Raw genomic sequence first — 110,770 nt, forward strand, 5'->3', positions numbered from 1 at the left:
CCTTGCCGCCATCAGCGCCGAAGCTCTTGTCGAGGCTGCCGTTGGGGTTCAGGCGCTGAACCACGATGTTGCGGGACTTCCCCGTGCTGGTGGACGACCCGACGACGATGATCTTGCCGTCTTTCTGCATCGCCACGGCCTCGGCCAGTTCGCTGCCAGCACCCAGGGACACACCCACCACACCGTCGGGCGTTCCGTCTTTGCCGCCATCGGCACCGAACATGGGATCCAAAGACCCCGGACCGGCGGGGCCCGCATGGCTGGCAAACGTCATGGCCGCCATGGCCAAGCTCGTCAGTGCTGTGCGTAGGCCGCGGGAGTGGGTGGGGTTGGGCAGGCTGGGATGGTAGGTAGGCATGGTTTGGATTTTTTCCACTGTGTAGCGATTTCGGTGCATACCGCACAGATCGGAGCAGAGGCCCCGCAACTGGCGGCACAGGCAGAAACGGAAGCTCTCTGAACCGAGCCACGAGTGGGCTAAGTTCAACTTTCCAACATTTCTGGCAGATTATTGGAGCATGCGATTAATGATAAATACATCTAAATTGATAAGATAAAGATATGAATTTGTCGTTTCGTCAGTTGCAAGCCTTCGTCCATGCCAGCCAGTGCGGTTCTTTTTCGGCTGCTGCCGATCTGATGGGGGTGTCGCAGCCTGCGCTCTCTCAGTTGATTCGACAGATGGAGGATGAACTGGGGCTGCCCCTCTTTCACCGCACCACACGCCGCATTTCTCTGACCGTTGCTGGCCGCGAAATTTTGGGGAAGGCGCAGCGCACCGTGCGCCAGATGGAAGACCTCAGCCGCCACGCAGAGGACTTGCACGCCGGGCTCCAGGGCACCCTGACCATTGCGGTGATTGCCTCGGTGGCCTGCAGTCTGTTTCCGCTGGTCTTGGCGCAATTCGACAGGTTGTGCCCGGGTGTGGCCCTGGTGTTTCAAGAGGAGCCCGCCTCGCTGCTGCTGGAGCGCGTGCGCCACGGCGATGTGGAACTCGGCTGGGGGTTGTACCCCACGGCCCACGAGGAGCTGGTCTTCGAGCCGCTGGGACGTGACCAGATGGTGGCGGCGATACACGCCGATCATCCGCTGGCATTGCGGGAATCCGTCACCTGGCGCGCCTTGCGTCAGCACAAGGTCATCTCAGCCTCACGCCAGTCTGGGGTGCGCATCTACTCCGACCGCGCGGCCCAGGCCGCCGGTGTGGAAATACGGCCGAGCTATCAGACAGGTTCGCTGTCGACCGCCATTGCCTTGGTGCGTAACGGCGTGGGTTGCGCGGTCTTGCCGGCACTGGCCTTGGACGGGATGAACCTGTCAGACATTGTGGTGCGCCCGATGGAGAAGCCAGGCGTTTGGCGCGAAATCGGCCTCGTTCAACGCCGAGGCTGGCCACTTTCTCCGTCAGCCAGCCTGTTCGCTGGCCTCATTCGCCAGGTTTCTCGGCCAACGGGTCGCACAGAAGTGCCTGTCACTCAAGGCGCTGCAGTGTCCGCGAGCCCATCGAGCGACCAGGCTGACGGGTTTGCCAGCCCCTGCCGATGATGCGAAGGTTCAACCACCCGGAGAGGTCATATCGTCCTTTTTCGTGTTGGACTGAATCTGCAGCAGGCGCCATTGTTGGTCCAGTCTGATGCGCAGTGCATCTGACCCCGCAGGCGCCACCGTCAACCCTTGCAGGGCCAGGGCTGCGGCGACCTTGGTTTGTTCGGTGCTGGCCCGAAGCGCGTGCTCCAGTTCGCGCATGAGGGATGGCTCCATGCCCGCGGGCCCAATCAGGAACACACATGTCACCGCTTCGAATCCAGGCAGCGTTTCCGACAGCGATGGCAACCCGGGAAGCTCGGTCAGTCGCGTCAGGCCGCTCGTCGCCAACAGCTGTGCGTCGCCCATGGAAACGGCGCTTAGGGCCGTCGACAGACTCACAAACGCCAGATCCACGCGCCCTGCAGCGAGGTCGGCCAGGACGGCCGCACCGCCCTTGTAAGGCACCGACAGCAGGTGCACACCGGCGGCCCGCTGGAACCGTTCAGCAGCCTGATGGCCGATGCTGCTTTGACCGGGTGTTGCCACGGTGTAGCGCCCAGGATGGTTGCGCAGCAGGGCAATCAGGGCTGGCACGTCGCGCACCTCCAAACCCGGTCTGGCAACCAGGACGTAAGGCAGTGCGCCCAGCGCCGCGATGGGGCTGAACGGGGGGAGCGAGCGCCGATCGGGCACCTGGAGCAGCAATGCAATCAGCACGCCAGTGTCGGCCAGCATCACCGCGTTGCCATCCGGTTTGCCTTGCAGCAGGGCATTGAGGGCCAGCAGGCCAGCCGCGCCAGGCTTGTTCTCGATCACCACCACTGTGCCAAGCTCCTGTGCGATGGCCGGGGCCAAAACGCGCAGCATGGCGTCACCACCACCACCCGCGGGATATCCGAGAAGAACTCGGAGGGGCTTTTGTGCTGACCGCCATTCCGTGACTGCACTGAGGCTATCGTCCCTGGCCGTTGTTGCTTGTGCCGTCGACAACAGCAACAGCAGCGCAACAATGGGCAAAAGCCTGTCAACAGCTATTTTTATTCTCATGAGCAAGGACCGCTTTTTGTAAGAGGGTTCTGCGCCGTTAAATGTCGCCCTCTTGGTCGATCGGCAACATTTCTGAGCACCGGTAGAGATGATCCGGGTGCCATGTATGTTTGGTATGTGCATCGGATTGATATTCTATATATTTATAGAATTATTTGTTTTATTATTGATATTGGCAATTTTGTGAATCACGAGCAGCCCGCTGTGACAACACTTCCTGACGTCGTGTCTAGGCACGGTTTTAAGCCCGTCGCTGTGCGTGCTTTTTCGCAAAGAATTTTCTCGGGTTCAAGTGGCGACTGCCTGCGTCGATGTCCACATGGGCGTGGATGCTCCAATGCGGCGTCTGGTTGTGACGTTTCAATAAGTTGTATCCGTGGTTCATCCAAATTGGGTTTGAGTGACTGGAAACCGCCACTAACCCAATCCCTCAAGGAACTCAACCGGATGCTTGCTGGACAGGTGTACGCCGATGAGCGCGACCAAAGCCAAGCCCGAGCAGGCCAAAGTGCGCATCCGGGCCAAGGTCGAACACCCGTTCCTGTTGATCAAGCGCCAGTTCGGGCATGTGAAGGTGTGTGCCACCGTGGGCTGGCCAAGCTTGCCTGAGGATGCAGGCTTTCTGGCCTTTGCTGGGTCTGGACTTCTTCATGTCAAGGCTGCCTTGTGGGCGATGCTCGCCTTCCGACTTGTTCAGGTTTAGTGGAAGACCTCACGAGATGGTCATACCTGACTATGCATCTCTTGTTTTTGCTTGAAAATCGATTTTGTTGATAAAAATACTATTGTTTTTAAGTTTTGAGATATTTCTATGATCAAGAGTGTGTTGACTCTTTGCCTCATGCTCTGGACGGCGGGTGCTTCTGGCAAGGAGCCGGTCTACTTGGGGCTGGATGCCGAGTTCGGACACAAAACCAGCACCTCGGCGCAGGCTGTGCTCCAGGGGATGGAGGTCGCTGTCGAGGAGATCAACCAAGCTGGTGGTGTGTTGGGGGGGCGACCGCTGGAGATCTTGGTCAGGGACAACCGCTCCATCACGGCCGTTGGGTTGGACAATTTGCGTGAACTCTCGCAGATCCCCGGGCTCGTGGCTGTTTTTGGCGGCAAGTTCAGTCCGATCTATATCGAGAGCCTGCCACTGGTTCATGAGCTGGGTATCCCGTTGATGGATCCATGGGGGTCTGCCGATCTGATCACCGATCACCACTACCGACCCAGCTTCACTTTCCGCCTTTCCATCAAGGATGCCTGGGTAGGGCCTGCTTTCGTTCGATTTGCCCGCGAGCACTACCGCGCCCAGCGGCTGGGCGTTTTGCTGCCCAACACAGCCTGGGGGCGCAGCAACAAAAGCGCGTTGGAAAATGCCGTGGCCTCCGCGAGTGTGCAGCTGGTGGGACACCATTGGTACAACTGGGGCGACGCCTCGTTGATCCAGTCGTACCAACAATTGCGCAACGCAGGTGCCCAAGTCATCGTGCTGATCGCGAACGAGACTGAAGGATCGGTGCTGGTGAAAGAGGTCGCGGCGCTGCCTGCCGAACAACGCTTGCCCATCCTCAGCCATTGGGGCGTGACCGGTGGGAACTTCCACAAGATGAGTGGTGATGCGTTGGGCAAGGTCGATTTTGCTGTAGTTCAGTCGTACAGTTTTTTGGGTCAGGATGGCCCGGCTGCCCGCCGAGTCTTGAATGCCTTGAAACGCCGATATGGGATTGCGTCTGCATCGTTCGTACAAAGCCCTGTGGGGGTGGCCCATGCGTACGATCTCACCCACCTTGTGGCCCGCGCTGTCAACAAGGCGGGAAGCACCGACAAGGTCAAAGTTCGTGATGCCCTGGAAACCTTGGGCTCGTATGATGGTTTGGTCCGGCGGTTGGGTGTGCCCTTCACGCGCACTCGTCATGATGCCTTGAGCAGCGATGTGCTGTTTTTTGCCCGATATGCCATGGATGGGCAATTGATCCCCATCACAAAATCAAAGAAAAAATAGATTCATGAACCTGTGGCCGGTTCGTTTGTCATTGACCGAAAGAATCCAAAGAGCTTCCTTCGCTTTGACGATGTTGATCATCGTGACCTTGGGGTCCGTTTTATTGGGGATGACCTTGCTGGAGATCCCCAAGGCGCAGATCCGTACGCATCAAAGTGGGGTCAGTGTCATCGGTGATGTGTTGACGAGTGATGTCAATGACGAGATCGAGGATCTCCGGAATTTGAGTAAAAGCCCACTGGTCTGGACCAGTCTCACCGACTCCGCAGGTCGAAACGCCTATCTCAAACCATTTCTGGAGTCTCGAGCGCGACCTCTGCATGGTTCATCGGCCATGCTGGTGGACTATCGAGCTCGTCCCATACTTGGGCAGCTCAGCTTCGATGTGGGGGCTCAAAAGCTCCATCAGTCCTTGCTGCTCAGCATCGGCGAGAACAAGCCGCGCGTCGAAATATTCCAGCGCGACAAGCACTTGTATCTGGTGCTTGTCTTCCCGGTGGTCTATCCCTACACCCAGGACGCCATCGGTGCATTGGCCGGCGCGATTGATCTGGGCGATCTGCTGCTGCAGAGAACCTCCAAGGTGGACCAAGACCATGGTCTGGGGCTGTTCCAAGCTGGCCGCGTACTCATGACTCAGCCCTCACGGGGTGACACGGAAAACTTCCCCGTGTCTTTTGATCTGCCCCTGAGTGAGGACGTGCGTGGAGGCCCCCTCACACTGCGGTTGTACGGCACAGACAACCCTTGGCTCGCGCCCGTGCTTTCGCGGGTGATCGCTTCCGCGGTGCTGGCGTTGTTGATGGGTGTATTGACCTGGAAGCTGTCCGGCTTGCTTGCGCAGCGCATCACCGGGCGCCTCAACGAACTTGTCGATCATTGCCAGGCGCTGTCTGAACATCATGGTCTTTTGTCCGGTGACGACTCCAACCGGGACGAAATTGACCTTCTTTCCAAAACCCTGCGAAAAACGCTGAAAGACTACGAGACTGTCAACACGCAACTGGAGTCGCTGGTCGATGTGCGCACCCGACAGCTTTCCGAAAGTGAGGAGCGCTTCCGAAACGCTATTGAAGCGCTCGATCAGCCCTTCGTGATTTTTGATCCTGACGACAAGTTGGTCTATTGCAACCAAGAGTTTCAGAATGAATATTCCTTGCTCAGCCATTTGATGGTTCCTGGCCAGTCCTTCGAGGCCATTTTGCGCGCCAAGATGAAACATGACCATCCAGATGTCAGTGCCAGTGAGCAGGAGAGTCTTGTCCGGGAGCGCCTCGCGGACCATATTTTTGGAGACGTCAGAATCGACACAACGGGCCCGGGTCGTTGGGTCAGGGACATCCAACGACGCACCAGCCGTGGGTATACCGTCGGATTGCGTTTGGATATTTCAGAATTGATCCTTGCAAAGCAGCAAGCAGAAGCAGCCAACGTGACCAAGAGTCAATTCCTGGCAACCATGAGTCATGAGTTGAGAACCCCCCTGAATGGCATTCTTGTTTCAGCCCAGTTGATGTTGTCCGACGAGGGGGATGGATCGGGTCAGCGTGACATGGCACAAGCGATTCTGGACTCGGGTGAAGGGCTGTTGAGCCTGTTGAACGATTTGCTGTTGTTCTCCAATGATGAAATTCACGCAACGGATTTTGTTCCCGAACCCGTCCAGATCGATGCATTTCTGTTGGAGGTGACATCCCGGTATCAGCGCTTGGCATTGAAGAATGGCCTGTCGCTTGATTTCGAGTGGACGGGCGCACGCCACCAGTGGTTTTTATTGGATCGTCATCACCTGACGCGCGCCTTGGAGAAGCTGCTGGACAACGCATTCAAATTCACCCACCAGGGAGGGGTGCGCGTCGAAGCGTCTGAGCGTGAGGATGCCCATGGCATGCGAACGCTGAAGTTCTCGGTGACCGACACCGGCATCGGCATTGACCATGGGCAGCAGGAAGGAGTGTTCAAGCCGTTTGTTCAGCTGGACCCGTCTTCGACCCGTCACTACGGCGGTGCGGGCATGGGTTTGTCTATTGTTTGGCGTTTGAGCGAGCGCATGGGGGGGACTTGCGGACTGGACAGCCTGCTGGGCCATGGAACCACTGCCTGGATTGAGGTCCCTGCGCGCTCGATCAATGCCTGATGCTGCTTTCGGTCCGCATTGTCAGCGCGACACAGCGTGGCTCCGGCTTCATTGAACCGCCATCACTGCATCCTGAGGAGGCGCAGCAGCCAGCTTTTTTTCTTTGTTGATCTCTCCGCGTGCCGCTCTGGCGGTCGGCGGGAATCCACACGAGGCTTGGTGGTGATCAGGCCTGGTTTTTCGGTGCGAGGCGTTTCCCGGACCAGAACCTGAGCATGTTTCTTTTGGAAAAGGCCCGGTGCATTGTCTGCTGGCGTCGTTGCGGAGGTGTTGGCCGCGCTCTTGAGGAGGTAGAGGGGTATCGCTGGTGCCTGCAACCTGGGACTGCCGGGTGTGTTCACCGGTGATCCCGAGTGGCGTACTGTTGCCCCCCTTGGTGCTGTGATGACCTCTCTGTTGGGCACACGATCGTCGGGGAGCGTGTCCACGGTCGTGTTCGGCGCATGTGCGGCTGATGCTGTCTTTGCCGGCTCTGAGCGTGGCCTTCCTGGTGGTGCCTGGTGCCAAACCTCACTGAGCCAATGGATGAGGGGTTCCCAGCTGGTGTTGTCGATGGGCTCACCCCTCGGCTCGTCGAAGACGCTGCTTCCCGTGTCGAGATGGCTTCGGTAGTTCGGACCGTCTGGTATCACGGTGAGCAGCGGGACGTCCCAGGTTCTTCCGTTCATTTGCCACTGCTCCATGCTTTCCTTGGGCCAGCGCATGCCGATTGCAGTGACCTTGCACCTGCCGCCGCGAACTTTGGGGTGCTGCGCCAACTCAGCGAGCAAGGGGAGCGATGCGTCCCGATCGAACATGGACGGACCGATGGGAACGACGATGGCGTCCACCAACACGATCAGCTTCGCCAGATCATGACCGTACAAGGCCCCTGGCGTATCCAGAACCACGTGAGTGGTGCCTGGAGGGGCTCTGAACACCTTGCCGTTGTCCAGCGCCCAGGTTGTGATTCTTGCGGCCTGGGGGCTTCTGCGCGATAGCCAGCTGCGCACGGACTGCTGTCGATCCACATCGCCCAGCATCACCCGCCAACCGTTGTGGGCACACCAGCCCGCGATGTTGGTAGACAAGGTGCTCTTGCCACTACCGCCTTTTCTGTTCACGACCGCGACAACTGGCATTGTTTCCCCAACTGGTTTCTGGCGCGTCGCAGGCTCGCCTGTGAGGCTTGCCGAGGTTCATGTGGCAAGGCGCTTCGGTCAGGCTGCACGGTTTCACCGGCATGTCCGCACCTGGAATCGATGAAGATATTTTCTGTCAAAAACGTTAAAAGCGATATGCCTGTCTGTTGAGGTGCTGGCTCTGATGTGAGTGTCATGCGAGAGATGGCGCGTCAGGAAGGCAGATGCGATGACCCTGGTCGAAGGTCGGTCGAGTGAACTCCGTGCGCCGACTCAGTGAGTCCCTGTCATTCATGCAAATGATAAGAGCTTCTGTTTTAATATTAAAAACAATAAAAATATCACTACAATCAGCATGCCAGTTTCTGGTGGACCGGATCACCCTGAATTCGCGCGAGCACTTTGTGGCGCTACAAAGGCCCTCTGAGTTGCGCGCAGATGAAAGGCACAGGCTGAGCTGCTTAGCGCAGACGCCTCGAGGACTCGCCGCGACAGGCGTCACCAAGCACCGTCTGCATGCTGGTGCAGCACCCATTTGTCATTTGTCATTTGTCATTTGTCACACCAGCCTGTTTGCTGTGAGGATCGGAATCCGTGCGTCGTTGGTCTGTTTCATGGGGTCGGGTTCTGCTCTGCATGTGCCGGCTGAGAGTGCGCGCGCTGACGACGGGCATCTTGTTGCTGTTGTTCCTGAGCGCTTCCGTCTGCTGGGCTCAAGATCCCCTCAAGGAGCGCGCGTGGTTCGAGGACGACACGGGTCAGCGTTCACTGGATGACGCCAGGCATCAGCCGTTCACCCCCTTCACCGGCCTGCTGAGCCGGGGGTTTGGTGATGCCCCGATCTGGGTCCGTCTGCTCATCGCACCCCGCGCAGTGCGAGAGTCCGAGCATGGGTCTCCCGAGGAATCCCTCATTTTGCGTATCACCCCCTCCCAGCTGGACGAAATCGAGCTCTTCGACCCACTCGACGCCAAACCCTTTCCACGACGCACCGGGGATCGCTTTGCATGGAGCGATGACGAGGCGCCATCGCTCTATTTCAGCTTTGTGGTGCCCCGCGGCGACACGGAACGGTATGTGTGGCTTCGTGTGAAGACCAGCAGCAGCCGTCTGATCGGTGTCGAGGCCCTGACTGTGGAGGGGTCGCGCCGGTACGACATGTTGATCGAAATGCTCAGCGGAGCGTACCTCGGCGTGCTCGTGTTGTTTCTGGGCTGGGCGTTGAACATCTACTTCAACGCACCTGAGCGGCTGCTCGGGCTGTTTGTGTTGAAACAGCTGGGTGCGGTGGTGTATGCGCTTTTTGTTCTGGGCTACATGCGTCTGCTCCTGGAAGGTGTGGTTCCTCCTCTCTGGGTGGACAGCCTTTCCAGCCTGTGTCTCATCATCTATTCGCTGGCGGCTCTGTGTTACCACCTGGTGTTTTTCAAGTTGCTGAAGCCGCCACCTTGGACCATCCGGCTGTTCACGGCCTTGATCCTGATGCCACCGGCGGCGTTGTATTTGCAGCTCTCTGGCCAGACCTTGAAAGCCATGATGTTGACCGTGGGCGTCCTGTTTGTGGCGTCCCTGCTGGGCATGCTCATGGCCCTGTTGAGTCGTTACCCGTCCACACCCGAAGCCCAGTCGACGCTGCTGGTGTCCAAGCGGTCGATGGTCGTGGCGCACCTGCTGCTGCTCGCTTCCGTCCTCGTGAGTGCGTTGCCCGTCCTGGGTCTCTTAGACGCACCCATGGTGGCCGTGTTCTTTCCGCTGTCTCACGCGCTGCTGTCGGGCCTCGTCATGATGTGGATCCTGCAGGTTCGAGCCCTCCGGCTGGCCCGTCGGCAGGCAAGTGCACAAGCCCAGTTTCAGGCCATGCATGAGACGATGAAGGTCGAGCGGTCTTTTCGGGAAGAGCAGCAGCATCTGCTGGCCATGCTGGCCCATGAGCTCAAGACTCCCTTGGCGGCCATCAGCATGCTCACCGGCAAGGCCAATCCCTCGCCAGTGACCATGAACAGCGTCAAGCTGGCGGTGAACGAGATGACCTTGATTGTGGACCGGTGCGTCCAGGCCGGACGCATGGACGATGCGCAACAGGTGCTTTGCAAGACACGGTTCGACCCCTTGGAGGTCTTGCAGCAACTCATCAAGGCCCGGCCCGTCAGTGAGCAGGTGGTGTGCCACGGCCGGGGCGGTGTGCTCCTGCATTCGGACGAACAGATGGTGCGCATGCTGCTGAGCAACCTGCTGGAAAACGCTTGCCGATATGGCCCGGCGGGAGAAGAGGTGCATGTGTGGTTGACCCCTTGCGCCGAAGACGGACGTGCGGGCGTTCGCATCTGTTTCGAGAACCAGCCCGGTCCTGCGGGGTGGCCGGATCCCAAGCGTGTGTTTTCCAAGTACTACCGAAGTCCCCATGCCCACCGGCAGACAGGCTCGGGTCTTGGGCTCTATCTCGTGGCAGGTTTTGCGAGTCGGCTCGGTGGACTGATCCGTTACGTACCGATCCCTCACAGCATCCGTTTTGAACTATGGCTCCCCCTTTGAACATCCTTGTGGTGGAAGACCACGATCTACTGCGACATGCCACTGTCGGCATGCTTTGCGAAAACGGACACAACGCCCAGGGCGTGTTTCGAGCAGAAGACGTTGACGAAGGCCATTCCCTGGCCCTGCCTGATCTGTACATCATCGATCTGAACTTGCCGGGGGAAGACGGCATCAGCCTGGCCAAACGCCTACGACGGGCGAGGCCTGGTGCGGGGATCGTGATCGTGTCCGCCCGAAGCGATCTGGGTGATCGTCTGACGGGCTACAAAACCGGCGCCGACATCTATCTCACCAAACCCTTTGATGCCGAGGAACTGCTGGCGGTGATCAATTCGATCGCTCTGCGCATCAAAGGGTCAGAGGACGAAGTGTCTTGCAAGCTCGACACCGTGCGGCTCACGCTTCACGGGCCCGAACGCGAAGTGTCGCTTTCACAATCCGAAGTGCGTCTGCTGGTCGGACTGTCGCAAGCCCGGGACCAGGTGCTGGGGCATGCCCTGGCCGCCAGCCATCTGCGGCTGGGGGACGATGCCACAAGCCGGGCGAACCTGAACGTCCGGCTGAGCCAGTTGAGAAAAAAAATGTCGCTGGCTGGCGCCGAAGAACCCACCATTCGCGCCGTCCGGGGGCACGGCTACAAGCTCTGTTTAAAGCTTCACCTGTCCTGAGGGGCGCGCTGGCCAGGCGAGCGCCTGTCGGGCTCACTTCCCCCAGCGCTTCCGGCACGGGCGAAGGTGCCGTCATCGAGCGCCAAGGGCCCTACCAGCTGCCCACCAGCCTCAGCAGCCATCGGTTCCGAGGAGCCTGTTCGGACTTCAGCTGATGGCTGACAACGAGATCGACGCCCAGATTCTGGCTGATCTTTGCCTGAAAGCCCAGGCCCATGGACGCGATCTTTTGCCAGCTGCCTTCGGCATACCCCTGACCCGAGTCCACAAAGGCACAGACCTCTCCCAGCGGTGAGCCCCCAAACGTGGTTCGATGTCGAAGTTCAAGCTGCAGCGCGCTGCCCTTGTCGCCGGTGACCGCACCCGCATCAAACCCGCGCACCGAGTCAGACCCGCCCAGCACAATGGGGTCTGCGTTGCTGCCCTGCCCGCTGGTGGCCAGTCGCGCCATGCCATTGACCCGTACATGCCAGCGGCCGCTGTCGTCCAGCGCCGTTTGAACCAGGGCCGACACGTCGACATGCTTGAACCGGCCGTCACCGCCCTTGCTGGTGGCGGCACTGGCCCGCAGGGTGGCTCGCTGCTGGCTGGTCTCATAGTCGAACGTGCTGGTCAGAGCCAACTTGTCCAGCCGGCGGTCGAGCAAGGTCTCGTTGGCCACGCTCGATCGTGAACGGGTGGTGCCCCAGCTGATGCCCGTTCCCATGACCCAGGGACTGCTCAGCACCCAGGTCCGGCCGAATTCCAGGGTCACGGCCGACGACTTTCCGTCGATGAAGAGATCTTGGGCCTCGGTCTCGGACCGCACGCGTGTGCGGGTGTCCGATGCGGAGCCGTTGATGCCGGCCCTCCAGCCCTTGACACCCCATGGCCATGAGGTGCCCCCCACCAGGGTGACGCCCTGCTGCGAACGCAACAGGGCCGCTTCCAGCTTGCCGCCTGTGGGGCTGAAGGGCGCCATGCGCCACCCCACAGCCAACAGGCCCGATGCGTCGGTGCTGGCGTTGGTGGTCTCTGCGAATGTCCAGAACTGGGATCGGGCACCTTCGATGACATCGATCGCCAGATCGCTGACGCCAAAGCGCTCTCCCGCGATGAACTCGGCGCTGGCGTACAGGTCGCTGGCCGCGTTGAAGCGTGCCAGACGGGACGTCAGCGCCTCATTGGTCACGACCTCATCCGTTGCCAGATCAAACCAGCGCTGCACCCATTCGGCGTCTCCATCCCCGGGGTTGCGCACCTTCACCCTGCCCAGGCGCCCCTCCACCAGCAGCACGCGAAGCACGCCGCTTTGCAGGTTTTGCTGGGGCAGCACCGGCGTGGCGGTCAGGATGCCCTTGGTGCGGTACAGGCCCGAGACCTCATTGAGCAAGGCCTGGATATCCGACGTCCGCAGGGAGCGTCCCAGGTAGCGTTGCCCGATGGCTCGAAGTTCCTCCGGGGACAGCAAGGCGGTCTGCGAAAACTGAACCTCCGTGAACGTCACGCTGGCCGCCGACTCCGGCGCCACAGCTTGCTGTGTTCTGGGCGCTGCCAACGGCGGCGTCGGCATGGCGGGGGCGGTTTGTTCCAGCCGGCGGAGATGGTCTTGCCGAACCACCGCCGGGTCAGGGTTCACGCCCTGGGCCGCTGCCTGGGCAATGGGCGTCAACAGGAAGAGGCCGGCGCACAGCCAGCGGGTTGTCTGCTTGTTCATGGATCAAGGGCTTGTGGGTGGAATGCGGTCGAAGAACACCACGACGGTGATCTGCTTGTCATCGCTTTCGTCTGCAGCGGTCCAGAGCGGTTCGAAGAGGTTCATGTCGTCGCTGCGTCGCACGCGGTTCTGGTTGGCCGCGCTGCCGTCGAAGCCGTCGATCGCCACCGCCAGCTTCCTGGCTGAAGCGATCGGAACACCGGTGAGGACGATCGCGTTGAACCGGTCTTCCAGCGCCTCCACGTCGAGGGCCCCGATGTTGAAGTTGCCCAGAAAGGTCATGCCTCCCAGCTTGTGCGCAGCGGCCAATCGGTTGGGTTGTCCAGCCGGGGTCTGACCACCGAGCTTGAGCTCGTTGTAGACCACGTTCACCTCGCTGTAGGGGTCCAGGGTGGAGGCCGGGCAAACCGTGCCGAGCGCGTAGAGGGAGGTCGAACTGTCCGCTGCATTCAGGGTCACAGGCACCGCGAAATCCAGGTCCTCTGCGGTGTCGGTCCCCAACAAGGCGTGGTCCATCAAGCCGTCCCGATTGCAGTCGCCCGGCCAGCGACCACGCACGCTGCGGTAGGCCTGGAGACTGGATTCCAGCACCCGGACATGGTTGATGAACTGGCTTTGCCGGTATTGATCGACCAAGCCTTGTGACGCGAGCGCCATGGCCATGAGCATGGCGATCAGCACCAGCGCCAAGGCCATTTCAATGAGCGAGAAGCCGCGCTGAGTGTGTTTCGGGCCGGGCATGGTGTGTGATCGCTGTGGGATCGCCCGTCGGGGGGCGTGCAGTCCGGGCATCAGTTGACTTTGATGGTTCGGCGCTGCACCCATGCGCGCTGGGTTTGCAGGTCGGCCCGCTGGGTGCTCAGGTCCATGAATCGCCAGTACGCGATCTGTGCTTCATCGCCGCGGCCCATGGCCTGGAGCGAGTGGCCCTGATTCAGCCAGAGTTCAGGCATGGCCGGATGGCTCTCAAGCGCCTTCGCCAGCGTGGCGATGGCGGCGGCGTGGTCACCGCGTTCTTGCTGGGCCACCGAGAGGTACAGGGGCACACGGGCGTGACCGGGGTTCTTCGCCTGCGCGCTACCGAGTGCCGCCAGTGCCTCGTCCCAGCGACCGAGACTCGACAGTGCAACCCCGGCGAGGTACCGCGTGCGCCAGTTCACACCGATCGTCCGCTCCAGCCTCAGCACGCCCTCCAGTGCCTGTTCGTGCTGGCCCTTGGCCAGCCGTTGTTCCACCGTGTCGAAATCGACATCAATGGCGCGAGCGGCAGGTGGGGCGGCCCGTGCGTCACCAGCGGCCGTGGCCACCGAGCGGCTCAGTTCCGGTGCCTCCACCGGGCCTTGGGGCACTCTGCTGGTCTCGGGCGTGCTGGGCGCTGCCTGCGAGGGGCCGCTGGCCACCTGGGGTGCCGCAGCAGACGTGGTCACCGGGCCAGGTTCCGCTGGACGCGATGGCGACATGGCGGCTTTGAGCACGGCGTCCGATGATGGGGCCGAAGGGCGGGCGTCTGTGCCGACCGCCTTCGCTGCTCGCGCCGGTGATGCTGGTGCTGGTGCTGGTGCTGGTGCTGGTGCTGGATTTGACGTTGCGGCTGGAGCAGGTGTCGTCGCTGTTGCAACTGCGACTGCAGGCCCTCTGGTGTCGGCCGCGGGACTGGTTCGCTCGGAGGCCACGGCCGAGATCCAGTGGGCGACACTGCCCCATTGCACCGCCGCGCCATGGACCTGCTTCAGCTCGGCCTGGGCCCGTTCCACATCCTCTGGGGCGGGCAGGACCAGCACCGTCCAGAGACTGGACTCCAAGCTGCCATTCCGCAGCATGAGCACTGGCAGTCGGTCTGACCAGCGCTGGTACAGCGCTTCGGCCTGTTCGAGGGGCTGTTGTTGCGCCACCTGGAGTGCCAGTGTGGCCGGTGACTCGCTGCGCAGCCCCGTCATCCACAACAATGCGGCTTCGTTCCGCAGGCCGCCTGCCCAGGCCTGGCCGGCCTGGTCCAGCCAGGGCGGGCGCGTGAACCCCGTGTCGCTGACCGGAACCGTGTCCTGCTCGCCCCCTGCGGCGAATGGCAGCGCTGCGGAAGGTGGGGTCGGGGGCACCACGGCAGGCGCGGTCGCCTGGCTGACGTCGCTGAGTGTGGGCGGGGCCGGTTCGGCACGGGTCAGTGGCTGCCAGTAGCCGGAAATGTGCCACCAGGCCAAGGCAGCCGCTGCGACGGTCAGCAACAGCGATCCCCAGCGTGGACCAGATCTCGGGGAGGACATCTGCAGGGTGTCGTTGGCCGGGATCGACATGCCCGCGAACGGACCCGTCACACCCCGTTGCTCGTCAATCTGCCGCAATGCCTTTTCAATGGCGCTCATTTCCAGACCTTTGCGAATTCATTGCACGCGTCCCAAACCATGGTCCAGGAGACCCGTCGGGTGTTGTGCGTGCTGGCCAGCAGCACGGCTCGTTCGCCCGCCAGGTTGATGCGCCGCGGCACGCCCTGGGTTCGCCAGTGCAACACCCACAGGGCCGCGGGGGTGAACGCAAAACGGCCGTCGGTGTGCGTGCGCGAGATGCGGTGGCGCACGTAGGCGTCACATTCCCCACGGCTCATCGGCCTCAGGCGCAGCCAGGCCCCGATGCGCTCGCGCAGCGGTCGCATGGCGCGCAGCGACAGGGTTCGTTCCAGTTCGGGCTGCCCCGCCAGCACCAGGCTGATCAACTTGACCTGTTCGGTTTCCAGGTTGGACAACAGGCGCAAGGCCTCCAGCGCCTCGGTGCTGAGCCGATGGGCCTCATCGACAATGATCACGTAGCGATGGCCCCGTGCCGCGCCCCGCAGAACGAGGTTGACCAGGGCATGGTGCAACGACGGCAGGTGCTCGTGGGCCGGCGGGTCTCCCCCATTGAACTCGGCATAAATTTCGCGCAGCAACGCCACCTGATCCAGCAGGGGGTTGATCAGGTAGGCAATCTTCACGTGCGTGGGCAAGGCCCGTATCAGGCACCGGATCAGAAGCGTTTTGCCCAGGCCGATCTCCGCGCTCAGCACCGCCAGCGCACCGTTCGTGCAGGCGTAGTACAGCTGGTTGTACGCGCTGACATACTGCGCACCCGGGAACGCCAGCGAGGTGTCGGGCGTGATCGAGAAGGGGATGCTGTTGAAGCCCAGCGTGGCGTAACAGCTCCCGAGGGTGTTGTCCTGGACCCCCACGCTATTGACCTGCCTGGATGGTCGGCGCCAGGAAAATCACCAGTTCCTTGCGCTTGCCTGCCTGGTAGGTGCTCTTGAAGGCATTGCCGAGCAAAGGCACGTCGCCCAGGCCCGGGACGCGCCGGTTGGTGTCACTGGTTTCCTCCTGGATCAAACCGCCCAGCAGCACCAGTTCACCGCTGCGAACCCGCACCAGCGTGCTGGCCTCGCTGACGTCAAGGATCGGGGCGCTGCTTTCCCCCGAAGGCGAGGCCGTGGTGCCCACCAGCCGGGTCACCGAAGGCGCGATGTTCAGCATGGCCCAGCCATCGGCGGAGATCTGGGGCGTCACCGTCAGCGCCACGCCCAGGTTCACACTGCGCGCCGCATCGTTCACCGTGTCCAGCACGCCGCCGCCGTTTTGTATCGTGCGGCTGGTGCTGCGGGAGAAGAAGGTCTCATCGGTACCCACCTTCACCCGGGCCGTCTGGTTGTTGAGGATGCGGATGCGGGGCTGGGACACCATGCGCACATCCCCCTGCTCGCGCAGTGCTTCGATCAGCGCCAGGTAGCTGTCGCCGTTGAAGCTCATCGCCATGGTGCTGGCCAGGGGCGAGACCGCCTGCGGCGCCGTGATCAGGGTGTTGAACGCCGTTCCCCCCCTGCTCGGGTTGCTGCGCAGACGGCTCCAGTCCAGCCCCAGGGCAAACGAGTCGCGCAGGGTCACCTCGACGATGCGCACCTCGATGTCGATCTGACGGTACATGCCATTGCGCATCAACTCGATGAAGCGCTGGGCGTCGTCCACCTTCGCCGGCAGGTCCGTGATCATGATCGTGCCGGTGAGCCGGTTGACCACCAAGCGGCCCTTGGGCGAGAGCAGCGACTTGATCTGGGCTTCCAGTTCGCCCCAGAACGCGCCCGATTCTTTGCCGTCGCCCGCACCGCCCGACGAGCGGATGTAGTCCACTTCAAACGTCCGGGTGACCGAAGACCGCACGCGGATGATGCCGCGCTCTTCGTCCCACGAGTAACCCATGCTGGAGAGCAGGATGTCAAACGCCTGGGACAGCGGCACATCCGTGAAATTCACGCTCACCGACCCCGTGACGTCCGGGTCGGCCAGGATGTTCAGGCCGTGCGCCTTGGCCAGCAAACCCAGCGCGTCGCGCAGCGGCAGGTCTTTGGCCTTGAACGAATACAGCGCGGGCTGGCCCGTGCCCTTGTCGGTGACACCGTCGAACGACGGCAGGCGTTGTTCGGCGGGGAGCGCGGCGGCGGAGGGCGGCAGCGCCGCCTGGGCGCGTTTGAGTTGTTCGTTCACCGGGCCATAGGCCGTGGGCGGAATGGCATCCGAGCCCGGCAGCGGTTTGGACAAAGGCGCGCAGGCGACCAGCAGGGAGAGCGCCGCAGCGACCGAGATCCGACGCACGAGCAAGGTGGGCGGAGGCGTCAGGCGGGTGGGATAAGTGGTATTCATCTTGGGGTCGGTCTTCATCGGTCGTTCAGGGGCACCCAGCGCTGATGGCCCATGGAGGTCTGCACGAACAGCACCCGGTCAGCCTCGATGTCGGCAATGCGGAAATCGCCCAGGCTTTCACCGATCACCATGGGCGTGCCGTTGATCTGGGCCAGTCGCTGGCGGCCGATCACCAGAATGGCGCTGACCTCGGGTGGCGGTTGTTCGGCGGCCAGTTGCACCACCTCGCTCTCCGCCATGGGCAGCAGCGCCTCCAGGCTCACCGGCACCGGACCGTCGCCGGGCGGAGGCGGCAGCGCCACACCCAGCGCGGGAGGGGCGTCCAGGCTCAGCACGGAGGGCATCACCAGCGGATCGGGCGAGGGCGCCAGGGCCGACAGGCCCCAGCCACCCAGTCCCAGCACCGGCACCAGAAGGAACGGGAGAAATGGCTTCATGGGCGGTCCAGCACCAGGATGTTGTCGCCCTTGATGCTCAGCTTGAGCGAACCGGTCGCGTTGCGTGTGGAGCGCTGTGTTTCCAGCGTCAGCGAGCGCAGGAAAAACTGGCCCTTGCCCACATGGTTGGCCCGCAGGATCTCGTTGAGTCGGTCGCCTTCATGGCCGGCGATCGTGGCGCTGGTGTCGATGGTTTCGTGGCGCAGCGCCTGGCCCGGTCGCCAGCCGATGCGCTCGATCAGCGTCGAGTACGTTTCGGCCCGGCCACGGCTTTCATCGAGCTTGGTCCGGGTCTCACCCAGCAGGGTCTGCTGGGCCTCCGCTGCCTGGCGAGCGGTGCGTCCGGTGGCTGCCATCAGAATGCCCGCCCCCAGAAGCGTGGACGACAGCACCAGCCAGGTGATGGTTTTGGCGTGAAAGGACAAGGACATGGGTGATTTCCTGTTCAGGGCAGTTGGGTCACGGCACAGGTGGGCACAACCCCGGTGTCCACCAAGGTGCCTGTGACACCTTCGGCAGAGACAGCGTGAAAGCCCGTGCACGACAGGGTGACGGTCTTGCCGCCTTCGCTGGCCGACAGGGCATCCAGGTTGAGCCAGCGGTTGATGCCCTGGTCGCCAGTCGGCAGGGGGGCTGTACCGGTGGGATCGACGAACAACCCCTCGCGGAACACGAGCGCGCTGCCCGAGGGGCTGATGAACGAAATGCGCAGCAGGCGGTGGGGCGCGTCGGTGGCGGTGTCGGTGCCAAAGGCGTCCAGGCACACCCCGTCTGTGGTGCTGCCGCTGCTCACATCGCCCGACATCAGGGCCGCGTCCGTGGGCTCGCTGTCCCATTCCGCGAGTTCCCAGCGCATCGTCAGGCGTTCACCGGTGCCGGTGGGCGGTGCCGAACCCACGTGGTTGGAAAACCGCACAAAAAGCTGGTTGGCCTTGCAGGCTTCGGCCGGCGCGGTGCACAGCCCGGCCTGGCGCAGGGTGTCGGCGAACTCGCCCAGCGAGACCGCTTGCACCAGGCCGCCGTAGTCGTTGTTGTCTGACTTGGGGTCGTCGACCGTGGGGGTGCGCGGGTTCTCGTAGATGCGGAAACCCCTCGTGGCCCCCAACGTTGGGTAGGACTGTGGCTCGGTGGCGAGATAGCCCCGGTCGGACAGCGAGGGGTCCAGGCCGCTGAGCCCCACTTGCTGGTACACCGTGTTTTGCCGGTCCAGCCGGCGCAGGGCGGGTGGCTGGCGCCGCACCACGGCAAACGCCACCGCCGACGAGTTGTCAAAGGCATCGTCGGTCGCGTCTGTCCCCGCGCCCGTGAACCCGGCATACCCCAGCGCACTGTCCCAGGAAAACCGGCTCTCGTAGCCGGTGGCCCAGATGCGGGGCAGCGTCAGGTTGATGTTCTCGCGCGCGTAGTTTGCCGTGCTGCCGGTCGTGTGCACCCGGATGCCCTGATCGATCGCCTGCAGCGTGTTCAGGTTGCGGCACAGCTGGCTGCGGTTCCCACCCGTGGACATCCTGGGGTTTTGGTCGGGGTCGAACTGGGTCACGATCGGATCGAACGACCAGACCCCTGAGGGGTTGTCGACCAGCGGATAAAAACCGGTGCCGACATCGCCTCGCAGCGCGGGCTGCACGTCGTACCAGTACGCGGTCTGCAGGGGCGAGACCGTGGGCACCCCCAGCAGGTGGCCGGGCAGGGCGCCGGGCCAGCCTGCGTTGAGCGTTGCCAGGGTGTCGCTCAGCTCGCTGTGACTGCTGGCGCTGGTCCCGTCAGAGGCGCCTTCCTCGAACTGGATCGGCGCGGGCAGTCCGCCTGCCACCACCGCCTGTTGCAACAGCGCTTCGCGTGCCTGCTGGAGTTGCAGGGTGTCCTGGCGACCACTTTCCAACTGGCCTTGCATGGTCCACAAGGGCACCAGCAGGGCCACGAGGCCCCCGATCACAAGCAACGCGATCGCCAGTTCCATCAGGAGAAAGCCGCGCTGGCGGCGTGTGGGCGTGTGGGTCATGGGTTCAGGCCCGCCGAGGCGCGGGCCGCCAGTTCGTACACCGGGCCCAGCAGCGTGGTGCCGATCAGCAACAGCAGCCCCGCGAGGATGAGCAGGATCAGCGGCTCGAACAGGCGCGAACCGGTTTCGATCTGCTGCTTGAGACGGGACGCGTAGTGTTCGCTCAGGCGAAAACCTTGCTGGTCCAGCGTGCCGGTGGTCTCGCCCAGCCGGATCAGGCTGAGCGCAAAGCGCTCGAACACGCCACTGCGCGCCAGTCCCTCGGACAGCGACTGCCCGCGCCCAGCGCCGAGCGCGATGCGGCCCAGGCGGCGCCCGAAATGGTGGTTCACGGGTTGTTCCACCAGCACAGTCAGGGTGCGGCTCAAGGTGAGGCCGGCCGCGTGCATGGCGCCCAGATTGCTGAAAAACGCGTGGTAGACCTGGCTGCGTTCCAGCCGTTTGAGCCCCGGCGCCCACCAGCGCACCGCGTGCCAGACCGGTCGAAGCGCGGGCTGCTGGGCCAGCGCCAGCAGCACCACCACCAGCGGCGCCAGCGCCAGCGGCAGCCACCAGCCGTTGTGCTGCAGCCAGTCCGTCGCGGCCAGCACGCGCTGGGTCGCCACGGGCAGCTCCACGTTCAGCGAATTGAACAGCGACGACATCTTGGGAATCACCACCAGCAGCCAGAACACGGTGCTCAGCAGCAAGATCACCAGCACGATCAAGGGGTAGATCAGCGAGCGCTGGATCGCCGAGCGCAGCTGGCGCATCTGTTCGTACTGCCCCGCGGCGTTGCTCAAGATGTCGCCCAGCCGGCCGGTCTCTTCGCCGACCACCACCAGGTTGGTGACCATGACCGGAAAGGCGCGCGTGTTCGTCAGTGCCTGGGCCAGCGTCTGGCCGCGTTCCACCGTGCGCTTGAGGCGCCCGCTGAGCATGCGCAAGCGCGCGGTCGAGGCGCTGCTCGACGCTTCGGCCAGCGCCAGCCGCAGATCGGCCCCCGCGCGCAGGTGTTGCCCCATCAGGTAACAGAACTCCGCCACCGCCCCCGGCTTCAGCGGCCGGAAAAACAGCGCGGTGTACCAGCCCGGCAGCGACCACACCCGGTACGCCTGCAGGCCCTGTGCCGCCAGGGTGTCCATCAGCTCGGCGAGGTCGGCGTGCTCGCCGGAGCCGCGCACGCTCGACCCTTCCGGGGTCATGGCCCGGTACCAGTAAATCTTCACGCCGACCCCTCGCCAAACACGCGGTCCAGCTCGGCCTCGTCCGTCACCCCGGCGTCCACCAGGCGCCGTGCCCAGCTGCGCATGGGCTGAAAGCCCCGGCTCAGCAAGCTGCGCCGGATCGCCGCTTCACCCGCTTGTTCGTCGATCAGGGTGCGCAGGCTGTCGTCGACCACCAGCACCTCGCCCACCGCCAGGCGCGAGCGGTAGCCGGTGCCGTTGCAGCGCTCGCAGCCCACGGCCGTGTAGCGCTGCGCGCCGGCGGACGCGCGGCAGTGGCTGCACAGGCGGCGCACCAGGCGCTGCGCGATCACGCCGCGCAGGGTTGACGACAACAGGTAGGCCGGCACCTCCAGGTCGCGCAGGCGCCCGATGGCGCCCACCGCATCGTTGGTGTGCAGCGAAGCGGGCACCAGGTGGCCCGTCTGCGCGGCACGCACCGCCATCGTGGCGGTTTCCGCGTCGCGGATCTCGCCCACCAGCATCACGTCCGGGTCCTGCCGCAGAAAACCCTTCACCGCGCTGGCGAAGGTCATGCCGGCCCGGTCGTTCAGACGCACCTGCCGCACCAGCGGCACGTGGTACTCCACCGGGTCTTCCACCGTCATGATGTTGCGCTCCAGCGCGTTGATCAGCCGCAGGCCCGCGTACAGCGAGGTGGTCTTGCCGCTGCCGGTGGGGCCTGTGGCCAGCACCAGGCCGTCCGGCGCGCGCATCAGGCGTTCGATCTGGGCCACCTGCTCAGGCCAGAAGCCACACTGGTCCAGCGGCAGCACGTCCCCGCGCAGCGACAAGATGCGCACCACCAGGTTTTCGCCGTGGGTGGTGGGCATCGACGAGACGCGCAGGTCAAACTGTTGCCCCGCCAGTGGCAGCGTGAAGCTGCCGTCCTGCGGGCGGCGCGATTCGGCGATGTCCATGCCCGCCTCGACCTTGATCGCCGAGGCCACCCGCCCGTGCAGCGACGAGGGCAGCACATGCTGCAGTTGCAGCACGCCATCGATCCGGTACGACACCATCAGCGCGAAGCCGCTCGGGCTGAAGTGCACGTCGCTCGCTCCGCGCTCCACGCCATCGGCCAGCGCCAGCTTCACCAGCCGCCCGCCGTCCAGGTCGCTGCCCACCCGCGCCAGCTCGCGTTCGAGCTCGGCCGCGCTCGGGTGCGTGGCGAAGTGGTAGGCCATTTCGATCGCGGCCGTCAGGGCCGCGCGCGGCGACACCAGCCACTGCACCTCGCCCGGCGCATGGCGGCGCAGGCGCTGCCGCGCATCGGCGTCGCCCGGGTCGGCGGTGGCGATCTGCAGCACGCCGTTGCGCAAGGCCACCGGCAACAAGCCGTGCTGGCGGGCAAACGCGAAAGGCACCCGCGCCAGCGCGGCCGAATCCACCTGGGCGGCGTCGGGCCACCAGGTGGCCACCTGATGCAGGCCGCTCAGCGCACGCGCGATGTCGGCGTCGCTGGTCATGCGCAGCAAACGCAGCACATGCGACACCGGCTCGTTCAGCGAGCGCGCCACGCGCCGGGCGTAGTCGGTCTGTTGCTGGTTCAGCCGCCCCATCTCGCCGAGCTGGGCGAGCAGCGCTTCGTCCGCGGGGGGCATGGGCCGGACGGTGCCGGTGGCGTGGGCGTTCATGTTCAGAAGGCCCCGGCCGCGATGGTGAGCTGGGTTTGCAGCCGGGCGCCCGGTGCCTTGGCACCCGTGTCCTGGAAACTCATGCGCGTGTTGGACAGCCGGCCCAGTTTGGAGAGCTGTTCGGCCAGCGCCTCCGACTTGAGTTTGGCCGCTTCATAGCCGCCGCCGAGGGCGATGTTGAGGTCGACACGGAAGCTCGGTTCGCCGTTGCCCGGCATGCGCCGCACCGGCACCGCCGGCGTGAACATCACCGGCTCCGAGACGGGCTGCGACGGGGTTTGCGCGGTGGCGGCCTGGGCGCTTTGCACGTCCCCAGCCTTGGGGCCCTTGTTGCCCTTGCGCGCCACGTTCAGGGGCTGCCCGTCCTTCACCTTCACGCGGGCCTCGGCCAGGTCGTTGCGCTGGATGCTCAGTTTGAGCACCTGCGCGCCCTCGGGCACCTCCGCCAGCAGGGCCTTCAAAAAGTGATCGGCCCGCAGGTTGGCGCCCAGCGCGGTCTCGCGCCAGGCCGCCGAACGCAGCGCGGCCACGGCCTCGGCCGGTGGGCGCTGCTGCTGCAGGCCCTCGGCCTGGGCCGAGAGGGTGGTCAGCTCCAGCTGCAGCGCGGCCATCTGCTGGTCGGCCTGCGCGTGCCACCAGATGCCCAGGCCCAGGCAGGCCGCGCCGGCCACGCTGGCCAGCGCCCCCAGCGCCGGCGCCCACTGCCAGGCCAGCACACGCTGACGGTAGCCGTTGACGATCAGGCTTTGCTGGCGGTCGGCGAACGCGAGCCCGTACAGGTCGGGGTGGCTCAGCGGCTGCTCGGGCGGCACGCCCTTGAAGAGGGCGCCGAGCCGGGTGATCAGTTCGCGCGAGCCGTTGGTGGCCCAGTCTCCACTGGCTGCCCAGGGCCCGGGGCCGAGGCGGATGGTGTGGCCGTGGGCACCGGCGAATTCGGTGGGGGCGCTGGCCGACGCGGCGTCCAGCAGGGTTTTCCACTGGTCGGACGCGGTGTCAGGGCGGCTGGCGGGGAAGGGCTGCACGCGCTGCCACACCACGCGGCCGTCGCGCACCCCCAGGGTGCGCAGGCCGCCGTCGTGCCACCAGTGCACCAGCACCGGCCCGTCGGCCGCAGCGCCCACGAACGCCGCCACCGAGGCCTCGGCCGTGAGCAAATGGGTCAGCGGGCGTTCCTGGCTGGGCAACAAATCCTGGGCCAGCTCGGCATCGTCTTCGAGCATGGCGCACACGTCCACCTCGGCCTCGCCCTGGCGCAGGGAGAGCATGCGGCTGCGAAAGCGGAAGCGGTCGGTGAAGGCGCCGTTTTCGGCCAGCTGGCGCTGCACCAGCACCGGCACAAAGCGGCGGGACAGGGCGCGCACCCGCAGGCGCTCGGTGAGGTTGGCGGCCGAGTCCAGGCTCAGGCGCAGCGCGCGCCCGGGCAGGCCGCGCAGCTCGTCGGCCACGCCCTGGCCGTGCTGCAACACCTGGCGGCCGCTCAACACGGCGAAATGCGCCGGGTGCGTGCCGTAGACGGTGTCGGGGCGCGACATGGCGACGAGCAAGGTTTTCATGAAACGGGGGTTGGGTGGAACGAAACGGGAGATCAAACGGGGATCGGGAGATCGCCAGCCAGCCCCGCCGGCGATGGGGCTGGAAGGGCTGGTGGTGTGGGGCCAGGCCTGGAAGGGCCTAACCCCTCAGGGGCTCACCCGGTGGCCAGGGGCCACTGGGTGAGCAAACCGTCATCAGATCGAGCTAGCGCCACCGGCTTGCGATTCCGGCACGAGGTCGAAGAAGTAAACGACCGTGACCATGCTGTCGCGCATTTCGGCCGCGGCTGGGGATGCCGTGGCGCTGTCCCACTTGGTTGCGTAGGTGCCGTCGGTGGAGGTGCGGGTCAGCAGGCGCAGGCGCGAGCGGTCGGCACGGGCGTCCTGGCCGTTGATGGCGGTCGACAGACGACGCGCCATCCACTGCGGCACGTTGTGGATCACGATGGCGTTGTAGTCAGCTGGGTCAGCCGATTCACCGCCGCCGTCCGTGACCTTGCCCACGAACATGAAGTCTTCGTGCACCAGCTTGGCCAGCTTGACGTTGGGCGCGCTGTCGCTCACCACACCGGCGAGCTTGAGGTCGTTGAGCCAGACGTTGGCGTTGGTGGTGCTGGTCGTGACAGTGGCGAGGGGATCAGTGGCATCGCCGTTGAGGGCGCATCCATTTTCCTGTGCTGTTGCTTCAGCACCATCCAGCGGCTCGGTGGGCAGCAGCACGGAGTAGGAGTACTCGGCTGCACGCGAGGCGTTGGCGGTGTCACCGCGCAGGCTCACCGATGCCGCATTGGCGTCCGCCGCGTAGTCGATGATGCCGTCTGCGTTGCAGTCGCCCGGGAAGCGGCCCTTGGCCTGGTTGTAGCGCTGCAGCTGCATTTCGGCCAGCTTGATTTCGCCCACCAGTTTGGTGGCTTTGGCCTGGGCGACCAGTTCCTGGCCCGTGGTGACCGCTGCGAACAGCAGGCCCGCGATGACCATGGTCACCGACATTTCGACCAGCGTGAAGCCGCGTTGGCGACCGATGCCTTTGCGTTGGGTTTTCATGATGTCTTTCTGAGAAGGATTGAAGAAACTAACAAATGTCCGAAGGACACTGGCAGTTTATATTTTTAAACGGCAAAAACAACAATAACGTTAAAAAAGATAAACAAATTGACGTTTGCACGGTGGTTGATGTGGATCAAGGCGCCTTCAGAGGCCACAGCGTTGCAGGGCCTCGGGGCCTTTCAGCTCGACGTACCGGGCGTGGGCCTCGGGGTACAGGGTGGCAAAGCGTTGGGCGAGCGCCTGTGCCTCGGCGAGCCGCCCGGCTTCACACAGGGCGGCCAGCCGCACCCACAGCAGCAGGGTGTTGGGCCCCGAGCTGAGCAGCCGCTCGGTGGCGGCCAGCGTCTGCGGCACGCGCTCGGGCGTCATCGGGATCCGCTCCAGCAGGGCGCGGTCGGCGTAGTGGCGGAACAACATGGTGTCCTGCACGCTCAGGGCCAGCGCGGGATCGGGCAGCGACCGGCCCTGCCGGTCAAAGGCGGCGCTGACGCGGCCGTAGTCCACCAGGACCAGCACCGTGGCCAGCGCCAGGGCCGATGAGAGTGCGACTGCTGCCGCCGCCGTCGCAGGCCGGTGGTGGTCAGCCCGGTCGGGCCGGCTGGCCATGAGCAGGCCCAGCACAAAGGCCGTGGGGATGATGAAGGGCATGTACCACAGCGGGTACTCGGTCAGGCTGTGCAGGCCCACCGCCACCAGCACCAGCCAGGCCCAGCGCAGGGTGGTGAGCTGGTGGGGTTCCGGGTGGGCGCGCGCCAGCACCCAGGGCCGCAGGCGCCACAGCAGCCCCAGCACGGGCGCCAGCACCAGGGCACCGCCCAGCAGGCCGAACTCGGCCAGCACATGCAGCACCAGGTTGTGGGCGTTGAGCGCGTTCTCTTGCCCGAAGCGCACCGGCAGCTGCTCGAACCGGGCGCGGCCCAGTTCGCCCCAGCCCACCCCCCACAGCGGGTGTTTCAGGGCCAGTTGCCAGGTGTCGGCCCAGAGGGTGAGGCGCAGGCCCACGCCCTGCACGCCCCGCGTGGGCAGCGCCTGAATGTCGCCGCCCAGCAGCGGCACCAGGCCTTGCAGGGCCGTGTCCATGAGCCACAGCCAGAGCGGGCCCGCCACGAACACCGCCCATTCAAAGCGGCTCCAGCGCCGGGACCACAGCAGCAGGCAGATCGACACCGCCATCACCTCCAGGGCACCCGTGCGTGACCCGGACAACACCACGCCCGAGTAGGCGAACAGGGCCAGCACCGCCGTGACCGGGGTGGCATCGAGACCGCGCCGGTGCCGCCACCAGACGCTCAGCAGGCCGAGCACCGCAAAGGTGCCCAGGTGGTTCGGCTGGCGAAAGTTGCCAAAGGGGCGTGCGCTGGGGTTCAGGTTGACCAGCGGGTACAGGGTGCGCTCGATGTCGAAGAACTGCAGCCAGGCCGCCGCGACGTTGAAGACCATCGCGAGCACCGTCGCCGTGACCAGGGCTTCTGTGATGCGGGGTTGCACGCTGGCCTTGCGGCCCAGGCCCAGAAGAACGGCGGTGGCAACGGCCGCCGCGAGCAGCGCGACCTTGGACAGCCATTCGGTCGCCGGCCCCAGCCACGCCAGCGCCACCACCATGGCCAGCCAGGCCAGTGGCGCCCGCGGCACCGCTGGGCGCAACACCAGGCCCGCGAGGGCCACCACCAGCAGGCCCACCGTGAAGGGCGTCACGTTGACCGAGGGCCCCAGGGTCTTGGGCCAGCAGAACACGATCAGCAGGGGCAGGGTCCAGGCCCAGGTGACGGGCGAGAGCGTGCGTGAAGGCGGGTTGGAGCGATCCATGGCGGGAGGGGGGGCAATGGGCGCCACGGGTGCGGGCCGGGTCGGCGGGCTTCGGTACCGTTGGCCGAGAGGCCGCGGTTTTTTTAACTGGGTTATGCAATATTATGCTTTAAAGTATCAATAATATAAAAAAACATAAAAACGTTACTACGTGTAGAAAGTCACCAAAAGTGAACTTGTTTCTCGATTTTGCTGCGCCAGTGACCCGTCTGGCCGGACCGTTGGCGCGTGGGCTCGCGTCGGGCGCGTGGTGGGTGCTGGCGTTCGGCGCGGCAGAGGTGCAAGGCGCCACGATGTACCTGTGCCCCGGCAACCTGTTCACCAACGAGCTCGATGCCACCCGCGCACGCGCGCAATCCTGCCGGGCCGTGCAGGCCGATGGCCTGTCGCAGGCCGTGCTGACGCCGGTCTTGAAACCGGCGCTGCCGCCCCAGCCCGAGCCCGGGTCGAGGGCCCAGGCGCTGGCGCCCGCCCAGCCCCGGCTGCGCCCGCCCGCCTCCAGGGTGGCGCTGTCACGGGAGCGGTACCGGGCCGGTGGCGAACGCCCGGCCGCACCGGCACGGGCCACAGCGAGCCAGGTGGACACGGGCTTGCAGCGCGAGCGCGACCGCGACGCGGTGGCCATCCTGCAGACCGAACTGGCCCGCACCCTGGCCGCGCAGCAGGCGCTTGCCCGCGCCGGCGACACCGCCGCGGCAGGGCCCGAACTGAAGCGTTTGCGTGCCGACGAGCTGGCGCTGCGGCGCGAGCTGGACCGACACCAGCGCTGACCCCTGTTTTTTTGATTGGCCAACCCGAGACCCCTCCATGTCCTCCAAACCGTCCTCCGAAACCGCATCCCCCAACACGGGCCTGGCGGTGTTGCACCGTGAAACCCACCGCCACCTCCGGCTCAACCGCCGCAAGCCGGACTACCGCTTCGCCCGCAGCGCGGTCACGGTGGCCCTGAGCGCCACGGAAGCGCCCGCCGCCTGCATGGAATACCCCTGCGTGATGGCCCGCCAGCCCGACGGCGGCTGGGCCTTGCTCGCGGTGACCGGTCTGCAGAGCGGTCACAACCTGTATGTGGCGGACGACGGCGCCTGGCTGGGCAGCCACCTGCCCGCGACGCTGGCGACCTGGCCTTTCCGCCTGGTGCGTGAGGCGGGCGATCCGGGCCGCTTCCTGGTGGCGGTGCAACCCACCGAGCTGAGCGAAGCGGCGGGTGATCCGTTGTTCGATGCGACCGGCGCCGAAGCCCCCTGGTTGCTGGAGCGGCTGCGCCAGCTGGTGGACACCGACGCGGCGCTGAAAGAGACCTCCCGGCAGATCGCCGCGCTGGATGCCGCTGGCGTGTTGAGCGAGCGCAGCCTGCAGGCGGTGCTGGCCGACGGGCGCGACGTGGAACTCAACGGCTTCCTGGTGGTGGACGAGGCGAAGCTGATGGCCTTGCCCGAGAAAACGGTGCACGAGCTGCACACCCAGGGCATCTTGCCGCTGGCTTACCTGCACCTGCTCTCGCTGCGGCGCTTCCGCCCGCTGGTGCAGCGGGCCGGGCAGGGCGTGAACGCGCACACCGGTGCGGGCTCGGACGCATCCGCACCCGCCGACGCGACCCTGGCCGCCTGACCGGCACTGGGCCGGTGCCTGACCGGTTCATGGCTCTTTTTCCTGCATTTCCTGGACCGACCCGATGACACCGCTGCACGCCCCTTCGAAGCTTCACGCCCCCAAGCCCTCGCGTGATTCGCGTCAGCGTCTGTCGGTGCGGGTCGGCCCTCTGCCGCTGGCCGCGGCCTTGGCGCTGGGAGCGCAGTGGCCCTGGGCGACGGCACAGACGGTGATCAAGCCGCTGGACGGCCCGGCGGCGACGCAGACCGTCGTGTCGAGCCCGCAGCCGGGGGTGCACTCGGTGACCACGGCGACCCTGCGCGACGGCAACGCCTTCAACCACCTGTCCCAGCTGCAGGTGGGCAGTGGCGACACGGTGGGCATGGTGGTGCCACAGGGGGCGAACTGGCTGGTCAACGTGGTGCGCGACGGGCGCATCCAGGTCGATGGCCGTCTGCAGGGGCGGCTGGCATCGGGTGCGGTGGGCGGCAACCTGCTGTTCATCGACAGCCACGGGTTTGCCGTGGGAGCGGGTGGGCGGGTGGACGCGGGGCGACTGGTGTTCGCGGCACCGTCCACCACCTTTGTGGACGGTCTGCTGGGCGAGGGGGCCGGCCTGTCGGCGGGCAGCGTGTCGGGCGTGTTGCGCGGCAACTTCGACCGCTCCGCGACCGGCGCGGTGCGCATCGATGGCCAGGTCGCTGCCGAGCACAGCGTGCAGATCATGGCGGGCGCGGCCGTGGTGGTGAACGGGCAGATCTCGGTGGACGGGCGCAGCGGTGGGCCGGCGGTGAACGTGGGGCAAGTGCGCACGCTGACCCCGCTGGTGGACAACAACGGGGTGATCGACATCACCACCCCGGGCGACATCCTGCTCAATGGCAAGCTGCTGGCCGACGGTTCCCACTGGGCGAGCGCGGGTGCGGTGCGCGTGGTGGCGGGCGGTGACGCCCAGCTCGGCTCTGGGGCCCTGCTGTCGGCCTCGGCGGCCTCGGGCTCCAACCAGGGCGGTGGCTCGGTGACACTCTTTGCCCACGGCAACGCCACCCACGCACCCGGCGCCAGCCTGGTGGCGCGTGGTGATGGCAGCGGTGCGGGCGGGTTCGTGGAGTTTTCGGCGGCCAAGAAGGTGACGCTGGACGGCCTGGTGCTGGATGCCGGCACGGACACCGGCGCCGCCGGGCAGGCCTATGTGGACCCGGAGGAGGTGGACGTTGTCTCCGATCTCGTGGTCTCCAACGGCACCGATCACACGATCGAGGCCAATGTCTCGGTGACCGTGGCCGAAGGGGTGACGATCAGCACCCGCCAGGTCGGGGCGGACATCAACGCCTCTGGCGAAAAGATCTCCACGGGCCACAGCGGCAACCTTGTCATCAAGGCCCCATCGATCACCGTGGGCGCGGGCGCCGTGCTCGACGCCAGCGCTGTCAACGCGGCGGGGACCACCTGGCGGGCGGGCGACATCAGCCTGCTGGCTCAGAAAAGCAGCACGGGGGAGACCCTGGTCAGCCTGTCCAACGCCAATGCCACCATCGATGTGGCGGGCACGGTCAAGGGCAAGAACATCACGATGGAGGCCTCGGTCGAGTCCTCGGCGTCTTTTGGCGGCCTCACCGGCAGCATCCAGCAAGCGGCTGTTGACCTGGCCCTGGAGAGCCTGGATGCGCCTTTGGCCCTGAGCCTGGCCTATGTGGAGGCCAAGGGCGATGCGACGGTGAAGATCCGCTCCACCGCGGTGTTGAGCGCCACGGAGAACATCCGCCTCACCGCCTTGGCCGACCGCTCAACCAGCGTCGAGGTGCAGACAGCGGGCAGTGCCCAGGCGAACCTGAGCGCGGGTTTTTCCCAGGTCGAAGGCACCACGAAGGTGGAAGTCCAGTCGGGCGCCAAGCTGACGGCCGGTCAGAACATCGAGCTGGTGGCGGCTTCCAAGACCGGCGTGGGCATGAGCGCGGCCGCATCGGGCTTGACCGACGACACCACCGGCGAGGCCAACGTGGCTTCGGTGGTGTTCGCTGGCTCTCGCTCGGACATCCGCACGGCCGTGTCGGTCGGGGCTGGCGCCTTGCTCACCAGCGGCGCGGACACCCGGCTGCAGGCCTTCCATGCGTCGCAGTTCGAGACCAGTGCCGAAGTGACGGTGTACGGCGGCGGCACGGCGGGTGTGGTGGGCGCCCTGTCGCTGCAGTCGTCCCAGACCACGGCGGACATGGACGGGAACATCGATGCCGGTGGTCACGTGTCCGTGATGGCGATGAACGCGTCCAGCAAGAACACGATCTCGGCCACTTCAGCCAACGCTTCGGAGGAAGAAGAAGAGAGCGCGCTCGCCGGGCTGCCCGAGTCGCTGGAGTACTCGCAGGACCAGGCGGGTGAAGATGCCAAGGCCGCCCTGATGGACGGCTTCATGAGCATGGCTGAAGGGTTTTCGGACACCTCCGAAGAGGCCTCGGGCGGTGCGCCCGCCGAGAGCAAGCCGCCGGCCTTGCGCCTGGCAGGCGCCATGACGTGGTCGGAATCCGACCACGTCACCCGTGCCCGCATTGGCGCGGGGGCCCTGGTCAACGCCGGGGGCGATGCGGTGGTCGATGCGCAGACGCTGGTGGGTCAGTTGCAGAGCGTGGCAGCGTCCGAGGCCACTTCAGAGACCGAAGGCAAAGACGGTTCCAAATATGGTCTCGCCGTGGCGTTCAACTACGCCGATCACCGCACCACCACGCGGGCCGATGTTGGCGTGGGCGCCGAGATCAACGCGGGGCATGTGGCGGTGAACGCGTCGAGCGACGTTCCGCAGTTCTACACCGCGATGTTGCCGGTGGATCCGTTGAACCCGGAAGCACCTCCCGTCGAATGGGGCACTTTCAGCGCGGCCTACGAGACCTACATGGGTGGCCCCGATGTGTTGTTCGAAGGTTTCAACACCCGGGTGGGAGCGACCTCGGCCGCCACCGGCCTGGCGGCTGCCGGGGCGGTGAGCCTGTCGTTCATGAAAAACGACACCCGCGCCTGGGTCGATACCGACGCGAAGATCACCACCACCGTGAACGACGGCCTCGCCTGGGGTTACGACGTCCAGGAAGTGGGCTTCGAGTCCGATCTGGTGCCCATGCTCATCTCGGGCGACCCGTACACGCTCGACAAGGACTTGAGCGTGCTGGGTGACTTCGTCACCGAGAGCCGCGATGCGCCTGAGGGGCCGGATCTGGAACAGATCCAGTTCACGCGCAGCTTCGATGGCGCCGTGGTGGTGCGTGCAGAAAACCACGTGCAGACCCTGCACTACGCGGGTGGTACTGGGCCGGAGGCGGGGGCCGGGGGCACCGCCGTCGGCGGAACCTTCTCCATGGTCAGCCGCGACAACACGGCCATCGCCGGCATCGCTGACAGGGCAGAGATCAACACCCACCGGCTGGACGTGAACGCCGAGACCCAGGACTGGGTGCTGTCCATTTCGCCCACATCGGGCAGCGGTGCCGGCATTGCCGCCAACGGCATCGCCTCTTACAACAAGCTCAGCGAGACCACGCACGCGGCCATCAGCCGCGAGGCGAAAGTGACGGCGTCCACGGTGAATGTGGATGCCCAACTCTCGCTGGGTGTGGTCGCCATCACTGGCGCCATCACCCAGAGCGAAAACTCGGGTGTGGGCATTGGCGTCGCGCTCAACGACATGACCGGTGACACGCAGGCCTACGTCGGCGACAACGACACCGGCGGCGGTGGCGGCGATACCGTGGAGGGCACGGTGGGCTACGTGCGCACCGGTCAGCTGGGCGTGAAGGCGCGCACCGACGGCATGATCGTGGCCGTGGGTGTGGCCGGTGCTGCGTCGGGCAAAGAGCCGCCGCCGGAGGATCCGGCACCAGCACCGGCACCAGCACCGGCACCGGCACCAGCACCGGCACCAGCACCAGCACCGGCACCAGCACCAGCACCAGCACCAGCACCGGCACCGGCACCGGCACCAGCACCAGCACCAGCACCAGCATCGGCACCGGCACCCGAGGTCAAGAGCACGGCCGACAACCTGGCCGATGGCGTGGCCGCTGACGCGGCCGACGAACAAGCCCAGCTCGATGGCAACGACGCCACGATGGCCCCGCTGGAAGAGGCCAGCGCACCGGCCAAAGGGGAGGGTGAAAACGCCCCCCCCGAGGACGAACCCGCGGCCGACAAGCCGCCGAGCTTTTCCATCGCCGGGGCGGGTGCCATCGTCACCAATTTCAGCGATCTCGACACCGCGGCACAGATCGACGGGGCGGTGGTCGAGGGTGTGGGCACGGGCACCAGCCAGGTGGCCGTGCGCGCGCTGTCGGACCTGACGCAGGTCAGCGTGGCCGGTGGCGGGGCGCTGTCGCTGGCCAAAAACACCGCAACCGAATTCACGGCCGCCATCGCCGGGGCGGTCGCGATACAGAAGTCTGACGACGACACCACGGCCCGCATCGTCAACAGCACCATCCGCGATCTGGCCGACCAGTCCGACAGCCTGGTGCTGCAGGCGCTGAAGTCGGGCGAGCGCACGGCCGTGGCCACCGGCATTTCGGCCAACCTCTCCAAGGGCAGCACCACCAGCCTGTCGTTGGTGGGTTCGGCATCGGTCACCACCACCAGCGACGACACCGTGGCCGAGATGGTCAACAGCGGCGTCTCGGGCAATGTGGCCTCGCCCACCGCGCTGGGCGTCCAGGTGGTGGCCTACGACCGCAGCCGCATCGGCGCGGGAGGTGGCGCTCTGTCGGTGAGCACGGGCAAGGGCTCGGCCGGCGTGGGTGCGGCCATTTCCGTGGTCAACGCCAAGGGCAGCACGCAAGCCAGGGTGTCGGGCGGCGCCATCACGCAGGCGCACGACCTGGCCGTGCTGGGCTTGTCGTCACAAAAAGTGGTGGGTGTGGGCGCGGTGGCGGGTGTGCAAACCAGCAGCGACGCCACCTCCCTGGGTCAGTTGATGGGCTCTTTCGTCTACAACCACATCGACACCCAGCTGAGCGCGGGGGTGACCGACGGCGCCTTGGTGAACCTCACGGGCGACTTGGCGGTGCAAGCGGGCGGCGCCCCGACGTCGGCGTCCCTGGATGCCTTGTTGGGCGCGGTGCGTGCCTCCGAGGTGACCGACTACGAGATGACCTCAACCAGCAACGGTTACACGGCCGATCTGAAGAACTCGGTGGGCGGCGAGAGCATCGTGGGCGTGGCCGGTACCCTGGGCTTGACCATGGGCAGCAACTCGGCCAGTCTGGGTCTGTCGTACGTCCACAACGACATCCAGACCAGCTACGACGCCGAGCTCAACGGCAGCATCACCACCGAAGGTGATGTGAGCGTGCAGGCGCTCAGCAGCGCTGACATCGTGGGTGTGTCGGTGGGTCTGGGGGCGACCAAAGGCAAGTTCTCGGGCATGGGGTCTGCCAGTGTCAGCCTGATCGGGCAGCGCACGCGCGCCCTGGTCACCGGTGGCTCGGTGACCGCGTCCGGACTCGAGGTGAGCTCGGAGACCCGGGGCAACCAGTTCGGCCTGGCGGGCAACCTCAGCATTGCCGTGGGTGGCGGCAGCGGAAACGCCGCCGGGGCAGCGGTTTCTTACACCTTGTCGGCTGGGCGCGACTACGAGGCCAACGGCGACACCGACAGCACACGCGCCGCAGGCAACGAAGCCTCCATCAGCAACGCCGATATCGATGTGGGCACCGGTGACGTGCGCGTTTCGGCCAGCCACACCAGCGACACCCAGTCGGTGGCGGCTTCGGGTGCGGCCGCCGACGGCAGCGTGGGATTTGCCGGCACCGTGTCCTTCACAGACGTTGGCGGCGTCACACAGGCGCTGGTTCACAACGCCGACCTCACGGCAGGTACGGTCAGCGTGACAGCGGGTGAAGCCGCTGATGGCCGCACGGCCAGCAGCCTCTCGGTTGCGGGTGGGCTGGCCCTGTCCAAGGGCTACGCCGGTGCGCTGGCGGTGGCCTGGAACACCATGAGCGGCGTGCGCAGTGCCAAGATCACGGACAGCGATCTGGTAGTGAACAACGCCGTGACCGTCGAGTCGGCAGCGCAGGGGTCCATCGAAACCCTGGCGGTGGCTGTTTCTGCCGGCAAGGACGGCGCGGGTTCTGGCTCCATCGCCAGCAACTTCATGATTTCAGACACCGCCGCCGAGTTTTCGGGCGGCAGTCTGTCGGGTAACGCCACCAGCCTGACCGTTCGATCGACGGGGTCGTCGTCCATCGATTCGCTCGCCGGTGCCGTGTCGGCTGGAGGCACCGGTGCAGTGGGTGGCGCGCTGGCCGTCAACTCGGTCGGCGAAGGCTCGGACAATTTCCGTGTTCGCACCCGGCTGGCCAACACCACGCTGGCGGCCCCCGTGGCCGTCACGGTGGAATCGAACCTTGCCGGTTCGATTGACTCGATGGCCGCCGCTGGCAGCGGTGCGGGCACGGCCGCCATCAACGGCAGCGTGACCGTCAACACCATCGAAGCCGATGTGCTGACCGAGGTGTCGGGCGTGACCCAGAGCGCCAATGGCGGGGCCTTCAAAGTCAGCGCCAACAACGACGCGGACATTGCGTCGCTGGCGGGCACCATCAGTGGTGCCGGCACGGCGGCCGTGGGTGCGGCGGTATCGGTCAACACCATCGGAGGTCAGGTGACGGCGCGCGTGGCCGACAGCACCTTGCGCGCCACCGGCGCGGTTGAGGTGGACGCCTCGTCCTCGGGCACGATCAAGTCGGTGGCCGCGGGTGTCTCCGGCGGTGGGACGGCGGCCGTGGCGGGCTCCAACACCACCAACGCGATCACCTCCACGGTGCTGGCGCAGATGGACACGGTGACGCAAGCAGCGTCCTCGTCCTCGCTGCGTGTGCAGGCGCTGGACAGCTCGACCATCCAGTCCTTTGCGGGCACGGTGGCCGGCGGCGGCACAGCCGCGGGCGGCGCGGCTTTCGCGCTGAACTTCCTGGGACGCACGGCGCTGGACGCCGACAGCAGCAAGCTGGTGAAGGCCGAGGTGCTCAACAGCGCGCTGAATTCAGGTGGCGCGGTGCAGGTGAAGGCCCTGTCCACCTCAACCATCGAGTCCATGGGCATGGCCGTGGGCGGAAGTGGCAACGTGGCGGTGACGGGGTCGAACACCACCAACCTGCTGGAAGACGACATCGTGGCGACCTGGTCGGGCGGCTCGCTGACCGGTGGCGCCACCACCCTGACGGTGCAGGCCGACGATGCGGCCACGGTGCGCACGCTGGCCGGCAATTTTTCGGGCAGCGGTGCGGCCGCCGTGGGCGCGGCCCTTGCGGTCAATCAAATCGGCAGCCAGGTGAGCGCGAACCTCGCCAGCATGACGCTGGGCGCAGCGCCTGCCGTGGTGGTGGACGCCGACTTGCGCGGTGAGATCGAGTCGGTGGCGGCTTCGGGTGCGGCCTCTGCGGGGGCCTCGGTCAACGGCAGCTTCACGACCAACGAAGTCAACGCCAGCGTGAAGGCGCAGGCGACGGGCTTGAACCAGACCGCCAACGGCGGTGCGTTCACGGTGAGCGCCGACAACGACGCGAATATTTTTTCGCTGGCGGGCACGGTCAGCGGTGGTGGCACGGCCGCTGTGGGCGTGGCGGTGGCGGTCAACGAGATCGGCGGCGACGTGACCGCGCGCTTGGCCAGCAGCACCCTGCGCGCCACAGGCGCGGTGGGGGTCACTGCCACGTCCTCGGGCACCATCAAGTCGGTGGCTGCGGGTGTCTCCGGCGGGGGCACGGTGGCCCTGGCGGGTTCCAACACCACCAACGCGATCACCTCCACGGTGCTGGCGCAGATGGACACGGTGACGCAAGCAGCGTCCTCGTCCTCGCTGCGTGTGCAGGCGCTGGACAGCTCGACCATCCAGTCCTTTGCGGGCACGGTGGCCGGCGGCGGCACAGCCGCGGGCGGCGCGGCTTTCGCGCTGAACTTCCTGGGACGCACGGCGCTGGACGCCGACAGCAGCAAGCTGGTGAAGGCCGAGGTGCTCAACAGCGCGCTGAATTCAGGCGGCGCGGTGCAGGTGAAGGCCTTGTCCACCTCGACCATCGAGTCCATGGCCATGGCCGTGGGCGGTAGTGGCAACTTGGCGGTGACGGGCTCGAACACCACCAACTTGCTGGAAGACGACATCGTGGCTTCGTGGTCGGGCGGCTCGCTGAGCGGCGGTGCCACCACGTTCACGGTGCAGGCCGACGATGCGGCCACGGTGCGCACGCTGGCGGGCAATTTCTCGGGTGGCGCAACGGGTGCCTTTGGTGCAGCGATTGCGGTCAATGAGATCGGCAGCCAGGTGAGCGCCACGCTTGCCAGCATGACACTGAGTGCGGCGTCTGCGGTGGTGGTGGATGCCGACCTCCGCGGGCAGATCAAGTCGGTGGCCTCCTCGGGTGCGGCCGACGGTGTGGCTTCGGTCAACGGCAGCTTCACGACCAACGAAGTGAACGCCAGCGTGAAGGCGCAGGTGACGGGCTTGAACCAGACCGCCAACGGCGGCGCGTTCAAGGTGAGCGCTGACAACGACGCGGATATTTTCTCGCTGGCGGGCACGGTCAGCGGATCGGGTGGTGCGGCTGTGGGCGCTGCGGTGGCGGTGAACGAGGTCGGCGGCGATGTGACCGCGCGCGTGGCCAGCAGCACGCTGCGCGCCACCGGCGCTGCGAACGTGCTGGCCACCAGTTCGGGCACCATCCAGTCGGTGGCGGCCGGTGTTTCCGGCGGCGGGACGGCGGCCCTGGCGGGCTCCAACACCACCAACGCGATCACCTCCACGGTGCTGGCGCAGATGGACACGGTGACGCAAGCAGCGTCCTCGTCCTCGCTGCGTGTGCAGGCGCTGGACAGCTCGACCATCCAGTCCTTTGCGGGCACGGTGGCCGGCGGCGGCACAGCCGCGGGCGGCGCGGCTTTCGCGCTGAACTTCCTGGGACGCACGGCGCTGGACGCCGACAGCAGCAAGCTGGTGAAGGCCGAGGTGCTCAACAGCGCGCTGAATTCAGGCGGCGCGGTGCAGGTGAAGGCCTTGTCCACCTCGACCATCGAGTCCATGGCCATGGCCGTGGCCGGCGGCGTCAGCGGCGCGGTATCGGGCTCCAACACCACCAACCTGCTCGAAGACGAGATCACGGCCAGCTGGTCGGGGGGCTCGCTCTACGGCGCAGCCACGTCGCTGACGGTGCAGGCCGACGACGCCGCCACCGTGCGCACGCTGGCAGGCAATGTCTCGGGCAGTGCCGGTGGCGCGTTTGGTGCGGCGATCGCCGTCAACCAGGTGGGCAGCGCCGTTCTGGCGAATTTGTCGGGCATGACGCTGCATGCGGCGCCTGCGGTGGTGACGGTAGACGCCGATCTGCGTGGCGAGATCAAGTCGGTGGCCGCCTCAGGCGCAGCCTCGGCAGGGGCTTCGGTCAACGGGAGCTTCACGACCAACGAGGTCGAAGCGAGTGTCCAGGCGCAGGTCCTGGGTCTGCTGCAGATCACCGATGCCGGTGCATTCACGGTGAGCGCCGACAACGACGCCGACACCTACTCTCTGGCGGGAACGATCAGCGGCTCCGGTGGGGCGGCCGTCGGTGCGGCGGTGTCGGTCAACGACATCGGCGGCGATGTGACTGCACTTCTGAACGACAGCACGCTGCGCGCCACCGGTGCGGTCAATGTGCAAGCCACCACCTCGGGCACCATCGAGTCGGTTGCGGCCGGCGTGGCCGGCGGTGGCTCGGTGGCCCTGGCGGGCTCCAACACCACCAACGGCATCACCTCGACGGTGCTGGCGCAAATGGACAACACCACCCTGGTGGTCAATGCTGCATCGTTGGCGGTGCTTGCACGCGACACCTCCACCATCAAGTCGTTCGCGGGCACGGTGGCCGGTGGCGGCACAGCCAGCGGCGGCGCCGCACTGGCGCTGAATTTCCTGGGCCGCACGGCGGAAGATGCGGACCGCAGCAAAGTGGTGAAAGCCGAAGTACTGGACAGCATCGTGCGCAGCACCGGCGCAGTTCAGGTCAACGCCTATTCCACGTCGGTGATCGAGTCGATCGGCGTGGCCGCCGGGGCCAGCGGTACCGCCGCCATCAACGGCTCCAACGCCACCAACCTGCTCGAAGACGAGATCACGGCGACGTGGACAGGATCAGATCTGAGCGGCAGCAGCACGCTGGCGGTCAGTGCGCGCCAGGCGGCACAGATCGATTCACTGGCCGGCAATGTGTCGGGCAGCATGGGCGCGGCTGTGGGGGCGGCGCTGGCGGTCAACCGCATCGGTACCCAAACCAATGCCAAGCTGGTGGGGGCAACGCTCTCAAATTTCAACAGCGGCATCGGTCATTGGACTCAAACCACCGACGACCTGCTGTTGTCTGCCGAAAGCGACAACCAGATCAACACCATTGCCGTGGGCATGAGTGCCGGCGCTTCCGGCGTGCAGGGCTCGGTGGCGGTCAGTGTGATCGGCTCGCAGACCCACGCTGTACTGGGCGCCGATGGCTACGTGTCCAGCGTTATTGCCGCTGACTCGGTCGCCGTGACGGCCAACAGCCGGGACCGCATCCGCGCACTGGCGGGTGCTGTGGGATTGGGCGCGGCGGGGGTGGGCGCTGCCGGGGGTGTTCTGACCAACATCATTGCGAGCGACACCTCGGCGGGTTTGATGGGGAATGACACTCACGTCAATGCCCTGGCCAACGGCAGCGGTTTGACGGTTCGCGACGCGGGTCTGGCCAGCGCGCCCGACCTGATGGACACCACCGAGCTGTCCGATGCGGTGCTCGATGGTGCCAGTTTTGCCACCCGCACCGTCAAGGGGATTGCGGTGCAGGCCACCTCGATCCAGCAGATCGGCGCGCTCACCGCAGTGGCCGGTGGTGGCGCCCTGGGCGCCGCCGGAGCGGCCATCAATGTGGATCAGATCGGCGGCAGCACGCGCGCCTACATCGACAGCGCGCACTGGGTCAACGACTACGTGGTGGGCGTGTCCGCCGATCAGGACGTTGACGTGATGGCCGCCAACCACGCCATGGTGGCCAGCTCGGTCACGGCGCTGGCCATCGGGGCGGCGGGCGTATCGGGTGCGGTGGGCACCGAAATCATCGAGCGAAGCACACGCGCCGAAGTGATCGACGGCGCCCGTGTGTTTGCGCAGGACGCGCTTTCTGTGAAGGCCGTCTCCACCAACGCGGTGGCGCAGATTTCAGCCGGTGCCGCCGGTGGTGCGGTGTTTGGTGTGGCCGGCAGCGGTGACGTGGTGCTGCTCAAGGGCGCCACGGTGGCGCTGGTGGACCACGCCACCGTCAAAGCCAACAGCATTGCGGTGGTGGCCGACGGCAGCAACGCGTCCAACCTGGTAGCGGGCGCGGTGAGCTACGCGGGCGTTCCAGGGGGCGTGGGCGTTGGCCTGAGCTTCACGGTCAACGTTTCCGGTTCCACGGTGCGCGCTCTGGTGGACGATTCGACGCTGGCAGCTGATGGAGCGGTCGTTGTCGATGCCGACAACCGCACGGAATCGTTTTCGGTCAGCGCTTCTGCCGCCGCAGGCGGTTCTTACGGGGCCGCTGTGGGCGCTTCCGTGAGCGTGATGGAAGGCACAACCGAGGCCGCCGTGACGGGCACCACGACCATTGGTCGGCGTACCCTGGCCACGGGGCTGCTGTCCTCAGCCGGTGACGCGCCGGTCACCCTCAACCTCGCCTCTGGCTACGACCTGGTGGGCACTGGCAACCAGTCGGCCGTGCGCCTGGCCCTGAGCGATCTCGCCGGGCTGGTGAGCTCGGCGTCGGCCGTGGTCACTGTGTCCGACGGTGAAAACACCGTGACCGCCGTGCGCCAGGCCGACGGAACCTACCTCGCCAACGTGTCGACCCTGAACGACGGCGTTCTGCTGGCCCAGGTGCTGATCATGGAGAGCGGTGTGCAGAAGGTGGCCACGACCACGCTGTCCAAGTCCACCGGCATCAACGCCTCGGACGCCGCCCTTGTGGCCGCCAGCCTGCCGGCGGCGCAAACGCGCATCTCCACCCTCTCCAGCTTCTCTCAGGTGGACGCGCGCAACCTGGATGCGGTCACCTTCGTCCTCAAGTCCGACGCGGGACCCACCGCCAACAGCGCGGCCACCGTGATCGTCTCCGACGGCACGCGCCAGGTCACGGCCACGCTCAACGCCGATGGCTCCTACACCGCCGACGTGAGCACGCTGGGCGACGGCATCCTGACCGCGCTGGTGAGTGTGCCGGGCACGGCCACCACCACCGCGCGCGTGACCTTTGCGAAAGAATCGGGCGCTGGCTCGCTGTCCATCACGGCCGACGAGACCGTGGTGCTCAACCACAACGCCGGCCAGGTGGGCGCAGGCGGTGTGGCCGGTGTCGGCGCATCGGCCAACGTGGTCGTGGGCAAGAGCACAGTCGATGCCACGCTGAGCGCGACGAGCGTGCGTGTCTCCGGCGAACTGACCGTGGCCGCTGAGCGCGCGGCCGACATCGACATGATCACCGCCACCGGCGGGGGCGGTGGCATCGCCGGCATCAGCGGTGCCGTCGGTGTGCTGGTGTTTGGCAGCGCGCCCGACAGCAACGCCAACAGCGAACTCAATGGTGGTGGCGGTACGCTGAGCCAGATCGGTGGCGCCACCGAATCGGACCGCACGAGCGGCGCCGGCGGTGGTCTGAGCACGACCGAAGCGGCCGCGCTCAACAGCAGCGGCAACTACGACACGCAGGCCGCCTACGCGGGCGCCTCAGGCTGGCACCGCACTTCGGCCACCGTGTCGGCGCCCACCATCGTGGCGGGCTCTCTGGCGGTGCGCAGCCTGGACCGCACCGCCGTGGACAACAACGCCGGCGCGGTCGCGCTCGGCGGTGCCGCGGGCGTGAGCGCGGGCGTGGCCATCACCCTGCTGGGTGGGGCCAATCACGCTGGCGTGTCCTCGGGCAACGTCATCGTGGCCGACGCCGTGTCCATCGAGTCGGGCATGCGCACGCCGGTAAGCGGCGAGCCTGCCATCGAGAGCCGTGCCATTGCCGGTGCGGGCGGCTTTGTGGGTGTGGGTGCGGCGGTGTCGGTGGCGTCCAATGCCACGGCCAGCAGCGCAGCGCTCACGGGCTCGCTGCAGGCGGGCGGTGTGGTCAGCGTGCGCGCACAGGACCAGACCTCGCTGCTGAGCGAAGCCTTCGGCGCGTCGGTGGGCGCGCTGGCGGTGGGCGTGGTCACTGCCACGGCGGCGCAAACCGGCACCGTCAACACGGTGCTGGCGGGCTCGCTCCGCAGCGAAGGCTTCAGCGCGCTGGCCGAACGCGATGCCAGCGCCGTGGCCAAGGCGCGCGGCGGCGTGGCCGGTGTGGTGGCCGGCTCGGGCGCAGCTGCCACCGCGACGGACGCGGGTGCTGTGGCACTCAGCTTGGGCAGTGGTTCGGCCATCCACGCGGGCAGTGGCGATCTGAGCCTGCAGGCCAAGTCCAACCCCTCGGCCAGCACCAGTGCCATCGGCGTGTCGGTGGCCGCCGGTGCGGCGGTGGGTGTGTCGGCGGCGCTCTCCGAGGTCGAGACCGAGGTGAGCGTGACGGCCGCTGGGCCGGTGAGCCTGAGTGGCGCCGACATGCTGGTCTCGGCGGTGCTGGGCAGCGGTGACGGCTCGGTGACTTCCGAGGCTGTGGCCGGCGGCGGCGGTCTGTTGCTGGGTCTTCAGGGGGCAGGCGCTTCGTCCACCAACCTGGGCCAGGTGTCGGTGGTCCTGGGCAGCGTCACCTTGGCCGCCAGCGGCGACGTGGGCATTTCGGCCAACGACGCCATGACCGCGACCGCGACCGCCACCGGCGTGGGCGCGGGCTTCGTGGGCGCGGGTGTGGCCGTGGCCAACACCGCGAGCACCTCCACCGTCAGCACCAACCTGGCCGCCCTGGGCGGCAGCGTGGCGGGCAACCTCGCCGTGAGCGCTCGCGGCGACGAGATCGTCGACGCCGACGCCGTGGCCGGCAGTGGTGGCGTGATCGCCGGCGCGGGCGCCGAGGCCACGGTGAACCACCAGCAGACCGTGAGTGCCACCGCAGGCACCGCCGCCAGTGGCCTGAGCGTGGCGGGCACGACCACCCTGAGCGCTGACCGCAAGCTGCGCTACGACAGCCAGACCGAAACCGTCAATGCCTCCGCCTTTGGCGGCTCGGGCGCGGTGACGCGGGCCACCCTGACTGGATCGGCCCTGGCCGCTCTGGGCGACCACGCCACGCTCACCGGCGGGCAACTGCGCGTGCTGGCCACCAACGACGTGGAACGAAGCGATCTGCTGGCCGTGAGCGCGCGCGGCGGCGGCGGCGGCGTGATCGCCGGTGCCGGTGCCGACGCCAAGACCGTGATCAACGGTACCGCCACCGCCGAACTGGGCGACGACGTTTCCCTGGTGCTGGGCGGCAACACGGCCGGTTTGCTGGAGCTGCGTGCCTACAACCAGTTGCGCGGCTCTTCGGTCGGGCGGCTGGACCTGGGTGGCGCCATTCCCATTGCGCTGGTGGACACCGAGATCCGTTCCACCGCCAACGCCAACGCCACCGTGGGTGAGCGCAACGACATCCAGGTGGCGGGCGAGGTGTATGTCAACGCGATGTCGTATGTGGACATCGAGGCCAACACCATCACCAAAACCTACGGTGCGGCCGCAGGCGCCCAGGGCGATGCCCTGGCTCACGCCAACGTGAACAACGTGGTGACCGTGGGCGCCGACACCCAGCTGGTGGGTGAGGGCGCGGTGACGCTGCTGGCCGGGCAAGACCGCGACTTCGGGCGCAACAAGAGCTTCGTGACCGCGCGCGCCGACCTGTTCAACCACGCAGCCATTCCGGTGTCGGTCAACCCCGACGCCGACGCTGAACTCACGCTGAACAACACCGTCAACCTGCTGGGCGACGCCGTGCGCTCAGGCAGCACCATCCAGGTGGGTGGCATCGAAGGCAGCTACGTGGTGCAAGGCAAGGGCAAGGTCAGTGACTGGACGCGCGATGTGGGCGAGCTGGTGGGCGTGAGCAGCGAATACGGCAGCTCCAAAAAAACGCTCAATGCCAACACCGTGCTCAGCGGCTTGCTCGAAGCCGGCTACGGCAACAAGCAGGTCATCGTCATCAACCCCAACGGCACGCTCGATGCCAGTCAGACGAAGGGCAACATCCGCTACAGCATCGGCACGGAAGACCTGGCCGCCACCGGCGCGGCCTACCTGGACACACTGTATGCCCAGCTCAAGAACTACGGCGACGGCAACCCCAACGTTGACAACGAGGTGGAGACTTTTGTGAAGGCAGAAATTGCCTTCTACCTGGAGACCTTGCTGCGCGAGGGCTTTGCCACGCTGGAGACCGACCCCGACACGGGACAGATCGAGGTCGTGGCACAAGCCAACGTGCCAGGCACCTTCCTCACCTTGCAGAGCGTGCGGGCGGGCAGCGGCAATGTGGAGCTGTTCGGCGACAACGTGACCGGCAATGCCGAGATCGTGGCGCGCGCCGATTCCGAGATCCTGATCGACAACCACAGCCCGATGAACATCCGGGTCAAAGACCTGATCATTGACAACTCCGGGGGCTTTGCCAAATACAACGGCGTCTACCTCACCAAAGACGACGGCACCGAGATCGCCGGCTACAACCGCGATGCCAAGACCGGAGCCACCTTCACGGTGGACAGCATCGACACGCGCGGCGGCGGCGCCGGCGAAGAGTTGCCCACGCTGAGCGTGATCAACCGGTATGTGTCCACCGGTGCGGTGTCGGGATCGGCCGTGATCGCCACCGCACCCGACGGCAGCAGCGCCGACCTGCGCCAGGACCAGCTGCGCGCGCCGGAGATCCGTGTCAACGGCCTGCTCTACAACAAGCTCGGCCCGATTCTGTTGACCAACACCGCGGGCAGCATCTCGGTGACGCAGGAAGACGCCTCGTATGTGCCGCGCCTGGACGGCCTGGAGGTTCAGGTCAATGCGGGCAAGAACATCGTGCTGTCTTCGCCCAGTGTGAGCCAGTCGGTGGGCGGCTCGCCCGAAAACCTGTATGCCGTGGCCTACAACACCGATCAGCAAACGAAGCTGGACAACATGGGTGTGGTGCGTTGCGGCGCCGCCCGCGCGGGCTTGCCTGCGCAAACCAGCTTTGATGCCAATTGCGTGCGCAACGGCTCCGGGGGCATCTACGCCAGCGGTGGCATCTTCCTGGGGGCGCGTTACCTCAACATCAACGGCACCATCCAGTCGGGCCAGCCCGACTACACGGTCACCCTGACCACCGCGTCGGTGGGCAGCACCATCAGCGCGTGGGAGTCCCAGTGGACCGCCAACCGTGGCACCTATCTCGCCAGAGGCCGATCGTCTCTGGTGCAGGTGGCCGGGCGCCTGCCCACCGACAATGAGGCCGAGATCAACAAACAGTTTGCCAACGGCAGCATCAACCTGGCTCAGCGCAACAGCCTGATCGCTGCCATGGACGCGCGCCGCAAGCAGCCTGTCGTGTACTACGACGCCGAGTCCAACCGACTCAAGGTGGCCGCCACCGAGGTGACCGGCGGTCTGGTGGAGGTGGTGGGCTCCATCATCAACACCGGTGGCGGCGTGATCCGAGCGCTCGACGGCTACGCCCGCTTCGACATCGACAACCAGACCGGCTACGGCATGGACCTGCTGGGCCTGGACACCGGGGGCGACGCGGGTGTGGTGCGCATCACCGACCTGAGCCGTCCGGTGACGACCGACGGGCGCATCACAGGTTATGAGGTGACGACCTACCAGCGCGACGCCAACGGTGCCTTCAAGGCCACCACCACCGCAGGGCGCGGCGGGTCGTTGATCGGCTCCAGCAACTCCACCCTGACCACCCCCAACGCTTTGCGTCCCGAGCTGCGAGCCACCTTCAGCTACGCGCCGGTGGAGGACAGCACCTACGTCTGGTCCGCGGGCTACGAATACGGCCAGGAAAAGCGCTACTGGTACCAGAAGTCTTCCTCCCTGTGGGGTGCCATCAACCTGGGCAGCATCAAGTGGAACAGTGTCGACACCATCAACAAGACATCCACGGCCATGCCCGAGGGCATCTACGTCACCACCGAGACGCCGCTGACGCAGAACTTCTCGATGGGTCTGCAGACCTACACCACCGATGCCGAGAGCGAGATCTACTACCGCAAGTGGTCCAAGTGCGGCACCTTGTGCTTCAAGAAGACCTACTACGTGGACTACCGCACCGAGGTGGGCAAGCGCGACGTGTTCACCCAGCGCGTGCGCGCCGACCACCCCATCGCCATTGAGCTGGTGGGCTACAACACGGGTCTGATCGACATCACCAGCAAGGGTGGCATCGGCATTGCCGGAGCCATCACCAACGACAGTGGTCTGGTGAGTCTCGATTCCACGCTGGGCGCCATCACGCAGCTCAGCGGCGGCACGGCCGTGACCGGCAACGACCTGCGTTTTTATGCCGCCAAGGGCATTGGCTCCGAAGGTGCGCCGGTCAACGTCATCACGGGTACCGGCTCATTCACGGCCCAGTCGGACAGCGGCAACATCGCCTTCCAGAGTCTGGGTGGTGCGTTGCGCATCAACCAGGTGTCCACCACCGGCAAGGTCTGGTTGCTGGGCGACGAAGACATCCTGGGCCTCAATCCCGGCGCGGTACACGTGTCTGGCAGTCGCATCGAACTCTCGGCCCCTCGCGGCGGCATTGGTGAGTTCAATGCCGACGGCAGCGTGAAATCGACGTTGAACATCCAGACCGAAGATTCGGCGGGTGGCGGCATCACCGCCCATGCGGCGCGAGGCATCGCGCTCAAACAGAACTCGGGCAACCTCTGGGTGGACCAGGTGGCCTCCAGCGGAGGCGATGTCTACATCGAGACCGCGGGTGACCTGATCGACAACAACCGCAACGAAACCCGCGACCTGCGCACCGAGGAGGAGCTGCTGGCGCTGTGGAGCGCGGCATCGTTGCAAGGCGACAGCGCGGAGGTCAGCCGCCAGCGCACACTCACCAACACCCGGACCCAGTTCCGACGTTACTGGAGTCTGCGCAACGCGCAGACCACGTCCATCGATCCAGCCACGGGCGCGGTGACCGCCTTCACCGCCGACGCCTACGATCCCAACACCTATGTGTTCGTCTTCTCGGCCGACGAGAAGGATCGCCTGGCCCAGTCAGGTCTGACGGCAGCGCAGATCACCGCGCTGGAGGATGCGCGTGAACAAGAGCTGAGCGAACTGCACAAGCTCTATGGTGCGACGGACTACCAGATCAACGAGGCGCTGATCGTGAGCGAGGTGAACGCTGCGCTGGTGGCATCGGGCTCGGCTGCGGTCGATGCCCAGGCCACCTGGAGCGACGCCGAGCTCAGGAGCCCGTTGCCCAAGGCGATCTTCTCCAAGTCGTCCACCGACACCCAGACCCGCATCGAAGAGCCCAACGTGGTGGGCAACCGCGTGGTGCTGCGCCCGGGTGGCAAGATCGGTCGCGACGAAGGCGCGGTCACCATCAACCTGCTCAAAGCCGGGGGTCTGACCACCGACGACCAGCTCACCATCATGTCGGCCGAAAGCGACGACATGACGCTGGACAAGAGCAACTGGCAGTTGACCGTGGTCAAGAAGGACACCTTCAACGTCTTGTCCAACAAGCTCAACGTGACGTCCAACGGGTTCGTTTACCTGGGCGCCGACGAAACCGATGCCTACCCCACCGGCGGCAACGCCAACCTCGAACAGGTCACGGGCAATGGCGAAATCCGCATCAAGGTCAGCGGCTCCATCCTCAACGCCTCCGATTCCACCGCCGCCGTGATCCAGGGCCACAAGGCCATTCTGGAAGCGGCCAGCGGCTCCATAGGCACGGCCGACAAGGCCGTCACGCTCAGCCTCACCGGCGGTGGCACGGCCAGCGCCGCGACCTTGGTGGCGCGCGCGCAAGACGGCATCTGGATCAATCAGACCGGTGACATGCGCGTGGCCGACGTGTACTCGCCGGGCGCGGTCATGCTCACAGCGCAAGGCGCCATGATCGACGCGCGCGGCCTCGACCGCACCCGCGCACTCGAGGCAGGCGAAGCCACCCTGATCGCGCAAGGCGGCTCGGTCGGCTCGGCGGCCAATCCCTTCGTGGTCAAGACCAGCACCACCGGAGGCGTCAATGCCACCTCGGCCGCTGGCTACTCGGTGTACCTGGCGGGTGCAGAAACCGGCCTCACCGTGAACAGCATCAGCTCCGGTGGCGACATCTACCTGGACGCCGCGCAGAAAGGCGTGATCGCCAATGGCGACCTCAGCGCCACGGGCCGGGTGAATGTGCTGGCCACCCAGGGCATCGAGCTGCAAGGGATCAGCGCGGGCAGCGGCGTGTCGCTCATCGCCTACGGTGGCGACGCCGATGTGTTGGGCAACATCAGCGCCGCAGGCCCGGTGAACATTGTGGCTTCAGGCGGCATCTCCACGCTGGACATCAACTCGGGACAGGACATCACCCTGGATGCCCACAGCGGCAACCTCGACGTGGATGGCGATCTCGTGGCCGTGGGCGGCATCGACGTCACAGCCGGTGGCACCGGCAGCATCACCATGGCCAGCGGCTCGCAGTTCAAGGCCATCTCGGGCGGTATCAACCTCTCGGCCGACGACGTGGGCCTGAGCTCACTCGACGCCGCACGTTCGGTGGTGGTCGTGGCCGACGGCGACATCACCGACACCAGTGCGGACACGGGCACCGTCAATGCCGCGGGCCTGAGCGTCACACTCAGTGCGGGTGGCTCCATCGGCGTGCGCGGCCAGGCGGTCGACGTCCTGACCAGGCAGCGCAGCAAGCTCGTGGCCACGGCCGCGGGCGATGCCTTCCTGAGTTCGGACACGGGCTCCATGCGAATCGCCCAGGTTTCCGCGGGCGGCGATGCCGTGTTGAGTTCGGCCTTCGATCTCATCGACGACCGGGGCACGCGGACCCAGGCGGTGGATGCGGACAATATCGAGCTGGTGGCCGGCGGCGACATCGGCCAGTCCACTCTCGCCATGACCGTCAAGACCGCCGCCGACGGAGTCGTGCGACGGGCTTCGGCGGGTGGTTCGTTGAACCTCCATTCGCCACAAGGCGCACTCAAGGTCATTGATGGCAGTGCCACCCTCGGGCGCATGGCGCTCAATGGCAGTGTGGCGGGTCTTTCGCTCGGCGGTACCCTGACGGCTGGTCAGGGCATGGCCCTGTCTGCGGGCACCCAGGTGATCGGGTTGGGCAGCACGTCGTCACTCACGAACGCCAACGGCAGCGTGGTGCTGCAAGGGCGCAGCATCACCATGGCCGACGGCTCGACGGTGGATGGTGGCAATGGCACGGTGGTGATGTCCGCCACCGGCGACATCACCCTCACCGGCATCCGGACGGCGAACAACACCTCGGGCGCGATCGTGGTGTCCTCCACCGCCGGTTCCGTGCTCGACGGTGGCGAATCCCGCACCGACCTCCAGGTCGACAGTGTCAACGGCGCGATCATGCTGTCCGCGCTTGGCTCGGTCGGCGACACCAGCCTGGCCGACGGCGCCATGGGTCGCCGGATCGAGACCCAGGCCCCCGTGCTCACCGTCACCAGCAAAAACGGTTCGGTGGCGCTCGACCAGGGCGGCGCCACCCGCAATGCGATCATCACGGCGCGTCAGAACGCGGAACTGATCGCGGAAGGCGCGGTGGTCGCGACCAAGGTGGCATCGGCGCTGGGCAGCGTGCAGGTTCGCAGCGAGCAGGGCGGCGTGAAAGTCACCAGCGTCACCTCGGCACAAGATGTGACCATTGGCGCTGCAGGCAAGATCGAGCTGGTGGCATTGACCGCACCGCGTGACATCACCCTCGCCAGCACCGGCACGGCCGCGACGGCCACCGACCGGGGCATCACCGCAACCTCGTTGACGGCCGGACGGCACCTCGCGCTGTCAGCACGGGGCGCCTTGGCCGACAGCCGCTTCGCCACCGTGACGGCGAAAGCCGGGAGCTTGACCCTCGACACCGGTGGCCGCTTGACCGTCACCGGCACCACCAGCGGTTACGGTCAGGTGGGCATTGCCAGCGGTGGTGTGGCCAGCCTCGCGGCGGTCAGCAGCAAAACCGCCGGCGTGAATGTCGCGTCGGACGCATCGCTGAAGCTCGGCAACGTGGGTGCGCCAGGCGCACTGGTGTTGTCCAGCCAAGGGAGTCTGGCGACGGGAACACTCTCCAGCACCGGCAGCAACGTCCAGCTGAGCGCCCACAACGCCGGCATCAACTACAGCAGCCTGACGGCGGCGGGGACGGCGACGCTCACGGCCACGCGCGACGATGGCAGCGTGGCCGACACCAGCATCCGTGGCGGAAACATCACGGCCAGGGCGGTGGACCCACTCGCCGCGATCCAGGTGCAAGCCGAGGCCGGGTCGGTCGTGCTGGGCGCGCTGACGGCCACCACCGGTGGCATCGACATCGCCTCCGATGGGGGGCTGCTCACCACCGGGGCGATGAAGGCGGTCTCCGGCATCCACGCCAGCGCCAAGGGCACCCTGACCACCGGCGCGCTCACAAGCACCGGCAGCAACGTTCAGCTGAGCGCCCACAACGCCGGCATCAACTACAGCAGCCTGACGGCGGCGGGGACGGCGACGCTCACGGCCACGCGCGACGATGGCAGCGTGGCCGACACCAGCATCCGTGGCGGAAACATCACGGCCAGGGCGGTGGACCCACTCGCCGCGATCCAGGTGCAAGCCGAGGCCGGGTCGGTCGTGCTGGGCGCGCTGACGGCCACCACCGGTGGCATCGACATCGCCTCCGATGGGGGGCTGCTCACCACCGGGGCGATGAAGGCGGTCTCTGGCATCCACGCCAGCGCCAAGGGCACGCTGACCACCGGCGCGCTCACCAGCAGCAACGCCGCCGTCAACCTCGATTCGCTGACCGGCTCGGTCACCGTTGCCAGCGCCACCGCCAGAACGGGCTTCAATGCCGATGCGGGCGCGGCCTTGAGTGTCGGGACCTTCACGGTCAGCGCTGGAGGGGCAACGCTGAAGGCGGCAACGAGCATCAGCCTGCCCAAAGGCACGGCCTATGGATTGATCGATGTCACCTCGGGTGGCAACGGCTTGTTCGGCGCCTTGACGTCAACGGCCCATGCCGTGCACGCGTCCAGCACGGGCGGCGGCCTGAGTTTCACCGCACTCAAAGCCGCCAACGGCATCCGCCTCCGGGCAAGCAAGGCACTGGGCACCGGGACCACTGCGGCATTTGGCATCGTCGGAACCACCGTCGACGCCGGGGTCGGTGGGGTCGATGCCGAGGCAGCCGAGGGCAACCTGCAGTTCGGCAAGCTCAGCGCACGGAGCGCCAGCTTGCTCAACACCCTGAATGGCGGGTTGCTGGTGTCCTCCATCAGCCTGCTGACCCCCTCTCAACTGACCTCCACCGCGCAGGGCGGAACCCGCGTCGTGCCGGCAGGCTACTGATTCACCAAAGGACCGCCATGAAAAATCTGTTCAACACCGTCGTTCGAGGCCTCGCAGGCCAGACGGTCATTGCCCTCTCGCTCGTGGGCACCGTGATCGGGGTCGGGGGCTGTTCCAGCACCGGAGACCTGGCCGGGGTGCAAGGTGTGGAGGCCAACAGCGGCTGGCTGGAGCTGCGGGGCAACCGGTTCGCCGAAGTGGCGCCGGGCATCGTGCTTGAAATGCCGGAGGGGCCGTACCGCGCCCGGTTTTCGGACACACAGGGCATCTACTACCAGGCCTCCCGGCCACTCGTGTACCGGTCTGCCCTGGGGGTGGTGACCGCTGTGACCGGGGGCGTGTATGTGAAGAACGGGCGGCTTGACCGTGCCCGCAGCTGGAGCGAGCCCGTGATGCCTTCACCCAGGATGGCCTATTCGCACATCTTCGCTGTCAAGGTGCATCCCGCCATGTGACGCAAGGTGCGGAATGTGACGCCCCACTCGGGGGGCGTTCGGCTCACCGAAGGTCCAGGCCATGCCCATGGTCTGGACCGCGTGTGTCCCTGATCAGACCAGAACCATCTTCAGGCCCACCAGCATGGCCCCTGCGCCGATGACGGCCAGCACGGAGCCTGCACCCGCCAGGAACACCCGGCGATCGCGCAGAAGATGGGTTTTCTGCCTTTGTTTGAAGGCGTTGGCGACCGTCGCGTCAGTGGCCAGCGCCGGGTTGTCGTGGACCGTCTCCTGAACACACGAAAACGTGCACTCGATGCGTGCACCCCGGTGAATCACCAGTTTCTGGCAGTGCACCGAACCCGAGATCTTCGCCGTCGGCCGCACGATCACCTCGTCCCCGGCCACCAGTTCGCCGCTGAACACACCGCTGATTTCGGCGCGGTGGACCACGGCCTTGCCTTCCAGATCGCCGATATGGCTCACGACCAGGCGGTCGGCAGCGATGTCTGCATTGTCGACCCGCCCGTCCACGATCATCATGCCGTTGGTGTTGAAGCCCCCGCTGAGCTGGGTGTTCGGACCCACGTGGATGTCCTCGCTGCTCTGCATCGCCTTGACCGAGCGGGCTTTCAGCTCCACCGGTGTGACGAACGGGCTCACCACCTTCTTGTCAGCTTCTTTCAGTGGCATGCTTTCTCTCATGTTGCTCTCTCTGTGATAAAGGTGACATTAATGTACCAAAAATAACAAAATGTACATATTTGATCCGACGGCCGGTCGGCCGGGCGTCGGAGAGAGCAAGGCGTGGTCAGCTCGCTGGAGAAATCGGTTTCCCGGTGCCAGTGCCACCACCGCTGTTGTTCGTGGATGTGGTCGATGTCGCGGGAGCGCTGGGTGCCGGGGGGGGCGTGACGTTGTTTCCGGTCAGCCGCTTGGGCGTCAGAGGGGTCACCGCGCTGGCGGAGAGGCAGTCCCATCCGCAACCTGCTTCGATCGATGACTCCACGGTGGCTGCGCTCAGCGTGATCGAAGGCATCGTGATCGCCGTGGAGAACACGGTGGAGATGGCGGCCTGGTTCCTCGCAAACACCTCGCCCAGGATGGCCAGCGCCACGGAGGGGTCTTTCGCCTGGGTCAACACGGCCGCGGTGATTTCGGCCACCGGAAGGCCGGCCTGGTACGCGGCCGATGCAAACGCCGCCACAGGGATGCCTGCCGCCTGCGCCGCCGACAGCATGTCGTTCAGGCCCACTTTGCCGGCTACCTGCGCCTTGATCTCGGTCTGCAGCGCATCGGGGCGCATGCCCTGGGAGAAACCGGCCCAGGCGGTCAGGCTGAAGGCCAGAGCGGAAGCTGCTATTACCGTCTTTTTCATTAAAAACATCATGAAAATCTCCAAAAATGATTGGTCATACTATCAAAACACCGTCAATTCGCCAACTCACCCACCGACGGGGGCGCCGAGTTCGCGCCGCGCGCCCGATGGCAGCTCAGCCGCTGCCCAGCCGATCGCCAGCACGATCACCATCAACAGGGCGTTGACCGGGATCTGCAGGTTGAAGTCCACCGTGGCGTGAATCGCCATGGCCAGCGTGGCCATCAGGGCGCCAAAGGCCATGCCCCGTGCCATGCTGGAGCGCCGCCGGGCCAGTGTCTGGAGGTTCTTTGCCAAGCTCAGCAACACCAACAGACCCTTCAACCCCAGTCCGACCAGGCCCAGGTTGGCGGCCGTTTCGGCGTAGTCGTTGTGGGCATGGTCAAAAAAGGCGTCGCCTGGGGAGCGGTACCGGATGAACGACCCGTAAAAGCTGCCCGCGCCGGTGCCCGCGACGGGAAAGTCGTCGATCAGGTCCAGGGCGAAGCGTGCGGCCAGCTGCCGCTCTTCGACCGATTCCTGTTTGCCCACGGGCCTGACCTCTGGCGCTTTCTGTGCCGCAGCGCCTGGCGCGGGCGGTGCGACCGCGCCGGTGCTGGGCGCTGCGTTCTGCCCTGCAGGCCCAGGCGGGGGAAGTGGGTTGGCTGGGCGTGCTTCCGGCACGGCGTCCTGTTCCATCAGCAGATCGGTGCCCTGGATGCGTTCCAGCACCTTTTCAAGCCCCACCCAGGTGCCGACCACCAGCACGTCGATCACCACCAGGCTCGCGACCAGCACCACCATCGAAGGCGCAGCGCGCCGACTCAGCAGCAGCGTCAGCAAGCCCGTGACCAGCATGGCCGCAAAAAACGCCGTGTTGCCCATGCGCGAGCGCGTCAGCACCAGCGCGATCACGAGCACGACCAGCACCAGGCGCAAACGCATCTTCGCGCTCAGCACGAAAGCCAGCGCACCGCTCACACGGCCGCGCCAATGGCGGCCCTGTTGCGAGCGAGCCGACCCCAGGCGCGCCACCATGAGGCCGATGCCCATGGACAGCACCAGCACCAGAAATCCCGCCATGTGGTTGCGGTTGCCAAAGCTGCCCTTGACCTCGGCGTGGGAAACATCGAAATACAGAAAGGGGTAGCGCGCCTGGGCCGACCAGAGCAGCAAACCCAGCAACGCCTGAAACAGGCCGATCAGCACCAGCCCCATGACGCCGGTGTCGATGCGCTGGCGGTTGCGCATCACCAGCACCACCAACGCAAACGCCAAGGCCAGTGCCAGACCCAGGGCCGCCTGGATGCGGGTGTGCTGTGGGTCCAGGCTCAGGGTGAACCGGGGTGTCACGCCCGCCTGCACGGCCCAGGCCTCCGGCGACAGCCATTGCACCAGCGGCCCGGGCAGGGGAGAAGCCTGCAGCGCCATCCAGGCAGACAGCACCAGCAACAGGCCCAGCGGCCAGCGCACCGGTTTCAGGCGCGCCAGTGCCTCGGCGCCGTGGTGTCGCCACAGCCAGCCGGCCCAGGCGCTCAAGCCGAAGACCGTGAACACCATCGCCGCGACCGCCACCGTGCGTTTGCTGCCCAGCGGCAGGGTCGCGAGCCACACCGTGGCGAGCAGACCGTAGAGCAGGCCACCGTCTCGTGGTTCGGCCGCGGGCGCCGGGTCGCGCGTTGTGAGAAGACCCATCAAGACCCCAGATCCACCTCGTGGGCACTGGCCAGCGCCAGCAGCGCACGCTGCTGTGATGGGGTGGCCTGGGCGTGCATGGTTGTCACCGCCTGCCGGCGCACCGGGCTGAGGTTGGCCCAGTGCGCAAACGCCACCACCCCCAAAGCTTGCTGCACCCCACGCTCGCGCTGACCATGGGCGAGGGCGCGGTCAAAGGCGCGCCACATCGCCGACCGGTGCGGTTCCGCTTCGGCCACCTCCAGCAAGGCGAGCTGGTGAAAGGCGAGCGCCTGGTTGGCCCAGGCGCTGGGCACCATCGGCCGCGCCGCCGTGGCCTGCTGCAGGTGCGCCAGCGCCTGCTTGAGGTAAGGCCCTTGCACCAGCGGGTCGGGATCGGGCCGCAGCGCCACGCTGAGGTACAGGTACGCCATGGCTTCGTGCAGATCGGCGGCCTGTGGTGTGATGGCCAGCGCCCGGTCCAAGGCGGCGCGCGTCCGCAACCAGGCCTCGGGATCGGGCGGCTGCGCGCGAGGTGCCTGCCAGGCCCGGACCTGCGCGAGCGGCTGCATGGCCAGGGCGTTGGCCCGCGCTTCTGGCCAGAGCTGTACCGTGATGAGACCCATGGCGGCCAGTCCGGCGACCGCCAGCAGCAGCCTGCCGAGGGCGGGCGCATGGGGCCAGCCGAACGGCATCAAGCGCTCACACCCCGTGCACGCTCCATTTGCAGGATCTGTCGTGGGTGGTGCCGCATGAGGTCGTCGGCCACCTCGTCGCCCCAGCGCTGGGTGATCAGTGCATGCGCGCGGCTCAGGCGAGGCGGTCGCGTGCTGCGGTTGTGCGCGTCACTCGCTACCACACGCACCGACTCTTCGTCGAGCAACTGGTGAGCCAGCTTCTGGGCCTGCCTGCCGAAGTCGCCGGTCACCGAGCCGGCGGTGAGCTGCAGCCAGCAGCCGGCGGCCAGAAAGGGGTCGATGCGCCTCGGGTTGTCCATGAAAGACCTGTTGCGCTCCGGGTGCGCCAGCAGCGGCCGGATGTTCATCTGCAGGAGCTTCTCCACAAACTGCAGACTGCCCACCGGCACGCTGCCGTGTGGCAGCTCCAGCAGCAGCACGCGCCACCCCCGGTGTTCCCCCAGAAACGGCACCTGACCGCGTTGCAGCAGCGCCAGGCTCTCCAGGGACACCCGCACCTCGGCGCCCAGGCGCAGCTCCAGCGGGATGCCCTGCTGGGCCAGCGCCAAGCGGTAGGCGCGCAGGTACACCTCGATCTTCTCCCGGTGGTTGTCGTAACGACCGGGGTGGATGTGGGGTGTCACCACGCTGGTGGTGATGCCGTCGGCCACCGCCATCCGCGCGAGCTCCACGGCCTCGGCCAGCGTGGTCGGCCCGTCGTCGATGCCCGGCAGCAGGTGGCAGTGCAGATCGATCATGCCGCCTTGCTGCTGTAGGCCTCACCGTAGGCCGACCCGTAGCCCTTCTTGCCATAGCCGTATTTGCCATAGCCCGAATAGTCGCCGTGGTAGCGGCTGGCCCGCTGGAAGTCGAAGTGGTTGAGCACCAGGCCCAGCACGTGCCCGTCCGCGCGACGTACCCGCTCCAGGCCCTTGAGCACCATCGGCGTCGAGGTGTCCATTGCCTTGCTCACATAGATCACGCCCGTGGCCACCGAGCAGAGCATCAGCGCGTCGCTCACCAGCTCCACCGGCGGCGAGTCGATGATGATCATGTCGAACTGTTGGCCCAGTTCGGCCAGGCGTTCGCGGAAGCGGCTGGAGCTGATCAGCTCCAGCGGGTTGGGCGGCAGCGGGCCCGAGGGCATCACAGACAGGCGTGTGCCCTCGATGCGCTGGACGCAGTCGGCCAAGGGCTTGTTGCCCGCCACAAAGTTGGACAGTCCCAGGGCGGTGGGCGTGAGGTCGAGCGACTTGGCCACGGACGGGCGGCGCATGTCGGCGTCGATCAGCAAGGTGTTCTGCGTCTGCGCGTGCGACAGCGCGAGGTTGATCGCAAAGGTGGACTTGCCTTCGCCCGGCAGGCTGGAGGTGATCACCAGTGTGCGGTGGGGCTCGTCCAGCGCCGACAGCAGCACGCCCGAGCGCGCGGTGCGCACGGCCTCGGCAAACACCGAGTTGGGTTGGTCGGTGAACAGCCGGGCCGACGCGGCGCGGCGGGCATCGGCCTTGTTGAGCAGGGGCAGCGTGGTCAACAGCGGCACCTGCAGTTTGCGCTCCACATCGTCTGTTGTCTTGATGGTCTTGTCGAGCTGGTCGATCAACAAGGTGGCCGCCACCCCCACCATCAGGGCCAGCAGCATCGCCACCAGCACCACCAAGCCCTTGCGGGGCTTCACCGGCCGTTCCGGTGTCAGCGCCGGGTCGACCACCCGCGCGATGGGCGACTGCAGGTCGCTCGTGCTGTTGGTCTCTTTGGCCCGCGTCATGAACATGTTGTACATCTCGCGGTTGGACTCCACCTCGCGCTGCAGCACCCCCAGCTCGAACTCGGCGCGGTTCAGCGTCTGCACCGACGAACGCGCCTGACCCAGCGTGCGCTCGATCTCGCGCTCCACCGACTGGGCTGCCTCAAACTCCCGCTTGATGCTGGCCACCGTGGTGTCGAGCTGGCTCTTGAGGCTGGCCTTGCTGGCTTCCAGCTCGGCCTTGGCAGCCACATGGCGTGGGTGTTCAAAGCCGTAGCGCTGCGAGGTTTCGCTGAACTTGCGCTCGGCTTCCAGCACATTGCGCTTGGCTTCCGCCACGCCGGGCGCGCGCAGCACCGCCGGGATCTCGCTCAGGTCGGCGCCCCGGGCCGCACTGCGGATCTGGCTGTAAGCGGTTTCGGCGTCGGTCCGGCGCAGGCGCGCGTCGATCAGGCGGGTGGTCAGCCCTTCCAGCTGGCTGCTGGAGCCGCTCTGGGCCAAGCCCTGCGTCGAGATGATGCCGCTGCGCTCGCGAAAGGCCTGCAGCGCCCGCTCGGACTGCAAGACCTTGTCTTTCAGGTCGGTCACGCGCTCCTGCAGCCAGTTGGTGGCCTGGCGCGTCATCTCATAGCGGGCGTTCAGGTCGTTTTCAATGAACACTTGGGCCAGCTGGTTGGCCGCCCGCGCGGCCAGCGCCGGGTCACTGGACTCGAAGCTGACCTTGGCAATCTGGCTGTTGCGCAAGAGCTCCACCGACACACTGGCCTGAAACGGCGCCACCACCGCTGCGGTCAGGCGCTCGGGCGTCCACGCTGCTTCCGCTGCGGGTTCTTCCATGCCCAGCGCCTGCGTCACGGCGCTGGTGAGCGCGGCCAGCGGACCCGGCTGGGCCGTGCGCGGATCGAACTCTGGGTGGTCCCAGAGCTTCAGGGCCTGCACGGTCTTCAGCGCCACCTCGCGAGAGCGCACGATCTCCAGCTGCGTGGCCAGGTACTCGCGGTTGCCCGATGCCCCGGCATACACGTCTTGGATCGACACCACCTGCGACTTGCCCGATTCAAACATCACCACCGCGGTGGCGCGGTAGACGGGTGTCATGCTGAGCACCAGGGCCACCGCCAGCAGACCCACGGCCAACACCAGGCCCAGGATGGACCACTTGCGCTTCGCCACGCTGCGCCAGAGTTCAACCAGGTCGATGGTGTTGCCATCGACGGGGTCACTGGATGACCGTTGATCGTGCCGGTCGGAAAACGGGTTCCAGCGGCTGCTGCTCATCGCGGCAGCGGCCGGACTCGTGGTGGAGGGGGTCATCAAAAAAAGCTTTCTTCAACGGTGATCAGGTCACCCGGGCCGATGCTGGAGTCGAGCTCCACCCGTTTCGATGTCTGTGTGGTGTCGCGCTCGCGGATCACGAAGATTTTTTTGAGCGAGGCGCGTTCTTCAAAGCCGCCTGCGAGGCTGGCCGCCTTGCGAACCGTGAGGCCCGGCTGGTACGCAAAACTGCCCGGGTTCTTCACCATCCCAGTGATGAAAAAGGGCCGGTATTCGTTGATCTCCACCGACACGCGCGGATTCACCAGAATGCGGCCGCGCAGCCCGTTGGTGATGATCCGCTCCAGCTCGCCCAGCGTGGTGCCGTTGATACGGATTTCACCGACCGATGGGAAAAAGATCGTGCCGGCGTCCGTCAGGCGGATCTTTTCCTTGGTGAAGTCGTCTTCGCCAAGGACGCGGATCGAGATCACATCACCGGCGCCCAGGGCGTAAGACGACAAGCCGCTGTTGATGGCCGTGCCCTGAGCCCAGGCGGGCGCGACGCTGCCCCCGCCCAGGGTCAGAGCCACGGCCAGCGCCACCAAAGGCACCCAGCGGCTCAGAGTGCGGCTTCCTCCAACAAGAATGTTCAGCATGCCGTACCGGTTGTCGTGGCTCACAGTGCCGCGCTGACGCTCAACAGCACCGTGTTTCGTTTGTGGTTGTTGGGCGCCAGCGTGGAATCGCGCTGGGTGCGCATGACGTCCAGGCCCAGGGTGTAGTGACGGTTCAGCCCGTAGGTGAGGCCCAGGCTGGTGGAGCGCGTGTCGTCCCGGCGGGCGCTGTTCACAAAATCGGTCCTGATGTCCGACACACCGACGCGGCTGCTCACCGCCTCACTCCACTGATGGCTCCAGGTGAGGCCCAGGCTGCGGTTCTGGTTGTAGTCACCCTCGGCCAGCGCGTCTTCCGCAGAACGGTTGGCCACCAGGACAAACACCGAGTACGACAAGGGCTTCCATTCCACCGAGGCTTCGTAGGTGGCTTTGGACACATCGGCTCTGGTGGCGCTGTCAAAGCGCTTTTTCTGCTGGCCCACTTTGACGCGACCCGTGGTTTTGGCGGTGGCTTCCCATGTGACGCCCGCGAGCAGGCGGGTGTCGGTGTTGTTGTTGGCGGTGCCCACCCGGTAATCGTTGGCCGCTGCGCGGGCCTCGGCCACGAGGTAGGTGCGCGGCATCACGCGCCAGAAATAGCGCCCTGCGATCTGCCGGGTATCCACATCGGAGCCCTGGGTGGTGACCAGGTTGTTCTGGTAGCGCTTGCGGTTGGCGCTCACCTCGGCCTCCAACCGACCCTGGGCCTGCCGCGCGCCGTAGCTGTACAGGGCGTTGAGGTTGTTGCCTTGCCACCGATCGGGGGCCGCGGACGCGACCACCGCGTCGGCCCGCGCGTCGTAGCGGTTCTGGTAGCCCAGGCCCCAGTTCAGGCGCGAGCGGGCGCTGAACTCGTGCGCCCCGGTGGCGCCCAGGTCGTGGTTGTTGGTGTTGTCGGCGCTCAGACCGCTGTAGCGTGAATAGGCGCCGCCGTAGCTCAGGCCGTAAATGCCCGAGCCGTTGCGGGCGTCCAGCTTCAGGGCGGGCGCCAGCGTGGACACGCGTGCCGAGACGGTGTCGGTGGGCGCAGCGCGCACGTTGTCGTCGTGCCCCAGAGACAGCTTCACCGAGGGGTACAACAGCACCCCCTCGGCCAGGCGCACCGCGCGGTCTGGCGTGGACGCACCTGTCTGCGCTTGCGCCAGCGGAGCGGCCAGAGCGAGCGCGGCCATCACCGCCGCCATGACAGCGCTGTGGGAAGCGAACGCGGGAACGAGGGGGAAACGCTCAACGTCTGTCATGTGCATGGTAGGAGACTCCTTGTGTGTGAAAAACTAAAAACGTCAAAAACGTAAGTAAAAATCAAAAAATGATAAATCATTGTAAATGGCTGGGATGTCTTCAGGAAGCAGCGTTGTTCGGCCCCGCTTCGCCCACCATTTGCCGGCGCAGCTTGGGCCCTGCAAAAAACTTCACCGAGCGGCGCGCCTTCACGTCCACCGGCTCCCCTGTGTGCAGATTCCGGCCTGGCCGGGTATTTTTGTTGCGCAGCTCAAAATTGCCAAAACTGGCCAGCTTCACGTTTTTGCCTTCGGCCAGCTTGCTGGTCAGGATGTCGAAGAACCCGTCGACCACGTCCCTTGCTTCACGGTGGCTCAGACCGATCTGGTCCGCGAGCATCTGAACGATCTGGGTCTTGGTGAGCGAAGAGATTTCGAGGTCGTCAATGAGCAAGTTCATGGTGATTGAGGAGTCAGAAAGCCAAGAAATGGGTCGCGGGGCAGGCGGGTTCCCGCGCGACCAGCGTGGGCTGGGTTCAGGAGGTCGAGGCGCCCTGGCTGACCGCTTTGGGGGCGCCAACAGAAAGCTGCGCATTGGGCTGGACGTGGTCGCCGAGCAATTCCGCGTACACAGCCATGGTTCGCTCGATCACCAGCCGTTCGTCAAACTGCGCCAGCGCCTTGGCCCGAGCGGCTTGGCCCAGGCGCTGGCGCAGCACAGGCTCGTCCTGCAGCCGGGCGATGGCATCGGCCAGTGCCCGGGGGTTTCTGGCGGGCACCAGCAAGCCGTCCACCCCGTCGCTCACCACCTCGCGGCAGCCCGGCACATTGGTGGTGATCAAGGGCAGGCCACACCCGCCCGCTTCGATCAGGCCCTTGGGCAAACCCTCGCGGTAGCTTGGCAGCGCCACCACGTGCACCGAGCCCAGCAGGGCGGGCATGTCGTCCACATGGCCCAGCCACTGCACCAGCCCGGCTTCTGCCCAGGCACGCACCGTCGCCTCAGGCACCGCAGCTGGGTTGCCCGGGTCCGGGTCGCCGGCCAGCAGGCACTGGACCTTGCGGGCCTCTGCCTTCAGCAGGCGCGCGGCCTCCACAAACTCGGCCAGGCCCTTGTCCCACAGCAGACGCGCCGGCAGCACCACCCTCAGGACATCGGCTGGGTCGGGCTGCCCGGCCAGCAGCGCAGGTGAAAAACGCTGGCAGTTCACCCCGGAGCCGGGAATCAGCCGCACCCGCGCGGCATCCACCAGCCCAGCGCGCTCGAACAGCGCTACATCGTCCGGGTTCTGCAACACCACGCGGCTGCCCGCGCCCCCCAGCCCCAGCCTCAGCAGGCCGCGCACCACCGGGCGCAGGCAGCGCGCCAACAGGTCGTTGCTGGTGAACACATAACCCATGCCCGCCACCGCATTCACCCGCACCCGCCCCGCGCTGCGTGCCGCCAGCGAGCCATACACCGCGCATTTGATGGTGAAGCTGTGCACCAGATCCACCTGTTCGCGGCAGATGAGCCGGCGCAACCAGAGCACCAGCGCCAGCTCGCGCAGCGGGTTCAGGCTGCGCCGCTGCATGGGGGCGGCCATCCAGCGAAAGCCCAGGTCTTGCAGCAGCGCGCCGTATGGTCCGGGGGGAGACACCAGCAGCACCTCGTGCCCGGCCTCGCGCAGGGCCTGGGCCAGCGAGCGGCGAAAGTTGTACAGGTACCAATCGGTGTTGGCAAAGAGGAGGATTTTCATGGGGTGTTTGGTGCCAATCTCAAAACTGGACCAAACCGGAGGCTAGGACTTGCATCGGTTTCAGCTCGTCGAGTCTGTGTGATACCCACTGATTAACTTCGTCAGCATTTTTTCAACTATGGCTTTTTGATTTTATTTGAATATTCGAAAATGATATGCTATCTTACGTCATGGATGAAATGCATAATCTATTCTGCAAAATAGATTGTCGCCTTGGTTCGATTGTTGTAGGTGCAGACTAGTCGTGATGGTTGTTTTTGTGATGAGCAGCCAAATGGGAGGGTGAAATAGACCTCAAATTAAAATGGAGTAAGGTTGGCAAAATATTTGTACAAGGTGGCGGCTTTAGGGTGCCTCAAAAATCTCTGTTCTTACTCCACTTTCACGCGCGTTTTCGCAATGCCATGCTGAATGTCTCGGCAGCCTGTTCGCCCATCATTCTTTTATACACAATTATCCAAAATCTCCACGCTATATATAGTGGCGTGAAAAAAGAGAAGTATGAGCTGGTGTAATAATACCGAGAGTCAATGACTTCTAGATTGGTGTGTTCTGAAATAGAGCGAAACTCAACTGGAGTGCAGCGATTGTAATAACTGGGAAATCCTTGGTTTCTTTGGGTGTTGGGGAATATAGAAAATAAGATTTTTCTTTTTATTTTCTCGGGTAGTATTAAGTTCAAGCGAGCAAACAGTGCGTTTCTGCTTGGAACGAATATTATTGCAATACCCCCGGGTTTTAATAGGGTTGACATGGATTTAAATGCTGCTTCAACATCCGGTACGTGCTCAAGCACGGCTTGACAGATGCACAAATCTGCATCCCCATTGCCAACTATGTGCTGTATGTCAGCGCATTTGATATGATCATAAGATCCTTTAGGTGCTTGATTTAGCTCGTCTTGGTCGATGTCTATTCCTGTAACGTATATATTTTTATTATTTTTCATATGGTTTGGAATAAAGGGATTTTTACCTCCGCCGATATCGATGCAGTGAGTTCCTGATGTTATGTATTGGAGTGCGAAAGAATTTTTGAAATCTCTATTTCCATCTGTCTTGTACGACTCGGGGAGAAGTTGATCAAATAATTTACTCGCTCTGATGTTGAAGTTGATAAATTTTCTAATCATAATTTGAAGCTATATTTTCAAATTGCAAAATGGCATCTCGGTGTTCGTCGAAGTGCTTGGAGGCAATGATAGTTTCTTATATAAGCACATATTTCCCTTGGCTGAGTTATAGCGTACCTCTACCTGCATAGATGGCGGCCAATGCATAAACACCAAACTGTTGGACGGGATAGCAGCGTCGAGATTCTGCAGAATATGTGTTTTGTCTGTGCCTCGGATTTTTCAGTACTTCCACCTAATTGCTCAACTTGTAAGACCTTCATTGACGTATGCATCATTGCCGCATTTCATTTTGAGCTCGGTATCAGCCGCACCTGTGCTGCATTCACGATACCTTGCGCGTTTGAAAAATGCCGCGTCGTCCGGGTTCTGCAGAATCAGGCGGCTACTGCCCCCTCCAACTCACCCTTCAGTAGGCTGCGAATCAGCGGACGCAGTCCTCGCGCCAGGATCGTTGCTGGTGAATACATAGCTAATCCGGCTCGAGCCCTGCGCTGCGCGCGTCCAACGGACCGTAAACCGCGCACTTGAAGGTGAAGCAGTGTGCCGCCAGATCCAGTTGTTGGCGTCGAATGAGCTGGCGCAGCTACAGCTACCACCGCCAGCTCGCGCAGCGGGTTCAGGCTGTGCCGCTGCATGGGGGCCGCCACCCAGGCGAAAGCCCAGGTCTTGCAGCAGCGCAACGTATGCGCCGGGTGGAGATACAAGCAGCACCTCGTGCCCGGCCTCGCGCAGGGCCTGGGCCAGCGAGCGGCGAAAGTTGTACAGGTACCAATCGGTGTTGGCAAAGAGGAGGATTTTCATAGGGGGCAAACAGAGAAGCGAAATGCACATTGGCAGGCGCGGCACGAAGGCGATTAGCCGCGGCATGCCCTAAAAGAGGGCTCACTATCGCGGACAGGCCGCGCGCTTCATTGCCATCTGGTCAGCGCCCACGCCAGCGCTTGCCTGAGGCCGCCAGCTGGCGGCCTCAGGCGTAGGGCAGCCTTGAAAACAATACCGTCTGCAGCGACAGCCAATTTAGCGAAATGCGCGCAAACCAGCAGCACATCGCATCGGGATTGCTGTCCATGTGCAGGCAGCGCGGAGATGCCTGCATCAATGCTCGTTCAGGAGTGATTGGCTTCCAGCCAGGCTTGGAACATCAGCACATCCCACAGGTGATACTGCCAATTGTTTTGACCGGAGAGATGCTCATCCCACTTCTTCCGAATGGGAGCCGGATAAAAGAAACCTTCGTTCCGAAGGCGAGATTCGTCCAATAGGCTTTCTGCCCAGTCGCGCAATGGTCCACGTAGCCACCCACCGATGGGCACACCAAAGCCTATCTTCGGGCGTTCGATCAACTCCTTCGGTACATATTTGTTCAGTACCTGCCGCAGTATCCATTTGCCCTGTCCATGTCGGATTTTCATCTCCAGGGGTATGCGCCAAGCAAATTCCACCACGCGGTGGTCCAACATCGGTACGCGGGTTTCGAGGGAAGCGCCCATGGCGGCACGGTCTACTTTACAGAGGATGTCATCGGGGAGGTAACTCACCGAATCCAGCGCCATCATCTGTTCGATCTTGCCGCTCAGGTGCAATGGTGGCGCTGTGATCTGAGTTGGATGTTCAATCCAGTTGATCACCAGTGAAGCCGGGTCAGACCAGTGAGAGATGAAGTTGAGATACAGTTCATCCAGCGACTGAGACATTAATACGCTGGCACCTTTGTGAATCTTGTTCCCAAAATTAGCATACTTGGTGGCACCCGGGATCCATCTGGAAATCTGATCCCATCGTTCTGGTGGAAGTGACGTTAGACCGGTTGATGCCACACGACGAAACAGGCGAGGCACTTTTTCGATTTTGTCCCACACGCCTCTTGTCATGTGATAGCGGTTATATCCGCCAAACAATTCGTCCCCGGCGTCCCCCGAGAGCGATACAGTGACATGGCGACGTGCCATCTCGGAGACCAGATATGTGGGTATCTGAGATGAATCTGAAAACGGCTCGTCGTACAGAGTTGGCAATCTTGGAATGACATTCATCGCCAGCTGCGGCGATAGATACAGTTCGGTGTGCTCTGTCCCCAAGTGCTGGGCCACCGCTTTGGCATGCACTGCCTCGTCATAGCCTGCCTCTTTGAATCCGATGGTAAAGGTCTTCACCGGACGGGACGACTGCGACTGCATCAGGGCCACGATGGTGGAGGAATCTATGCCTCCGGAGAGAAACGCTCCCAGTGGCACGTCGGCGGCCATCTGTTGTGCAACGGCGGAGCGCATTAATCCATCCAGCGTATCCACCGCCTCGGTATCAGTGCCAGTGAATGGATCGTAACGACTGCACTCCACGGCTTGCGGAAAAGACCAATAAGGATGAGGCGCATTTTGTGCTGACTCATCCCATGTCGTGATCTTTATGCAATGTCCGGGTGGCAGTTTGCGTATACCGTGATAGATCGAATAAGGCGCAGGGATGTAGCTGTGGCGCATCTGCAGGGCGATGGCGCCGCGATCAACCTCGCCTGCAAATGCGGGGTGCGCCTTGATCGCCTTGATTTCGGAGCCGAACAGAAAAACGCCACGTTGCCAACCGTAATAGAGCGGCTTCTCGCCCATGCGATCACGCGCCAAGGTCAGCGAGCGTTCCTTGCGGTCCCAAATCGCCAAGGCAAACATTCCCACTGATCGCTTGAGTGTCTCCTCCAAACCCCAGGAATCAATTCCGGTCAGCAGAGTTTCTGTGTCCGAATGCCCGCGCCACGCCGATGCACTTTGGCTTTCATTCCCGCGAAATCGGGAATCCAGTGTCTGACGCAATTCCAGGTGGTTATAGATCTCGCCGTTGAAAACGATCACGAAACGACCTGAGGCCGACACCATGGGCTGGTGTCCCGCCGGGGACAAGTCCAGGATAGACAGACGGCGGTGCACCAGCGCTACCTGCATTGCATCGTCACGCCAGACGCCCGCATGGTCAGGGCCGCGATGGCGGATGGCCTCTCCCATGCGCAGCGCGGTTGCAAGTATGGCATCTCCCTCAAGATGTCGAAATCCAACAAAGCCAGCAATACCACACATGCTCAGCCACCTCTCATCAACTGCGTATAGAAAGCTTCATAACGCAAGACGATCTCTCCGATTTCATAGCGATCAGCCACACGCTGTCGCGCCAGTAAGCCCAGTTGGCTACGTCGGTTGGCGGGCCACCTCAACAATTCAACAAGATGCAGGGCCAAGCCGTTCATGTCACCCGAAGCGACGACCCGTCCTGTGTCTCCGACAATCTCTGCCGAGTCGCCCACATCGGTCACCACGCAGGGCACACCGCTGGCCATGGCCTCACCGAGCACATTGGGAAACGCCTCACCGAAAGAAGAAGACGAAGCCAGCACATCAATCGACGCCATCAGGCGCGGAACGTCGTCGCGGCGGCCAAGCAGATGAACCTGTTTGCCCAGGTTTGCCTTTTCAATGAGCTCAATCAGAGCCTTGTTGTTCCGATCAATTCCGGTTCCCGCCAGAACGAAATGCACCAGTGGCAAGGCCGCATGTACCTTGGCCGCCGCCACGATGAAACCTGGATGATTTTTTTGCGGGTCGTCGCGGGCGACCATTCCCACAATAGGCGTGTCAGGCTCAAGCCCCAATTCAGCCCGCACGGCATATCGCGCAGCAGCATTGGGTTGAAACCGGGACAAATCGAAGCCATTGGGAATCAGAACCATCTTGTCGGCGTGGTAACCGGCAGCCACATGAATGCTTCTTGCCCTTTCAGAACAGCTCAAAATCCGCCGGGGCAGCCACCCCGAAATACGTGCACAGACCTTCATTACCAGTAAGGTGCTGCGCTTGCTCTGATCCGGTGATAGGTTGCTTTGGCGAATCCCCCATGTCACTGCCTTGATGCCTGCAAACCTTGACGCCAACCCTCCAACCAGATCAGCGTGATACATCCAGGTATGAACCACATCTGGCCCCAACTGACGCAACAACCCAACCAGGCGCATGAACTTGATTATGTTGGGTGCGCTCGGCGTCATTGACAAGTCATGGACCGGTATGCCCAAGATCTCGATGCGAGGCCCTATTTCCCCCAGGCTGGTGAGGGAAATCACTGTTGGTTGAAATCGGCTGCGGTCAATCCTCTGCATAAGTTTGAGCAGCATCATTTCTGCGCCGCCAGTGGAAAGGCCGGTAATAACTATGCAGATCGACTTCATTTTCTGGGATGCGGCATGCTATGACTTATCAACACAAGGGAGACGAGCCAGTAAAGGTGATCAAACATGTTGTGCGTAAATAGGGTGAAAGCCAGCGCGACCCCAAGCGCCAGCAACTGCAACTGGGGTAGTTGTTGGCTTTTAAAATATCCGTCACTATGATAAATCAAAAACAACAACCAAACGAACAAGGAGTAGCCAAAGATTCCGTATTCACCGAGTATCAACATGTGCTGGTTGTGCGTTGATTCTTGGAATGATCCCCATAGATGAGTGAAGCCCGAACCATGTCCTAGGATCGGCTGTGTGAGGAAGTTCTCTATAGAGTATTGGAGTACATCAATTCGTTGTTGAGAGCTAAAGTCGCTCGTATCAAAACTGGAGAAGAACATGAGTCTGTGATACACATTGTCCGCGGCACTTAAGTCCACCAAGGGTAGTAGAAGATCAGGCAAACTTACCGCCGAAGAAATTGCCAATGATGCGACACATAGCAGAAGAAAAAAAGTTTTCCGCGGGAATATCCTTAGCCAGAGTCCGACTGTCACGATGAGTGTCCACACTATCAGTCCGCTGCGCGAAAACGATAGCAAGATACCTGGGAATACGAGTAATAATAGCCAGATACGCCAAGCGGGCCGCAGTATTGGTATTCCGAATAGTGTCAACAATATGAGTGACTCTGCCGCCTTATTGGCATTGAGTAGTGTGGAACTGGCGCGTCCTTCCACCACGCCCTTGGTCCCCTCAAGAACGATCATTCCGGGAAACATAAAATCGACCACCTGCAATACCGTCAAAAGCAGCGAAAGGAAGACGAATACCCTACCCAAGAGAGCCGGTCGCGCTTGGATCAGTACAAAACCCAATAGTGTCGCCAGGATAAGGTATTGAATCCTGGTCATGGTCAGCGCTGCAGCCTCGCCATGGCCGTCATAGCTATGGACCAACCAATGAACTAGATTCATTAACGCCATCGCTGCCACGCACATGCTGTGATGGCTCCCCAAGTAAAGCCAAAGTACCTTGCGCCGCAGTACGAGGAGTGGAACCGTTGCCGCGCCCAAAGAGAAATACGCGTACTTTGGAAGAAAAGCCCCGTTGGTGAGACTGCTGATATAGCCAGCTATATCAAGATAGGCTGTGGTCAAGACGCACGTTGCCAATGCCGATATATAGCTATTGACCCAGATCGAAAAGTGTCTAGGCAAGGAGGCGTTTACCGGCACAATGGTCTGCTGCATCATGCTCCCTCCAAGACCTGCTCATACTGTCTGACAATCCGGTCGGGTGCATATGCCATCAGTGCCGAAGGCGATATTCGGCGCCGCATGCCGCTCAAATAAGAGGCTATTGCTGTGGCTAATGCCTGGGCACTGACACTTTCGGCCACCACGCAATCAACGAAGCTATCGAGTATCTCCCTTGTGCCGCCAGGTGCTGGCGTGGCGATTACGGGTGTACCGCAGGCCAGCGCTTCCAGAACCACATTCGGGAAGCCCTCATGGCGTGACGAGAGCACAAAGGCATCCGCACGTGCGAACCAGGCGTAAGGATTGGCTTGGAAGCCGACAAAGTCAATCTGATTTGCCACGCCATTGGAAACGGCCAGTTGTTTGAGTTCATTCAGCAACAACCCCTCGCCCAAGATACAGAGATGGACATTTGGGTTGTTCAGCAATCCCAAGGCTTCGATCAGCAGATCAAAGCCTTTCACTTCAGAGAGGCGCCCCGCGGCAACCAATCGGAGACGACCCGGCATTGACCCGGCATGATCGAGCGGCGAGGAGGCCAACCTACGGATATGGTCAATATCCACTGGGTTGTTGATGACCACCGATCGTTCTGATGAAAAGCCGAACCGTTCGATCAGATCGGCGTTCATGTAGCGGGACTGACAGACCACCAAATCATGGCGTGGGTAAAACCTGCGATAAAGCATCGCCCACACCCCCGGATGGGCGTAAGTCTGCAATGTCGCGCTGACAATACTTGTTTCACGCGCGATGGTGCGCACCTCACGGGGCAACAGAAAGCGGATTATGGACAGGGCCAGGTTGAGATGACCCAGGGTTGAAAAGACCACATCTGGCCGCCGATTCCAAATCAGGGCCACGATCTTCGGTAGGGCGTGGCGAACTCTTGTCACGCCAAGATCGATGAATTCCACGTCGGAGGGGATGTCGTCTCGAAACACTGCCCCACGCACATCTATTACCGCCAGAGACAAACGAAATCGGCTGCGGTCGAGGTGTTTTAGGAGGGTGACGATCACCCTTTCGGCACCGCCGCCACGCAAGGATGGGATCAGAAAGAGGACGTTTATTGGTTTGCATTGCATTCAAGGGGGGGTCTCGAAGATATAAAGCATAGCCATCAGGCCACATAAAAAATGAGGATTTTGGCTTGCCAATCTTGCATGGAGAATTTCTTCTGAGAATTAACATCAGCGATAGTCAGCGCGAATCGTGTCTAGTTTGCAGACATCCTAAAAAAACCAGGCAGGCTGAAAGCGAAACCAGTCCGGTTCGTTGTCAAGAATAGAGTTAGCCCATAAATGGTGGCCTTCGAAATGCCTTCCGCGTTTTCCCGTGAAAGTAATCGAGTCATCTGCAGGGTGATAAATTCGCAACACTTCGCTGATAAATCGCGTTTGGTAACGATGCGCAACGGCTGACCAGACGATCCCCTCAGGCACGTGACCCCGGATGTTTTCTGGGAACGGGTATTGCCGCAAAACGTCTGTGCGAGAGAATCCCCACTTTTCGCCAGTGACACCGTATCGATAGCGAACTTCCAGTGAGTCACTGTCTAATAATTGGGCTGGAAACGGGTCACCAATTTGTTTGCCATTTGGGTCCTCGCACAAACCACAAACGCCAACGAAATCCTGGCGATGTTGTAAAGGAATACTCAACCAATGTTGTCGAAATGTCTCAAGCGCATTCGGAACTGCCTCATCGTCGCTATCCCATGGCAGGAACAGCGCACCAGCAGCTTCTTTGACTCCGCGATTGAAGGCCTTTTTCTTGTGCCCATTTTTTTGCCAGATGTAGCGGATGGGAAAGTCTGTGCCCGGGTCTTGCTTCCAGACCGCTACCAGATTGTCTGTGCCATCCGTGGAGCCATCATCGACAATCAACCACTCAAAGTCTTTGCAAGTTTGTTTCTTCAAGCTTTCGTAAACCCGATTTAACAAATGGGCGCGGTTGTAGGTCGGGGTAAAGACGGTGAATAGCGGGGCAGTTATCATGTTTTCTCTGCAGCAAATAGGCTCTCCCACAGCCCCATAATTTTTTCCATGGAAAAACGCTCCCTCACCTCAATGGCTCGGTCCCCCATCTGATCCCTTAGGTCGTCATCGCTCATCAAACGTTGCAACGCCACTCCCAAACCTTTTGTATCTCCCGCAGGGACCAGAAGACCATCCACTTCGTGGCGAATAATGTCTCGGGGGCCGGTATCGCAATCGAAGCTGACCGCCGCGCAGCCATAAGCCATGGCTTCACCCAAGGTGTTGGGGAATCCTTCAAAGCGAGAACTCATCACATACAGGTCGGCACGCGCGTACCAGTCACCTACATTCCCTACCCGGCCGGGCAAGTACACGCGATGGGTCAAACCCAGTGCATGTACCTGCTGTTCCAATTGAGACCGCAAAGGTCCTTCGCCGAGGATGACCAGGTCCCAATCTGGGTTTGTGGGTGCCAGTTCGGCAAAGACTTGCAGCAACTGGTCAAACCCTTTCTCCTCACTTAGTCGCCCTACTGCAAGCAAGATCCTTCTATCCGGCTCTAGCCAGTCAGCTGGTACCAAGCAGGGGTTTGAAAGCGGCAATGGATAGGGAATGTGATTGGGAACCACGATGCCTCTGGCTTTGGGAATCTCTTTCTCGAGCCAGTCCAGGCCCTCACGCGTCAGCAGCGTGACCCGGTCGGCCAAAGGGTAGGTCCAGCGGCGTATGCGTTCCCAAAAGCGACCCAGCGGCAACGCGGGCGGATAGGTGCGCTCGGAAGCGATGACCCTCGTTCTGGAGATCCCGACAGATGCCAGACACAGGAGCACATTGGCTGTGGACATCATTCCAAGGGCGATGTCCGGCTCAATCTGGCGCAAAACCCGCCGGAGGGCCCGTGCACGTTTCAGATTGTTGATGACTCCGGCGATGGGAGTGGGGCTATCGCTCGCCAGATCCAATGCAATTCGTTTAACGGCGGGCTGCAGTTCGTAGAAATCTAGCTTTTTCGGAGTCAATGTCACAATCGAAACCTGCCAACCGCAGTTGACCCAGTGATTGGCCATATTGGCAGCGACCCGCTCTGCGCCGCCAGAGGAGAGAGAGTGAATGAAGATGAGGACGTTCACGTTGTCTTCGTCGAAACCACGTACATAAAAGGCGACAACAAACCCGTGGCTGGGAGGTTGACTGTTTTATGCTCGACAAGATGAACTGCTTTCGATAGACGGGTGAGCCAAAGGTACAGCTGTCGATCAATCGAAGATTTTCGTTCTGGTCCGTGCATTGCCATTGAAAGCATTCCGAACTCCATAGAGCCCAGATAGCCATTGTTCAGAGGTTTTAGCCCGGCGTTCTTGTGGCCTTCAAGAAATGAACGCATAGTATGCGGTACATGATCTTCATACACTGTCTTTGACCAGTGCTTGCACAGAAATGCATAGACCGGACTGGCGAAATTAGGAATCAATGTAAATATCTTGCCACCGTCTCTTAGTAGGCTTTTTTTTGCAGACATTGTGTTGGCTAGATCGGTAAAGTGTTCCACGACGCCATGGCTTATTACCAGGTCGAACCTTTCCAGTAGTTCCTTTGGAGGAGAGAACAGATCTGCTTGATGAACATCTAGACTCACTCCCTCACGACTTGCCCTGTTTCTGGCCAACTCACAACCCGCTGGCGAAAAGTCAATAACTGAGAATTTTGAGCTTGGATGTCGTTTCGCAAAATACGCAAGCATTTCGCCGTCGCCGCCGCCCACTTCGCATATTTCTTTCTGATCAAGGTTCAAGGTTTCCACCAGCCGAGTCAACTGAATCGAGACATAGTTTCTCCAGTTTTGATCATCAAAGGGTGCAGGCACCCTGCCGTCATAACAGGAGTCCCAGAAAGCGCTGCTGGTGAGTCTTGCGTTGAGGTCGCCGCTGTTCTTTTCGGTGTTCATTTCCGGTCAATTCGAGAGCAATAGTAAAAGAGTGTCGCATTTGCCAGATACACAAGAGCAGCCGACAATACGAGTCCTTCTAATTTCATCACTGGGATCAGAATAGCTGCGGTTGAAATCTTCACAACCAATCCAACAAGGCCGGACGCTAGAAGGATTCCATATTTCTTTTGGCTTGCGATGAGATTTACCAGTGTCAAAGCAAACGCATAGAAAGGAACTTGAATCAAGGCGTATCGAAGCACTGCAGCAACGCGGCCAGTATCTGAAGTGGTGAATGTGCCTCGCTCAAATAGCAAACCAACGATCCAAGGCGCGGTTATCCAACCGATGGCAGCAACAATCACCCCCGCCACAAACATCCACCTCGCCCAGCGCAATGCCAACAGATGCACCCCTGCACCACTTCGGGCATTCACTTCAGAGAAGATGGGCAAGGTGGCGCGGCTGATCGCCATGGCGCCCATGCTGAGCAGTAGGGCGAGAATTCGGTTGGCGTAACTCAGGGTAGATAGAGCGCCGGGGCCAAGGCCTGCCGCGAAGAACTGGTCGATGACGGAGGTGAAGCTCATCAGCACCTGTCCTGCCGTCATGATGCCGATGCCACTCCAGAAGCCCCGCCATGCGGGGGATGCGAATTTGAATTGCGGAGCTTGTAGTTCGCCTTGGCGTTGTAGGGCGATGCCCAACGCCGTTAGGTGCAGGGCAAAACCGGCCACTGTTCCCCACAGCAGGGGCTCGGGCAACCAGTCTGAGGGCAACAGCAAGGCAAGCAGAATCACTAGTGCTGGAATTCCCTCCAGCAGGGTGTTGCGGTGCCGGCCACAGGTCAGCATCCACGCCGATAACGCACTGATCACCACACCCAGCGGCGCCAGTATTGCCAGTCCTCCGGCCAGGCGAAGTGTTTCGGCCAGCGCGTTGTCAGATAGCCCAATCCCGCCTGAATTCAGAAGCCAAGGCAGCCCAAGCCAGGCCAGCATGGCCAACACCAGCCCGACAACCAGCGTCAGACCCAGCAGTTCGCTTCGAAAGCGGCACAGTTCAGCCGGGCTGTCATGCCGGACACGGGCAACGAGGGGCACCAGCACGACCGTCAGAACACTGAACCAGACGGAGACCGGCCAACTGACCAGATTGAAGACGAATACATAGGCGTCTACGGTTTCGCTGACGCCATAGCGCCAGGCAATGGCCATTTCTTTTGCGGCGCCGGCCAGCTTGCCGATGAAGACAAACAGGCTGACCCACATGAATCCGACCGCAATCTTGCGGTGATGCGATTGCGGGTCGGCGAGGTGGTGCCGAATGCGGCTAACGATGCCCGACATACCACTCCATGGCTTCGGCCAGACCCTCGGCGATGCGATGAGTCGGACGGTAGCCCAGCAGGCTCTGGACTTTGCCCACATCCGCCTGGCTGTGGCGCACGTCACCCGCCCGGAAGTCGCGGTACACGGGTTGTGTATTGGGGTTGACGCCGTGGCTCGACAGGTTGTCGCGCAACAGGCGGAACAGGTCGTTGAGCGTGGTGCGGTCGCCCACGGCCACGTTGTAGACCTGGTTCAGCGCGGCGGGCGCGGTGGTGGTGGCGGCCAGCAGGTTGGCCTGCACGGCGTTGGCCACGTAGCAGAAGTCGCGGCTGGTGTCGCCGTCGCCGTTGATCCAGACGGGCTGCTGGTTCAGCAGGGCTGCGGTCCACTTGGGAATGACGGCGGCGTAGGCGCCGTTGGGGTCTTGCCGGGGGCCGAACACGTTGAAGTAGCGCAGGCCGATGGTGTGGAAGCCGTAGCAGCGGGCAAACACGTCGGCGTACAGCTCGTTCACATATTTGGTGACGGCGTAGGGGCTGAGCGGTTTGCCAATCTGGTCTTCCACTTTGGGCAGTGCGGGGTGGTCGCCATAGGTGCTGCTGCTGGCGGCGTAGGTGAAGCTTTTCACCTTTGCATCGCGCGCGGCCACCAGCATGTTCAGGAAGCCGGTGATGTTGTTCGCGTTGGTGGCAATCGGGTCTGCCAGGCTGCGGGGCACGCTGCCCAGGGCGGCCTGGTGCAGCACATGGTCCACACCTTCGGTGGCGCGGCGGCAGTCGTGCAGGTCGCGGATGTCGCCTTCGATGAAGTCAAACCGTGCCCATTGCCTGGGGGTGACTAGGGCTTTCACTTCTGCGAGGTTGCGCTGGTGCCCTGTGGAAAAGTTGTCCAGCCCCACCACATGCTGGTCGAGCCTGAGCAGGGTTTCCAGCAGGTGGCTGCCAATGAACCCAGCCACACCGGTGACCAGCCAGGTGCGCTGGTGGGCTTTCAGCTGCGTTTGGAGTTGTTCGTAAGCGGTCATGGGTGTCAGCGCCGGTAGAAGGCGCGGTACCAGTTCACGAAGCGGGCGATGCCGCTGTTTAGGTCGGTGCGGGGCTTGAAGCCGACCCAGGCGTCGAGTTCGTCGGTGTTGGCAGAGGTGCCTTCGACATCGCCTGGCTGCAAGGGCAGCAAGTTTTTTTGGGCGGTCAGGCCCAGCGCCTGTTCGAGAGCGGTAACGCAGTCCATCAGGGCAACGGGTTGGTTGTTGCCGATGTTCAAAACGCGGTAGGGCGCGAAACTGGTGGCCGGGTCGGGGTGGGCGGGGTCGAATTGCGGGTTGGGCAGAGCGGGTTTGTCCGCAGCGCGGAGAACACCCTCGACGATGTCGTCCACATAGGTGAAGTCGCGGACCATCTGCCCGTGGTTGTAGAGGTCGATGGGGCGCCCTTCGAGGATGGCCCGGGTGAACAGAAACAGCGCCATGTCGGGGCGCCCCCAGGGGCCGTAGACGGTGAAGAAGCGCAGGCCCGTGGTGGGCAGGCCATAGAGGTGGCTGTAGCTGTGCGCCATCAGCTCGTTGGCTTTTTTGGTGGCGGCGTACAGGCTGACAGGGTGGTCCACGCCCTGGTGTTCGCTGAAGGGCAGGGTGGTGTTGCCGCCATAGACGCTGGAGCTGCTGGCATACACGAGGTGTTCCACCCGCTGCTGGCGGCAGCCTTCGAGCACGTTGGCAAAGCCCACGAGGTTGGCGTCGATGTAGGCCTGGGGGTGGGTGAGGGAGTGGCGAACACCGGCTTGTGCCGCGAGGTGGATCACGCCTTGAGGGCGGGTCTCCTCAAACAGGGTCGCCAGGCCAGGGCGGTCTGCCACGTCGAGTGGGTGAAATCTGAAGTGGGCAAAGTGGTCCAACTGCTGCAGACGAGCGGTTTTGAGGGAGACGTCGTAGTAGTCGTTGAGGTTGTCAATGCCGACCACCCGGTCGCCCCGTTGCAACAGGCGTTGGCAGGTGTGCATGCCGATGAAGCCGGCCGCGCCGGTGACGAGCCAGGTCACTGGCTGGCGGGGCGATGTTGGGGGCAAGGGGCTCACAGGCGAGCGTCCGCCATGCCGGCGGGCAGCAGGCCTTTGACGTCGTACAACACGGCACCGGGCTGGCCAAAGGCCATGAGGCCGATGGCGCCCAGGTCGGTGAACTGCTGGTGGGCCACGGCGAGCACGATGGCGCTGTAGGTGCCCGGTGTGGGGGCTTGCTCCAGGCAGATGAGGCCGTATTCGTGCTGGGCATCGGCCGGGTGAATGCACGGGTCGTAGATGTCCACTTCGGTGCCGTAGCTTCGCAGCGCGTGCACGATGTCCACCACCTTGCTGTTGCGAACGTCGGGGCAGTTTTCCTTGAAGGACAGGCCGAGCACCAGCACGCGGGCACCGGCCACCGGCATGCCCTTGAGCAGCATGTGGCGTATGGTTTCGTGGGCCACGTGTTGGGCCATGCCGTCGTTGATGCGGCGCCCGGCCAGGATCACCTCGGGGTGGTAGCCCACTTCTTGCGCCTTGTGGGTCAAGTAATAAGGGTCCACCCCGATGCAGTGGCCGCCCACCAGGCCGGGGCGGAACGGCAGAAAGTTCCACTTGGTGCCGGCGGCCTGCAGCACCTCCAGGGTGTCGATGCCCAGGCGCTGAAAAATCAGGCTGAGCTCGTTCATGAGCGCGATGTTCACGTCGCGCTGGGTGTTTTCGATCACCTTGGCGGCCTCGGCCACCTTGATGCTGCTGGCCTTGTGGGTGCCCGCGGTGATGATCTGGCGGTAGAGCTGGTCCACTTCTTCCGCCACCTCGGGCGTGCTGCCGCTGGTGACCTTGCGGATGTTGGGCAGGGTGTTGACCTTGTCGCCCGGGTTGATGCGCTCGGGGCTGTAGCCGCAGAAAAAGTCGAGGTTGAACGTGAGGCCCGAGTGCTCTTCCAGCACGGGCACACACACCTCTTCGGTGGCGCCGGGGTAGACGGTGCTTTCGTAGATGACGGTGTCGCCCGGCTTGAGCAACTGGCCCACGGTCTGGCTCGCCTTGACGAGAGGGGTCATGTCGGGCCGGTTGGCTTTGTCCACCGGCGTGGGCACGGTGACGATGTAGATCTGGCAATGGGCGATCTCATCGGGCTCGCAGGTGTAGGCGAGGTGCCGGGCGCTGGCCAGGCCTTCGGCGCTGACTTCGCGCGTGTGGTCGTGGCCGGCTTGCAGGGCGCGGACGCGCTCGGGGTTGATGTCGAAGCCAACCACCGGGCGCTGCTTGCCGAATTCAACGGCCAGGGGGAGGCCGACGTAGCCAAGGCCGACGACCGCGATGGCTTTTTGCAGGAGGGGCATGGGGTGGAGAGATGGTGTCGAGCGGTGTGCCCGGCAGGGTGGTGGGGCACGGCTGGCGTGCCACGGGGCCTTGATCGAGATCAGCCGGTCAGGCCGTGGGCCTCGGGGGCATTGGTTGGGTCTGCGTCAACAGCTCGTTCCAGGTGCTTTCGCACCGCTCGGCGAGCCAGCAGAAGAAGTTGTGGTTGAAGCGCAGACCGCTGTTGTGCTCGAGCAAAGGCACGCAAATCTCTGCGGCGGAGGCGGTGTTGTTCGTGTTGTCGAAGATCACCAGGTCGCCGCGCTTGAGCAGCCGGCCCACGGTTTCGCTGGCCTTCACCAGGGGGCTGGTGTCGGGTCGATGGGCGGTGTCGACCGGCATGGGCACGGTGACGATGTAGGTGCGGCAGTGGGCGATTTCCCGTGGGGCGCTGGTGTAGGCCAGGTGCCTGGCTTGAGCGAGGCACTCGTCGCTGATATCGCGCGTGTGGTCGTACTCGCATTGCAGGTTGTGCACACGGTCCGGGTTGTCGTCGAACCCGATCACGGAGCGGTGTCGGCCAATCTCGACGGCCAGGCGCAGCCCGACCTGCCCCAGGCCGATCACGGCGATCGTGGTGTCGTTCAGTTGAGCGGAACGGAACATGTGACGGAGGCCCTCCAGTTGAATGCGATCAGCCGTTGACGCCGCGCGCTTCCGGGGCGTTGATCAGTTTCTGGGTCAAGGCGTGGTTCCAGCTGCTTTCGCAGATCTCGGCGAGCCCGCGCCGGGCTTCCCAGCCCAGCCGGACTTTGGCGAGCCGGGTGTCGGCGACGGTGCGCGTGACGGTGTCTGAGGTGTCGGCGGTGGGGGCACAGGGAATCTGCCGGCCGCTGGCGGCCTCAAAGGCTTTCACCGCTTGCAGGTCGCTCACGGACTGGCCGCGCCCGAGATTGAAGGTGTGCAGGCCTTCGTGGAGGCGCAGGAAGTCCAGCGCGGCCGCGAAGCCTGCCGCGATGTCCATCACATGGGTGTGGTCACGTTCGACGGTGCCGTCGGGGGTGTCGGGCGACACGCTGAGCAGGGGCAACCAGGCATCGTCGCCCGCGGCGACACGGGCCAGCCGGGTCATGAGCCCTCCGGCGGTGGCGTGCAGACCGCTGCAGTCGCCGATCAGGCCGCTTTCGTGGGCCCCTGCGGGGTGGAAGCTGCGCATGATGGCCACACGCGTGGGGAGCAGGCTGCCTTTGACGGCATCGCGGATCACGTTTTCGGCCTGCAGCAGGCTGCGCCCCAGGGGGGTGGTGGGTTCTGTGGGGTGGTTTTCGTCCTGCAGCGCATGCCGGGGCTTTCCGTACACGGCGGCGCTGCTGCTGAACACCAGGATGGGGTCGTCACACATGGCCATTGCCTGCATCACGCTGAGCGTGCCTTGCAGGTTGTGGGCGTAGGTGTCGAGGGGCCGCATCAGGCTGGCGTGGGTGCCTCTGAGCCCCGCGCAGTGCACCACCGCGTTGATCTCGTGTTCGAGCAGGCTGCAAGAGAGCACGCGCGTGTCTCTCACATCGCCCATCACCAGAGGCACGGGCTGGTCGCAGAGGGTTTCGAGCCTGCTGGCGACTTGGGGGTTGCTCTGGCGCAGGTTGTCAAACAGCACCACTTGGTGACCCTGCTGGCAGAGGGTCAGCGCGGTGTGGCTGCCGATGTAGCCGGTGCCGCCGGTGATGAGAACGTTCAAGCCATTGCCTCGATTGAGGGCGCGCGCGCGCGTTGGCGCTCGGCGTGGTGGAGTTTGAAGTCCATGTAGCTGAGTTCGAGCCCGATCTCCAGCTCCATGAGGGGCTCCCAGCCGAGAGCGTGCAGGCGGTAGCTGTCGAGCAGCCTGCGCTCGGGGCCCTCGGGCGGGGTGCTGTCGCAGACGATCTGGCCCCGGTAGCCCACCACACCCGCAATGGTCTGGGCCAGCTGCTCGATGCTGACGTCTGCGCCGAAGCCCACGTTGATGAGGCCACCGGTGTGCGGGGCGTGTTTGTCAAACGCGGGTTTGGGCAGCTCCATGAGGTAGACGCACGCTTCGGCCATGTCGTCGACATAGAGGAACTCGCGCCGGGTGCTGCCGCTGCCTTGCACGGTGACGCGGGGAGCACCGCTGAGCGTGGCGTCGTGAAAGCGCCGGATCAGCGCCGGGATCACGCGGCTGTGTTCGGTGGCGTAGTGATCGCCCGGCCCGTAGACGCTGCAGGCGACCGCGCACCGGTAGTCCAGGCCATGGCTATCGCCGTATTGGCGGTTGTAGCTCTCGCAGAGCTTGATGCCGGCGATCTGGGCCAGGGCATGGGGCTCGCGTGCGGGGTCCAGCGGGCCACTGACCAGATCGTCTTCGGACATTGGCTGCAGGGCCGACTTGGGGTAGCTGCTGCTGCTGGCCAGAAAGAGCAGTTTCTTGACACCGGCCTGGAAGGCGGCCTCGACCACGTTGGCCGCGATCATCATGTTTTGGTAGATGAGCGCTCCCGGCTGCATGCCGGTGTGACGGCTGCCGCCCCCATGGGCCGCGGCCAGGTACACCTGATCGGGGCTTTCCTGCTCAAAGAACGCCTGCACGGCGGCCTGGTTTGTCAGATCGAGCTCGGCCCGCGTGCGCGTGATGATGTGGCTGCGCGGGTGGCCGAGGCGGATGAGCTGGCGCACGATGGCGGAGCCGACCATGCCGGTGTGACCGGCCACGAAGATGCGTTCGGTGAAGTGGATCATGGGGCTGGTGAGGTGGTTGGTGGGGAGGGGTGTCCCCACCGCAGCGGGGCGGCCAGGGCTGGCAGTGCTCAACCCAGTTCGAGCATGGCGTGGTCGACGTCCACGAGCTGCTGGCGACCCAGGATGTCGAGCAGCATGGTGACGCGCTGGTTGGTGACGGAGAGCACCAGGCCCACCAGCCCTTTCATGCCTTGCCCGCGCATGCGGACCCGGGCACCAGGCTGGAAGGGGGAGACGGCTTTCAGGTCGGCCTGCTCACGCTCTTGCTCGATGCCGCGAATGGTGTCCACCAGGCTCTGTTCGATGGCGGCCGGGCCACTGCCGAAGGACACCAGGGTGCTCACGCCCCGCGTGGAGCGGGCGGCCGAGACGCCCTGGCGCGCCGAGCCAGGACGGAAAAAGACGTAACGCGGAAACATGGGCTCGTGCACGAAGCCCAAGCTGGCCAGGCTTCGGCCGCCGCTTGACTTGTAGTGCTTGTAGAGCGGCAGGTAGGTGGCATAGCCCTGACGCAGCAGGTTCTGGGCCGCGATGTGCTCTTGTTGGGGCTTGGTGTAGGCGAGGTACCAGGGCGCCACACCTTCCTGGATGGCGGCTTCCCGAGACGGTTCTGCGGGCGCGGCGGGGGGATGGGTCTGGTGGGGCATGGCGGTAGGGGTGCCTGAAATTGCTGTCAGTATAGATTTATCTATCAAAACAATCAAAAACAATAAAACACATAAAACCGCACTATTTAACGATTTGGGCTTTCGCGTCCTGACCTACAGCGCCGCAGGCAGGGTGAAGAAGCCGCTGCTGCAGGTGCTGAACCAGCGGTTGTGTTGGCCAGGCGCACGGCGCGGAGGATTCACCCGGGACGGCACCACGATCTGGTCCAGCTGGGGTTCGGGCTGGAGCTCGAACCCCAGCCCGGCGTGGAGTTGCATCAGGTCGAGCCGATGCCGCCGGGCATAGCGCTCAAGTTCGGTGAACGACACGGGCTGTTCGGTGAGCAGCTGTTTCTGGGCGAACAGCTGGATGGCCTCGGCTTCGTCGCTGTCGGTCAGCACCACAGGGACCTCGGTGAGTTCGGACGCGGTCTGCATCAGCTGGGCATAGGACGTGCCTCGCGGCGACACGTCGCCGACCACCAGGCGTGCGGGGCGCAGCCGGTCGTGCATGGCCAGTCCGGGCCGCAGCAGGGCGGGCGCGGCAAACAGGTTGTGGCAACTCAGCCGGCGGCTCATGCGGGCGGTGTAGCCGACCGGCACGGTGGACTCGATGACCAGCGTGGCCTCGGGGTTGAGGACCTGCACACGCACGATCACCTCGTCCAGGCGGCTGGTGTCCACGGTGCGGGTGGTGTCGTCAAAGTCGGTGGGGGTGGCGATCAGAACGAGGTCTGTGCCTTCGACCGCGTCGTCGATGTCGCGCGTCGCGCGCAGGCCCGGGGTCTTGTACTCGAGTTGGTGGCCCATCTCCCGGTCGTCGTGGGGGCAGAGGCCGGCGTTCACCATCTGCACCGTGACAGGGATGTCGTCTTGCACGACCACTTGATGCCGTTGTGAAAGCAGGATGGCGCTGGACAGACCAACAGGGCCGGCGTCGATGACGGCGATTTTGAGGTGGGAGGTGTTCATGAAGCGGGCGAAGGAACGCGCCGGGTGGGCCGGCGGCGCGGGCTGTCTGGGCCGTTACAGGTAGAGGCCCAGCTTGGTGAGGTTTTTCCAGGCGACGGCGGTCACACCGCCGAGGCCTGATCGGCGCATGGCTTGCAGTTCTTCTCGCGGGCGGTGCAGCACTTTTTTCACCGTGTTGGGGTGCAGCGGTTCAACCCGTTTGCGCACCAGGGATTCGCCGATGTAGCGGCTCTTGAAGAACGGTTGGGCAAACAGTCGCAGCGTGGCGTCGTAGTCGGCCGCGAAGGGGAGCTGGGTCGAGAACCCGCCGATGCGGCGGTACCAGCTGCGCCGCACAAAAAGGGCGGTGGTCGGCGGTGCCCAGCCCCAGGCCAGTTTCTTGCGGCTGAATTCGCCCGAGTGCTGCTGCCTCACGACGATGCGCAGATCGTCGTTCTTGACGTACTTGACGTTGCCATACACGGCGGAGAGCCAGGGGTCTGCGAGGGCCTGCGCAACGGTCGCCAGCACGTCCGGGTGCTCAAAGGTGTCGTCGGCATTGAGAAAGCACAGCACATCGCCCTGAGCACGCTCGATGCCCCGGTTCCAGGCGCTGAAAATGCTGTCACGGTCGTCACCGCCGATGAGGGTCAGGCGAGCGCCCTGGTGGCTCAGCCGCTCCTGGCAGCCGTCGCGGCTGTTGCCGTCGATGACGATGTGTTCAAGGTTGGGGTGCGTCTGCGATGCGACGGAGTCAAGGCAGTCGTCGAGGTTGTGGAAGCTGTTGCGGCAGGCGGTGATCACACTGATCTTGACGCCGTGGGCTCGCACGGCCGATGCAGCTTGGGCGGCAGTGAAGGACACTTCCATGTGGACTCCTGGGCTGAAGGACCGCGATGTCGTTGAGGCGAAGGCCGTCGATTCAGACGCTCACCAGGTCGGGGCTTTTGAATCGGTCTGCTGGGCCATTGGCACCCAGCGAAAGCGTGTCAGGCGGTGGTAGAACAGCTGGTACAGCAAAGCACTGAAGAGCAGGCCGGTGAGCAAGGCACCGTTGTGGTTGGGCCAGGCCAGGGCCCAGCTCACGGGCAGCAGGTTGGCGGTCAGCATGATCAGGCCCGTGATCGAGTTGCGCACAGTCGGGCTGGCAATGGGCATGTGGGCCCTGACCAGTCGCCGTCCCACCAGGCTGTGCAAATGCAGCCGGTCCGGGTGGCCCCAGTGCTTCTGGCGGGCGCGGCGGCGCCAGATGCTGAAGAGCACCTCTTGCACCGGGTAGGCGCAGATCAGCAAGAGCGCCCAGGCCGAAATGTCGGGGAGGCGGGCGTTCAGCAGGACGGCGAGCCAGCCCAGCGAAGAGCCGGCCAGGTAAGCGCCGCTGTCACCAAGGAACAGTTTGCCGCTGGGCCAGTTCACCACCAGAAAGCCGAACAGCGCGCCCATGAACACCACGCAGGCCATCACGAGTTCCTGGTCGCCGCCGTCCCACGCCAGCAGAAGGAAGGCGCTGGTGGTGATGAGCACCGTGCCTGCGGCCATGCCGTTGAAGCCGTCGATGATGTTCACGGCGTGGGTCGTGCCCGCGACGGCGAAGCCGGTGAGCAGGACGGCGGGTACCGCAGAGGACAGCAGCGTGTCCAGCATCGGCCAGTGCAGGTGGTTGAGGCTGTAGCCGGTGTACCACCAGCCGAGCACGCCACCCGCCATGCTCACCAGCAGTCGCGTGCGCACACTCACCGACTTCGAGACGTCTTCCAGCAGACCGACCAAAAAGACCGGGGTACCCGCCAGCAGCATGGATGCGCAGAGGCTGTGATCTGCGATGCAGGCCAGGTAACCGATGAACAGTCCCATCCAGAGGGCGATGCCACCCACGCGCGGGGTGGTGACGTGGTGCTGCCGCTGAACGCCGATTGGGCTGTCAAAGCTCAGGTGGCCGTGCCAGCGCCCGGTGAGCACGATGAGCATGCTGAAAAACAGGGATGCGATCAGGGCGCTCAGCGCGGGGTCGGAGTAAGGCTGCATGGGAGGGCGCCGGGTTCAGCGCTGCGGGCGGATTTCGATACCTGCTGGCCGGTTGTCCTGCGAAAACCAGTGCAGCGCTTTGGCCAGGGCGTTGGACCCGAAGTCAGGCCAGAGCACATGGGTGAAATACAAAGCGGTTTCTTCCGTGTGCCACACCATGGCGTTGTCACGGGGGATCGGTCCGCCCGTACGGATCACCAGGTTCGGGTCGGGTGTCTGCGCCTGCATCACGTACGGTTGCAGCGCCTCGGTTTCCAGCGGAAGGACGCTGTGGGCAGTGGTGTTGGCCTGCCAGTGCTTGAAGGCCTTGCTGAGGTCCCAGTCCCGGACGCCGTCGATGGAGATCGTCAGGGCCAACTCGGTGTTGCCCGCCAGGCACATTTCGGCGTCGAGGATCAGTTGGCGCAGGTGCTCGTTCATCGGCTCCATGTCACCAGCGATGCGCAGCCTCACACCCCGCCCCTGCAGCGAGGTGACCAGGCCCCGCAAGTGGTTCAAAAAGCCCGCAAGCACCCCGGGCGCTCCCGAACCGAGCGCGGCCAGCATGTCGCTGGTGAACACGTACAGCGTGAGTTGGGGAATGCGCCGGTGGATGCAGCAGTCCACCGCTTCAATCGCCCTTTGCAGGCCCATGGCCATGGCAGTTTCAGAGGGCAGTCCCTGCAGCCTGGCCCATCGCCTGTGCCCGCTGACGACGATGCCGAGATGGCGGGGCTGACTTGGCCGCTCGACAGCAGGCGGCCAGGGAGGGATCAATCCGAGCGGGATGGTGTGTGGTTGGGTGTGCATGCGAACCTTGACGGTTGGGTGGGCCGTTGGACGGCGTGCCTAGCGCAGATCGAGGGGGCGTGGCTGCGTGTCAGGGGAGGGATGCGGCGAACGGAGACCGAAAAGACATGGCTACCGCAGTGACACACGGTGTGTGTGCCTTGACGGAGGGGCTGAACAATGCTCAGTCCATCGAGTTGTCGATTATGGCGTATAAAATGATAAAAATGCTACAAACATCACACACTTACACAAGATTCAGGAATGCCAGGGTTTCCCCATGTTCCCTGTTCTGGTGTGTGACCTGGCATGTCGTCGAGGTGAGATCGCCGCCGCTGGTGCTGTTTTGATGCCGTGCCGTGACTTTTGTTGGCTTTTTTACGGTCTTTGATAATGGTTAAAACAACAAAAACAAAAGATAATATGAAAATCATCAAAAATGAAACATCGGTCTGCCGTGTGTGACCACATCTCAACAAGAGCTTTATGAACGACGCAACAAAGAACAAAGGCAACATCGTGATCGGCGAGGGAGTGAGTGCTGTCGGCAACTTTTCCGTGCCAGGCCTGGCCTTGATCGAAGGCTCATTTCACGGGGATCTGTCGGCCGACGAGCTGGTGGTGGGCGTGCGCGGACAGCTGGTGGGAAAGGTGAAGGCGCGCCAGGCCGAGGTCCTGGGCGAGACAAAGCAGGAGCTGCAGGTGACGGGCAAGCTGATCGTGCGCAGCAGCGGCCGTGTGCACGGCAGCGCCATGTATGGCGAGCTTGAAGTGGAGCGCGGTGGTTCCCTGCAGGGCTCGGTCAAGCAGATCCGCGCAGGTGAAACGCTGGCGAGCATCCGGTCGCCAGCCGTGTTGCCTCCCGTGGCGCCTTCCGAGGTGCCCACCCTGACCCCTCTGGACACCACGGCTTCGGTCCTGTGACGGCGAGTTGAGAACCTCGCACATGCTCGAACGCCTGCCGATCCTGTGGGGTCATCTGCGGTCGCTTCCGCCCACGCTGCGCCTGCTGTGGCGTCGCGATTACCTGGATGTCCGCATCATCATTGAGCAGAGCGGCAGCTTGCATTACCTGTCTGTGCCGGGCCGCTTGCAGCGGCTGGTGGTGCGGGGTGGATTGGTCGTGGGCGGCGCGTTGCTGGCGGCGCTGTTTTTTCTGATGGCCACCGCGCTGTTGTTGCAGCAGTTCAGGTGGCAGGAAGAGCGCTCCCATCAATCGATTTACGCCGCTTTGGCGGGCAGCTTTCAGGAGGCGGGATACGTGGACGACGCCGACCTCAGTGCCGACGACATGCTGGAGCTGGCCCGCTCCATCCGCGAACGCGACATGGAAGTCCGGCGGTTGGTGGAGTCGGCCACCACCTCGCTGGCGGCCGAGAACACGAGTTTCAAATCACTGCTGGGTGATTCGGGCCTCACTGAAAAAGCGATCAAGATCATCCAGTCGGGTGATGCCATGGGTGGCTTTGGTCCCCGTGAGGGTGAGCAACCCAAGCTGGACCGGATGTTGCCCTTGGTCGGTGCGCCCTTCCTGGACGAGGCCGCGGACAACCGTGCGCTCAAGGACATCATGCTGGCCTTGCCGGCCAACATGCCCGTCCATGACCACCGACTGACCTCCACGTTTGGCATCCGCAAGCACCCGCTGCTGGGGGCACCCCGGTTGCACGCCGGCATTGACCTGGTTCCCCACACGGACGACCGCGTTTACCCGACCAAGGTGGGCAAGGTGGTGCTGGCCCGGGACTACAGCAACTACGGCAACACGGTGATCGTGCGCCACGACCGGGGCATTGAAAGTCTCTACGCCCACCTGGACCGTGTCTCTGTGACCGAAGGTCAGGAGGTGGACCGCAACACGGTGCTGGGCTGGGTGGGCAACACCGGAGCCTCCACCGGCAAACACCTGCATTTCGAAATCTCGGTCGGGGGTTACCCCGTCGATCCCCTGAAAGTCATCAAGACCGCGCAGCATGTTCAATATATCAAAAACTAAGACGCCTCCCGCCTCGGCATTTGACGCTGGCGCCACGCCGGCCTTCGGGTCAGGGCCATCAGCCGCTGAGCCTCGACGCTCGACCTCCATGGTGCAGAGTCTCATCACCACGCAGAAGCCCTCGGTGGTGAGCGAGGGCTTCGTGATGCGTGGCGACATCGACTCCGCGGGCATCCTGCACGTGGAGGGCAGTGTCATCGGCACCATCCAGGCGGACGATGTCAACATCGGCACCGCAGGCCTGGTGGAGGGCACGTTGACCTGCAAGAACCTCAACATCAAAGGGCAGGTGTCGGGCTCGGTGGTGTGCGAAGAGCTGGTGGTGGCGCCTTCTGCCCACATCAAGGGCGACGTCAGCTACGTCTCGCTCACGATCGGCTCCGGCGCGACGATCGATTGTGAGATGACCTGCCGCACCGTGGCGCTGGCCTGACAGCACACCGTGCGGACGACGCCCATCCTGCGGACGGTGGCAGCCTGCACTCGAAATGTAAAAGTATCATTTTTTTGCTAAATGTGAAAAAATGCATTTTTTACATTTTTGTTGATTGCGTGGGTGGCCGGCGTCTTTGCTGAGGTGCCCGTGCGATCGTCCATGGCCAGCTCCAACACATGCCACCAAAAACAACCGCTCCTGGGGACGCTGCTTCAAGGGACACCCAGCAGCTGGCCTTTGCTTACCAGAGTGCCCTGCAGCGTCTGAAAAAGGAGGAAGAGCGAACGCTGGTCTTGCTCGAGGAGATCGATCGGCTCAATCACGAGCTGGAACTCAGCCGTGACTCCAAACGCAATGAAGCCGACAGCCGCCTGCGGGCGGAAGAGGCACTGGACGACACCCGCGAGCGATTGCAAATTGCGGTGGATGCGACCAATTTGGTGTTGTGGGACTTCAAGGCGCCGTTTCACGACTTCTACCTGACCTCCAGATGGGGCGAGATCCTGGGAGAGGTGGCCTTGGAAGGAAGCTGGGGTGTCGATCAGTTGAAACAGCGCGTTCATCCCGATGACCTGTCCGCGATCGAGGCGGGACTGGGCATGCTGTTGAGCAATGGTCAGGATCGCGGGGTGGCGGAGTTCCGTTTCCGCGCGGTCGATCGGTGGGTGTGGATCGAATCCCACGGCATGATTGCCGAAAGGGACGGCAATGGTCGACCCGTCTGTCTGATCGGGACGCTGGCCGACATCACCCAGCGCAAGGCAAACGAACAGCGTTTGGCGCAGGCACTGAAACTGGCGGATCAGGCCAGCCAGGCCAAAAGTGATTTTCTGTCCAACATCAGCCACGAGATTCGAACCCCACTCAACGCGTTGATGGGTCTGAATGCGCTGTTGTTGGACACCGAGCTGAGCTCGGACCAGCGCCACTGGCTGGAGCTGATGAACAGGTGTTCACAGTCGCTGCTCAAACTGTTGAACGACCTGCTGGACATTTCTCGCATCGAAGCCGGCAAATTGATGCTCGAAACCGTGCCTTTTGATCTGCGTCCGTTTCTGGACAACACCTACGACCTGTACGTTCAGCAAGGCAAGGCGCAGGGTGTGACTTGCACCAAGCGGCTGTCGGCTCAGTTGCCTGCCCGGATGGTCGGGGATCCGGGCCGGATCGGGCAGGTGCTGTCCAACCTGCTGTCGAACGCCGTGAAATTCACAGCCGCTGGCGGCTCGATTGTTTTTGAAGCAACCGTCCAGGCGAGAGACCAGCAACTGTGGCTTGAGTTCAAGGTTCAGGACTCCGGCATTGGCATGAGCAAGGAAACGCTGGGCACCTTGTTCCGTTCTTTCACCCAGGCCGATGCGAGCATATCGAACCGTTTCGGTGGCAGTGGCATGGGGCTCGCCATCTGTTCTCGCCTGGTGGATCTGATGGGTGGAACGATCCGGGTCGAAAGCCAGTTCGGTCGCGGCAGCACGTTTTATGTTCAGATTCCGCTGCGGGTGCCGCAATCACTGCACGCGTCATCGAAAGAGCCCGTGTTGGCGCATGCGTCTGCCCGGAACATGTTGCCGACCCCTTTGGACGGTCTCCGGGTGCTGCTGGCGGAAGATCACGCCATCAACGAGATGGTGATGCGGCAAATGTTGAGCCGGCTGGGATGTCACATCGAGGTGGCGCACAACGGCCAAGAGGCGGTCAAGATCTGGCAGCGGGGGCAGATCGATCTGATCCTCATGGACGTACAAATGCCCGAATGCAATGGCTTGATGGCGACCCAGCAGATCCGGATGGCTGAGCAGAAAGCCCAAGTCAAGAGGGTGCCGATCGTGGCCCTGACCGCCAATGCCATGTCGGGAGACCGGGATCGCTGTCTGGCAGCGGGAATGGACGCTTACCTGTCCAAGCCGCTCAAGGGTGACGCACTGGTGGAGACCGTGCGCGCCGTGTTGACCGAGAAGCAAGCGGAGCCCGCGTGGGTGGGGGCGGGCTCACGGAACCAGGAAGACAACCGGCGAACAACGGACGACAGCGTTCACGGCCCAGCAACCGCGCAAGAGACGGCGGCCGAATCCGTGTTGGCAGCCATGTTGCCAGGGGATATGGTCGAGCTGACGCCCACGATCGTTCGCGATCTGGATCTCCATGTGGAGGCGCTTGCCGCAGCGCTGCAGTCGAAGGACGCGCGGGCGGCCAACGAGCACGCCCACAAGCTGCAGGCCACTCTCGGGTTCATCCAGGGCGAGCGGGGGAGTCGCCTTTGCCGCGGCCTGGAAATGGCGGCCAATGCCGGGGAGTGGAACCTGTTTGCCCGGGCATTTCCCTTGTTGCGCCAGGAGACGGACCACTTGAAGCTGGGCTTGTCGCAAAAGCGCCCCTGATGGTGCGTGTCACGGTGGTGGATCAGAAAGCCGCAACAGCCTGGCGGGAATGGAGTGGGTGCGTCTGATACAGCAACCTCATGTTGACCGGCTGGCTGTAGGTGCCTGCCTCAGGCAGCCGTTCCAGCTGGACCTGGGCGTAAAAGGGCAGGTGGAACTGGGTCGTGGTGTTGGCGCGAATCGTGGCGCTCGTGCGAACGACATGAGGCGAGCCCTCAGCCGATGCGATCCGGTTTTGGCGCTCGACATCCACAAACAGTTCAAGCTTAAGCGGTGCAGGACGGTTCCACCGGTCTGACAGCCGATGGCGGGCATCGGCTTCATCGAGGGCGGTGAGGACGAGTTCCTGGCTCTCTCCGCCCGGGTTGTGGCACTCCACCACCACATGCCCGGTTCCGGGTTGTGGCGTGCGGAGGGTGGGGTTCAAGGTTTCAAAGCTCAACGGCACGCCAACGATCCGGCAGCTGACCGCTGCGGGTGTTGCGGCAAGGGCTGTGCTGGCAATGAGTGGTGTGGCGACCAGCCAGCACGCGAGGGATTGACGGGACGGCAGAAAGGCGCGTTGCGGTTGATGCAGCCTTTGGCGGAGTTTGAGCATGAAGGTTGGCGTCAATTCACAGGACGAACGTATAAAGCGAGGTCAATATCATCACGAACAACAGCACGGAGATGTAATCGACGGATTTTCCGGGCCCGGCTTTTGGGGGAGCACGGCGGGCGACATGATTCAATGAGGGGGGCACGGGTTTTGCGATGCGTGGCCGTGCGCTTTTCGCTGTTTCAGACAACCCTGGCTCCCAGCGAACACCGGTCGGTGCTGGAGCGCCTGGCACCGCGGGGTGCGCTTTTGCTGGCGCCCGACGACGGAAACGATTCAATGCGGAGAAGGCCATCGTTGACTTGTGCTGACCGGGTCAACAAGGCTGCAGATCCGGTTGCTCGGAGGGCGTGGTGGTGTCCAGACAGGGGCTGAAACTGAACGGATTCAAAATCGCCAGGCTGCTTCGTTGACCTTGTTTCGTCTCCAGCCCCAGTCTGGCTGGTCTGGCTTCGTCGTAAAAGACATAGTAATTGGCGGTCTCGCCCCGGCTTGCTTTTGACCCCGATGATCCGCCTGTCACATAAAAAATGCATTGCGCGAGTTCATCAGCGGTCAAGCGATCAGCCGTGTTGAACTCAAGATCATCAATGCCAGTCCAGCAGTGACCCGGAAAATCATGGAATTTGTAGATGCGAAACACAACGCGCTTGTTGCCGTCGCGAATGGTTTTTTCGCATTCGACGAATGCATGGCAAGGTGAAGAATGCATTGTCGTACCGTGGATGGCGGGGTTGTATGTTCTGTGGTTGCAGATCAATGTTGATCGGTTCAGTTCAAAACCGCGAGGCGCTGGGTGGATCTCTCGGTCTTTCGATGGCAGACTTCTTCTTCCCAAAGAGAATCAATGTAGATTTTGATGAACTGATTGCTACAAACGACTTCACCAATTTCATTGAATGAAATCAGTTTGTTGTCTGAATCGATCAGAATGACTTCGATCCCACTCAGCCATATGCTGGTGACGGAAGCGATGAACACATCCTTGTGCTCTCGTTTCAACCCTGAAATCGTATCGATGACCAAAGCATCAAGACCGGAGGCATGGAGTTTTCGGCTATTGGCCTTGATGTTGGACACGAGGTTGCTGATTGCCCCATATCGGTGAGAGTGGTAGGTGGCCAGATTCACGTCAGGGTGAAAAAAGGGTTTCGCCTTGTCGACCCCGAATTGTGAAATGAGCATCCTCTCCAATGGAACCTTGCTCGAATGACGGACAGGTCGGCCTTTGAGCAAGGTGGAGATCCGGAGGAACTGGACATGGGGTGTGGCGAGGTCCGCAGTCATGTGAAGAGGTGAGTCGCTCTCCTTGAGCAAACTCTCGGCGGTGAGCTTCCGTCTGATTTCTCGACCAGCGCTTCGCTCCTGTCTGCTCAGGAGTTCGGGCTCCTCAGGACGATCGATTGGACGGATCACATAGACTCCTAAAGTGACTAAAATGTCATATTTGACAATTATATAAGCGATTTTACATTTTCAAACGTCAAAAACGGAGTGCATGTTGGTTTTTTGTGTTTGCTGCGGCTAAAATAAGCTATGAGTACTAAACTGATGGATGTGGCGCACGATGCACCTGACGAGGTCTGCGGCACCTTGTACGCAGCCAAGTTGCTGGGCCTGTCGGTGGGTTCGGTGCAGACGCTCGTTGAACGCAACCAGTTGCAAGCCTGGAAGACCAAAGGCGGTCACCGTCGCATCTCGCTGCAGTCCATCCGCGATTACCAGCGTGCCCAAGGCATGTCGGGCGTGGATTCAAAGCACACCATGCTTCGAGTGCTGGTGGTGGACGACGATCCGGTCTCGCTCGAAGTGTTCCGTCACACCATCGCTTCGTGGAATCTGCCCATCGATTGCACGACCATGCCGTCCGCACTGGAAGCCATCATTGACATCAGCTCGCTGAATCCCGATGTGCTCATCACGGACCTCAAGATGCCGGGGGTCGACGGCTTTGAATTGCTTCGCACCTTGCGTGGCAGCGCTAATTTTGCGTCCCTGATCCTTGTGGCCTTGACCGGCATGTCCAGTGAAGAAGTGGCGGAGCGAGGTGGTCTTCCCCCAAACACCCTGATCGCGCAGAAGCCCGTCGACATGAAATGGATGCACGGTTTCTTCACTGCGCTCACCTCGGTCCATCAGCTCAAGCAAGCTTGATGTGACACCGCAGGTCGCTCTGATCTGCTTTTCCCCCAACCCAGAAACCCCCCACAGCCTGTGGGGCGCTGACGCCGGTCGAGCTTTGGTGCCCTGGCCGGTTTCCATCACGGCCGGGCGTCAAGTCGAGGAAGGTGTCAGGGCGGGGTCGCTTTTCGTTCGCTTTGTTGCGTTGGTGCAACGTCTGTGTGACCGATGTCCTGTGATGGCATGTGGTTTCTGATCGGGATCCAGACCGCGTCCACAGGTGGTTTGGGCCGACCCGATGGGGCATCAGCCTCCATCCAGTCAGAAATCGATCGGCTCTTTTTCTGTTGTTTATCAGCATGTTGCGGCGTTCCGGATCAGCGGTTTTCTGGGGACGACAGGTTGCATCGTGGAAGAGCAAGCAGGCTCATCAGCATAAACTGATAGAAATGATAAAAACACTAAAAATTACAATTTAAGCTACCATTTAAGCTTGTTTAACCAAGCTTCAAGGTGGCTTTCATGTTGCTCAACCAGACAGATATCGATTTCCTGCTTGCCCAGCTCACGCTGCCAGGCAATGACCCCCGCAATGCGCCGCTGGGCACCGTGCTGGACCCGACTGGTATCCGTGATGTGGCGGGCGTGGGCAACAACGTGCTCAGCCCGACCTGGGGTGCTGCCGACCAGTTGTTTGTGCGGGTGACCACCCCCGTCTTCGGTCAGGCAGAGGGCACGGTGGTCTTTGGACAGCAAGGGCCTGTGATCACGGCGGGCACGCCCAGCTACGGAACGCGCAACATCAACCTGGTGGACACCAGCCCTCGCGTGATCAGCAACTTGGTCGCCGACCAAAGTGATGCTGCTCTTGAGGCCCTTGGATACCTCACCGCTGAACAAAAGCGTCTGGCGGTGCTGGACGATCCGACGACCACACCGGGCGGGCGGCTCAACCCGTTCACCGGGGCCGCGAACCCGCTGCCTTACAGCTCGTTCACCACCATGTTCGGTCAGTTTTTTGACCATGGCCTCGATTTCGTGCAGAAGGGAGCCGATGGCACGATCCTGGTGCCGTTGTTGCCCGACGACCCGCTTTACAACCACCCCGACAACGAGGTTGCTCCCGGCGTCTTTAACAACTTCATCGTGGCCTCCCGCACCAACACGGTGCAGGTGAACATCGGGGCGACCAGCACGAACGACTTGGTGTCCGCCCTGGGGCTGACGGAGGCCCGCACGCCGACCGCAGTGACCGGCACGAACACCATCAACAACAACATCGGCAACAACGGTGGCGTGCTGATGCTCAACAACACCGCCATCACGATCGCGGACAACCGCAGCTTGCAGGGTGTGGTGGACGACATCAACGCGCAGACGCTGTCCACGGGCGTCACGGCATCAGTGGTGGCCAATCAGCTGGTGTTGACACCCGCGGCTGCCAATGAAAGCGTGAACGTGACGTCACCTTTCATTGACCTCAGCCAGTCATACGGTTCTGCGGCCAGTCACACCGTGTTCGTTCGTGAATACGACGTGAACGACCCAGTTCTGACCTCGGCCCGCTACATCACCACCGGCGCACTGGTCAGCGGTACGGATGGCGGCATGGCCACCTGGGCCGACATCAAGGCAAATGCCGCGAAGATTGGCATTACTCTGAACAACAAGGACGTGCTGGACATTCCGGAGGTGTTGCTCAACGCCGACGGCACGCCGTTCCTCACCGCCTCGGGTGGCTGGCTGGTGGCCCGCCATGTGGTCAGCGGCGAGGTTTACTACGTCCAAAACAGCGACATCTCGCTCAACACCGTGATCCGTGACGTGAACGGCCAGACGGTGGCCGACGGCCAGGTGGTGGGCATCCGGGGCAATCTGCAGCTGCAGACCATCGGTCACGCCTTCCTGGACGACATCGCCCATTCGGCAAACATGGTGAACTCGCAAACCGGCCAGCTGAAACAGGCCGACAGCGACGGTGTTGTCAACGGTGACCTGGATGGCAATGGCTTGATCGACAATGGCGAGACCCCGCTGGAGGCGGGGCGCTACGACAACGAGTTGCTGGACCGGCACTTCATCGCCGGTGACGGCCGTGCCAACGAAAACATCGGGCTGACCGCCATCCACGATGTGTTCCACGCGGAGCACAACCGCGTGCTGCAGGACATCCAGGCCATGGTGCTGGGCGGCACGGACAGCCATGGCGTTGTGCACGAAGCACGTGCCGACGCTGCCGACTGGACCGGAGAAATGTTCTTTCAGGCCGCCAAGCTGGTCACTGAAATGGAGTACCAGCACCTGGTGTTTGGTGAGTTTGTGCGCAAGCTCAGCCCGAACATCAACGCGTTTGCTGCTTACGACATCTTCATCGACCCGGCCATCTCGGCCGAGTTCGCGCACGCGGTGTACCGTTTCGGCCACTCCATGCTGACCGAGACGGTGGACCTCGCTGCCTTTGGCGCCGATGGGCTGGCCACCGGTACCGTGCAAGAGATGAAGCTGCTGGATGCTTTCCTGAACCCCACCGCCTACACCAGCACCACCGCAGGTGAATTCGCACTCGGGATGTCGGCCCAGGTGGGCAATGGCATCGACATGTGGGTGACCGATGCGCTGCGCAACAACCTGGTCGGTCTGCCACTTGACTTGGCCGCGCTCAACATCGTGCGCGGTCGCGACACAGGCATGGCTTCTCTCAACGGGGTCCGCGAGCAGCTGTTTGCACAAACCGGCATGTCCACGCTCAAGCCCTATGAGAACTGGGACGAATTCGGCATGGGCATCACGCACCCGGAGGCGCTGGAAAACTTCATCATGGCGTACTCACGGGACGCTGTGCTGACCGGGTTTGGGTCGTCCAAAACGCTGGATGAATGGAACGCTTTGCAGCGAAGCCTTGTCGAAGCCGACAACCTGGCCTATGCCGAAGGCTTGCGCACCGCTGCCCAAGTCGCGTTGACCGACTACGATTTCATGACCACGGACACAGGTGTGGACCGGATTGACTTCTGGATCGGTGGTCTGGCCGAAAGCAAGGTGGACGGGGGCATGCTGGGTACCACCTTCGACATGATCTTTGCTGCGCAGATGATCAAGTTGCAGAACGCCGACCGCTTCTACTACCTGAACCGCCTGGCCGGCACCAACATGCTGGCGGAAATCGAGGGGCAACTGTTCTCCGACCTGGTGATGCGCAGCACCGACACTCAGCATCTGTACTCCGACATCTTCTCGGTGCCCGATGCGTACGTGGAGATCAGCACGGTGGACCAGCCCGATACCGGGCGAACCATCAACATGCTGGCCGGCCTGAACCAGGCAGGTTGGGTGGGCTCCGATGCAACAGGATGGAAGTTCTATGGCAACCCGGGTGAGTACACCGACGCTCGGGGGGTGTTGAGCCCCAACGGCAGAGGCAATGCCAGCGAAATGATCGGCGGCACCGAGGCGGCTGACAACATCAACGCCGGTGGCGGTAACGACACGGTCTGGGCCGACGGCGGTGCTGACACGGTCGAAGGCGGCATTGGCAATGATTTCTTGCACGGTGGGGCGGGTGATGACGTCATCATTGATTCCCAGGGTGACGACCTGATCTGGGGTGATGACGGTAACGACAGCATCAATGCCGGCAATGGCCTGGACCAGGTGTTCGGTGGCGACGGCGACGACACGCTTCGCGGGGGCGCGGGTGCCGATGTGATCGACGGCGGGGTGGGTGACGATGTGATCTACGGCGACAACGGCAATGTGGTGCCAACGCCTTCCCCTGTGGGCGGTACGGTGAATGTGATGGACGCCACTGGGGATGCGGACGTGATTGCTGGCGGCGACGGCAACGACACCTTGTATGGTGGCGGCGGTGATGACGGGATCGATGGTGGCAACGGCGACGACGTGATCCACGGTGGACTCGGCAGCGACGGTATGGCCGGCTGGTTCGGCGATGACACGTTCGTCATGGACGCCTCCGACATCGGCTTTGGCAACGCGGTGGACGGCGGCATGGGCTTCGACACGGTCGACTACTCCGCCAGCGTCGGCAACGGTGTCGGCACCGGGGCCGCTCGCGAGGGCGTCAACGTCAACCTCAGCGTTCCCAATGCCGCGACTGCGGTAGCCGCAGACACTTTTGTGGACGTGGAAAGCTTGATCGGTTCCCGGTTCAACGACGTGCTCACGGGCGGGGCCGCGATCGTCAACGTGTACACCGTCGATCAGAACGGTCAGCCCACCAACGTGCTGGATCTGCTGGCCAGTACCGGCGGTAGTGTCGGTTTCCAGGTGGCCAACGAGTTTGGCGACCCTGTGGTGGCCGTGGTCAACGGCGTTGAAACGCTGGTGGCAATGGACCACACGATTGATGGTGGAGACGGCAACGACGTCATCACCGGTGGCGAGGGCAATGACACGCTGATTGGCGGAGCCGGGACCGACACCCTGACAGGTGGCTTGGGCGATGACATCTATGTGGTGGACGGCAACGCCGACGTGGTGAACGAACTGCTCAATGAGGGCACCGACGCCATCGTGGTTCAGACCGCTGGCAACACGACTTTCAGTCTGGCTCCTGCGGATCCGGTGCTCGCTGCGGGCCGTGCCAACATCGAGAACCTCTCCTACGAAGGGGCAGGCAACTTCAACGGCACCGGCAACGCGTTGGACAACGTCATCAGCGGTGCCGCGGGCAACGACACCCTGGTCGGCGGTGCTGGCAATGACACCCTGATCGGGGGCGCCGGCAACGACGCCCTCAATGGCGGCACGGGCAATGACAGCATGGTGGGTGGGGCTGGCAACGACAGCTACACCGTGGACTCGGTCACCGACGGGGTGGTCGAGGTCGCAGACGAAGGCATAGACACGGTGACATCCACCGTCAGCCTCACCCTGGGTGCCAACGTCGAAAACCTCACGCTGGGTGGCAACCAGAACATCAGTGGCACTGGCAACAACCTGGCCAACGTCATCACAGGCAATGGTGGTGCCAACGTACTGACCGGTGGCGGCGGTGCCGACACCTTGGTCGGCGGCGGCGGAAACGACACCTTCGTGCTGACCAACCTCACCGACGCGGTGGTGACGACGGAGAACGGGGGAGGAGGGACCGACACCATCCTGGTTCAGGTGGCTGGCAACGCAAGCTTCAGTCTGGATGGCAGGGTCAACATCGAAAACCTGACCTACCAGGGCGCTGGCAACTTCAATGGAACCGGCAGCGCAGGTGACAACGTGATCACCGGTGCGAATGGTGCCGACACGCTCACTGGTGCGGCCGGCAACGACAACCTGGTGGGCAATGCAGGCAACGACGTGCTGCTGGGCGGAACCGGCAACGATGCCCTCAACGGCGGTGCGGGCAATGACACCCTGACCGGGGGCACCGGCGCCGACCAGTTGACCGGGGGGGCCGGTTTGGACACCTTCGTGTTCACTGCGGTCGGTGAATCTGGAACCACCGCAGGCACCCGCGACACCATCACCGACTTCGCGGTGGGTGATTTGATCGACGTGTCGGGCATCGGTACCTTCACCTTCATTGGGACCAACGCGTTCAATGGCTTGATGCAGCTGCGTGCGACCACCACACTCGGCAACACCCTGGTCGAAGGCAACACCGTGGGCAACACGGGTGCTGACTTCAGCATCGCCCTGACGGGTACCCAGGCGCTGACGGCCAACAGCTTTGTCGGGGTGACGGCGCCCCCGCCTGCGCCACCGGTGGTGGGGCAGACGTTGAATGGAAGTGGCGGCGGCAACACGCTCAATGGTGGTGCGGGCAACGATGTGATCAATGGCAACGGCGGCAACGACGTGCTGTCTGGCGGTGCAGGCAACGATGTGATCATGGGTGGCACCGGCAACGACGTGATCAGCGGTGGTGCTGGCAATGACACTCTGGTGGGCGGTGCCGGCAACGACGCGTTTGTGTTCAACACGGCGCTGGGCGCAGGCAATGTGGATGTGATCACCGATTTCTCCAACGTCGGCAACACCAACAACGATGTCATCCGCCTGGAAAACGCGGTGTTCACGACGCTCAACCAGACGGGAACACTGGCGGCCAATGCCTTTGAGAGCAACCAGGCCGGTCTGGCCACCCAGACCACCACACGGGTCATCTACAACACATCGAATGGTGCGGTGAACTACGACGCCGACGGCTCGCTTACCGGCTCGCTGGCGGTCCAGTTTGCTGAGCTGACCGGGGCACCGGCGGGGATCACACGGACCGATTTTGTGGTGATCTGATCCCAGGTCGCGTGGCCCGCTGGATGGCGGGTCGCGCGATTCTCGGCCCCTATGACAGATGCCTGGCGCCAGCCGGGCATCTGTTTTTTTTCGCCCATGACCGTCTCCTGCCGACGCGACCAGACGAAGCGATCACAGACACCGCTCAGATCCGGTGTGTGAGTGCGTGGGACGAAAAAAAACCAGCGTCTGCTGACGCTGGTTGTTGCAAGGCAATGCGGCCGGTCAAGACCGCTGGGTGTGCCGATCAGATCACCGGTGGCGGGGGCGGAGTCACCAGGCTGTTGTTCAGGAACGAGCTGCTGGAGAAGGCGTCCACGCCGACCCCGGCAAACTGGGCCATGTGGGTGAACTCGCTGGCGCTGAGCGAACCGCTGGAGTCGCCGTCGGCCCCTTGGTAAAGGTGGGTGAAGGCGTCGGCGCCCGGCAGCGCCGATTCTTCCACCAGGAAGAACAGGCTGTAGTCCTGCCCTGCGCCATCGATGACGATCTCCTGCATCGGGCTCGACGGATCATTGAGCCAGCTGTGCAGGTTCCACGGGCTGGCCGCATCCATGGCCACCACCGCCGTGGCTGAAGCGTCTTTGTCTTCGAACACCAGATTGAACTGGGCGGGATTGTCGAGGTCCTGGTCCAGCAAGGCCCCATCGGTCAACACGTCGACATCGTCACCTTCCAGTGCAAAGCTGGTGTCTGTCGCCTGCAGTTCAAGACGGGTGCTCTCTTCGTCAAAACCGACGACCGTATCGAGTCCGTTGGTGGCAGCGGTTTCGAACCGCACCGTGGTTTGGGCTGCGTGCTTGTGATCGTCGACATCTTTGTCCAGCACGATCAGGTCATCGCCCTCGCCGCCGGACACGGTGTCGCCAGCGCCTTGCGTGAACAGCAGGTCGTTGCCAGCTCCGCCGCTGATGAGTTCCTTGAACTCGGAGGAGCCCACCACCACGTCGTTGCAAACGGTACCGTCGACGGTGTCGCCGTCGGCTGTGGCCTTGTCGGTTGACACCAGGTAGACGCCATGGTCCTGAAAGTAAGGGTATTCAGCTTCACAGGATGACGTGTCATCCTGCATTTGTGATCCACCCAGGTCGTAGCGCGCATAGGTGGTGCCTTGGGCAAAGTGCACGAATTCCACGGCGGCACTGGGCTCACCCTCGGGTGCAGGGGCGAACTGGTTGTTGACCGAAATGTGCACGTCCAGACCATCGGTGCCTTCGATGTCGATGCAGAGCTTGTCGTCGTGGCGTGACATTGCCAGGTGGTCCAGTTCAACACCGGCCTGGTCCCAGCCATCAAAATCGATCAGGTCAAGATTGCCATCGAAGTCATTGATGGCGATATGCGGCTCACCACTGTGCTCATCAAGCGTCACTTCTGCGTTTCCGGCGTAGCCGTCCGTGAGCATGGCTTGTACCGAATACCTCGCATCCACCCCTTCAGGGCTGTCACCCTCCGCCGCCAAGAACGTGGGCAACACGCGGTCGATGGTGAGGGTGGTGGGTGAGCTGTAGTTCAGGCCATCGAAGGCGACCACGGCCAGCTCGATCGACGGCGCGCAGGGCAGGGCCGGGTTGCCGGCGCCAATTTCTGCCTCGCCTTTTTCGGTCAGGCTGACACGTCCCTGTTCGTCGATGGAGAAGTAACCATCGGCCGATGTCGTGGCCGGCTGGCCGTCGTTCCAGAAATAGAAGCTCAGCTGGGTCGGTCCGTTGTCCGCATCCGTGCCTCTGACCACGGCACATTCGATTTCGCCGGTGCTGGCGTTCAGCGTCAGCTCGACCTCCTCATGCTCCAGCCAGACGGCAGGAGGCATGTTGGCCAACGGTGGGCGCTCGGGCGCCGGCGCGGGTGGACGCCGCTCAGGAAGCGGGTCCGACGCAGGGGTTGGGCCCGACACTGGGGCCGGGCCCAGCAAAATGGGCGACGCATCCACGGGTGGAGGCGCCGCTGCGGGATCGTCGTTGATGAGCAGACCCAACAGTGGTGTGAACAGCAATGGGCTGAAGTTGGTGACGGCGGTGCCCGCACCAGCCCCATTGCCGCTGCCCGCGCCCGCCCCACCAGCACCTTCTGTGCTGTTGGATGCCGCACTCTCTGCACCGGCCACCTCGGCCTGCGCAAGCTCCCATTCTTCGCTGTCGGAGATTGCAACTTCGTCGTCGACCAGTTCTTCACTCTCCCCAGTTTTTTTCTTCGCCACTCGGTTGGTCTGCGGCTTGGGTTCGGGAAGCGCTTCATTGAAGCGGCTGAGGCTCTTCAGATCGGCGCCGTTCAGGTCGGTGCTGAAAACGGGGGTGCCTTGGCGAACCGCAGTGGCTTTGGTGGCGCGGCCAGCGTCGGCGCTGGGCAACTTGAACGGCGTATCGAGCTGCGATGTGGGCTTCATGAGCTATTCCTGTTGGGGCCGAGTGACTCGGCACAGAGATGTGTTGAAAGGGATCTGCTTGGCGATAGAGGGTCAGTGTTTGGGTACGCAGTAGTACCCGCCGCCCTGGAAGGAGGTGCCATCGACGTTGCGTGCTTGGGCGTGGTAACCCCTGGGCTCGTAGGACACCTTGTCGGTGTTGAGGGAACTGCAGGTTGTCGCAGCCGTCACCTGGAGTTCCGCTGGAACCGGGCCGAACGCACGCGGGTGATCCCATGTTTTCACGTCGTCCTTGACGACGAGCTGGGGTGGCGTGTCCGCTTGCTGGTTGCCTGCCTGCGGGTACATGGCGCAGGCGGTCAATGCAGTGACGAGACATGCGGCCAGAATCAGCTTTGTTTTCATGTGGATTCCTTGGATCTTTGATAAATTGCTAAATATCATTTTAAATGATAAAAACAATAATCATCAAGATGATTTGTTGTTTTGAAGGCCCTGTGGCCGTCTGGGTGGGCCACACCTGGGCGAGGGCCTACCGCTCGCCAAGCGAATCGTTAAGGGTTTTGACGATGGGCTTCAGCAGGTACATCAGTACGGTGTTGTGGCCGGTCTTGACCTCGATGCTGGCGGTCATACCGGGCTGCAAGCTCAGGTTTTCTTCCGACTTGCGGTTGAACTTGACCGAGTCGGTCTTGACCTGGACGCGGTAATAAGCCTGTTCCCCTTGTTTGAGGTCTTCGCTCATGGTGTCCGCGCTGATGTAGGTCAGCTTGCCCGGCAGGCTGCCGTAGATGGTGTAGTCGTAAGCGTCAATCTTGACCGACACGTCCAGCCCGGGCTTGAGGAACGCCACGTCCGAGGGTTTGACTTTGGCTTCCACGATCAGGTTGTCTTCAACCGGCACGATCTGCATCAATTCGTCGCCGGCCCGGAGCACACCGCCGCGCGTGGTCACGCGAACGTTTTTCACGGTGCCGTTGACGGGCGCTCTCAGCTCGGTGTTGGTCAGCTGGTCCTGTCGCTGGACCAGAAGTTCGCGAGCGCTGCTCAGCTCCTCCTCCGCTTTGTTCAGTTCGGCTTGAACGTCCTGAAGGTATTTGTTTTCTCGGTTGCTGATTTGCCCTTCGAGGTCTGCGACCTGGCGCTGCAGGCGCAAGACCTCACCCATGCTCACGTCGCCCGCCGCAAGCAGTGGTTCGGTCATGGCCAGCTCTCGCATGGCCAAGCCCTTCATGCGCTCGATGGCTGCGATCTCCTGGCTGAGCGATGCACGCCTCTTCTCGAGGAGGTTGACCTGGTTCTGGCGAAACGCAGGGAAGCTGTCGGATTTGCCATCGAACCGTGGCGAGCCGCCAAACACCTCGGCCCGCAGCCGGCTGACCGTGGCGCTCAGAGCCCCCAGTTTGGATTCGGCCTCACGGTAGCCGGCCTCCACCTTCGTCCGGTCCAGGCGGGCGAGCAGTTCACCGCGCTGTACCTCTGTGCCTTCGCGCACCAGCAATTCTTCGAGCACGCCCCCGTCTGGCGCCTGAATGATCTGTGTGCGAGAGCTGGCGATGATCTGACCCTGGCCGCGGGTGATTTGATCGATCTCGGCGTGGTAGGCCCAGCCAACGAAGAGGCCCAACGCGATGAGGCTGCCCCAAACCGCCATCCTGAGACCGGCTCCGACTTCTGGGTGCGCGCGGGATGTGTCCCGAGGGACCCTGTTTTTTGAACTCATACGCTGGCGATGGCTGATGTGGCCGCTGGCGCGATGTCAGGCCGCGGCGGAACGGTGGGAGAGATCGTGGTCGCCGTGGGGACGGCTGTCTGGACGCTGCCACGCATGCGGCGCAGGATGTCGTCCCGTGGTCCATCGGCCACGATGCGTCCGCGATCCAATACCACGATGCGAGTGAAGTGGCTCAACATCCCGAGCTTGTGGGTGACCACGACCAGCGTGGTGTCTTTGGGGCGCATGCCGAACACACGCTCCGCGATCTGCTCTTCAAGCTTGGGATCCATCGATGCGGTGGGCTCGTCGAGTAGCATGATCCGGGGACGGGCCAGAATGAGTCGAGTCAGGCCAACCAGCTGTCTTTGGCCGCCCGACAGGCCCCGTCCACCCTCGCTGATTTCGATGCCCAGGCCACGGGGGTGTGCCGAGATCATTTTGTCCAGGCCCGTGATCTTGGCGGCATGGAGGATCTGCTCATCGGTGGGCGATGGCAGGCCCAATGCGAGGTTGTCGCGCAGCGAACCATGAAACAGTCGTACGTCTTGGGACAGGTAGCCGATGTGCTCGCGAACAAAGTCGGGTGACAGGTGTGTCATGTCCACGTCATCGAGATGGACACGCCCGGTTTTCGGTCTGTACAGACCGGAGAGAAGCTTGATGAGCGTGCTTTTGCCCGACCCGATGGAGCCCAGCACAGCGACCCGTTCTCCAGGACTCACCTGAAAGGCATCAATCGACAAGACTGTTTGGTCGGGTCCGTAGGCGAAGTGGGCTGCTTCCAGTCGGAGCCTGCCTTGGCAATGGTCTGGAACCACTCGCCGTTCTCCTGGCAACACGTCGGGTGGCATGGCCATGATGGCGTCCAGGCCCTTGAGGGCAGTTTTGGCCTGTTGCCATTGCACGATCAGGCCAGACAGCTGTGCGATGGGACTCAATGCCCGGCCACTGATGATCGTGCAGGCAATCAGCCCGCCGACGGTCAACTCACCCGCCCCGATGGCAAAGGCGCCTGCTGCAACCAGGCCCACGTAGCTCAGCTGCTGCAGGGTCTGGGTCAGGTTGGACGAAAGGCTGGTGAGATCTTTCATGGCAATCTCGTCTCGCGCCAGGGTGCGTGTGAGCTCCTGCCAGCGATTGAGCATCTTCCACTCTGCAGAGCAGGCCTTGACCGATTCGATGCCGTCGATGGCCTCTATGAGCAGCCCATTTTTGCGGTTGGACTCTTCCATGTGGGCCTCGGTCAAACGCGCAAGTGATCTGCGAAACGCGAACCCCGCGAGAATGGAAATGGGAACGAACGCGAGAGGCACCACCGCCACCGGGCCAGCCAGGAACCAGATGACCGCAATGAACAGGACAGCGAAGGGCGCGTCCGCGAACACGAACAGCGTTGTGGATGTCATGAAGTTCCGCACCATTTCAAAGTGCCGGATCTGCGCAGCGAAGGTTCCAACGGTGCGTGGGCGTTGATCCATCCGGATGGACAGGGCTTGGCTGAAAAAGACGGAGGAGAGCTCTTCGTCGATCGCTTTGCAGCCCCTCTCCACCAATCGGTTCCTGACCTGCCGCATCACCAGTTCCAGCACGATCGCCATAACAACGCCGATGGTCAGGACCCACAAGGTGGAGAAACCTTGCGTGGGGACCACACGGTCGTAGACCTGCATCGTGTAGAACGAAGAGGTCAGGGCAATCACGTTGACCGTGAGCGTGGCCAGTGCGCCTTCAGAGAAGATCCGCCACCGCTTGCGAATGGCATAGTGAAACCATTGCCTGGCCGTGCGGCGTTTGCTGGCGGACTTGCCGTCTGAGGCCAGCCGTGTGTCGTCGCGGTCGGCGAACTCGGGTTCGTCGGTTCTGAGCAACAGCACCTGGCCTTGGCGGGCGAGCCCGGCAGGGATTTCGTGCGGCAGTCCGTTGGCGTCCACGCAACTCAGTGCACCAGTCGACAGGGCTCCGCGGATCACGAGCAAGCCAGGAACCGGCTTCTTGGCCAAGGGTTCGGGACCGATCCACAGGGCCGGAGTCAGGCCGTTGACCAGTGGCCCCGTGACCCGCTGAATTTCTCCGGTGGGGAACCTTGCCCTCCACAGCTCGATGGCTTGGGACTCCAGGGTCAGAGACGCCAGAGGCGCACCATCGGTGCTCTCAGACATCATCGAGAAACGGTGCCATGGCACCGCTTTGCCCTGCAACGATGCCATTCTTGCCAGCAGCAGCGGCAAAAACTGGGCCGGGCTGTCGTCTGTCCCTGATGTTTCGTTTCGATGTTCCATGGACCGCTTAGCGAGTGCTCTCCACGGATCCCGCAGCAACGTGAGCTGGGGTCTGCTGTGCTGAGGGCTCGGTCCCGCCTGAGTTCGTCGCGGCCGGCGTGACATCCACTGTGGCAGCGGGCGCAGTATCCGCTGCGCCAGCGGCCGGCGTGACATCCACTGTGGTGGCGGGCGCAGTATTCGCTGCGGCAGCGGCTGGCATGACATCCGCTGTGGCAGCGGGCTTCACATCGGCAGCAACTGGAGTGTTGGGATCTACCAGGATCAGGCTGATGTTTTCAGCCGTCAGTAACCCTGTCAGCAGTTGAAGGCGCAGCGCCGATCTGAGTGTGCCCCAATCGGCATCTGCCAGTTGGTAGCGGGCCTGGGTCACTTCGCGCTGTGCGTTGAGCACATCGTTCCAGCCTTTTCGACCCACGGCATATTGACGGACGAATGAGTCAAAAACAGCTGTCGTGCTGTCCACTTGTGACTTGAGGTCACGAGCTTGCATGCGGTACGACTTCAGGTCGGCCCAGTCGGCGCTGACGGCGTCAATGGTCTCCCGTCGAGCCACTTCCATCTGAGATTGAATGGCGTCGCGTCGCGCCTCTGCTTCCTTGACAGATGCGATGGTGGCAAAGCCCGCACCCGTTTGTACGTCGAGTGCGAGGTATGCATTGGTGCCAGCACCTGCACCACCAAATGTGCGGTCGAGGCGCATTTTGAATTGCGGATAGGCCCCGCTTCGGCGCACGGCCATTTCCGCCGTGGTGGCTGCATGTTCGCCGTCCAGCTTGCGCAAAGCCGGCGAAAAATCCTGGGCCGTCGAGACCAAAGTTTCCAGCGGGTACTCGTCCATGTCGCGCTGTTTGGGCACCACGATGTCGGTCACTGGGTTGCCAGTGGCTTGTGAAAGCGTCGATCGGGCACGAATGGCCAATGCCTCCAGCTGATTGAGTTCGGCACGGGCTTGAGCCAGGCGTGAATTGGCTTGGATGCTGTCGCTGGTTGGGCTGACTTTGCTCTCAACGCGACGTTGGATCATGTTGTCCAGCCGAGCATGCTCCTCGACGTTGGACCTTGCAGCCAGCTGCCGGGATTGAATGCGCCCGAGCTCGGTAAAACCAGCGACAACCTTCAACATGATGTCCAGCTGAGACTGGAGAACACCGGCTTCGGCTTGCTGGATGCCGGCCTGGGCTGCATCGATTTCTCCTGTGATGCGCCCCCCCGTCCACAACGGTTGCTCAATGCGAAGGGTCGTGACTTGCTTTCCCGCGCCGTCTTTCGCTGATTGAGCCACCAAACCCGGGTATTTCTGTCGCTCAGCGAGGTCGAGCTTCATGAGCGCGGCTCTCAGTTCGCTTTGTCGCGCGGCAACGCTGGGGTGCTCGCTCACTGCCACGCGCAGGGCATCTTCGAGTCCGAGACTGGAAGCGTGGGTCAAGCCACCTGTGAAAACCAGCGCGGCATACAGCGCAATGGCTCGGAGCCGCACAGGCCTACCCTTGGCGTTTCTCGATGTGACGGGGGGGAGGGATGCAAAGGTGGAAAGAGTTGCTGGGTGAAGGTTCATGTGCTTTGGCCTGAGGTGAGCTTGTGAGCTGCGCCCTGAATGTGGCCGCAGCAACAGTGCAGGGCCGCTTGAGCTTTCGCCGACCCAGAAAATTCACTATAAATGTATCATTTTATTTCAAAAATGATAAAAACAATAAATATATCAAGAAAAACAGATGGACTCACGTGCTTGAAGAGACGAACGCCGTGGCCGGAGTGTCCGGAGACCGGGTCGCCTTGCTGGCGCCGCCGGTGCAGCGCTGCTTACATCGATCAGGCCTGATCAAGTGATCGAGGCTGGTTCGGTTGGGTGGCGCTTTCAGCCTCAGCTTCTGCTGCTGTGCAACGCCTTTGTCGAGCCGACGCACAGCGATTTCATCGGTGGAAGGCCCATGCGCGCCCATCGTCCGTGATCTGCGGCCAAGAAAGTGGTCTGTTACCACCCACGCACAGCTGTTGTCCTTGGAAGATGCCATTGCAGGTCCCTCCGTTCCTTGCCCAGCAGTGGGTCTGATCGACCGACAGATCGTCTCACCAGGACTCAGTGCACAAGAGGGTGCTTGTTGTAAAAGTGTCAAAAACACATAAAACATCGTTGACTATTAATTTTACAAAAATAGATAATTAACTTGTCACAACTTTCACCTGTGACAAACCCCCTGACAATGCCGTGTATCGCCACGGTTTGAAGCCCGCAGTAATGCGGGCTTTTTTTTGGATCCGGTGAACCTATGAATCGCCCAGTGCGGGCAACATCCTGCTCGATCGTCGCCTGTGGGCGAGCCTGAAGCACCACGCGGCGACGAGCTGGGGACTGTGTCCTGAGCACCAGAAGATGTTCTCGGAGGGTTTCGTGGCCTTGGTCGAATGTGATCCACAGCGCAGCGGCTCGCCGTCGGGTTCAGGCCTGATGAAGCCTGATCAGGCGTACCGCACCGGGCGGCTGGCGCATCTGAAGCGGGACGCGTTCGCCCGGGTGTTCAACGTCCCGGTCGCTCTGGAGCAGCCGTCTGTCTTTGTCGAGCCCGGCGTGATCGAACAACTGCAGGCGATGGTGCCGGCGACGGATTGACGCCGCGCTGAGGCCTCGATGCGTCGCCCCGTGGATTCCGGGAGCGGCGCTTTTCTGTTGCTGCGGCGTGTTGTCGGGGTTGGCCCTCGACAGAACGGGCTGACCTGGTTCTTTCCGGAGGTGCTGCGCAATTCGCACCCCCTGCGCGCCGGTTTCACCGGCTTGCCTGGCCTTTGCGGGCGGCTCCCTCCGTGAAGGGGCGCTGCGGCGCCCGTGTCCTCGGCTGCGCCTGCGGGCTGCGCCAGCGCCTTCGCTTCCTCCCTTGACGGCGCACCCGCGCCGGCCCCAGCTGCGGCCATGGCCGCGAAGGGCTTCTCGGCCCCTGCGGAGCCTAAGGCTACGCTGAACAAGTCCATGGGTGGCGCGAGGTTTGCATGTATCGAGGTCCCTGATACACGGAGGTGAAGATGAAGCAACAGACCCTGGCGATGGCAGCCGATCAAGGCGACGGATTCGAGCAGTACCGCAAGCCGACCAAGCGCGATGCGTTCCTGGCGACGATGGAACAGATCGTGCCCTGGCAGGCGCTGTGCTCGGTCATCGAACCTCACTACCCCAAAGCCGGCAACGGGCGCCCACCGATCGGGCTCGAACGCATGCTGCGGATGTACTTCGTGCAGCACTGGTTCAACCTGGCCGATGAGGCCTGCGAAGAGGCCCTGCTCGACAGCACGGCGCTGCGCCGCTTTGTGGGCATCGATCTGGGGCGGGAGTGTGTGCCCGACGGGACCACGCTGCTGAAGTTTCGCCGCCTGCTGGAGACGCACAAACCGGGCGAGGCCTTGTTTGCCAAAGTGGGGAAGGTGCTGCAGGCGCGGGGCTTGAAGGTGGGCGCCGGGGCCATCGTGGACGCCACCATCATCGGCGCGCCCAGCTCGACCAAGAACGTCGACAGACAACGCGACCCCGAGATGCACCAAACCCGCAAAGGCCAGCAGCGGTATTTCGGGATGAAGATGCATATCGGCGTGGACAGCCGCACCGGACTGGCTCACAGCGCGGTGGTGACGGCGGCCAACATGCACGACAACACCCGCTGCCCGATCTGCTGCACGGCAACGAACAGCGTGTGTACGGCGACAGCGCCCACGGCAGCCAGAAGACGTTGATCGGATCGAAGGCCCCCAAGGCCAAGGACTTCACCAACCAGCGCGTGCGCAGGGGTGGCGATATCGACGAGGCCGAGCGCTCCAGGAACCACAACAAGTCCAAGGTCCGCGCCCGGGTCGAACACGTCTTCGCTGTGGTCAAACGGCTCTGGGGCTTTGCCAAGGTGCGCTACCGGGGCCTGGCCAAGAACGCCACGCGCTCGTTCGTGGTGCTGGGTTTGGCCAACATCTACCTGGCGCGTCAGCGCCTCATGGCATGAGTGCGTCCGTTGCGCACGACGGGTGCGCGAGCACGGCTGGTATGTCCAGGGAACGCGGTCGAATCGCGCCGCTTGCCCGCGTCGGCAATCCTTTGCGTAGCGGGCCACTCAATTCGGCTACTTGTTCAGCGCTGCCCTAACACCCAAGGAGAGCGCCCATGCACAGCAACAACTGATTTCCCAACCTTTTCTCGATGTCTTCCATTGTTTGAACAAGGTCCCCGCTCTCGCCCAGTCCGAGCGCCGCAAAGCAGGCATCCAGCTGCGGCAACACACCAACCGCCAGCCGCCGTGTGGCCAGCTTCTGGGCCAGCGCGAGCTTTTCTGCGGTGCTGCTGGCCTGGACGATCAAGGCCTTGTAGTCGGTGTCGTCACGGGCCAGGGTGGCGAGGTCGGCGTTGCTGCCCCGGATGCGCCCGTACACCTCGTTGGGGCCGAGATGGCAGTCCACGTTCTCTGTGGCGATGGGTTGCGCTTTGAGGAAAGCCCGCAGCAGATCGAAGTGCGCCGGGACATCTGCGGCGCTGCTCACCATGTTGAACACCAGCCGAACCCTTGAACGGGACACGCCCAGTTGCGCCAACTCGACCAGGGTGGCGATGGTGTCCTGCTGCTGTTTGAGGGCTGGCACCGTGGGAACCATGAACGCATCGAAGTCCTCATGACTGCCTTGGTACTTCTGCATCAGGTCGAGCAACTCCTCCACGTTGCTGGCCCCGATGTCCACCACCGCGTTGTCCATGGTCTGCAGGAGTTCCTGCAGCTCACCGAACTGCCGGCCACGCATCGCATGGCCTTCGCCGTCGGCCGCGTTCAGACTCTCCACAGAAAACAGCTCCGCGCCGTCTATTCGGGGCAGTAACAGGTGCCTGGCGATGGTGGTTTTGCCCACGTTCCCCGAAAAGTTGATGACAGCGATTTTCATGACGGGTCCTTTGCGTTGAGCCTGGCGAGCGCCAGGGGGTTGGTGATTCGGCTGCTGGCGAACGTTTCGGCGATCTCTTTGCCGCTGCGCATATCCGTTTGCACGGAAACGACCTGAGGTGACTGGGGCGCGTGGGTTGGTGAAGTTGGCGCGGATCCCAGCAGGTGGGTCAGAGCGGGCGGCAATTCATCGGGCCGCGCACCGGAGCCCAGGCCCTGGCCGACGGAAGATGCTTTGGATGCCCTGGCCACTTCGCGCTGCACGGTCGCATTGCTCACGTGCACGCCGACCGCAGCCAAGGCCATGCGGATCGCCTCGAAGGTGTAGCCCTGGGCGCGCAGCTCCCGCATGTCTTGCGCAAAGCGCTTGGCCTTGCGAGAGCTTCTGCCCGGTGGATCGGCTGGAACCAGTTTCATCGTCCGGTTTCTGGTCAGGCGTTGATCGGCTGTTCTTCAATTGCTGATCAGTTCGTGCAGTGGCTGTTTGCGTGCTGATCACTGCTCGTGCTGTCTGATCACTTTCTGAGCGGTGCTGCTCGGTACGTGCTCATCTTCAACCCGCCTGGTGCCTGTTCGCCTGCTGGATTCGGACCCAAATCCAGCGGCTACAGAGCCTCGATCCAGGCCAATACTGGGTTCATGGGTGAGTGCAGAGATAGGCGGCCCGCCGCCGATTTCACAAACGACTCGCTTCGCTCACGTTTGACTTTTGGGGGACCCATGAACACCCGCCACCCTGACTTCATCACGGTCGACATGCGCGGCCTCAAGGCTGCGCTGGTGAGCGGCGCTCAGGCCCGCCGGGAGAGCGTGTCGGTGCTGGTTCGTCGGGCTGTGGCCCGTGAACTCGGACTGTCCGAGTCCGTCCCTCAGTGGGTCGTCGATACCGGGTGCCTTGGCGCGTCGCAGGTGCCCCGGGTCAAGTTGTCAATCAGATTGACAACCCCCGAGGCAAAGCGACTGGCTGTCGGTGCGCACACCGCGCAGATGTCGCGTGATGCCTACCTGGCGGGTTTGATCACGGGTGTTCCAGCCTTGACCACAGGCGCAAGCCGCACCGCGGAAATCGTTGAACTCATCAAGTCCAACGCGAAGCTCTCCAGCCTCAGCCGGAACATCCACACCCTCTCGCGCCTGCTGGCCCAGAGCAACGTGAAAAAAGCAGTGGCCTACCGCGACATGCTCGACACGCTGGACGGAGACGTCCGGCGTCACCTCGCCCAGGCGGCGGCCCTGTTGGCCGATCTGCGCCCGCGTGGGTCATCCACAGAGACCACCCACCGGTCCAGCCGGTGACTTCAAGGAGAACGCCATGAGCCAAGCGCCGGACATTGATGGGGTACTCGTCCAGTGGGGCGATCGCCTGTTCTACCCGGGCAACCGGGTGGTCAAGGTCAGGCCGCAACCCAGGCTGGGTGATGGGGGCATGCATCAGCGCGCGGACGCCATCCGCAAGCGCATCGAATCCACCGTGGTGAAGAGAGCACCCCAGGTCATGGTCAAGGTCACAGGGGGAGGGCGGGGCATGCTGGCCATTGCGGCCCACTTCCGGTACATCAGCAAGA

At 63.3% G+C, this 110,770-nt stretch carries 75 protein-coding genes and 2 pseudogenes; 21 read left to right on the forward strand and 56 right to left on the reverse strand.

What is annotated here, in order from left to right; genetic code table 11:
- A partial coding sequence (locus IV088_RS07190) for a delta-60 repeat domain-containing protein (protein ID WP_291099766.1) occupies positions 1–358 on the reverse strand: 358 nt, incomplete at its 3' end.
- A gap of 203 nt (positions 359–561) precedes the next feature.
- Here IV088_RS07190 and IV088_RS07195 point away from each other — a divergent pair.
- On the forward strand, positions 562–1,545 hold the full coding sequence (locus IV088_RS07195; RefSeq protein ID WP_291099768.1) for a LysR family transcriptional regulator: 984 nt from the start codon (positions 562–564) through the stop codon (positions 1,543–1,545).
- Positions 1,546–1,554: 9 nt separating this feature from the next.
- On the opposite strand, the gene IV088_RS07200 is transcribed toward IV088_RS07195, so the two are convergent.
- Positions 1,555–2,574 (reverse strand): tripartite tricarboxylate transporter substrate binding protein, encoded by a 1,020-nt coding sequence (locus tag IV088_RS07200; protein WP_291099953.1) that lies wholly within the window; start codon positions 2,572–2,574, stop codon positions 1,555–1,557.
- A 472-nt stretch (positions 2,575–3,046) separates the two neighbouring features.
- Between IV088_RS07200 and IV088_RS07205 the strand changes: the two genes are divergently transcribed.
- The 3 genes from IV088_RS07205 to IV088_RS07215 all read left to right on the forward strand — a co-directional run bounded on the left by IV088_RS07205 (position 3,047) and on the right by IV088_RS07215 (position 6,701).
- The gene (locus IV088_RS07205) at positions 3,047–3,277 is read left to right on the forward strand and encodes a hypothetical protein (protein WP_291099956.1); all 231 of its coding nucleotides are present in this window, start codon (positions 3,047–3,049) and stop codon (positions 3,275–3,277) included.
- A gap of 108 nt (positions 3,278–3,385) precedes the next feature.
- A complete protein-coding gene (locus IV088_RS07210) occupies positions 3,386–4,564 on the forward strand; it encodes an ABC transporter substrate-binding protein (protein ID WP_291099772.1) in 1,179 nt (392 codons plus the stop codon).
- 4 nt (positions 4,565–4,568) lie between these two features.
- The gene (locus IV088_RS07215) at positions 4,569–6,701 is read left to right on the forward strand and encodes an ATP-binding protein (protein ID WP_291099774.1); all 2,133 of its coding nucleotides are present in this window, start codon (positions 4,569–4,571) and stop codon (positions 6,699–6,701) included.
- A gap of 62 nt (positions 6,702–6,763) precedes the next feature.
- Here IV088_RS07215 and IV088_RS07220 read toward each other — a convergent pair whose 3' ends face one another.
- On the reverse strand, positions 6,764–7,822 hold the full coding sequence (locus IV088_RS07220) for a ParA family protein (RefSeq protein WP_291099777.1): 1,059 nt from the start codon (positions 7,820–7,822) through the stop codon (positions 6,764–6,766).
- A 675-nt stretch (positions 7,823–8,497) separates the two neighbouring features.
- Between IV088_RS07220 and IV088_RS07225 the strand changes: the two genes are divergently transcribed.
- Positions 8,498–10,354, forward strand: a complete 1,857-nt coding sequence (locus IV088_RS07225; protein ID WP_291099780.1) for a 7TM-DISM domain-containing protein — start codon at positions 8,498–8,500, stop codon at positions 10,352–10,354.
- Positions 10,351–11,025: a response regulator transcription factor gene (locus tag IV088_RS07230; RefSeq protein ID WP_291099782.1), complete on the forward strand. Its 675-nt coding sequence runs from the start codon at positions 10,351–10,353 to the stop codon at positions 11,023–11,025. Before IV088_RS07225 ends, IV088_RS07230 begins: the two co-directional genes overlap by 4 nt.
- 91 nt (positions 11,026–11,116) lie before the next feature.
- On the opposite strand, the gene IV088_RS07235 is transcribed toward IV088_RS07230, so the two are convergent.
- From IV088_RS07235 to IV088_RS07295, 13 genes are all read right to left on the reverse strand, one after another.
- Positions 11,117–12,721: a POTRA domain-containing protein gene (locus tag IV088_RS07235; protein ID WP_291099784.1), complete on the reverse strand. Its 1,605-nt coding sequence runs from the start codon at positions 12,719–12,721 to the stop codon at positions 11,117–11,119.
- Positions 12,722–12,724: 3 nt separating this feature from the next.
- A complete protein-coding gene (locus IV088_RS07240; RefSeq protein ID WP_291099787.1) occupies positions 12,725–13,462 on the reverse strand; it encodes a type II secretion system protein in 738 nt (245 codons plus the stop codon).
- Positions 13,463–13,512: 50 nt separating this feature from the next.
- Complete coding sequence (locus IV088_RS07245; protein WP_291099790.1) at positions 13,513–15,081, reverse strand: tetratricopeptide repeat protein; 1,569 nt, start codon at positions 15,079–15,081, stop codon at positions 13,513–13,515.
- Positions 15,078–15,920, reverse strand: coding sequence for an AAA family ATPase (locus tag IV088_RS07250; protein WP_291099793.1), 843 nt, complete (start codon positions 15,918–15,920; stop codon positions 15,078–15,080). Before IV088_RS07250 ends, IV088_RS07245 begins: the two co-directional genes overlap by 4 nt.
- Position 15,921: 1 nt before the next feature.
- Positions 15,922–17,379, reverse strand: a complete 1,458-nt coding sequence (locus tag IV088_RS07255; protein ID WP_291099796.1) for a secretin and TonB N-terminal domain-containing protein — start codon at positions 17,377–17,379, stop codon at positions 15,922–15,924.
- A 14-nt stretch (positions 17,380–17,393) separates the two neighbouring features.
- Entirely contained in the window at positions 17,394–17,816 is a 423-nt protein-coding gene (locus IV088_RS07260; protein ID WP_291099799.1) for a hypothetical protein, read from the reverse strand.
- Positions 17,813–18,247: a hypothetical protein gene (locus IV088_RS07265; RefSeq protein ID WP_291099802.1), complete on the reverse strand. Its 435-nt coding sequence runs from the start codon at positions 18,245–18,247 to the stop codon at positions 17,813–17,815. The genes IV088_RS07260 and IV088_RS07265 overlap by 4 nt, the downstream gene beginning before the upstream one ends.
- A gap of 14 nt (positions 18,248–18,261) precedes the next feature.
- Entirely contained in the window at positions 18,262–19,818 is a 1,557-nt protein-coding gene (locus IV088_RS07270) for a type II secretion system protein (protein WP_291099804.1), read from the reverse strand.
- Positions 19,815–21,026 (reverse strand): type II secretion system F family protein, encoded by a 1,212-nt coding sequence (locus tag IV088_RS07275; protein WP_291099807.1) that lies wholly within the window; start codon positions 21,024–21,026, stop codon positions 19,815–19,817. The genes IV088_RS07270 and IV088_RS07275 overlap by 4 nt, the downstream gene beginning before the upstream one ends.
- The gene (locus tag IV088_RS07280; RefSeq protein WP_291099810.1) at positions 21,023–22,657 is read right to left on the reverse strand and encodes a GspE/PulE family protein; all 1,635 of its coding nucleotides are present in this window, start codon (positions 22,655–22,657) and stop codon (positions 21,023–21,025) included. Before IV088_RS07280 ends, IV088_RS07275 begins: the two co-directional genes overlap by 4 nt.
- 2 nt (positions 22,658–22,659) lie before the next feature.
- Positions 22,660–24,210, reverse strand: coding sequence for a hypothetical protein (locus tag IV088_RS07285; protein ID WP_291099813.1), 1,551 nt, complete (start codon positions 24,208–24,210; stop codon positions 22,660–22,662).
- Positions 24,211–24,384: 174 nt separating this feature from the next.
- The gene (locus IV088_RS07290) at positions 24,385–25,233 is read right to left on the reverse strand and encodes a type II secretion system protein (protein ID WP_291099816.1); all 849 of its coding nucleotides are present in this window, start codon (positions 25,231–25,233) and stop codon (positions 24,385–24,387) included.
- 147 nt (positions 25,234–25,380) lie between these two features.
- Complete coding sequence (locus IV088_RS07295) at positions 25,381–27,042, reverse strand: O-antigen ligase family protein (protein WP_291099819.1); 1,662 nt, start codon at positions 27,040–27,042, stop codon at positions 25,381–25,383.
- A gap of 170 nt (positions 27,043–27,212) precedes the next feature.
- Here IV088_RS07295 and IV088_RS07300 point away from each other — a divergent pair, with 170 nt between their 5' ends.
- The 4 genes from IV088_RS07300 (at position 27,213) to IV088_RS07315 (ending at position 51,558) form a co-directional block, all read left to right on the forward strand.
- Positions 27,213–27,812 carry a hypothetical protein gene (locus tag IV088_RS07300; RefSeq protein WP_291099822.1) on the forward strand — a complete coding sequence of 200 codons (600 nt, stop codon included), beginning with the start codon at positions 27,213–27,215 and terminating at the stop codon, positions 27,810–27,812.
- Between the two features lie 37 nt (positions 27,813–27,849).
- Positions 27,850–28,650: a SapC family protein gene (locus tag IV088_RS07305; protein ID WP_291099824.1), complete on the forward strand. Its 801-nt coding sequence runs from the start codon at positions 27,850–27,852 to the stop codon at positions 28,648–28,650.
- Positions 28,651–28,714: 64 nt separating this feature from the next.
- Positions 28,715–51,103: a leukotoxin LktA family filamentous adhesin gene (locus IV088_RS07310; protein WP_291099826.1), complete on the forward strand. Its 22,389-nt coding sequence runs from the start codon at positions 28,715–28,717 to the stop codon at positions 51,101–51,103.
- Between the two features lie 17 nt (positions 51,104–51,120).
- Complete coding sequence (locus IV088_RS07315; protein ID WP_291099828.1) at positions 51,121–51,558, forward strand: hypothetical protein; 438 nt, start codon at positions 51,121–51,123, stop codon at positions 51,556–51,558.
- A gap of 93 nt (positions 51,559–51,651) precedes the next feature.
- Here IV088_RS07315 and IV088_RS07320 read toward each other — a convergent pair whose 3' ends face one another.
- The 30 genes from IV088_RS07320 to uppS all read right to left on the reverse strand — a co-directional run bounded on the left by IV088_RS07320 (position 51,652) and on the right by uppS (position 84,177).
- Entirely contained in the window at positions 51,652–52,233 is a 582-nt protein-coding gene (locus tag IV088_RS07320) for a polymer-forming cytoskeletal protein (RefSeq protein WP_291099830.1), read from the reverse strand.
- A 118-nt stretch (positions 52,234–52,351) separates the two neighbouring features.
- Positions 52,352–52,930 (reverse strand): hypothetical protein, encoded by a 579-nt coding sequence (locus tag IV088_RS07325; RefSeq protein WP_291099833.1) that lies wholly within the window; start codon positions 52,928–52,930, stop codon positions 52,352–52,354.
- 54 nt (positions 52,931–52,984) lie between these two features.
- Positions 52,985–54,592, reverse strand: a complete 1,608-nt coding sequence (locus tag IV088_RS07330) for an O-antigen ligase (protein ID WP_291099835.1) — start codon at positions 54,590–54,592, stop codon at positions 52,985–52,987.
- Entirely contained in the window at positions 54,592–55,266 is a 675-nt protein-coding gene (locus IV088_RS07335) for a hypothetical protein (protein ID WP_291099837.1), read from the reverse strand. Before IV088_RS07335 ends, IV088_RS07330 begins: the two co-directional genes overlap by 1 nt.
- Positions 55,266–56,006 (reverse strand): CpsB/CapC family capsule biosynthesis tyrosine phosphatase, encoded by a 741-nt coding sequence (locus IV088_RS07340; RefSeq protein ID WP_291099839.1) that lies wholly within the window; start codon positions 56,004–56,006, stop codon positions 55,266–55,268. The genes IV088_RS07335 and IV088_RS07340 overlap by 1 nt, the downstream gene beginning before the upstream one ends.
- Complete coding sequence (locus tag IV088_RS07345; protein ID WP_291099841.1) at positions 56,003–58,309, reverse strand: polysaccharide biosynthesis tyrosine autokinase; 2,307 nt, start codon at positions 58,307–58,309, stop codon at positions 56,003–56,005. Before IV088_RS07345 ends, IV088_RS07340 begins: the two co-directional genes overlap by 4 nt.
- On the reverse strand, positions 58,309–58,908 hold the full coding sequence (locus IV088_RS07350; RefSeq protein WP_291099843.1) for a polysaccharide biosynthesis/export family protein: 600 nt from the start codon (positions 58,906–58,908) through the stop codon (positions 58,309–58,311). Before IV088_RS07350 ends, IV088_RS07345 begins: the two co-directional genes overlap by 1 nt.
- Positions 58,909–58,928: 20 nt before the next feature.
- Complete coding sequence (locus tag IV088_RS07355; protein ID WP_291099845.1) at positions 58,929–60,155, reverse strand: outer membrane beta-barrel protein; 1,227 nt, start codon at positions 60,153–60,155, stop codon at positions 58,929–58,931.
- Between the two features lie 94 nt (positions 60,156–60,249).
- The gene (locus tag IV088_RS07360; RefSeq protein WP_291099847.1) at positions 60,250–60,588 is read right to left on the reverse strand and encodes an integration host factor subunit alpha; all 339 of its coding nucleotides are present in this window, start codon (positions 60,586–60,588) and stop codon (positions 60,250–60,252) included.
- Between the two features lie 76 nt (positions 60,589–60,664).
- Positions 60,665–61,867, reverse strand: coding sequence for a glycosyltransferase family 4 protein (locus IV088_RS07365; RefSeq protein WP_291099849.1), 1,203 nt, complete (start codon positions 61,865–61,867; stop codon positions 60,665–60,667).
- 382 nt (positions 61,868–62,249) lie between these two features.
- Positions 62,250–62,999: a class I SAM-dependent methyltransferase gene (locus IV088_RS07370; protein WP_291099851.1), complete on the reverse strand. Its 750-nt coding sequence runs from the start codon at positions 62,997–62,999 to the stop codon at positions 62,250–62,252.
- Positions 63,000–64,108: 1,109 nt separating this feature from the next.
- Positions 64,109–66,070, reverse strand: a complete 1,962-nt coding sequence (asnB, locus tag IV088_RS07375; RefSeq protein WP_291099853.1) for an asparagine synthase (glutamine-hydrolyzing) — start codon at positions 66,068–66,070, stop codon at positions 64,109–64,111.
- A gap of 2 nt (positions 66,071–66,072) precedes the next feature.
- Positions 66,073–67,212, reverse strand: coding sequence for a glycosyltransferase (locus tag IV088_RS07380; RefSeq protein ID WP_291099855.1), 1,140 nt, complete (start codon positions 67,210–67,212; stop codon positions 66,073–66,075).
- Positions 67,209–68,459 carry an O-antigen ligase family protein gene (locus IV088_RS07385; protein WP_291099857.1) on the reverse strand — a complete coding sequence of 417 codons (1,251 nt, stop codon included), beginning with the start codon at positions 68,457–68,459 and terminating at the stop codon, positions 67,209–67,211. Before IV088_RS07385 ends, IV088_RS07380 begins: the two co-directional genes overlap by 4 nt.
- Positions 68,456–69,553 (reverse strand): glycosyltransferase, encoded by a 1,098-nt coding sequence (locus IV088_RS07390; RefSeq protein ID WP_291099859.1) that lies wholly within the window; start codon positions 69,551–69,553, stop codon positions 68,456–68,458. The genes IV088_RS07385 and IV088_RS07390 overlap by 4 nt, the downstream gene beginning before the upstream one ends.
- Before the next feature lie 147 nt (positions 69,554–69,700).
- Positions 69,701–70,465: a glycosyltransferase family A protein gene (locus tag IV088_RS07395; RefSeq protein ID WP_291099862.1), complete on the reverse strand. Its 765-nt coding sequence runs from the start codon at positions 70,463–70,465 to the stop codon at positions 69,701–69,703.
- On the reverse strand, positions 70,462–71,577 hold the full coding sequence (locus IV088_RS07400) for a glycosyltransferase family 4 protein (RefSeq protein ID WP_291099864.1): 1,116 nt from the start codon (positions 71,575–71,577) through the stop codon (positions 70,462–70,464). Before IV088_RS07400 ends, IV088_RS07395 begins: the two co-directional genes overlap by 4 nt.
- Complete coding sequence (locus tag IV088_RS07405; protein WP_291099867.1) at positions 71,574–72,392, reverse strand: bifunctional 2-polyprenyl-6-hydroxyphenol methylase/3-demethylubiquinol 3-O-methyltransferase UbiG; 819 nt, start codon at positions 72,390–72,392, stop codon at positions 71,574–71,576. The genes IV088_RS07400 and IV088_RS07405 overlap by 4 nt, the downstream gene beginning before the upstream one ends.
- The gene (locus IV088_RS07410; protein ID WP_291099869.1) at positions 72,389–73,723 is read right to left on the reverse strand and encodes a lipid II flippase MurJ; all 1,335 of its coding nucleotides are present in this window, start codon (positions 73,721–73,723) and stop codon (positions 72,389–72,391) included. The genes IV088_RS07405 and IV088_RS07410 overlap by 4 nt, the downstream gene beginning before the upstream one ends.
- Positions 73,707–74,729, reverse strand: a complete 1,023-nt coding sequence (locus tag IV088_RS07415; RefSeq protein WP_291099871.1) for an NAD-dependent epimerase/dehydratase family protein — start codon at positions 74,727–74,729, stop codon at positions 73,707–73,709. Before IV088_RS07415 ends, IV088_RS07410 begins: the two co-directional genes overlap by 17 nt.
- A 5-nt stretch (positions 74,730–74,734) precedes the next feature.
- On the reverse strand, positions 74,735–75,742 hold the full coding sequence (locus tag IV088_RS07420) for an NAD-dependent epimerase (protein WP_291099873.1): 1,008 nt from the start codon (positions 75,740–75,742) through the stop codon (positions 74,735–74,737).
- Between the two features lie 32 nt (positions 75,743–75,774).
- Positions 75,775–77,052, reverse strand: coding sequence for a nucleotide sugar dehydrogenase (locus IV088_RS07425; protein WP_291099876.1), 1,278 nt, complete (start codon positions 77,050–77,052; stop codon positions 75,775–75,777).
- An 88-nt stretch (positions 77,053–77,140) separates the two neighbouring features.
- Positions 77,141–77,677, reverse strand: coding sequence for a hypothetical protein (locus IV088_RS07430; RefSeq protein WP_291099878.1), 537 nt, complete (start codon positions 77,675–77,677; stop codon positions 77,141–77,143).
- 28 nt (positions 77,678–77,705) lie between these two features.
- Positions 77,706–78,749 (reverse strand): SDR family NAD(P)-dependent oxidoreductase, encoded by a 1,044-nt coding sequence (locus IV088_RS07435; protein WP_291099881.1) that lies wholly within the window; start codon positions 78,747–78,749, stop codon positions 77,706–77,708.
- Positions 78,746–79,765: a GDP-L-fucose synthase gene (locus IV088_RS07440; RefSeq protein WP_291099883.1), complete on the reverse strand. Its 1,020-nt coding sequence runs from the start codon at positions 79,763–79,765 to the stop codon at positions 78,746–78,748. The genes IV088_RS07435 and IV088_RS07440 overlap by 4 nt, the downstream gene beginning before the upstream one ends.
- 68 nt (positions 79,766–79,833) lie before the next feature.
- Positions 79,834–80,412, reverse strand: a complete 579-nt coding sequence (locus IV088_RS07445) for a transcriptional activator RfaH (protein WP_291099886.1) — start codon at positions 80,410–80,412, stop codon at positions 79,834–79,836.
- A gap of 114 nt (positions 80,413–80,526) precedes the next feature.
- Complete coding sequence (locus IV088_RS07450) at positions 80,527–81,384, reverse strand: hypothetical protein (RefSeq protein ID WP_291099889.1); 858 nt, start codon at positions 81,382–81,384, stop codon at positions 80,527–80,529.
- 54 nt (positions 81,385–81,438) lie between these two features.
- A complete protein-coding gene (locus IV088_RS07455) occupies positions 81,439–82,233 on the reverse strand; it encodes a glycosyltransferase family 2 protein (RefSeq protein ID WP_291099892.1) in 795 nt (264 codons plus the stop codon).
- Between the two features lie 60 nt (positions 82,234–82,293).
- The gene (locus IV088_RS07460; protein ID WP_291099894.1) at positions 82,294–83,388 is read right to left on the reverse strand and encodes a glycosyltransferase; all 1,095 of its coding nucleotides are present in this window, start codon (positions 83,386–83,388) and stop codon (positions 82,294–82,296) included.
- A gap of 15 nt (positions 83,389–83,403) precedes the next feature.
- The gene (gene uppS / locus IV088_RS07465) at positions 83,404–84,177 is read right to left on the reverse strand and encodes a polyprenyl diphosphate synthase (RefSeq protein ID WP_291099896.1); all 774 of its coding nucleotides are present in this window, start codon (positions 84,175–84,177) and stop codon (positions 83,404–83,406) included.
- Positions 84,178–84,642: 465 nt separating this feature from the next.
- Between uppS and IV088_RS07470 the strand changes: the two genes are divergently transcribed.
- The 4 genes from IV088_RS07470 (at position 84,643) to IV088_RS07485 (ending at position 88,966) form a co-directional block, all read left to right on the forward strand.
- The gene (locus IV088_RS07470; protein WP_291099898.1) at positions 84,643–85,080 is read left to right on the forward strand and encodes a polymer-forming cytoskeletal protein; all 438 of its coding nucleotides are present in this window, start codon (positions 84,643–84,645) and stop codon (positions 85,078–85,080) included.
- A 22-nt stretch (positions 85,081–85,102) separates the two neighbouring features.
- Positions 85,103–86,152 (forward strand): M23 family metallopeptidase, encoded by a 1,050-nt coding sequence (locus tag IV088_RS07475; RefSeq protein WP_291099901.1) that lies wholly within the window; start codon positions 85,103–85,105, stop codon positions 86,150–86,152.
- 88 nt (positions 86,153–86,240) lie between these two features.
- A complete protein-coding gene (locus IV088_RS07480) occupies positions 86,241–86,585 on the forward strand; it encodes a polymer-forming cytoskeletal protein (protein ID WP_291099904.1) in 345 nt (114 codons plus the stop codon).
- A 179-nt stretch (positions 86,586–86,764) separates the two neighbouring features.
- Positions 86,765–88,966, forward strand: a complete 2,202-nt coding sequence (locus IV088_RS07485; protein WP_291099907.1) for a PAS domain-containing hybrid sensor histidine kinase/response regulator — start codon at positions 86,765–86,767, stop codon at positions 88,964–88,966.
- Between the two features lie 22 nt (positions 88,967–88,988).
- Here the strand turns inward: IV088_RS07485 and IV088_RS07490 are convergent, their stop codons facing one another.
- The 3 genes from IV088_RS07490 to IV088_RS07500 form a co-directional block, all read right to left on the reverse strand.
- Positions 88,989–89,564, reverse strand: a complete 576-nt coding sequence (locus IV088_RS07490) for a spore coat protein U domain-containing protein (RefSeq protein ID WP_291099910.1) — start codon at positions 89,562–89,564, stop codon at positions 88,989–88,991.
- A gap of 316 nt (positions 89,565–89,880) precedes the next feature.
- The gene (locus IV088_RS07495) at positions 89,881–90,276 is read right to left on the reverse strand and encodes a hypothetical protein (RefSeq protein WP_291099912.1); all 396 of its coding nucleotides are present in this window, start codon (positions 90,274–90,276) and stop codon (positions 89,881–89,883) included.
- A gap of 59 nt (positions 90,277–90,335) precedes the next feature.
- On the reverse strand, positions 90,336–90,980 hold the full coding sequence (locus tag IV088_RS07500; RefSeq protein ID WP_291099915.1) for a hypothetical protein: 645 nt from the start codon (positions 90,978–90,980) through the stop codon (positions 90,336–90,338).
- Positions 90,981–91,100: 120 nt separating this feature from the next.
- On the opposite strand from IV088_RS07500, the gene IV088_RS07505 reads away from it, so the two are divergent.
- Complete coding sequence (locus tag IV088_RS07505) at positions 91,101–91,718, forward strand: response regulator (RefSeq protein WP_291099918.1); 618 nt, start codon at positions 91,101–91,103, stop codon at positions 91,716–91,718.
- Positions 91,719–92,207: 489 nt separating this feature from the next.
- Positions 92,208–97,940, forward strand: a complete 5,733-nt coding sequence (locus IV088_RS07510) for a peroxidase family protein (RefSeq protein ID WP_291099921.1) — start codon at positions 92,208–92,210, stop codon at positions 97,938–97,940.
- 247 nt (positions 97,941–98,187) lie between these two features.
- Here the strand turns inward: IV088_RS07510 and IV088_RS07515 are convergent, their stop codons facing one another.
- The 5 genes from IV088_RS07515 to IV088_RS07535 form a co-directional block, all read right to left on the reverse strand.
- Complete coding sequence (locus IV088_RS07515; protein ID WP_291099923.1) at positions 98,188–100,326, reverse strand: hypothetical protein; 2,139 nt, start codon at positions 100,324–100,326, stop codon at positions 98,188–98,190.
- Positions 100,327–100,398: 72 nt separating this feature from the next.
- On the reverse strand, positions 100,399–100,710 hold the full coding sequence (locus tag IV088_RS07520) for a hypothetical protein (protein ID WP_291099926.1): 312 nt from the start codon (positions 100,708–100,710) through the stop codon (positions 100,399–100,401).
- A gap of 127 nt (positions 100,711–100,837) precedes the next feature.
- Entirely contained in the window at positions 100,838–101,959 is a 1,122-nt protein-coding gene (locus tag IV088_RS07525) for an HlyD family type I secretion periplasmic adaptor subunit (protein WP_291099929.1), read from the reverse strand.
- A 65-nt stretch (positions 101,960–102,024) separates the two neighbouring features.
- Positions 102,025–104,301 (reverse strand): type I secretion system permease/ATPase, encoded by a 2,277-nt coding sequence (locus tag IV088_RS07530; RefSeq protein WP_291099932.1) that lies wholly within the window; start codon positions 104,299–104,301, stop codon positions 102,025–102,027.
- Positions 104,302–104,308: 7 nt separating this feature from the next.
- A complete protein-coding gene (locus IV088_RS07535) occupies positions 104,309–105,730 on the reverse strand; it encodes a TolC family protein (RefSeq protein WP_291099935.1) in 1,422 nt (473 codons plus the stop codon).
- A gap of 152 nt (positions 105,731–105,882) precedes the next feature.
- Between IV088_RS07535 and IV088_RS07540 the strand changes: the two genes are divergently transcribed.
- From IV088_RS07540 to IV088_RS07550, 3 genes and pseudogenes are all read left to right on the forward strand, one after another.
- Positions 105,883–106,131 carry a hypothetical protein gene (locus IV088_RS07540; protein ID WP_291099938.1) on the forward strand — a complete coding sequence of 83 codons (249 nt, stop codon included), beginning with the start codon at positions 105,883–105,885 and terminating at the stop codon, positions 106,129–106,131.
- Positions 106,132–106,588: 457 nt separating this feature from the next.
- A pseudogene (locus tag IV088_RS07545) lies at positions 106,589–106,912 on the forward strand (ATPase); the annotation flags it as partial.
- Between the two features lie 407 nt (positions 106,913–107,319).
- Positions 107,320–108,281 (forward strand): IS5 family transposase gene (locus IV088_RS07550; RefSeq protein ID WP_291099941.1). Its coding sequence is split into 2 segments (ribosomal slippage): positions 107,320–107,953 and positions 107,953–108,281, totalling 963 coding nucleotides; the frame shifts between segments, so codons are not numbered across the junction.
- A 136-nt stretch (positions 108,282–108,417) separates the two neighbouring features.
- Here the strand turns inward: IV088_RS07550 and stbB are convergent.
- Together stbB and IV088_RS07560 are read right to left on the reverse strand one after the other, a co-directional pair.
- Positions 108,418–109,206: a StbB family protein gene (gene stbB, locus IV088_RS07555; RefSeq protein WP_291099944.1), complete on the reverse strand. Its 789-nt coding sequence runs from the start codon at positions 109,204–109,206 to the stop codon at positions 108,418–108,420.
- Complete coding sequence (locus IV088_RS07560; protein WP_291099947.1) at positions 109,203–109,622, reverse strand: hypothetical protein; 420 nt, start codon at positions 109,620–109,622, stop codon at positions 109,203–109,205. Before IV088_RS07560 ends, stbB begins: the two co-directional genes overlap by 4 nt.
- A gap of 303 nt (positions 109,623–109,925) precedes the next feature.
- On the opposite strand from IV088_RS07560, the gene IV088_RS07565 reads away from it, so the two are divergent.
- Both IV088_RS07565 and IV088_RS07570 read left to right on the forward strand, forming a co-directional pair.
- On the forward strand, positions 109,926–110,501 hold the full coding sequence (locus tag IV088_RS07565; RefSeq protein ID WP_291099950.1) for a hypothetical protein: 576 nt from the start codon (positions 109,926–109,928) through the stop codon (positions 110,499–110,501).
- Positions 110,502–110,517: 16 nt separating this feature from the next.
- Positions 110,518–110,770 (forward strand): annotated as a pseudogene (locus IV088_RS07570) (conjugal transfer protein TraS); the annotation flags it as partial.

It is taken from the genome of Hydrogenophaga sp. (assembly GCF_018780075.1).
Lineage (GTDB): Bacteria > Pseudomonadota > Gammaproteobacteria > Burkholderiales > Burkholderiaceae_C > Hydrogenophaga.

Bases quoted from the DNA above. Each gene is read 5' to 3' on its own strand.
- IV088_RS07315 (WP_291099828.1), top strand. From the start codon at position 51,121: ATGAAAAATCTGTTCAACACCGTCGTTCGAGGCCTCGCAGGCCAGACG.
- IV088_RS07325 (WP_291099833.1), bottom strand. From the start codon at position 52,930: ATGATGTTTTTAATGAAAAAGACGGTAATAGCAGCTTCCGCTCTGGCC.
- IV088_RS07470 (WP_291099898.1), top strand. From the start codon at position 84,643: ATGAACGACGCAACAAAGAACAAAGGCAACATCGTGATCGGCGAGGGA.
- IV088_RS07480 (WP_291099904.1), top strand. From the start codon at position 86,241: ATGGTGCAGAGTCTCATCACCACGCAGAAGCCCTCGGTGGTGAGCGAG.
- IV088_RS07410 (WP_291099869.1), bottom strand. From the start codon at position 73,723: ATGTCGGGCATCGTTAGCCGCATTCGGCACCACCTCGCCGACCCGCAA.
- IV088_RS07425 (WP_291099876.1), bottom strand. From the start codon at position 77,052: ATGCCCCTCCTGCAAAAAGCCATCGCGGTCGTCGGCCTTGGCTACGTC.
- IV088_RS07390 (WP_291099859.1), bottom strand. From the start codon at position 69,553: ATGCAATGCAAACCAATAAACGTCCTCTTTCTGATCCCATCCTTGCGT.
- IV088_RS07365 (WP_291099849.1), bottom strand. From the start codon at position 61,867: ATGAAAATCCTCCTCTTTGCCAACACCGATTGGTACCTGTACAACTTT.
- IV088_RS07265 (WP_291099802.1), bottom strand. From the start codon at position 18,247: ATGTCCTTGTCCTTTCACGCCAAAACCATCACCTGGCTGGTGCTGTCG.
- IV088_RS07285 (WP_291099813.1), bottom strand. From the start codon at position 24,210: ATGAAAACCTTGCTCGTCGCCATGTCGCGCCCCGACACCGTCTACGGC.
- IV088_RS07355 (WP_291099845.1), bottom strand. From the start codon at position 60,155: ATGCACATGACAGACGTTGAGCGTTTCCCCCTCGTTCCCGCGTTCGCT.
- IV088_RS07440 (WP_291099883.1), bottom strand. From the start codon at position 79,765: ATGATCCACTTCACCGAACGCATCTTCGTGGCCGGTCACACCGGCATG.
- uppS (WP_291099896.1), bottom strand. From the start codon at position 84,177: ATGCACACCCAACCACACACCATCCCGCTCGGATTGATCCCTCCCTGG.
- IV088_RS07530 (WP_291099932.1), bottom strand. From the start codon at position 104,301: ATGGAACATCGAAACGAAACATCAGGGACAGACGACAGCCCGGCCCAG.
- IV088_RS07335 (WP_291099837.1), bottom strand. From the start codon at position 55,266: ATGCCGTTCGGCTGGCCCCATGCGCCCGCCCTCGGCAGGCTGCTGCTG.
- asnB (WP_291099853.1), bottom strand. From the start codon at position 66,070: ATGTGTGGTATTGCTGGCTTTGTTGGATTTCGACATCTTGAGGGAGAT.
- IV088_RS07395 (WP_291099862.1), bottom strand. From the start codon at position 70,465: ATGATAACTGCCCCGCTATTCACCGTCTTTACCCCGACCTACAACCGC.
- IV088_RS07360 (WP_291099847.1), bottom strand. From the start codon at position 60,588: ATGAACTTGCTCATTGACGACCTCGAAATCTCTTCGCTCACCAAGACC.
- IV088_RS07220 (WP_291099777.1), bottom strand. From the start codon at position 7,822: ATGCCAGTTGTCGCGGTCGTGAACAGAAAAGGCGGTAGTGGCAAGAGC.
- IV088_RS07350 (WP_291099843.1), bottom strand. From the start codon at position 58,908: ATGCTGAACATTCTTGTTGGAGGAAGCCGCACTCTGAGCCGCTGGGTG.
- IV088_RS07320 (WP_291099830.1), bottom strand. From the start codon at position 52,233: ATGCCACTGAAAGAAGCTGACAAGAAGGTGGTGAGCCCGTTCGTCACA.
- IV088_RS07490 (WP_291099910.1), bottom strand. From the start codon at position 89,564: ATGCTCAAACTCCGCCAAAGGCTGCATCAACCGCAACGCGCCTTTCTG.
- IV088_RS07495 (WP_291099912.1), bottom strand. From the start codon at position 90,276: ATGCATTCTTCACCTTGCCATGCATTCGTCGAATGCGAAAAAACCATT.
- IV088_RS07195 (WP_291099768.1), top strand. From the start codon at position 562: ATGAATTTGTCGTTTCGTCAGTTGCAAGCCTTCGTCCATGCCAGCCAG.
- IV088_RS07460 (WP_291099894.1), bottom strand. From the start codon at position 83,388: ATGCAGCCTTACTCCGACCCCGCGCTGAGCGCCCTGATCGCATCCCTG.
- IV088_RS07380 (WP_291099855.1), bottom strand. From the start codon at position 67,212: ATGAAGTCGATCTGCATAGTTATTACCGGCCTTTCCACTGGCGGCGCA.
- IV088_RS07525 (WP_291099929.1), bottom strand. From the start codon at position 101,959: ATGGCGGTTTGGGGCAGCCTCATCGCGTTGGGCCTCTTCGTTGGCTGG.
- IV088_RS07345 (WP_291099841.1), bottom strand. From the start codon at position 58,309: ATGACCCCCTCCACCACGAGTCCGGCCGCTGCCGCGATGAGCAGCAGC.
- stbB (WP_291099944.1), bottom strand. From the start codon at position 109,206: ATGAAAATCGCTGTCATCAACTTTTCGGGGAACGTGGGCAAAACCACC.
- IV088_RS07385 (WP_291099857.1), bottom strand. From the start codon at position 68,459: ATGATGCAGCAGACCATTGTGCCGGTAAACGCCTCCTTGCCTAGACAC.
- IV088_RS07510 (WP_291099921.1), top strand. From the start codon at position 92,208: ATGTTGCTCAACCAGACAGATATCGATTTCCTGCTTGCCCAGCTCACG.
- IV088_RS07485 (WP_291099907.1), top strand. From the start codon at position 86,765: ATGCCACCAAAAACAACCGCTCCTGGGGACGCTGCTTCAAGGGACACC.
- IV088_RS07245 (WP_291099790.1), bottom strand. From the start codon at position 15,081: ATGAGCGCCATTGAAAAGGCATTGCGGCAGATTGACGAGCAACGGGGT.
- IV088_RS07415 (WP_291099871.1), bottom strand. From the start codon at position 74,729: ATGACCGCTTACGAACAACTCCAAACGCAGCTGAAAGCCCACCAGCGC.
- IV088_RS07330 (WP_291099835.1), bottom strand. From the start codon at position 54,592: ATGGGTCTTCTCACAACGCGCGACCCGGCGCCCGCGGCCGAACCACGA.
- IV088_RS07255 (WP_291099796.1), bottom strand. From the start codon at position 17,379: ATGAATACCACTTATCCCACCCGCCTGACGCCTCCGCCCACCTTGCTC.
- IV088_RS07430 (WP_291099878.1), bottom strand. From the start codon at position 77,677: ATGTTCCGTTCCGCTCAACTGAACGACACCACGATCGCCGTGATCGGC.
- IV088_RS07560 (WP_291099947.1), bottom strand. From the start codon at position 109,622: ATGAAACTGGTTCCAGCCGATCCACCGGGCAGAAGCTCTCGCAAGGCC.
- IV088_RS07455 (WP_291099892.1), bottom strand. From the start codon at position 82,233: ATGGAAGTGTCCTTCACTGCCGCCCAAGCTGCATCGGCCGTGCGAGCC.
- IV088_RS07295 (WP_291099819.1), bottom strand. From the start codon at position 27,042: ATGGATCGCTCCAACCCGCCTTCACGCACGCTCTCGCCCGTCACCTGG.
- IV088_RS07310 (WP_291099826.1), top strand. From the start codon at position 28,715: ATGACACCGCTGCACGCCCCTTCGAAGCTTCACGCCCCCAAGCCCTCG.
- IV088_RS07445 (WP_291099886.1), bottom strand. From the start codon at position 80,412: ATGCCCCACCAGACCCATCCCCCCGCCGCGCCCGCAGAACCGTCTCGG.
- IV088_RS07340 (WP_291099839.1), bottom strand. From the start codon at position 56,006: ATGATCGATCTGCACTGCCACCTGCTGCCGGGCATCGACGACGGGCCG.
- IV088_RS07215 (WP_291099774.1), top strand. From the start codon at position 4,569: ATGAACCTGTGGCCGGTTCGTTTGTCATTGACCGAAAGAATCCAAAGA.
- IV088_RS07565 (WP_291099950.1), top strand. From the start codon at position 109,926: ATGAACACCCGCCACCCTGACTTCATCACGGTCGACATGCGCGGCCTC.
- IV088_RS07205 (WP_291099956.1), top strand. From the start codon at position 3,047: ATGAGCGCGACCAAAGCCAAGCCCGAGCAGGCCAAAGTGCGCATCCGG.
- IV088_RS07370 (WP_291099851.1), bottom strand. From the start codon at position 62,999: ATGATTAGAAAATTTATCAACTTCAACATCAGAGCGAGTAAATTATTT.
- IV088_RS07200 (WP_291099953.1), bottom strand. From the start codon at position 2,574: ATGAGAATAAAAATAGCTGTTGACAGGCTTTTGCCCATTGTTGCGCTG.
- IV088_RS07520 (WP_291099926.1), bottom strand. From the start codon at position 100,710: ATGAAAACAAAGCTGATTCTGGCCGCATGTCTCGTCACTGCATTGACC.
- IV088_RS07280 (WP_291099810.1), bottom strand. From the start codon at position 22,657: ATGAACGCCCACGCCACCGGCACCGTCCGGCCCATGCCCCCCGCGGAC.
- IV088_RS07305 (WP_291099824.1), top strand. From the start codon at position 27,850: ATGTCCTCCAAACCGTCCTCCGAAACCGCATCCCCCAACACGGGCCTG.
- IV088_RS07515 (WP_291099923.1), bottom strand. From the start codon at position 100,326: ATGAAGCCCACATCGCAGCTCGATACGCCGTTCAAGTTGCCCAGCGCC.
- IV088_RS07405 (WP_291099867.1), bottom strand. From the start codon at position 72,392: ATGAACACCGAAAAGAACAGCGGCGACCTCAACGCAAGACTCACCAGC.
- IV088_RS07450 (WP_291099889.1), bottom strand. From the start codon at position 81,384: ATGAACACCTCCCACCTCAAAATCGCCGTCATCGACGCCGGCCCTGTT.
- IV088_RS07240 (WP_291099787.1), bottom strand. From the start codon at position 13,462: ATGCCCGGCCCGAAACACACTCAGCGCGGCTTCTCGCTCATTGAAATG.
- IV088_RS07270 (WP_291099804.1), bottom strand. From the start codon at position 19,818: ATGACCCACACGCCCACACGCCGCCAGCGCGGCTTTCTCCTGATGGAA.
- IV088_RS07475 (WP_291099901.1), top strand. From the start codon at position 85,103: ATGCTCGAACGCCTGCCGATCCTGTGGGGTCATCTGCGGTCGCTTCCG.
- IV088_RS07290 (WP_291099816.1), bottom strand. From the start codon at position 25,233: ATGAAAACCCAACGCAAAGGCATCGGTCGCCAACGCGGCTTCACGCTG.
- IV088_RS07210 (WP_291099772.1), top strand. From the start codon at position 3,386: ATGATCAAGAGTGTGTTGACTCTTTGCCTCATGCTCTGGACGGCGGGT.
- IV088_RS07260 (WP_291099799.1), bottom strand. From the start codon at position 17,816: ATGAAGCCATTTCTCCCGTTCCTTCTGGTGCCGGTGCTGGGACTGGGT.
- IV088_RS07235 (WP_291099784.1), bottom strand. From the start codon at position 12,721: ATGAACAAGCAGACAACCCGCTGGCTGTGCGCCGGCCTCTTCCTGTTG.
- IV088_RS07505 (WP_291099918.1), top strand. From the start codon at position 91,101: ATGAGTACTAAACTGATGGATGTGGCGCACGATGCACCTGACGAGGTC.